Genomic DNA, 115,343 nt, shown 5'->3' with positions numbered 1-115,343 from the left:
CAGATGAACGCATTATTAGATGCCATCACACTCACAGGCCACAGACTCGCCAACGCACGTCAAACTCTTGCGAGCGAAACACAAGGCTCGTTTAGTGATCTCTATAGTCAACTGCACACTCAGCTATTACAGCTCATTCAACTATTGCAGTTACAAACCAACGAAATCAGCCAATCCCGCGCCTATACCGATTTAATAAACTTGCTGATGGTGCAAGAACTCGCCGTAAAAGAACGTAGCGCGATCAATCATTTGCTGCTCAGCGACTCACTCAATCTGAATGATTACCGCACCATAAGCTCCTTCATGTATGAATATGGCCGAGCTTTGATGCACGCGAGCAGTGCCGCGATTTCCGATAGAAAATCGTTACTGAAAAACCTGCAAGATTCGCCAGAGAATCAACGTATTCTGCAAATTAGCCAACAAATCGAGCAGCAAACCCGCATTAGCGCACTGGCACAAAATATTAATGCCAACTTAGGTTACGGTGGCTTAATGGGGAGTTTTCAGGACTATCTGCTAAAGGGCGATGACGTTTCACTGCAAAAATTTAATAGCGCGCTGGCGACGATTCACCTCAACTTAGATGAACTCAATCACGAGACCCGCTTTCTTCCCAAATTTAAGCCAGCGCTGAAAACCATTGAGGACAGCATAGATCAATACCAATTCAGTATGGCCAAGCTGCTGCAATTGAAGCAGCAAGGCTTGCCGATGGTGGAGATCAACGCCATCGCGCAAGTCCCAGCCAGTGAGGACAGGTTAAGCCAAGCGATGACACAGCTGCTAATGCCGCCACATCCGATTGACAGCCAAAAATGGTGGGCGCTCACCACCCAGCGTATTGAACAACTGCATCAACTCGCCAAAGACATCACCCAAACCATGGCGCAACAGAGCGAGTATCAACAAAACCAAGCCCTGACTTTCCTCGGCCTGTACTTGTTATCAGCGCTGTTCACCGCAACCGTTACACTCTGGCTCGGACAGAAGATCATTCGCAACTTTATGGATAAAATAACTAAGATTGCCAATGACATGCAGCAAATGGCGGAAGATCCTAAGTTCAATATCAATATCCGCGTTTCAGGTACTGATGAACTTGCTCGCATGGCCCGTGCCATGAACCGGATGATCAGCGAACGGCAGAAGGCGAACCATGCCCTTACCCGCGCCGCTGCGGTATTTGACTATTCTGCCGAGGGCATAATGGTGACTGATGCCGATAACCATATCGAACTGGTCAATCCGGCTTTCTGCAATATTACTGGCTATACATTGGAAGAGGTGAAAGGCCGCAGCCCATCCATCCTCAGTTCTAGCCGCCATTCGCAGCACTTTTACACCACCATGTGGGAGTCGCTGCAAACGGAAGGAAAATGGGAGGGTGAGGTTTGGAATAAGCGTAAAAATGGCCAAGTGTATCCCGAGTATCTAGCCATTACAGTGGTGCGAAATGAGCAAGGACAAATAATCCAACACATTGGTTTATTTATGGATATCAGTAAACGTAAACAATATGAGCAAGATCTTTGGTATCAAGCCAACTTCGATGCGTTAACGGGGCTGCCTAATCGTAAGTTGTTTAATGAGCGCCTGCAGCACGAAATCCATGTGGCGCAGCATGACTCACGCAAACTGGCAATTCTGCTGATTGACTTAGACCAATTCAAATACATCAACGATGTACAAGGCCATGCCACGGGCGACTTATTACTTAAAGATGTGGCCAAACGCTTAGAAGGCATTGCGGGTAAAACCGACTTTATTGCCCGCATCGGGGGTGATGAATTTGTGCTTATATTGCCGCGACTGACTAACGAACTCGCCATCGAACACATGGCAACGCGTATTATCGAAACCTTGGGCATGCCGTTTGACTTAAATGACCGCGAGATCCAGATTTCGGCCAGCTTTGGTATCGGCGTCTATCCCGAAGATGGCCTCGATGTCAGCTCACTCACCCGCAATACCGAAACCGCCATGTATCAAGCCAAAGACGCGGGACGGAATAACTTCAAATACTTCACCGCGGGCATGAATCAAGCCATGTTCGCCCGGATGGAATTAGAGCAACGCCTGCGCCGCGCCGTGGCACAAAATGAATTTGCCCTGCATTATCAACCCATAGTGGATATGCAAACTGGAGTGGTCTGCAGCGTCGAAGCCCTTATCCGCTGGCAAGACCCCGACTTTGGCCTGATCCCACCGGATCAATTTATCCCGCTGGCCGAAGAAACCGGACTGATAGAACCTATGGGCGAATGGGTGCTCAACCAAGCCATGCATGATCTCAGGCAGTGGCAGAAAAGTGGCTTAAAAATCAATGTTGCGATTAATGTTTCCGGTCGCCAATGTATCAACACCCGTGGCATGGGATTCGACCAAGTGCTGCAGGAATGCTTTAACCGCCACCATGTGAACCCGCGCAATGTGCATATTGAGATCACTGAGAGCATGCTGATGGGCGATGCCAGCCATTGCTTGAGCACGCTCGAATCGATTCGCCATTTAGGCTCGCAAATCTATATCGATGATTTCGGTACAGGTTATTCTTCCCTGAGTTATTTGAAAAAATTCCCTATTTCAGTGATTAAAATCGATCGTAGCTTTGTGGAAAATGCCCTCGAAAGTAACGCTAATGCTAACTTAGTCAAAGCCATTGTCATGATGGGGCAAAGCCTCGAAATGGAGTTAGTGGCCGAAGGCATAGAAACCGAAGCCCAGTGGCACTTTCTGCGGGATTTAGGTTGCCACTTCGCCCAAGGATATTTGATCTCTAAACCGCTGCCCTTCGACGAGATCACGCCCTTGCTGCACATCAAGCACACAGCACTGCTCAATCATGATTACCAAGATAGTTGTGTGAATATCTAAGATGCTGAAAGCTAGCAACTAATAGCAAAAAGAATTGAAGAATAAATAGCAAAAAAGCAGCCTAGGCTGCTTTTTTGTGGCGAATAAAACGAGCTTAAGCCTGTGGTTGGCCTTGACCGTTCATTATGCTTTCGCCGCCCTTAGAGGCTAACTTAGCTAAATCTTTATCGATAAAGAACAGTGCCTTACCATCTTCACCCACTAAACGTATCTTATCGACAATCGACTTGAACAGCTTTTCTTCTTCGTGCTGCTCGGCCACATACCATTGCAGGAAATTAAAGGTTGAGTAGTCTTGATTCGAAAAGGCGGCATGGGCCAAGGCATTGATCTGACTGGTGATCAACTGCTCATGCTCATAGGTAAGTTCGAACAGAGCCAGTAAAGAACTAAACTGTGACTGCGGCGCTTCGATCGCCCCTAACAAAGGTAAGCCACCGGTTTCACTCACATAAGTGAACAGACGACGCATATGGCCCATCTCTTCGTCCGCGTGCTCACGCATAAACTTAGCTGCACCTTCAAATCCCTGATCTTCACACCATGCGCTCATTTGCAGGTATAAATTTGAGGAGAAGAACTCCATATTAATTTGTTCATTCAACTTTTCGATCATAGTGGCTGACAGCATAGTAAATCCTCTTTTGCATTCGAACTGAATCATGGGGCACATTGTCATCAAGGGGGTCGACAAAAGCAACAAAATTTACCTTTAGATTTTTAGCTAAGTTAATGATTCATTGATAAAAATGATTTTCATTTGTCCAGCGACTCGCGTTCAGCCTTCGACTTAGCTGCGCAAATTGCGTTACTTATTGCTAGGTTATCATCCAAAGTGGCAGGAAAAACTGACTGGCCTATCACAGAAACTCACATGCAAATCATAGCCATCGCCGATCACCGTGGCATAATAGCCAATCATAGTCAGGTGGAAATTCATTCAGCGTCATCACGACCCATTGCATATAAGGCAGACCCTCATGTCCGTAAAAGCCGATCCTTGTTCGCAACCTAGCTTAATGCATCCAGATCAAGCTATTCCCCTTTTGCTCGAACAAGTTAGCCCAGTGTCAGACACCGAAGTCGTATTGCTTCCCCATGCCCTTGGCCGCGTCCTTGCGGAAGATCTCGCTTCCTGTATAGACCTGCCACCCTTCGACAACTCCTCCATGGACGGTTACGCCTTCCGTTTTGTCGACTTGAATACGCAAACCAATCACACCTCATTACGCCTTATCGGCAGTTCGTTCGCCGGCCATGGTTTTGAAGGTGAAGCTAAACCTAATACCTGCATACGGATCATGACGGGCGCGCCCGTGCCTGCGGGTTATGACACAGTGCAGATGCAGGAAGAAGCCGAAGTTGAAGGTGAGATTATTCATATTCGCCATCCTAAGGCGCAAGGTGCCAATGTGCGTTGCCGTGGCGAAGAGCTGACCCAAGGCACTAAGGTGCTCACTGCTGGTATTCAAATTGGCGCTGCCGAACTCGGCGTATTGGCCACTATTGGTATCAGCCAAGTGCGAGTCTATCGTCAACTTAAGGTGGCGTTTTTCTCCACGGGTGACGAACTGCGTCCTGTTGGCAGCGAACTCGCGCCGGGGCAAATTTACGATTCAAACCGTTACTCGATTCAAGGTTTACTCAGCCGCGCTAATGTGGAATGGCTTGATTTAGGCGTAATAGCCGATGATCCTGAAGCCATACGTCAGGCATTTCGCCAAGCCGCCAGCCAAGCAGACATGGTGTTGACCTCGGGCGGCGTGTCGGTCGGCGAAGCGGATTTCACGAAACAAATTCTCGATGAAGAAGGCAAAATCACCTTCTGGAAACTCGCCATCAAACCAGGCAAGCCCTTCGCCATGGGAAAAATTGGCAAGGCGGTATTCTGTGGTTTACCGGGGAATCCCGTGTCTTCTATGGTGACGTTTTATAAGCTCGTTTGGCCTATCCTGAACAAGATGCAAGGTTTAACCCCAGTCGAGCCTTTGATGTTAGACGCCACACTCACCACACCGGTGCGTAAACAACCGGGCCGTGTCGAATATCAACGGGGCATTTTAAGCCGTAATGCACAGGGCAAACTCGAGGTTGCCATTACTGGTAGCCAAGGTTCAGGTATGTTGACCTCAATGAGCCTAGCGAACTGTTTCGTTTTATTGGAACAATTCCAAGGGGATACTGACGCTGGCACGCAAGTGACGGTCGAGCCCTTTAACAGCGTGCTCTGCTAGGAAAATATCCATGAATGTGCCTGACGATATTCTCAGCGACAGCGAACTCTTAAGATACAGCCGTCAGATCTCCATCAAAGCCATGGATATCGACGGCCAAGAACACCTAAAACAAGCGAAAGTGTTGATGATAGGTGCAGGCGGATTAGGCTGCGCCGCCAGCCAATACCTCACTGTTGCGGGGATTGGCGAGCTGACCTTGGTCGATTTTGATCACGTTGAACTCTCTAACCTGCAGCGCCAAGTGCTGCATCAAGATGCCAATGTCGGCCAGCCAAAAGTCGAATCGGCCAAACAGAGCCTGAGTCAGCTCAATCCCTTTATTAAGATCAACATTATCAATGCAGTATTAGATGATCATGAGATTGACGTCCTTGTCGCCAATCACAATCTAGTGCTCGACTGCACCGATAATGTCAGTGTGCGCGAACAACTCAACCTCAGCTGTTTTAAGCATAAAGTGCCCTTAGTCTCCGCAGCGGCAATTCGGATGGAAGGCATGGTCACAGTGTTCGATTATCACAGCGAAACACCTTGTTATCATTGCTTTAGCGCCCTATTTGGCGAGCAACAACTCAGCTGTGTCGAGTCGGGCATCCTAGCCCCTGTGGTCGGCATGATAGGTTGTTTACAGGCGGTTGAAGCCATCAAGGTCATCACTGGTATGGGTAAAACCTTAGCGGGCCGCATGTTGATGATCGATGCGATGACGATGGAGTTTCGTGAGATGAAACTCCCGAAACACGCCAACTGCAGTGTCTGTGGTACTCAGGCTTAAGATATTCTCGCTTGAAAAACGGCTTTACTTGCCTTAAGTTAGCCCGACGCTGGTGAGGCTGAACGACCAGTTAACATAAGGAAATCACAAGGAGGAAATCACAAGGAAAACATATGGATTCGGAAAACAGTGTATTTGATCGCATGACCACAGACGATCCCATCGTTGGCGCAGGTATGTACAACCTCGTTATCGGCCTCACGCTGATTTGGGGGTTTGCGGTTAACTATTGGATGGTCACCAATATCGACCCAGAAGCGATTGCCAGCGTTAATCCTTGGATTTTCTTTATCGGCTATTTTGCCTCCTGTTTTTTTGGGATTTATCTGTTTCAAAAATCGAGCAATCCCGTCGTCAGCTTTATTGGCTACAACTTTGTAGTCGTCCCCTTCGGCTTGATTATCAATATGGTAGTCAGTCAATACGACCCTGAGTTAGTGACAGAAGCCATTCGCATTACTGGCTTAGTAACCATTGCCATGATGTGTCTAGGCACACTCTTTCCCGCCTTTTTCCAGAAAATTGCCGGTGCACTCACGATTGCTTTGGTGCTCGTCATCGTCGTCGAGCTGATTGAAGTGTTTATCTTTAATACTCACCACGGGATTTTAGATTGGATCGTCGTGCTGTTTTTCTGCGGGTATATAGGTTACGACTGGGGACGGGCGAATCAAATTCCGAAAACCATAGATAATGCCATCGATAGCGCAGCCGCTTTGTATATGGATATCATCAACTTATTCCTACGCATTCTGCGAATTTTAGGGCGTAAATAAGTCACCAAGGAGTGTCTATGAAAGGCCTATTACCGTTTACTGCAACTTTACTGCTGGCAACTGCGGCACTCGTGGGTTGCAGCGAAGCTGAAAAACCTGCTGCGCAAGTTAAGATTGCTAATCCCGCCTCTGAGTATTGCATCTCCCAGGGTGGTAGCTTGGCAATAGAGAAAACCGCCGAAGGTGAGCATGGCATCTGTACCTTGCCAAACGATGAAGCCATGGAAGAGTGGGCGTTATTCCGCCGTGATCATCAGGAAGAAAAGCCCCAGTAACAGTGGTTCTTTTACCTTTAAAAAAACAGGCGCCAATAATGGCGCCTGTTTTGTTATTAAGTAAACTGAAAACCTTAATTAGCTAAGTGTTCAGCGCGCCAGATTTTGCGCTTAGCGGCCGACTGAAAGCTCCACGCTAAAACCCGCGTAATTTTATTGCCTTGCTGCATTTCAATCGTCTTCACTGTATCAACGTTCAACTGTGCTAAGGCTTGATAACAAGGTTTCAGGTTTTCTTGCTTCGACACTAGGCTAGTGAACCACAGACATTGCTCTGCAAACATCTGACTCTCACGGATCATAGTCGCCAAAAACTGTCGCTCTCCGCCTTGGCACCAAAGCTCTGCCGCTTGGCCGCCGAAATTCAGCTTAGGTGCAGCCTTTACTGAGCTCCCCCGATTAAGCTGTAGATTATTCACCTTACGCCTTGTACCTTCGCTCGCTTCGGCCATAGAGGCATGAAATGGAGGATTACACAGGGTGAGCTCAAAACGCTCTTCGGCTTGGATTACTCCCTTGAAGACCGCCTTGTCATCTGGCTGTAATCGTAAGCTTATCCGCCCTTGCAGCGCTGGGTTTTGCTCGATAATACTCTGCACATTGGTGAGAGAATGGGCATTGATATCCGAGGCAACAAATTGCCAACCATACACTTGGCGGCCCAATATGGGATAAATGCCGTTCGCGCCTGTGCCAATATCTAATACCCTCGCCTTACTTATGGCACATGACTTATCGCCTTCGGCTAACAGATCTGCCACGTAATGCACATAATCGACGCGACCGGGGATAGGAGGACAAAGTGCGCCCTGAGGAATATCCCAAGAACCAATTCCATAGTGATGTTTGAGTAGCGCCGCATTGAGGGTTTTAACTGCCAGCGGGTCGGCAAAATCTATCGATAGCGCGCCATAGGGCGTGGGCCGCACAAAGGTTTTCAGCTGAGGAAATGCACTGATTAGCGACGGAAAATCATAGCCATTCAAGTGGGCGTTACGCGGATGCAGGGCTTTTTTGATTTCAGCTCTGGGTTTGTCTTTGCTTGGCTTTGCTCTGCCTTTACCTTCAGGTTTAGCCTGCTTGGGTGCTTTTGCTTTTTGGCGGGGGTTCGCTGCGCGGGTTGCGGTTTTCGCAGTCGCTGATGGAACGGATTTCACGGCAGGTTTTGACATAGCAGCTCTTGGAACGCAGTGGGCCGACATCAGTCAGCCCATAAAATAAGACAATGAATTAATCGTACAAATAAGAGGTAAAGAGTAAGTTTACAATCAAGGCTTTACCCGCTTCTTGAGTGAGCAGATTATTGACCATATCGAAGCACTCACGACGGATTTCTTCACGGCCAGTGAGTGACTTAATCTTTTCTTCTGATTGATTGCCCAATACTTCAACAATCGCGGCGCGTAATAGCGGATCGTGACGCTCAACGGTGACCAAATCATCTGGGCTCTTAACCATTAACTCGACGCTGATCTTCACAAAACCTAATTTCTTACGGTTAGAAATGTAGTTAGTGACGATTTCAGGCTCAAAACCATAGTAGGCGTACTCACCCGTAGGCGTCGCTGCAGGTGCCGCTTCTTTTTCATCGGCCGCATAAACACTGAAAACACTGGTAAACAGGATCAGACAGACTGAGAGTAATTTTTTCATAGCGGCTTACGGCTCCCTAAAAACAATAATGGTAATGGAAGAAACTTCCCAATCTATCTGCTCGCGTCGCGACATGCTAGACTGCCGACGTTTGCCTATATTGTAACGAGTATTTAATGAATGTGACTAGCTTAAGCTTCCCCTATGGTGAATCTATTCAGTGGTTTTGTGCCGAAAGCGCTAACAAACTCCCCAAATCGCCCTTGAAAGAATGGTTACTTGCCACTGGCAGCCTAACGCAAAAACTCAAAACTTGCTGCACTCAATTTGAAGTCAAAGTCCTTGGCGAAGGACTGCATGCGCCCTTAGATGGCGAATACCCCCAGCAAGGCTCAGTATGGATCCGCGAAGTGTTACTTTGCCTCGACTCAATCCCTTGGGTATTTGCCAGAACTTTGATCCCCGAAAAGTTAATGGCCGAGCGCCAAGCGGATTTCCTTGGTCTGGGCACCCGCCCCTTAGGTGAACTGCTGTTTAGCCAAGATCATTTTATCCCAGGCAGAATTGAAGTCGCCAGTTTTGAGACCTGTAGCCGCCTCGCTCATTTAGCCGAAAGTTTAGATCAGAGTGTCGAACATGAACTCTGGGGACGCCGCCGCTATTTTCATCACGGTGAACACGAAATGATCGTCAGTGAAATCTTTCTGCCTGCGGCCGAGCAAGCTATCCGTCAGTTATGAACTCGAGCTTTAGCCAAAGCTTGCTTTAATGACTAATGACAAATGACAAATAAAAATGCCTCTAAATTAGAGGCATTTTTGATCTGCTATCACGCGATTAACTTAGCGAATATTTAACTGGCGACGCCAAGTCAATAAGCCAAGGAAAGCAAGGCTCAACCAACCTAGACTACCACCGCCAGAACTCTCATTCGCCGGCGGAGTCACAGGAGGTGTGACAGGGGGCGTAACTGGTGCAGTAACAGTCACTGTCAAACTACTAATATCCTTAGTATTTTGCGCATCAGTTACTGTAAGCGTCACAGTATAAGTGCCTGCGCTTGCGTAGGTATGGGTTGGCGAAGCCGCTGTACTTGTGGTGCCATCACCAAAATCCCAAGCGTAGGTTAATGCCCCCATACCACCATTAATATTACTGGTGAAGTTTACAACTAATTGATTGACCACATTAGTAAAACTGACTTTTAATGGCGCTACAGCATCAGAATTTGCATTTGCTAACCGAATAACCGCAGTGCTGTTATTGCTGGCTTGCGATAGTACCTGCATCAGCAGGCGTATGATTCGGAGCCGCAATACTCGCGCCGCTAATCAATGCCAACATCAGTCCAAACGCTGTCACGCCTTTTGCACTTCGCATTTTTAACATCCTTACTGTAACAGCCAACGCCATTCTATTTATTAAGACTAGTGTCTCTTTGTATTAAGACAAATTTGCCTTTATGAGTCATCTACTCAGGGTTGCCCCATCTCAAGATACAGACGGAGTTTTCGACATTAGCAGCACCACACACCAGTAACAACTTGATACATTGCTTCACCAGAAAGATTTACACTTTTGTCAGCGTTTATTCAGCAAATCTCTGTTCTGAGGGCATTCCTACCAGATTTCTGCCATAAAAAAACCGCATTAACAGCGTTAATGCGGTTTCGTTTTAAGCGAGCGAGATAAATTTAGCCGGCGGTTTTTAGATAATTTGAAATACCGTCGAGGAACATTTGTACTGAGATCATGACCAATACCATGCCCATCAAACGCTCAACCGCAGTGAGGCCTTTTTCACCCAGCACACGGGTGAAGAGTTTATAAAACATTAAGATCACTGCGCTTGCCCCCCAAGCAGACACTAATGCTATGGTCCAATCGCCCATGCGTGAGCTATCGGTATGCGCCAGTAGAATCAAAGCGGCAAGAATCGATGGACCTGCCATCAAGGGAATGGCCATAGGTACGATAAATGGCTCTTCTCCCGCGGCTAATCCAACGACACCACCGGGTTGAGGGAAAATCATTTTAATCGCGATAAGGAACAGAATAATACCGCCCGCGATACTCACAGACTCAGAGCGAAGATTTAAAAAACTTAAGATAGCCTCACCCGCATAAAGGAAAGACAGCATGATCACTAAGGCGAAGAGTAACTCTCGGATCAATACCTTACGACGTTTCTTGGGATCGATATGCCGTAGAATCGACGCAAAAATCGGCAAATTCCCCAGGGGGTCCATGATCAAAAACAACATTACCGCAGCAGAAAATATATCCATTTAACGTATCAACACCCAAGCCAACATAAGCCCATATTATATACCCAAACAACCTGAAGATGCAGGATTCAGCGGGAATGTAACGCACTTTAGGCAAGGCCCTTAATTGCTCCTGCATAAATGGCATTCACGCCATCCATGGCGATTGCGGTTATTTGCGGACCTAGTGGGCTAAGTTAAAAGTAACCAACACGGCATAAAGTACGTTACAACCCGCCGGAACGGAGCGCCTAGGGAGCTCCACTTCCGTGTTGCAACAATTAAAAAGGTGGCCGACATTCTGTCATTGATGCGCCTTGAATTGAAGCACCCTAGGCGCTCTGAAACTCGTATCTTCAGGTAGCTTGGGTATAGTACCTTTTCTCGATGTTGATCTGAAAATTTCTCCGCTAAATGGCTAAAGTGAATAAAATTCGCCCCCGAAAACCCCAGCGTAAAATGTCAGTTTGGTAAATTGCCAGCAAGTCACTGCTCACTTTGCCTTACAGCTGGTATACTATGGCGTTTTTTCAGCAAATTTTCCGTGGAATCCATGCTATATCTTCTTGCTAGCTGTATCGCACTCTTAATTGGGCCACTGTTTTATCGCTACTTTTCATCGGGCAGCGGATTACAGAAGGGGCTCGATGGCTTTATATTCGTCTCATTAGGCGGATTAGTGCTGATCCACATCTTGCCAGAGCTACTGCAGCATGGCGGTTTGTTAGCCGTAGTCTTTGTATTCCTAGGCATATGGGGACCGACCGCTAGCGAACGCCTATTCCACCGTTATTCAGAAATCACCCATAATCTCACCTTATCCCTAGGGATTGGCGGCTTGCTACTGCACACCATCACCGACGGTGGCGCTATGGTATTGGCGCAGCAAGACGGCAGTTCGATCTTACTTGCCCTCGGGGTCATTATGCATCGCCTCCCCGTCGGCCTCGCCATTTGGTGGTTACTCAAACCTCAAGTCGGCACCCGCTGGGCTAGCTTAGTGCTGGTCGCTATGATGCTACTTACGGGTGTTGGTTACTTTGCAGGCGAGCAATTAATCACTCAGCTCAGTTTAGAAAATACCGTTTATTTACAAGCCTTTGTTACCGGTTCTATTTTGCATGTGGTGCTACATCAACCCCACGGCCAGCACGATACCGACAAGCAAGGCAAATACGAGTACCAAGCGGGTATCGGTAGTTTGCTCGGCATAGGCCTGCTCGTGATGCTGCTCTTGATGGATTCTGGCGGCCACGAACATGCCCACCATGATCACAGCACAGAACAATTAATGACTTGGCTACTGACACTCGCGCCCATATTACTGCTGAGCTATGGTGCGGCGGCGCTGCGCTTTAAATTAGGTCTGACACCGCAGGATAGCAGCTTAGCCCGTCGCTGGTTCCAACGCTTAGCGGGGCCCGAAGCTCTCGTCATCACCGCCCTGTTACTCGGTCCTTGGCTAGCATTATTCCAGTTACTTGTGGTCTTTATTCTTAGCGCTTATTTAAGTCACGCTAACGTCACTATTACCGATCCGCATACTAAATTACCCAGTAATTCCCTACGTTTCGGCTTTGCACATTTAGTCGATCGCAGCGCACCGTGGATTTTACTTAGCCTAGTGCTAGTGAATTTAATCGGCCATCCTTCAGTGCCATTAAGCAATCCGCTGCTGCAGGTTATAGTGCTGTTACTCGTATTCTTACCTATGCGTTTCTGCAACTTAGGCGCAGCGGTGCTGGCTCTTGCACTGGCCTACAGTGGCTGGAGCCCTATCGCAATTATGATGCCGCTGATTGCCGCACCTGTGCTTAACATAGCGCAGCTTAAGTTAATGACATGGCCGCAAAGGGCAATATTACTGAGTATTATTGCGCTGAGTTTAGTCGCAGCACTACGTTTGCCACTGTGGTTCTCCCTGTTCACTTTGCCGGAAGTGGTGAACTTAGTCGCGCTACTGATCCTGTCGGGATTATTTGCCGCCAGCTTACTGCGCTTAGGCCCACGTAAATTTCTACGCCGCTTAATGCTGAGCAAACCGGCAGCTCATGCGCATAGTCATTCGCACAGCCACGAACATGCAACCCATGAACCTAGCACTTCGCACACATCTGTGCAGAGCACTGCTGAAACGCCTAGTGCCCATGATCATTCCGATGAACATACACACGATAAAGCAAAAGCGGATAAGCACTCGCACCACTAACACTGTTCATTTATGAGCAGACAGGCTAAGTTAATCTACCTTTGGATTAATTTAGCCTGCTATGTGCATACTCTTTGTCGCCATTAATGCCCATCCTAAGTATCCCTTAATCATCTGTGCCAACCGCGATGAGTTTCACCATAGACCGACCGCGCCAGCGCACTTTTGGCCACCGGAAGAAAACATACTCGCAGGTAAAGATCTGCAGGCGGGCGGCACTTGGTTTGGGGTGAATAAACAGGGACAAGTCGCCGCTGTGACGAATCTGCGCGTACCGCAAAAGAACCCAGAAGCCATGCGTAGCCGCGGTGAACTCATCACTATGACCCTAAGTTCAGGCTCGCTCATTTGCCCGAATTGGCTCATTGAGCACAGTGACAATTATCAGCCATTCAATCTCGTCTTCGGCCAAGGTACTGACTTATATTGTTTTAACAGTATCAATAAAGACACAGTCAAACTCGCCGATGGATTTCATGCCATTAGCAATGGTGCACTCGATGATATTTGGCCGAAAATGGCGAAGGGACAGCAAGTGCTAGAAGCCGTGATCAATCAGTCCGACAACCTAGAAGTGCAAGCGCTGTTACAGTTGATGAAAGACGACTCCCAACCACAAGATAATGAATTACCTAACACGGGAGTGGGGATCGAGTGGGAACGGCGCTTAGCCGCGATTTATATTCGCCATCCCGACTATGGCACGCGCTCCACCAGCATTCTGCTTGAAGATGCTGAGGGCGGTATGCATTTCACCGAAGTGAGATACGACGGCAAAGGTAGACAGCTTGGACAGCAGGATTTCCATTTAACCCTGCCCGCCGAGCCACCCGCTAAGCCAGACTGTTTACTAACGCAAATCTAAACTGAGCAACTGTGCAGCCTTGTATTGAAACGGCGCACTTTAGTCAGCGCTGTTGTTCAATTAAAGCAGTAGCTTAGTCCGAACTGTGATCCATAGTGATCACCCAGCGATCGTCAATTTTCTCAATCAACAGGGTAAACACGCCCGTTGGGGCATCTTTTATCCGCCGTAAATCCCAGCGCCCAACGACCATAGCGGCGTAATTGCTGAGCATTTTGATTTCTTTGATCGTGAACTTCAGCTCACCAAGCGCTTCTTTATTGGGATAATTTTTCTTATAGGCAGCGAGCGTATCCTCCCAACCGAAACGGAACTTACCGTTAGAGACAAAACGCAGTTGCTCGCTCTTCCAGTAACCTTGCATATAAGCATCGAGATCGCCGCGATTCCAGGCGTCTTCTTGGCCTTTGAGCATCTGCGTAATTTCATCCGTCGGCACCGCACTCACATGGCAAGTCACTAAGAGTAAAAGTGCCGCAAAAACACGCTGCCAGCTAACCTTGTTTAATAGTCCATTTTTCAACATAGTATTGTTCCCCCACAATCAGGTTAAACTGTATTATACCCAAGCTACCTCAAGATACGAGTTTCAGAGCGTCTAGGGTACACCAATTCAAGGCGCTTCAATGAAAGAATGTCGACCACCTTTTGAATTGATGCAACACGGAAGTGGGGTGCCCTAGGCGCTCCGTCCCGGCGGCTGATGTTGATAATGTGGCAACGCATTTTATGCCGTGTTGGCTATTTAGATCCGCGAATAGTCTTGTCTAAAATGCGTTACCTTACTATGAACATCAGCCGCTGAATCCTGCATCTTGAGGTTGTTTGGGTATATCGCGAATTCAGCACAGACTATCTTGCTTAAGCCAATTTAAAATCTAAAAAAGCTGATGATATTATTAATTTTTCGACTCTGGGCACCGAACTATGTTTACACCACTTTGCCGTTGGCTACTTAAGCTTTCAGGCTGGCAGATAGAAGGCCAACTGCCCGACTGCGCTAAATACATCATCATAGTCGCGCCGCATACCAGTAACTGGGACTTCATCGTGGGTATCTTAGCCCGTGGGGCGCTTGGCACTCGAATTCACTTTCTCGGTAAACACCAACTCTTTATCCCGCCTTGGGGCTGGTTCTTCCGCGCGATTGGCGGCAGCCCGGTGGATAGGCGCAAAAACAATAACTTAGTCGATGCTGCTGTGCAGCTGTTTGAGTCGAAAACCGATTATAAGCTAGCGTTGGCGCCCGAAGGCACCCGCAGCCCAGTAACACGCTGGAAATGCGGCTTCTACCATATAGCCTGCAAGGCTCACGTGCCTATCACTCCCGTTGGCTTAGACTTTAGCCGCCGCACTGTCGTTATCCGCACGCCACTGCAACCCAGTGGTGATATCGCGACCGACATGCACGAGATTTTGAGCTTCTATCGCACCATTAAAGGCCGTCATCCTAAGGTGATCCCTGATTTTGTGGCGAGTGCGAAACATTAATCTTTCCCCCTATTTGGAGCGGCACACATGCAACCCGAAACTTGGTTACTCTATCTCTTGGCCATTGTATTGATTGGGATCTCACCCGGCCCCATCGCTATGTTGTCTATGTCCCACGGGATCCATTTCGGCAAGATGCGCAGCATAGCCACAGGCCTTGGCAGTGTGAGTGCCGCTTTAGTCTTGATGATGGCGTCAGCGGCGGGATTAGGCGCCATTATCAGCACCTCAGAATACGGTTTTACCTTGCTAAAATGGTGTGGCGCAGCCTATTTAGTGTTTTTAGGCATCAAGTTGTTGTTGACTAAGAACCAAGTTCAACCCCTTGAGATCGGCCAATCAAAAGGCAAAGGCACGCCAAGACAACTTTATCAGCAGGCGTTTCTAGTGGGGATCAGTAATCCCAAGGATTTACTGTTTTTTGCCGCGCTGTTTCCGCAATTTATCGATCTTGCCGCGCCGCAATTACCGCAACTTATGATACTGGCAGCCACTTGGGCAATAGTGGATTTTAGCTTTGTGATGATTTACGCCAGCATGGCCAATGTGCTTGCGCCCAGCCTAAAGGCGAGCAACAAGCTGCATTGGTTTGACAGAAGCAGCGGCGGTGTCTTTCTTACCTTAGCCGCGATTCTGATCAGTCGAGACTAACCCTCGACCTTTACCGATTTCAAGCTGCGAATATCGTTACCCGTTGGCGCTTGGAAAGCCTGCAGACCAAACTCAGGCAATATTGCAAAAACATGGTCGAAGATATCCGCTTGTATCGCTTCATAAAATGCCCAGCGAGTATCGTTAGTGAAGATATAAATCTCGATCGGTAGACCCTCTGTGGTTGGTGCGAGCTGACGCACCATTAGGGTCATGTCCTTGTGCACTTTATCGTGACGCTGTAGGTATTCCTGCAGGTAAGCGCGGAAGGTGCCGACGTTAGTCAAATGGCGACCATTCACTTTCATGTCGAGGTCAGACACTCTGGCATTCGCCTCGCGGATTTCGTTAATTTTGGCAGGGAAATATTCTTTTAAGCAATTGATCTTACTGAGACGTTCGTGCTCTTCCTCACTCAAAAACTTAATGCTGTTAATGTCGATATTAACAGCGCGTTTGATCCTTCGCCCACCCGATTCAGACATACCACGCCAGTTGCGAAACGCATCCGACACTAAGGCATAGGCGGGGATCATAGTGATGGTTTTGTCCCAGTTACGCACTTTAACTGTGGTCAGCGAGACTTCTTCTACCGCACCGTCGGCGCCATATTTGTCCATCTGGATCCAGTCGCCCTTGCTCACCATGCGGTTAGCCGCTAACTGAATGCCCGCCACAAAACCTAAAATAGTGTCGCGGAACACTAACATCACAAAACCCGTCGCCACACCTAAGCCGCTGAGGAAGTACACAGGGGACTGATCGGCCAAGATGGAGATAGAAACGATAATACCGACAAAGAATAAAAACAGCTTAGTTAACTGCACAAAGCTTTTAACGGGTAAACGCCGACTCACCAGATTCACATCTGAAATTTCATCGACCGCATCTAAACCCGCATAAATAGCGCGGATCATCAGCACCACCAGCCAAATACTCAGCAACCGGTCGATTAAATTACTTAAGATTTGATGTTCGGTTAAGGCGATAGGCACTAATAGATTGAGCACGATTGCAGGCACTAGCATGGCCAGCTTTTCGAGCACTTTGTAACGCATAAACACATCGTCCCAAGTGACTTTGGAGCGGAGGATCACCATGTTGACAGCGCGTATGACTACACGTCGAACAATGAGATAAGCGATACCCGCCAGCAGTAAGCAGGCAATGATCATTATGCTGGTTGATATGCCGTCCGAGGGTTGGCTATCAATCCCAAAGCCCGCTAACCATGCCGAAATTTCGAGCCTTATTTCCTGATCCACAATTCCACTCCAACGTAGGCGCTAGCGCAACAAACCCATACAAAGGTAACCGCCGAGTTGACCTCGGTTAATGTCACCCTAGAAAATACTCATGCCCAAACACAATAAATTTACAAACACTTATTTTAAAAGAGATTTTAGCATTTTGAATTGACCAAGCACAAAGGAAAATGAACAATATTTCCCCTATCTCTAAGGAAACCATTCTATGTGTCGTTATTCATCTAAGGTCGCTTGTCTTAGCTTTGGACTATTGAGCCTATACCAACCGCTTCAAGCGGCCGAATATAGCACTTCTAAGCCATTGGTGATGCCAGATAAATCAGAGAAAACCGCCAATGCGCCTTATATCGCCCTCATGCTGGATTACGTGCCCGCTGCAGACAATCTCTACGGTATTACACTCGCACCCTATCATTTCGATAATAATTACCAGCAATGGGGATATTACCTAGGCTATGCCCGCAGCCGTGAAACCGACATTATCGTACCCGAACCCGCGCAGTCCTTCCGCCAAGAAAGCCTCTTTCGCTTAGGGTTAAGCTACAGCCTCACTGCCGACTTAAGCATTTATGCGGGCGGCAGCGGCTATATCAGTACAGTGTCTTACACTAACAATATTTCACCCAAAATTGTCGATGGCAAACCCACATGGGAAGAAGATAAAACCACCCACTGGGGCGCAGAAGCTGGGCTTAGATACCGCATTACCGAACATTTCATCCTGAGCGCGGGCTACAACTCCAGCACAGAATCCACAGTTTTGAGCATAGGTTACGCGGGCTAAGCCTAATGCATATCCAAACGACTGAGCTTGAGCGATTTATTGCGTTAGCTCGGCTCGCGCCTTAGCAAGCTCCAATTCCACTTCGGCGACCTTATTGCGTTTCTTGTTGATTTTATCCATAGAACGACCTTCTTCTATGGCTTTGGCCAACTCATTTTGACGCTCAGTCAGTTTTTCTTCTAAGGCCGCAACTTTGGCGGCGCGCTCGGCATATAAGCTGTCGTCATCACAATGGGTTGAGACTTCGTAATAGGCCTTTTCGAGCCCGTCGACTTTATGTTGATTACCTGCTGCTTTGGCTTGGGCAAGTTCGGCACTGATGGCCTCTAATTTCGCCGCGCAGCCGACTTTAGGGGCTTCATCGGCCCATGCCGCTGCGCTCAATACCAAGCCAATAACGACGCCATAAATTCCATGTTTAATCTGCATCTTAATCTCCTCTCGCTAAATTGATTGATAATGTCGCTATCTGACTGTGTCCTGTCACCGCGCTATCAATATAGTGCCACACTCAGTGAACTCAATCTGTATTCGAGTCAGTATCTTCCAGCTAAATCCACTTTATTCGTCAAAACACGACTTAGACAGTGACTAATATGCGGCAAATTGTTTATGTTAGGGCAGAATATTGACTCAGACGGATATCGGAGCCAGAAAATTAATGCAAACTTCATTACGCCTTAGCGCACTTAGCTCATTGTTATTGCTAACATCATCGGTTATGGCCGCCGACGTAGCTCAAATCACCCTAGAAAATGGCGCCCAAGTCAGACTCAAAGACGACTTTACCTGGGAATATGTGGTCACAGAAACCAAAGCTGCGCCCAATGTCTTAGCAGCAACGGCAGTGAGCACCTCAAGCAATGTTGCCAGCGTCCCAAGTGTTGCACTCGCCACTCAAACTGTGGCTGAACCTGTCACCACCTTGACTGCCACCGCAATTGCCCAACCTGAGCTACTAGGCTCAACCGGTAAAGACGGCATCAAAGTCAGCTTTACCGGCGGACAATGGAAAGGCGATAAACTTGGACTCAGTTTCGACCTTGCTAGCACCAGCAATGAGCACGTGACCTTAGTCGAAGTGGAAGCCAGCTTCTTCGCCGATAATGGTTCTTTATTAAAAACCGAAAAACTCGAAGTGTGGGAAGCCATTTTCCGCATGCCTGAGACCTACCTACGCAAAGGCGAACAGCGCAAAAGCAGCGTCATTTGGGTCGAAGGCATAGATAAAGCCCAATGGCAGAAGCAGCTCATTAACCTCAAAATCACCGAAATTAACTCACGCTAACTGGCAAGGAAGTAAGGGATTGCGAACCCGTTTTCAATCCCTTATCAGTACTTTTAGCGAATGTTATTGCTTTGTAGTGCTAGAGTTCAGGTAGAATAACCACACACTAACGCCCTTATTTTGAGCTCACAAGCAAGATGCATAATCTGATATCCAATCCAGCATTGTACCTTGCTGCTACGCTCTCTAGTCTCAGCCCCTTGTGCTTAGCCGATACGGTTTTCTTGCTCAATGGCGATAAAATTAGTGGTGAAATCAAAGAATTCAACGATCAAGATTTAATCATCAAAACCAGCTATGCCCCTAAGATTGCCATTCAGCGCAGTGCTATTCTCAGTTTTGAATTCTCAACGCCTAAACCTTGGAGTGTCGGCCGCTCAATACAGAACATCAGTATTCAGGCTTCTGAACAACATGGAATGGTATTGATTAATCACAAACAAACCCCAGTGGATGAGCTGAGATTTTCCCAACACTATGCGGACTCAGCTTGGAATTATAACGGCAGCGTAGAAACCTCACTCGATGTCACTAAAAACAAGAAAAATAGCCAGAAGCTGCATGTCAAAGGGGATATCACAGCCGAAACCTTGCAATGGCGACACACTATTAAGACCGAAGTACGCTACGAAACCGAAGATGATTTAACTAAGCGCAATACCCTCGAAGGACACTACTCCTTAGACTATCTAATCAATGAGCATTGGCTGTTACGTCAGGAAGATTTTTATCAAGAGGACAAACTCGGCACAGATACCCATAGCTACTATGCCGCACTCGGCCCAGGTTATCGTTTTTGGGGTGCGGGCCGCGATAAATTAGACTTCGTCGTAACCTACAACCATTTTTGGCTTGAACAACATTCCTTTAAACTAGAACTAAATGCTTGGGCAGCCTCACTGAACTATAAACAGTATTGGTTTGATGGCATTTTAGAGTCCTACGCCGATCTGCAAATTGCTTTCCCAGATATACCAGCGATTGATTACATCTCAAACTCGACCGTTGGACTTAAATATCTGCTCACTCAGCGGATTTATTTGTCATTTAAATATGACTTCAACGACACTCAAACAGTGATAGGTAATACCAGAGATACCAGTTACACCTTAGGATTAGGGGTAAACTTCTAATCCTCACTCCTGATACGCTAACCTGTGCGCCATAGGATGCCCATCATTCAATTGCAGTAAATCCCATAAATTGCCGTAGAGATCTTTAAACACGGCGACTGTGCCGTAGTCTTGTTCTTGCGGCTCGCGCACAAACTCGACCCCATCGGCGACCATACGGCGACCATACGGCGATAATCACGCCAAAAATCATCGGTATTCAAGAATAAGAACACCCGCCCACCCGCCTGATTACCAATAAAATCAAACTGCTCTGGCTTAGAAGCCCGCGCTAACAAAATAGACGCGCCCTTAGAACCCGGCGGGGCAACGACGACCCAGCGCTTATCTTGCTCGGCTTGATAAGTGTCTTCAACCAGTTCGAATTTCAATTTATTCACATAAAAATCAATTGCCTCGTCGTAATCTCTTACGACCAAGGCGATATGCACAAGAGCTTGTTTCATGGCGACCTTCAATTAACGCTATTTGGTCACCAGTTTACAGGTCATTTCTGGCGCTTCGTAGCCCCAAACCACTTTTGCTTCGCCTTGATGTTCCCAAAGACTTTCATTGCGGCCTTGATACTTAGCACCACTGCCGCTGGGTTGTACAAACATCAATGAAGTACTATCACCGTGTTCAGCAATCAAGGTAGCAGGTTCGGTTTTAAAATAAGTCACCACGACCTCATTAGCAGGATTGCCGTCACAGGCATAAAACACTGGGCCGGTCATATCGACTAAACGGTATTGCGCCTGCAGTTCGGCAATACGGGTTTGATAGCTAGCTTCAATACACGCGTGTTTATCCTCGCTCTTCCAGCACTCATTACGGCCTTTCACCCAACCACGCTGCATCGCTTTTAAAGTCGGTGGCTGTTCATTTTTTGCTTTTTCAAGCGCTTGGCTGTAAACCTCAGCTAACTGATTATCGAGTTGGCTCAGTCCCGCATCCTTACAAACCATAGCTTCGATACTGCCCGCATTGACTTTTGCGCAGTCAAAGGACGGCGCATCGGCCGCCATGGCGCCTGTACTTAACGAACTCACCATCACAACGGCGACGCAATACCGAGTGAAGCCCAGTCGATTATTCAACATCTTATTGATTAACTTTACCATCTCAATTCCTTTATATTCTGTGGTTTACTTCAACGCTTGCCATAGCTAACCCTAGATCGGCTTAACCTAACCTGACTCAAAGAGTCATGCCTTAAATTGCACTCAAAATAGTGTACAAATCGTGATTAAATTCACCTTTATCTCAACTCTCACGAGCACTTCATTCTAGTGCTAACAATCAAACTCGGCGAAAGAAATACGTCGACTTAGCCACCCGTGTCCACCAGCCTGAACGGACACATTAGCGGACACTCTTACGCCTTCTCGGCAACAGTGCGCGGACACTTAAACAATTATTACATTGATAATTAAGATTAAAATTTTATGGCACAGATTCTGCTGTGGCAGACTAACGCGACTCTGGCATAACCCGCCGATCCACACAGCCATACAAGGAAACACTATGAATACGCGCACTCAACTTATGGGCGGTCTGTTTATTCTCGCTCTGATCCCAACCGCCATTTGGGCGACTCAAACAAAGGGCCAAGCAACGAGCAACAGTGCCGATGGAGGTATATCAGTCTTCAGCCAATCAGTGCTCAGCCAAAGTCAGCCAGATTTTTCATGGATTTATGTTAAACAGGATGGCGAGATGACTATCGGTGCTGGCCACAGTGACGATTGGGAACAGCTGGAGCGCCAAGGTAATCCTTATCATACCGATTACCTATGGGTGAAAAAAGCAGGCACGCCTTATGTCATCACAGATCCCGCCATAGTGGCGCAAATCAAAACCGCCATCATGCCAATGCAGCAACAGGGTGAGAAAATGAAAGTGTTAGGCGAACAGATGCAGCAAAAAGGAGACGCGATCAACAGCCAAACTCAGCAACTTCTACTCAATATTGCGGCCGATAGAGAAGATCCTCAGATACAGATGGAGATCGACAACCTGAGCACATCAATGGATATGCTTAGTCAACAAATGGATGAGCTAAGCAAAGTTCATGAAAGCCTTTCCAATACCGCAGAGAAGCAAATTGTCAGCCTCGCTCAAGCAGCCATTAAGGCGGGCACGGCGATAAAGGCACCTTAACCGCCTTTGGAAAACAGCCATCGGGATTTGCCAACAGGCTAAAAGCCGCAAGATCCTGACACAAGCTTCCTACCCCAGTTGCGCTTAATGCTGATTTAACCGAATTACAAAACGGTTAATTTTGGCATTACGCGTGATAGTGGTTGAATTTTCGAGCGAAATTGACTATTTTCACGCCGCTTGTCACTTCACTAGGAAAAGGATCAACATGGAACAAGTTATTACCCCAACCGCAGGGAAAGATAATCCCATCCAAATGACAGATATTGTCTATTCGAAGGAAAAATCGCTGTTCACTCTGTTAGCGATTATCTCAGGGATCGTCTGGGCAGCATTGATCATAGGTACTTTGGGCATGGCCCTGCTCTATGTGTTGATGTTTTTCATTATTTATCTTTTCAGCCACTCCGCTTTTATCAGCTACCTAAAAGGTACGGCTGTCGAAATCAATGCAGAGCAATTCCCTGAATTACATAAACAATATTTAGCATGCTGCGATCGTTTAGAAATGAAAGAGCCACCACGGGCTTACTTGTTGGCCGCCGATGGCATGCTAAACGCGCTGGCAACCCGCTTCCTCGGCCGTAACTATATCGTGTTGTTTTCATCGATTGTGGATGCGCTTGAGTCCGATAAAGATGCACTTAACTTCTATATCGGCCACGAATTAGGCCATATTCGCCGCAATCATATTGGCAAAGCGCCCTTTTTAGTCTTCGCCACTTGGTTGCCTTTAGTGGGCGCGGCTTATTCTCGCGCCTGTGAATATACCTGCGATCTCCACGGGTTACGCTGCTGCAACAGCTTACGTTCTGCCACCAATGCCGTCGCCGTATTAGCCGCTGGCGTAGAACAATGGAAACGTATGAATGTGGATCAATATATCCGCCAAGCTCGCGAATCGAGTGGTTTTTGGATGTCACTGCACGAGCTTAACGGCAGCTATCCTTGGCTGACTAAGCGTATGGCAAGAGTCGACGCCAAAGCACAAGGAACTGAATACACGCCGCCATCACGCAGTGCATGGGCATTTGTATTTAGCCTCTTTATGCCACGCATGGGCACGGCTGGCGGTGGACTCATTATTTTTGCTGCGATTATTGGTGTTGCCGCCGCAGTTGCGTTGCCAGCGTACAAGCAATATCAAGAAAAGATGAGTGCAGCCACGAGTTATGAAGCCCCGGCCGCAACCGAAGCGACACCAGCAGCCATGACTGTGCCTGACGCAACACTCGCCATTGCCAGTATCGATCAGCAGCACCAAGCATTAACGCCGATCACCGACATCTTAGTTGGCTATTATCAAACCAACCAAGCATGGCCAACTGAATTAGATGCCCTAAAGCTGACGGACGAGCAGATTGCGACATTTAATTTGTACACAGATGGCATAGTCGGCTTTGTCGGAGGCGAAGCCCTCGGTGATTATCAAGGCTACGAAGTCTATCTATCGCCACAAGTTGATGAGCAAAGCAATATCACTTGGGTATGCAGCAGTAGCGACATTCCCGACGAATATCTGCCAATAGATTGCCAAGGCTAAGCCTGAGTTAACTCGGTTAGATATCGACTACAGGAAACTTTTCCAAAGGAAGTTAATTGTATTTCCAAAGGAAATAGTAAAAAGGCACAAACTTATGTTTGTGCCTTTTTCAGTTTTACGCCTCAGTGAAAATCAGTCACTAACGCTGGATCAGATAACGAATCGTTGGTCCATTCTGCTCAATTTCTAACACTTTATAGCCATGATTTTTAGCATCGAGAGGAATATTATTGATGGACTGCGGACAGTCACTGATCACCTCGAGAATTTCACCGGGCTTTAACTTAGGCATAGCTTCAAGGGTGGCCACAGCAGGATAAGGGCAAGGTTCCCCCACCATATCGAGTTGATAATCTGGAACATATTGATTCATTACGCCGCCTCCGCTAGCAATTGTTCATCACGCTTCGCCTTGCGAGCAAAGAAACGTTTTTCCCATAACAACATAGCGCCAAAGGAAAGTCCCAGCAGCACATAGGTCAGCAATAAACCGCCTCGATCACCAAAGCTGGTTAATAAATTCACTTTGTCCCAGTTGGTCGCTAAAGGTTGAGCTAAGTCATCCCAGTAATACGCCAGTAAAGTCGAACCTAACACGTTGCCTAAACCGACCCACCAGAAATGCACTTGGCCTTCAACTGCACGGTACATCCAGCCCGTTTCACAACCACCAGCCAGCACAATACCAAAACCAAACAGTAAGCCGCCGATCACCGCATTTGGACCCGCCCACATAATTTTAGGTGGCACACCCAGTTGCACATAGCTGTAAATGCCTATCGCACTGACCGCCATACCTAAGATAATGGCCTTCGCCATGTGAGTACGGCCAGTGATCCACATATCGCGGAACGCTGAGGTAAAGCAGATTTGTGCCCGTTCAATTAACAGACCGAATCCGACTCCGCAAAGCATTGCTATACCGAGTTTCGGCGCATTGAACATAGTCAATAAGCCCCAACCGACGATGCCGACAAACACTAACATACCGATGCGGAAACGACGTCGAGCCTGATTTTCATCCTGCTTAATCGAAGTCGCTTTATTCACCTTCTTCAGCTTTACCGGAATACGGAACATAGGCAGTAAGGTAAACCTTGCGCCAAAGTAAGAGCCCGCGGCAGTCGCCAAAGCAAAAAACCAAGCATGCAAAGAGAACTGCGGAATACCCGTGAAGAAGGCAGCAAGGTTACAACCCATAGCCAAACGGGCACCAAAGCCAGCAATAATGCCGCCGATCAGTGCCTGAGCAATACGGATACGGCTCTGTGGCATACGCAGTTTGACGTTATTGGCCCAGAGTGCCGCCGCAATACAGCCACCAAACATACCGATAATCATCATGCCGTCGATACGATCTAGAGGAGATCCCTGTAAACCTATCACTTTGAAATAACCCCAGGTTTCAGGCTCTGCACCTAAAAACTGCATCAAATGTCCGCCCCAACGGGTAAACTCCCCCGTCACCGCCCAGAAGGTGCCAGTCAGACCAAAATAGTAAGTAGAAAGGATACCCGCAGCGATCACAGCTGGCATAGGAGCCCAAAAACGAACTAAGTATTCTTGTTTAAATTGTTGCCATGTCATGTCATTACCCTAATGAACGAGACTATAAAAAAATAAGCACAATGCGCTTATAACCTTTATGCCACAGCGATTGAGGTCGTTATATACAACGCCAATCTTAAGTGGCCTCACGCTTAAATGGCTTTGGCTAAGCTAGCGCAGTGCTGTCCCAACAGTCGATAACCGTGGGTGTAAAGCGTTGCCCTGCCATTGCGGCAAAAACCGATAAGCGTGATATTGCTTTTCTCTGCTAATTCCAACGCCAGTGAAGTCACGGCGGACATAGCAAACAGAATTTGGATATTGGCACTGGCGGCCTTTTGCACCATTTCAAAACTCGCGCGACTGGTGAGCAATACGGCCACTGGACGTTCCACATTGTGAGCGGAAAAGGCGCCAATTAACTTGTCGAGTGCGATATGCCTGCCTATATCTTCATAGGCGGCGATGATCTGTCCTTGATGGTTAAGCCCCATAGCCGCATGCGTCGCACCCGTCAGCTTAAAATGCTGTTGATTATCTTTAATTTGCCCAAGTGCTACCTGTAAGTGGCTGATGTCGAATCTGGCATCTGAGTCTACCCGCATAACAGGCTTGACCGCCTCTTCGAGCTGGGCGACACCGCACAGTCCACAACCCGTGCGCCCCGCCATATTGCGCCTTTGTTGTTTGAGTTCCATAAAGCATCGTTGGTTGATTTCCATTTGGATCAACACGCCTTCACGGGTGAATTCGAGTTCAATCCCTTTGATGTCATTGATATGGGAAACGATACGTTCAGATAGCGTAAAACCTATGGCAAAGGCTTCTAAATCTTGGGGGCTCGCCAACATAACGGTATGGGCGATGCCGTTATAGACCAGCGCAACCCGTACTTCATTGGCTAAGTAATCAGTCAGCTCAGATGCGTGCCCATGCTCTAACAGGACCACGTTTCTTTCAGTAACCACTTCATGTGAATGATATTCCATAGCGCCCCTCTAAAACTATAAAATCAAATAAAAACAATTAGTTTGATGACAATTTAAGACTTGTATCACAAACCCATAAACTAAATACGAATCGCCTTGAATCATCTTTAAGCATTTTCTACTATCCCTAGGTCTTCTATTGGAAGAACGTCGTCTCCGGTGAGGCGTCCGGATTTCAAATCCGGGTAGGGCTGCCAGCAGTCCTGGGTAGGTTCGACTCCTATGTTCTTCCGCCAATTCTCATGGGAGAAAAAAAGCTCCGCGTCGCGAATTTCCCGGCTATTACTGCGATATTTCCTACGGGTAAAACCACTTCTGTCAAAAAACTCAAGCAGCTGAATGCTGACCTTGCGACCAAGCCCTATTAAGTCTTTAAATTCAGCGGTTTCGAGCTTGCCATGTTCTGCAATATGAGTACGCACTAAGCTGGCGTAGTAACAGATTTGTTCGCTGAGCAAATACCTGTCTTTCACCACTGCAGTAATAAACCCCTGTTGCACCAGCTGGAAACACAGCAGCCTTAATTTGGCAGGTTCCAGCTCAAGGTATTCGCCCATTTCGGTGACCCACACAGGGGCGGTTTGCTCTGCAAGCCAAGGCGCAAGTGCCTGCCAACAATGCTGCGCCTCAGCATCGAGCACTATTCTGTGCTCGGCCAATTGCAACAGGGCGCCACGCAATACCATGCGTCCCGCTTGGCACAGCGTATCGAGCACTTTATTGGCTAATTCGGGAGGCAAAGCGCTGTGGCTTATGCGTTGCAGGCGATTACGCCCCAGCCCAAGTTGGTCGGGATGTTGTTGATGGAACTCGCTCAGTAAAGTAATAAACTGTTGTTTTTCTTGCTCAAGTAAACGTGTGGCCACGGCAAACTCGCCAAGACGGACTAAACCCGCTTGGGCTAAGAGCATAGCGAGCCCTTCGTCGGTTAATTGCCAACGCCACGCAATTTCAGCAAGTTCTAGCGCCTGAGTTTGGCTGAGTAAAGCCACCACATGGGCAGGATTATCCAAGCGCGCTAATTGCTGTAATCTCGCGACTCGTTCAGGCGTACGCTTCTTACGATTGGGGACTTTAAGTGCTAACACTCGCCCTGCACCTAAAGTCTGTTTGCCGCCAATGTGTCGCAGGACGATGCGGTCGTCTTGACATAAAAGTAGCGGCTTTTCGAGTACCAACTCCGCTAGATAACAACCTTCTGCATCAGCTTCATTTAACAGCGAAACTCGCCCTAAAGTATGATCAGCGCCATGGTGACAGTGGACATTTTGCCAATGTACCAAGGGCTCAATACCTAATAAATCGAAGACTCGAATATGCACCACAGGGCGGCTACAGAGCTCAGCTTGAGGCAAGCTGCTCAGCCAATCGCCGCGTTCGGGCGACCTATGGTTATCAACACCAGTTAAATTGAGTGCGACACGTGTCCCCGTGACGGCCCTTTGGGCTTCTTGTCCCTGACAATGGATGCCTCGTACTCTCAACTTGGCCTTTTGCCCTGAGCTAAAAAGACTATCACCCACGCACACATTGCCGCTGATCACTGTGCCCGTAACCACACAACCTGCGCCCTTCACACTAAAGGCGCGATCGAGCGTCATCCTAAAACTGCTGGCATCCTCAGCTCGTTTAGACTCCTGCTCAGCTAAATCAAGAATATGCGCCTTAAGTGCGGCCACACTATTCGATGCTAAGTCAGCAGTTTCACTCGCTGACACCTGAAAAACACCACTGGACTCAATGCCATACTCGGCCAGCAAAGTGAGTCCATCGGCGACAAGCTGCTCAGCCATATCACTATCAACCAGATCCCGCTTAGTCAGTACTAAAGTCAAACTGTGAAGTGGTAAGAGCGCTAGGATTTGCAGATGTTCGCGGGTTTGCGGCATAACGCCATCATCACAGGCCAGCACGAGTAAGGCATGGCGAGCATGACTCACGCCCACCAGCATGTTGTTGATAAATTTTTCATGCCCAGGCACATCAATAAAAGCGAGGCGCGAACCATCCCTAAGCGGCATAAACGCATAGCCGAGATCAATCGTCATACCGCGGCGTTTCTCCTCCGGCAGACGATCGGTATTCATCCCAGTCAAAGCGCGAATAAGCGTACTCTTGCCATGATCGACATGACCCGCAGTTACAATGATCACAACTGCACACCTAATGTGCTCAGCTCGGCGAGTAACTCGGCTTCGTTATCAAGACCGCGTAAATCTAATCTGAGTTGATCGTTACTCATGCGACCGATGACAGGGCGTGCCGCCTGCTTAAATTTTTGTTCTAACAAACTTAAACTACCGCCATCGAGTGCGGTAAAACACAGCGCCACTGAGGGTAAAAAAGTGTCGGGCTGCGAGCCACTGCCGACCTGTGTTTGGCACTCAACTAATTCAATGCGATAACAAGGTTCAAAGTGCGCTGCCAAAGCATGCTGTAAGCGACGACCAATCTGCCATAACGTCTCTTGGCTACGGGCAAATTTCGCCATAATGGGCAGCTCAGAGTCTAAGGTTTCAGGGTTAAGATAGTGGATCAATGTTGCCTCTAACGCCGCCAAAATCAGCTTATCGCAACGTAGGGCGCGCTTTAGTGGATGACTCTGTAACTGCTTAATCAGCGACTGTTTACCAACGATCAAACCAGACTGAGGGCCACCCAATAGTTTGTCGCCGGAAAAACTGACTAAATCGACCCCATCAGCCAGCATGGCTTGGGGCGTAGGTTCTTGCTTTAGGCCAAAGCGGCGCAGGTCCGTCAGTGAGCCACTACCAAGATCCGAAATGAGTGATATGCCACGCTCACGGCATAACTGACCCAGCCTTGCCTCCTCCACTGCGGCAGTAAAGCCACTGATATGATAATTACTGGTGTGGACCTTCATTATCGCAGCGGTATTTTCAGTAATCGCCTGCTCATAATCCTTAAGGTGAGTCCGATTGGTGCTGCCGACCTCGACTAAGGTGCAGCCTGCTTGGCGCATAATGTCAGGGATGCGAAACGCGCCGCCAATTTCCACCAACTCACCACGGGAGACTATGACTTCTTTCCCCGCAGCCACAGCTGACAGCATCAACAACACAGCAGCAGCATTGTTATTCACGACACAACAAGCCTCGGCACCCGTTAAGCGCTGGATTAAAGCACTGATCGCATTATCCCTGTGACCACGTTCACCTGCCGCAAGCTCAAACTCCAGCGGTGTGGGGTAGCGCATAACAGAAGTCACGGCTCGAATCGCCGCTTCTGACTGCTGCGCTCGGCCGAGGTTGGTATGCAGTATGGTGCCAGTAAGATTCCACACAGGTATTAAGCTGTGGCTGTAATCTTTAGACAGTTGATCAACCAAACATCCGTGCAATTGCGCAAGCTCGCCACACCATGTCGGCAAACGGCGCTCACTGCCGATTAAGCTACGCGCCGCCTTTAACTGGCTATCCAGCGCCGCCTTTACTGCCACTTTGCCGTAAGACTGCTGCAATACCACAAAGCTAGGCTCCGCCAGTAAGCTGTCCATTGAGGGCAAAGCGCGGTACAAGGCTTGTGGCGTTTCGGGTGCTTGGGTCATCATCTGTGTCATCTTGTTTAAGTTATTGCCATCTGTTGGATAAAAAGCAGGAAGGGATCAGCAACCCGACTCCCTCCTGCATTGACTTAAGCTATTTGGCTTACGTGGTTTCGTGGGCCAGTAGCAGTGGGTTCAATGTTGTCGCCCCAAAGCCTTTGGCATTTAGCTCACTGTCTAACATCAAGGTCGCAAGATCGTCAGCCGCCACATCCATAGAAGGTGACATTTCAACAAACATCATCTTGGTGTAGCCATGACATTCATCGCAGCTTTCGATCCGCACTTGAGCTTGAGCATCATCCAGCGACCAAATCGTCATCTCTTTGTCCTGACCGCAACTGGTGCAATGGGCGCGAATGTAATGCCACTCGCTTTCACACAAACTGCAATGCAGATAGCGCAAACCAGCACGGGGCTGATCGACAATCACGCTAGCCACGGGATGACATCCACATACGGGGCACATACTCTGTTGCGCCACCTTACGTTGATCCATCCGCTTGATGACCATAGGAGCCCAATGCGACCAATAAACGCCCATCGCCGCCCAGATGAATAAACTAAAATGGGCTGGCACTTGACTGACATGCCCTTGGCGCAGTGAACGCCCCCACGAACTCAGTTGCTCGGGAGATTGCTGCATCAGCAAACGCACTACCCGAGCAATGGATTCATCCACCTGCGGCAACAAATCACTTAACAGTTGCTGTAGCAGTCCTTGCCAATAACTATCTGCCTCTGAGCCCAACAGAGAAAGCGGAGTCGCCTCATCTTTCCCCCAAGCGAGAAGCTGACCGAAGTCAGCCTCCTCCGCCAATTTGGCCTGTATCGAGACCAGACGGCGGCACAGCTCAAAGTAGTCAGCCAGCGGCGAGTCCTTGGCCAATGACAGCAAACGATGCGCCCTTCTGTGATACACAGCTTGGGGATCTGCCGCTTTTAACGGTTTTAGTTCCAGCGGCGATTCGCTGCCGGGGACCAGAGGTATCTCGGCTGTATGACTCATTATTTTTTCTCCACGTCCGAATGTTCATCCAACATCACTGGGTGATGTTTACGGCACCAAGCCTTAGAGACTTTGCCGTAAAGCATGCCCGTTACCGACCCTTCCACCCACGTCGCCATCCAGAAATGCACCATCACAAAAATCAACATGATGAGCGCACAAATGGCGTGTAACAGAATGGCCCAACCCACCACAGTGGCGGAGAAATAAGGCGCAAAATAAGGCTGCCACATGATGATCCCCGTCACGGTTAAAGTGACAGACGTCAGCACGAAGGCGCGAAACAATACCTTTTGCCCCGGGTTGTAATGGCCGATAGGCGGGATTTTCTCCTCGTTCTCGAACATCACATCCTTAATGGCGAGCATCCAAGCGAGGTCGTGCTTTTCCCATTTGTTGTGTTTGTAGTAACGCACCAACATCAACATCAGCGGTAGACACATCATCAAGCCCGCAATGGGATGAATGAACTTCGCCAATTGCGGTGTGCCCGCTATCGCCCCCAACCATTGAAACGACGGATAAAAGAAGGAAAAGCCAGTGAGAAAGGTCACTAGGCCAACTGCTACAATGAACCAATGACAGATGCGATCGAACAGCTTGTGACGCACTATCATTTCTTGCTTATCATGCTTGCTCATTTGTCGCCCTCCTCTTCCTGCTTAGCCTCTTCCTCTGGCGGTTGATAACCCGGCTGGTCCTCTTCCACTATGTTGCGACCGACGGTGATCTTATGCAGACAAGCGACAGCGGCAGTGGCAAGAATGCCCATAGTGCCTAAAGGTTTGACCCAGTCTTGCCACAGAGTCAGTGACAGCGGGATCTGCGGGTTATCAGGCATGTTGTAGCTTTCGGGCTGATTGATATCGTGCAATATCATCATCATACCCGTACCACCTACGCCCTCAGGGTTATAAAGTCCTGCCTTAGCAACGCCCCTTTCCTTCAGTTCTTCGACCCGTTTTTGCGAGTAAAACAACATGTCCTCACGGGTGCCAAAACGCAGCGCCCCTGTGGTACAGGACTTAACACAGGAAGGTTCCAATCCCACGGCTAAACGGTCAGAGCACATAGTGCACTTGTAGGCCTTGTTGTCCTTAGGATCGATTTTGGGCACATCGAAGGGACAAGCACTGGCGCAATAACCGCAGCCGATACACTTGTCCGAATCGAAGTCCACCACACCATTGGCGTGCTGGATAATCGCGCCCGAGGTCGAACAAGCAGTTAAGCAGGCAGGGTCGGCACAATGCATACAGGCCGAGTGGGTAAATTGCCAACGCAGCTTGTTGCTTTCCATCACCTCATGGAACTCCATCAGGGTCCAACATTGGCCCGATAGCGACATAGGGTTTTGGTAACTACCTTGGAACGTGCCCACTTCTTCCCGTAAATCATTCCACTCAGAACACGCCACTTGGCAGGCTTTACAGCCATTACACTTAGTGGCGTCGAACAGCTTGGCGACCTTTTCTGACGAATTACGCCCCTTTGCCGCAGGCGTCACCGCTGAAGTACCGGAGCGGCGGATAATGTCTTGTGATGCCATAATCAGAGCCCCTTCGCTTTAGTGATGTTAACCAAAAATGCTTTGAACTCAGGCACCTGTGTATTTGCATCTCCCACTTCCGTGGTGAGCACGTTACAGGAGTAACTCTTACGAGTGAGCGCATTATGGCTGCCGTGACGGGGTAACCCGACGGTATGAACTAACTGACCATTCACCTTTAACGGCTGCAGACGTTTAGTCACTAAGGCTTTGGTTTCAATGCTGCCACGTTTAGAGCTGACAGTGACCCAATCCCCATTGGCGATACCTTTTTCTGCTGCCAACATTTCATCAATTTCGACGAAGGTTTCCGGCATAGAAATCGCTGCCAAACGGGCATGAGTAGACCAGAAGTTAAAGTGTTCAGTTACACAGTAAGTGGTTGCCACATAAGGGAAGTCTTTATGGGAACCTAAGGTTTCCTTCACACCCGGTAACATGCGTACCGCAGGGTTACTGGTGACCTTGTGTAACGGGTTCACCCCAATAGGCGACTCCATCGGCTCGTAGTGCTCAGGGAACGGACCTTCGGCCAACAACTTAAGGGCAAAGAAACGACCCACACCTTCGGGTTGCATGATGAAGGGACCTGCGGATTCCTGTGGTGTTAACTTCATATTGAAGTCGCCCACATCGATACCATGCCACTTACCATCAACCCACTCGACGATAGTACGTTTAGGATCCCAAGGTTTGCCGTTGATATCGCAAGAAGCGCGGTTATACAGCACACGACGGTTGGCTGGCCACGCGAATGCCCAGCCCGGAGTGACACCTTTACCCGAAGGATCATGGTTGTCGCGGCGAGCCATCAAGTTGCCCTCTTCGGTCCAAGAACCCGCATAAATCCAGCAGGCGCTAGCAGTACTACCATCAGCTTTGAGTTCAGAGAAGCTACTGAGCTGACGCTGAGTCACGAGATCCTTACCGTTAAGCTCACGAGCAACTTCTTCGGCATGCGGCGAGTAAGGATTATGGTAATCCCAACTTATCGCTTGCACTGGCTCAGGCAATTTACCACCCTCTTGCTTATACAGTTCACGCATGGCCATTAAGACACCAGAGAGAATCTCAGCATCTGGCTTGGCTTCACCCGGCGGGTTAGCGCCCTTCCAATGCCACTGCATCCAACGTCCAGAGTTGACGATGGAACCTTCTTCTTCGGCAAAACACGTCGTCGGTAAGCGGAACACTTCAGTCATGATTTCAGCGGGATTCACCTCGTTGAAGCCATCGGCGTTTTGCCAGAAGGTTGCGGTTTCCGTTGCCAAGGCATCCAGCACCACCATGTACTTAAGATTACTCAGAGCTTTGAGTACCTTATTGCGGTTCGGCATGGAATTAATGGCGTTAACACCTTGGATAATGTAGCCATTCACTTCACCGTGGAAAGCCATGTCTAAGTGTTTAGTAAAGTCGTACTGCTTATCCCACTTAGGTACCCAGTCATAACCAAAGTCATTTTCAACCGTGGCGTTATCGCCCCAAAAGCTCTTCATTTGCGAAATAAAGAATTTAGGGTAATTCTGCCAATAGTTGGTTTGACCCGGACGCAAGGCGACAGGCGTGTAACGATCGAGATAGGTCTTAAGATCAGTGTCTTTTTCACTCGGTAACTTTAAGTAACCAGGCAAGCTTTGGCACAATAAACCCATATCGGTCGCGCCTTGCACGTTAGAGTGACCACGCAGTGCGTTAACGCCACCGCCCAACACCCCAATGTTACCCAGCAACAACTGCACCATAGCCATAGAGCGAATGTTCTGCGCCCCTTTAGTATGGTGAGTCCAACCTAAGGCATACATAAAAGTGGCGGCCCTATCGTGGGTATGAGTGCTGCCAATTTGCTGGCAAACCATCTCATAGTCCGGAATCGGCGTACCGGTAATATTGCTTACTGTTTCAAAGTCATAGCGATCTACATGTTGCTTCATTAAGTTCCACACGCAACGTGGATGCTCGAAGCTAGGATCGACTTTCGCGTAACCCTGTTCGTCTAACTCGTAGTACCAAGACTCTTTATCGTAGCTATCTGTTTCTTCATCGAAACCACTGAACAGACCTTCACTAAAAGAGAAATCTTCGCGCACTATGTAACTGGCATTGGTATAAGCCTTCACATAGTCGTAGTTCACTTGTTTGGTTTCAATAAGATAGCGGATCACCCCGAGCAGGAAGGCGATATCTGTGCCCGAACGGATCGGCGCATAATAATCGGCCACAGCGGCGCTACGGGTGAAGCGAGGATCGACCACCAAAAGTTTAGCGTTGTTATGTTGCATTGCTTCTGTAACCCAGCCGAATCCGACAGGGTGAGCCTCTGCAGCATTACCGCCCATGATAATGATCAAATTAGAATTTTTAATATCGATCCAGTGGTTGGTCATGGCACCACGTCCAAATGTCGGAGCAAGACTTGCTACCGTTGGAGAGTGTCAGTTACGCGCAATAGTATCGATTGCAACTAGGCCCAGTGCCCGTGCAAATTTCTGGGTGATATAGCCGCCTTCGTTCGGCATCGCCGACGAGGTCATCATCCCAGTGCTAAGCCAACGGTTAACCGTCGTCCCGGCAGAATTCTTTTCAATCAAGTTAGCATCACGATCATCTTTCATCAGGCGGGCGATGCGTTGGTAAGCTTCGCTCCAGCTGATACGTGTCCATTCATTGCTACCTGGTGCACGGTACTCTGGGTATTTAAGACGATTGGGACTATTGACATAATCCACTAAACCAGCGCCTTTAGGACACAAGGCCCCACGGTTGACTGGATGGTCTGCATCCCCTTCGATATGGAAAATACTCTGTTCGGCGTTCTTGCCATTACTTCCTTTGCTGTACATCAGCAATCCGCAACCCACTGAGCAATAGCAGCAGTTATTGCGGGTTTCTTTCGCGCTAATGAGTTTGAATTCCCGAACGGCCGCATAGGCCTTTTCGGACATCAATCCCAACGCAGAAATTGCTGAGGTGGCAGCTCCGGCAGCACACAGTCTAAAAAACTGGCGTCTGTTCATTGCGTCCTCTCACACTCTTGTCGTTATGAGTCTAGTGGTTGCTGTGGTAAAGATTGCAACCGATCGAGTGGGCCCACTTAAAGACCACACTTAATTTAAGATTATCCTTAAAGAGGAAATAGATAACAAATAATGACATGAGATCGAGATCGCAAATAACCAATCGCAAAACTTAAATCTAAATAAATAAATAATATTGAAATTAAAAACTTTAAATAATGTAAAAAACACCTATTTAAAGAGTTAAAGCCCAATAATACCAAAAGGACAATTTGTCTAGCAATGCAGGTCCATATTGTCCCACAACCTAACCATATGGTTATTAAAAATAGTTTTAGATATTAAAATGTGTATAACGATGGCGGATAAAAACACAAAAGTGACGGTTTATTGAGGGGTAAGTAGCCACTGAAATTGACAATGTAAAGATCAGCGCAAAAAGTGCAGAGTCTGCGGTGTTAAACACACCAAAAGGGCAAAGATGAGGATCGAGCTAAAAAGGCAAAACACTCAAGAAAAAGGCATAAGCAATCCACTTATGCCTTCGTTTTGTTTTATTTCAGCAGTTATGTTTAGCAAATTGGGGAGTGAATCCTGAGTATTTCAGCAAAAGCGCTCCAATGCACCCAACCCAACCGAGTCAACATCGGCTTAGTCGTTACACACAAGAGCTAAAGCGCTTAAAAGCTCACTAGCGTTCCTGCTGGCAGGTAAGCGTTAAAACTCGCTATATATAACAGGTCTGTCGCGGCTTCGATATCTGGTGCGAAGTACCTGTCTTTATCGTAATAGGCGACGACTTCACGCAATTCGGCTTTGGCCTTAGCCACCGCAGTACTTGGCGCTAAAGGTGCGCGGAAATCTAAACCCTGCGCCGCCGCTAACAATTCAATTGCCAGTACACCACGAGTGTTTTCACTCATATCGCGTAAACGACGGGCCGCAAAAGTCGCCATAGAGACGTGATCTTCTTGGTTAGCCGATGTTGGTAAACTATCTACCGATGCTGGATGGGCGTAGGTTTTGTTCTCAGACGCTAAAGCTGCCGCTGTCACTTGAGCGATCATAAAGCCTGAGTTCACGCCGCCGTTTTTCACTAGGAAAGGCGGCAGTTTCGACAGGCTAGAATCGATTAACAGTGCGATACGACGCTCGGCAATAGAACCCAGTTCGGCAATCGCAATCGCCAGATTATCCGCCGCCATAGCCACAGGCTCAGCGTGGAAGTTACCGCCCGAAATGATATCGCCCGTGTCTTGGAACACCAGTGGGTTATCGGTTACGCCATTGGCTTCAGTGCCTAACACATCGGCCGCGTGACGAATTTGCGTTAAACAAGCGCCAAGTACCTGTGGCTGACAGCGTAGTGAGTAAGGATCTTGCACCTTTTCACAGTTTGCATGGCTCACGCTGATCTCAGACTCTTCGCCCAATAGATGACGGAAAATCATGGCCGAATCGATTTGACCTTTCTGACCACGGGCCGCATGGATACGTGGATCGAACGGGCTACGACTGCCCATCGCCGCTTCGACGCTCATGGCGCCGATCACTGAACTTGCTGCGAACAAGTCTTCGGCGTGGAATAACCCTTCCAGCGCTAGCGCAGTCGAGGCTTGTGTGCCGTTAAGCAAAGCGAGCCCTTCTTTAGCCGCTAAATCGATTGGCTTAAGGCCGGCGATTTCTAAACCTTCGGCGGCAGAAATTAACTCACCTCGATAGCTCATCTCGCCTTCGCCCAGCATAGGCAGACACATGTGCGCCAGTGGCGCTAAATCGCCCGATGCGCCCACTGAGCCTTTTTCTGGCACGCAGGGATACACTTCGGCGTTCACTAAACGGATTAAGAAGTTAATCACTTCTAAACGAATGCCAGAAAAACCACGGCTTAATGAATTGATTTTTAACACCATCATCAAGCGCACTGTGGCGTCTTGCATGTATTGGCCCGTACCAGCGGCGTGCGACAACACGATTGAGCGTTGCAGCAATTGCAGATCTTCGGGCGCTATCTTGGTATTGGCCAACAAGCCAAAGCCCGTGTTGATGCCGTAAACGGTGCGGCCTTCATCCAACACTTTTTGCACGATTTGCGCACTGGTGTTGATATCAGTAATCGCCTCTGGTGCGAGTTCCAGTGTCAACTTATGACGGCTGATTTCGCGCAATTGCGCTAGGCTCAAACTGCCCGGCGTTAACACTAAGTGATTCACAGATTTCATATTTTTAGCTCCAAGCTTTTAGTTATTATTGTTATTGAGTCGTTAGCATCGGTTAGTCTTGCATAGGTAAATCGAGGCCCTGCTCCTTGGCGCAGTTTTTCGCAATCTCGTAGCCCGCATCGGCATGACGCATCACGCCTGTCGCTGGATCGTTCCACAACACGCGGCCAACCCGTTTTGCCGCCGCATCTGTGCCGTCACACACAATCACCACACCCGAATGTTGGCTAAAGCCCATGCCAACGCCGCCGCCGTGGTGCAGCGACACCCAAGTTGCGCCACTGGCGGTGTTGAGTAGTGCATTCAATAATGGCCAATCGGATACCGCATCTGAGCCATCCAGCATAGATTCGGTTTCGCGGTTCGGGCTGGCAACAGAGCCAGAATCTAAGTGGTCGCGACCAATCACCACGGGCGCCGACAACTCACCATTTTTGACCATTTCGTTAAAGGCTAACGCTAAACGAGCGCGATCTTTCAAACCGACCCAGCAAATACGCGCAGGCAGACCTTGGAAGGCGATGCGCTCACGCGCCATGTCTAACCAATTGTGCAGGTGTGGATTATCTGGGATCAGTTCTTTGACTTTAGCGTCAGTTTTATAGATATCTTCAGGATCGCCAGATAACGCCACCCAGCGGAACGGGCCAATACCTTCGCAGAACAGCGGACGAATATAAGCAGGTACAAAACCAGGGAAATCAAAGGCGTTTTCAACACCCATTTCAAACGCCATTTGGCGAATGTTGTTACCGTAATCTAAGGTAGCTGCGCCGGCAGTTTGCAAATCGAGCATGGCTTGTACTTGCACCGCCATCGAGGCTTTTGCGGCTTTCACTACGCCCGCTTCGTCGGTTTTACGCATAGCAGCGGCCTCTGCCATAGTCCAACCCTGCGGCAGATAACCGTTTAATGGATCGTGGGCCGAGGTTTGGTCGGTTACGACATCAGGTGTAACGCCGCGCTTAACCAGTTCGGCAAACACATCGGCGGCGTTCGCCAGTAAGCCCACAGATACAGGCTTGCCAGCTTGGTTTGCCGCTTCAATCATCGCCAATGCTTCATCGAGCGAAGTGGCTTTTTTGTCGACATAACGAGTGCGCAAACGGAAATCGATGCGGGTCTCGTCGACTTCACAGGCTAACACAGAGAAGCCCGCCATAGTGCCCGCCAGCGTTTGCGCGCCGCCCATGCCACCTAGCCCGCCAGTGAGGATCCATTTGCCTTTGGAGATACCATCAAAGTGCTGTTTCGCTACAGAAACGAAAGTCTCGTAGGTGCCTTGAACTATGCCTTGAGTACCAATGTAGATCCACGAACCTGCGGTCATCTGGCCGTACATGGCCAAACCTAGCTTATCTAACTCGTTGAAATGCTCCCAGTTAGCCCAATGTGGCACTAGGTTTGAGTTAGCGATTAACACGCGCGGCGCATCGGCGTGGGTGCGAAATACGCCCACAGGTTTGCCCGATTGCACTAATAAGGTTTCGTCATCTTCGAGGCGTTGTAAGACTTCGATGATTTTGTCGTAGCAATCCCAGTCGCGGGCGGCGCGGCCGATACCACCATAGACGACTAAGTCTTCTGGGCGCTCGGCGACATCGGGATGTAAGTTGTTCATTAACATACGCATTGGCGCTTCTGTGAGCCAACTCTTACAGCTTAATTGTGTGCCATGCGGTGCAATAATGCGGCGGCTTGGGTCGTGGCGCTTATCCATTGAATTTTCCTCTTTCAACCTGTGGTGCTAACTCGTATTCGCTAAGTCGCTAATACGGGTTAGCACTATTGTTTTTATTGTGTTTTTATCTTTTAACTTATAAGGGTACAGCTATCAAAGTTATTGATTTACATTGTTAATAACGCCACTGGCGTTACTTACTAAAAGTTAAGTGGCCGCCGAGTTTAAAGCGGCTACCTGGGTGAACTAATTTTGCGAAACTCACGACGCCTTGGCGTGACCAAGTGCGGCGTAAAATCTGTAAACAGGGCTCAGTGGCGGGGATTTCGAGCCTTTGCTGTAATTCTTCACTGGCGATAATCGCTTCAATCGTGTGATGCGCCTCGGTCAGCGGTGCCACTTGGGACAAATATTCGTGGGGTGTCTGCTGGGTAAAATCCTGCAATAAATAATCGGGCACCAACTCGGGATTCACATAACGCTCTTCGACTTGCAACGGTAAGCCCTGCTCGCAATGCACTAAGATCGAATGGAATACTGTCGCACCGTGCTCAAGTCCAAGGGAAATTGCGATACTCGTACTCGCCGCGACTTGCTCTAACGCCCATTGCTGTACGCTATAGCCGTGGCCGCGGTCTTTTATCTCATCGGCAATATTGCGGATCGCCAACATAGACGACTGGGATTTACACCCTGCGACGAAGGTGCCTAGCCCTTGAGAACGCTCAAGCACACCGCTATCCGTCAGCTCGGTTAGCGCACGTCGCGCCGTCATTCGGCTGCAGGTAAACAAATCGGCAAGCTGATTCTCAGAAGGCACGCGAGCATGCTCTTCCCACTCACCCGACTCGATAGAGGAGATAATGTATTGCTTAATTTCTGCAAACTTAGGAGTAGCCAAAACATTTCCTCAATATAAAGCGCTAGAATCTAGGTACTATTCACTCTTTCAAACGTTCAAAATTGCGGCTACAATCCTAGCTTGTATATACAAGTAAATACAAGCCAGCTCACATAAATTTAATAAACCGTTAATCACTTGGTTAACATCTGCCAGCACAGCGAGGGGAATACATGTCTTGGGATCAGGTTTGGATAGACGTTAACTTAGCCACAATGGACCCTTCCGTATCAGCACCTTATGGTGCGATCACCAACGCGGCCATCGCAGTAAAAGATGGCAAAATTGCTTGGCTTGGCCCCCGCAGCGAACTGCCCGCCTTCGATGTTTTGTCAATTCCCGTTTACAGGGGCAAAGGCGGTTGGATCACCCCAGGATTAATTGACGCCCACACCCACTTAATCTTTGCCGGTAATCGCGCCAATGAATTTGAGTTACGCCTACAGGGCGCCAGTTACGAAGAAATTGCTCGTGCAGGTGGAGGTATTATTTCAACCGTTAAAGCTTGCCGCGAAGCGGATGAAGCAGAATTATTCGAACTGGGTCGCCAGCGCTTAAACGCGCTCGCCAAAGAAGGGGTGACTACGGTTGAGATCAAATCAGGTTACGGCTTAGATACAGAAACTGAATTGAAAATCCTGCGTGTCGCCCGCGAGCTCGGCAAGCATCACCACGTAGATGTGAAGACCACATTCCTTGGCGCCCATGCTATTCCGCCTGAATATAAAGACAACAGCGACGGCTATGTCGACTTAATTATCAATAAGATGCTGCCCGCAGTGATCGCCGAAAACCTTGCCGATGCGGTGGATATGTTCTGCGAGAATATCGCCTTTAATCTTGAGCAAACCGAACGGGTACTCAGCGCAGCCAAAGCGGCGGGCTTAGAGATTAAACTCCACGCCGAGCAGCTAACCAATATGGGCGGCAGCGCACTGGCCGCACGTCTTGGCGCTAAGTCTGTGGATCATATCGAGTACTTAGATGAAGCAGGCGTTAAAGCCTTAAGTGAAAGTGGCACCTGCGCCGTACTGCTGCCGGGCGCATTTTACTTTTTGCGGGAAACCCAAAAACCACCTATCGATTTACTGCGCCAATACGACGTACCTATGGTGCTCGCCAGTGACTTTAATCCTGGTTCATCCCCCATTTGCTCAACCCTGCTGATGCTGAATATGGGCTGCACCCTATTCCGCTTAACACCAGAAGAAGCCCTAACAGGACTCACCTTAAATGCCGCCAAAGCACTAGGAATTGAAGACACGGTTGGCAGCTTAGTCGTTGGCAAACAAGCCGATTTTTGTCTGTGGGATATCGCCACGCCTGCACAACTAGCCTATTCCTACGGCGTGAATCCCTGCAAAGATGTAGTAAAAAACGGTAAGTTAGTTCATCAATAGAATGCGCGTACTCGCCGCAAATGTGCATAAGTAGCAAACAAAATAAGGTCGCAAAATCAAATTTGGCGACCTTATCTTGTTTAATGGCTCGGTTAGTTTAAAAAGGATTTAAGCTTAAACACTGGCCCCATTTTCTAACTGTTCATCTTCTTGTTTCACCAGCTTATGCTCACCTTCGTTACAACCGATTTTCCAATAGCTCGAAGTATAAAAATGACTCTTAGGCAATGAATGCGCTTGCTTAAAATGCCTTCTTAACGCGCGCATGCTATTAAATTCACAGGCAATCCACACGGCTGGCTCGCCAGCAAGCCAAGGTAATTGGGCAATTCGCTCGACCAAAGGGCGACCTTCGGGATCGGCTTCAGGATTAATCACCCAATGCAGTTCGACGTGTTCAGGATGCACTAAAGGTTGAATATCTGCTTCGCTTAGCACTTCAATCACAGCGTAACCCATTGCATTATTTGGCAATCGTGCCAAGTTCACACTGATGGCGGGCAAGGCTGTCATATCACCTGCGAGTAAAAACCAATCTGCCTCAAGGTTAATCAGTTTTTTAAGCCCAGGTCCGCCGATTTGAATAATATCGCCCACCTGCGCCGTTTTCGCCCAACTCGATGCGGGGCCGTCGGTATCGTGCAGTACAAAATCCACATCGATTTCATCATCGCGTTGCTGGCGAATTGTGTAGGTTCGCATTAATGGACGTTCACCCGCTTGTGGGAATAACAACTTGATATAGGCACTCTCTTGATCAATAGGAAATCCAGCGAATCCCGCACCGCCTAAGGTCATGCGTAACATATGCGGAGTGATATAAGTCGAGCGGATCACTTCTAGCTCACGTGGTGCAGGTTTATTCATTATGATTTTTTCCTATGGCGTTTTCTGCCGTTAAGCGCAACTCAATGGCTCCTTTGCCAGTCATGTCTTTTGGCTGACTAGATGGTCTTTTTTGAGTAAGGCAGTCAGTTTCACTTTTGGCGGCAGTCGCCTCATCCACACTTTTGCTGATCCGATTGGCAAGTTTAATAAAAGTATCGACTTCGGCTGAACTGAGCGCCTGCGTCATACGCGCTACAGTTTTGCGTTCTGAGGTACTGATCTGGATCATGATCTTTTCCCCCTCAGCCGTGGGTCGCAGCAACTGGCTGCGGCCATCCTTAGGGTTATCGATTTTAGTGATCAACCCACCCTGCAGTAACTCATTAAGAACACGGGTAATTTGCGCTTTATCCCGCTGCATTCGCAGGGCGATAGACTGGGCTGTCGATTCAGGATTGCGACACACGCCCTTCAAGGCACGGATATGAGTGACAGGTAAATCAATCTCTTGTGCAGCAATATCGCTACGCAATTGCTTTTTGTAGGCATGCACTAATCTGTGCAAAGTTTCACTGAGTGACAATGAAGGCATAGAAGGCTCTCGATATAGTTGACTTAATCAACCATATCGAAACTAATTGACAGCGTCAACTATACTGAACTTAAAAACCGTATTTTTGGCTAACATCCGCTAACAATGCCTGCCACTTAGGATAGCTCGATAACTCCCCATTCCAGGGCGCCATGGTCTTTTCTATCTCAGGCTTTTGGCCTTGCTTTAACTGATATAAATAAGCAAACGCTGAAGCACGATAATTAGCAAGACAATGAACTAAAACATTTTTTTCCTTATGCTGATCCATTGCTGTAAAGAAGGCTTCTACATCTTCTACCTTTGGATTTTGCCAATCCACGGGAATATACACGTACTCCATTCCGGCCTGAGTCACGAGTTTTCTTTCATCGGGATGGGCATCTTTGCTACTGTCCGGCATAAGGTTGATCACTACATCCACACCCGCCTGTTTAAGCTGTTGAAACTGTTGTTCATTCGGTAAACCCGAACTTAATAGCTGTGGCGCTTGCTGCTGTAATGCCCTCACATCTTTTATATTTTCGACCGATTTAAATTCAGTAGTGATATTAGCGGCATTCGCCAGCGGAGCACCTAGAAACAGGGCAAAAACAAGGCTCGACAGTGCGGTTTTTCTCATCAACAACTCCTTAATCAACATAAAAAATCTGAGGCTTGCTTAATCCTCTGATAATCCCTTATCCGCTAAGTTCAGTAAAATCACTCAGGATGTAAAAACCTTTGAGCAAGCGCTCATTTTTAATATTACCTAGGACAACTTTTCCCAGTTACAACACAAAGACAGCAATTAATCGCTCAGTCACAAAAATTAACCGCTGAATGGCAGCAACGTCAACAAGATGAGCCTCAATGGTATTGTCTGTCGGCACCAGAAGTCATGATGAGTAATGCTTTCTCTGTTAGGCATGAATTAGGCGCTTCACTGTTTTATGTGGATGAGAATCCATTTGAAATCCACTTATTCGATGGTGGCTGCCCATGATAGTGTTCCACAAGGATTCCATTAGTTCCCGGACAACGAATCCTCTCTTCTCACTCCAAAGTATCAATAAAACTAGCAACAAAAATTTTTGCGGTTTGGTTGCAATAAACTGCTAGGATAACCGTTCAAATTTGAGTTTGATCACACTAATCACGGATTAACACTTGAGGTATAGGTTCAATAACGGATTTGCCTCAATGTCTTTGTATGAGTAACCCGATGAAAAGAATAATAAATGCGTTAATGCTGACCATGTTAGCAACAGGTTGTAGCGATCCAAACACAACGCAGACCAATCAAACCACCGAGCAAGCCAAGGCCGAAACCGTTCAGGTACTGAGCCTTAAGCAGCAACTCGCGCCAATCACCCAGCGTTATTTTGCCCTAAGACCCGAAATCGCCACCTATTATGGCGTGGCCGAGGATGAAGCGGGTAAAGATGTGCTATCTAAGCTGACCGATTACAGCCCATCGGGGGAAAATCATCGCCGTAAAGCGCTTAAGGCCATATTAGCTGAACTCAATACTATCGATGCCAGCCAGCTTAGCGCCTCGGAGCAAGTGAGTTTAGGCTCGATAAAATCCGAAATCGCTGGTGCCCTGTTACCTGCCGAAACCGTGGCCTATGGCACTATGCTCGGTGAATACGGTGTTTGGTTTTTACCATATGTTGTCAACCACTTATCTGGATTGCATGTTGAATTTCCGGGGTATATGGAAGATAAGTTTGCGGTCACCACCCCAGAACAAGCTAAGGCCTATCTCAACCGCTTAACCATGTACCCAGCCGCCATGGGCACAGTTATCGATAAGCTGGATCAAGATGTGCAAATGGGGGTGATCCCACCCGACTTTATTATCGATAAGACCATAGCCGTGTTGCAGCAACAGTTAGTGCACCATGCTAATGAGCATCCCTTAGTCAGCAGTTTTAAAGCCAAATTAACCGCCGCCCAAGTACCTGAAAGTGAGGCGTTGGCGAACTCTGCCGCCGAACTGGTGGAGACCAAATATTACCCTGCGACGCGCCAGTTGATTTCCGCACTGCAAGCCGTGCGCCTCAAGGCCACCCATGTGGCGGGACTCGGCCACCAACCTCAAGGCGCTAAACTCTATAAGGCGATGATTAAACACCTCGCCAATTCGGAGATGACCCCAGATGAGATCCACCAACTAGGATTAGACGAAGTTGCGCGCATTACCGCCGAGATGGATGTGTTACTCAAACAAGTAGGTTACCGCAAAGGCACAGTTGGCGAGCGCATGCAGCGATTGCTCAAGAATCCTAAATACATCTATCCCAACACCGCCGAGGGTAAACAGCAATTAATGACGGACATTCACGGCTATCTGGCTAAAGTGAATGCCAAGTTACCGCAGTGGTTTGGGTTGTTACCAAATCAAGAAGTTGCGGTTGAAGCCGTGCCCGATAGCCGCGCCGCCGCGACCAGCGGCGCATTTTACGATGCGCCTTCACAGGATGGTTCGCGTAGGGGCACCTTCTGGATAAGTCTGTACGATATGGCGGCGCTGCCCTCCTATTCGCTGCAAACCTTAACCTACCACGAGACCAATCCCGGCCATCATCTACAGACGCTCATAGGTCTGTCGGATACCTTGCCGCTGCTGAGTACCATTTTTTACTCTAATGCCGCAGGAGAAGGTTGGGCACTGTATGCCGAGCGCTTAGCCGCCGAGATGGGCATGTATCAGGATAATCCGATTAACGACCTTGGCCGCTTGCAGTCCGAGTTACACCGCGCGGTGCGCTTAGTGGTCGACACAGGTATGCATGCCAAGGGATGGAGCCGTGAGCAAGCCATTGATTATGCGGTGGCTACTGAGGGAATACACCTCTCTGAAGCCACGGGCGAAATCGAGCGCTATGTGGTTTGGCCTGGGCAAGCCTTAGGTTACAAGCTGGGCGAGCTGAAAATTATCGAACTGCGGGCCAAGGCCAAAAAAGCCTTGGGCGATAAGTTTGATATTAAAGTCTTCCACGACAGGCTGCTCGAAAACGGCGCCTTGCCCTTAGATCTATTAGAGCAAAAAATCGATCAGTGGCTCGAGTCTGCGAAGGCGGCCAATGTTGCCGCCGAGACCAAGGTTTAGTTCGGGTAAAACCGCTCACATCATCTCAAATCGGGGCAGCTTAGGCGGCCCCTGTTCTTTTTTCGGCTCCCTTTGTTTTTACGGCTCCCTATGCTTTTACGTTTCAGGTTAATCCGCAAAACGACGTTGATACTTGCCGCTTAAATAGCGGATCACCACAAAACCGACAACACCAGGCAGTGTCCACGACAGCAGGCGCAAATTGCCATTGTCGATAAACAAGCGGCTGCCACCAAAGGCGAAAAAGGCGGTGTAGCAGGCGATACCCGAACCAATCATGGCGCCTAAATGCTCAATCCACCATTCTAATTTGGTCAGGGTCGCCTTAAAGCTATAGCGTAGGAATCCCGCCCCAACTGTTGTACCTAACAGGCCGAAAATCATCGCAAGGATCAGTTTTTCTTGGTATCCCCATAGCGCCATCACAGGGCCAAGTAGCGTCAAGCTCAGCATTAACGACAAATGCAGCGGCGACTTTAATTGCTGACGCTGCGCCTTATAACGCAGAACCAACACGCCATGCCTAACGGTCACTAAGGTTAATAAGCTGATATAGATGAGAAATATCCAAGCATTTTTACGATCCGCAATCTGCGCTGCTAAGGCATCCACGCTGGCCGCAGGCTGTTTAATCACCGCGAGCGGATCAATGAGGCCCGTCGTTGCCATCGCCACACCCGTCGCTGCCACTGTATACATGGCATAAACATAATAACGGCCAAAACGACTATGGTTCGCGCTGCCCTTTTTCAGCATGGCAGGCATCCAAAATAACACTAATGCCAGTGCGCCGGCGGTAATATGCACAAATTGCGACAGGGTGAAAATCGTGTTCATCATCTTGCTCCATCAAAGTTTGAAGCTTGATATTAACGAGCGTGGGAGTCACCCATAAGTGCCAAAAGTCATGTTTTAGGGATTAGCAGAAAGCAGCCACTGGGTGTGGCTGCAATTGGGGCGCTTATAGTCCGGTATGTTTATCAAGTTTTAAAGTGTCGATGATCGAGAAGGTGTAACCTAACTCGGTAAACATTTGCTCGATATTACGCTTAAAATCGATGGGGCGATCTAAATCGAGTTGATTAATAAAGAAGTGGTGTTTTGTCGGGATCTTAATCAGCAACTGTTTTTGATAAAAACAGGCTTCAACCTCAGCATTTAACTCGCGGCTCAAAGCCAACAAATTTTCCATCATCAAAGGATTGAGTAAGTAGCGCGCCTCGACTTGGTCGCTGCTATAAACCTCAAAGCGCCGCTCGAACCTTACGTCCTCAAGCTTGACGCGCGACAACTTAGTCTTAAAACCCTCAAGGCGATTTTTTAAACTGCCCTTATCTGTGACTAACAGCGTAGTACTATTGAATCGCTTAGGAATATTGCACACCAGCAGTACACCATTGAAGATGGTTTCCCGCTGAACCGAGCCATTATTGTTCGACTTAGTGTTGTAAGCATCGACCTCATAAAACTGGAACGGCACCTTGTTATAGGTTCCCTTAAGGCAATTTTGCGCATACTGCTTATCGGTTTTAGGCAGCAGCCCCAGCTCAAGGAAGAGAGAGAAATCGACCTTAGGCTCCCTCGTTAGCGCAAAGTCATCGCCAAAATACTTAAGGCTAATGGGATAGAGTTTTTCAAAGGCGGCATTATAGAGCTCATTGCTTTCCTTACCCGAGGCAATGACCGCTAACGCTATCACGGGAGCGGGCAGGAACGCGACAATCATCAAAGGCACAAAATAATCCATAGGCACCAGCATAAACTGGACCCCGAGCTGCCCGGCGAATGCACCCAAAATCACCGTGATGCATATGTAGTAGATTGGGGTGGTGAACTTGGCATTTTCACGCCGCCTTTGGTTTACGCCTTCACGCTTTGCTTCAAACGGACCGCATTTAGGGGCGATTTTTTGTTTGTAATACTTCTGAAAGGCAATACGGTGATCTTCGGGAATATCAAATTCAATCGAACTCATTGGCTCCTACTCTTACGATTCAAATCCATTTAGGCCAATGATTTTACATAATTTAGTTACCGAAAAACAGTTAAGCAGCCTGAGGTATATGCTGAACTAATCGTTAACCGTGGCTAAAGACAAACGACGTGCTCGACGCTGCAGTAACCAGAAGATGACTAATACCCCAAAGGAAGCGGCGAAGGTGGTCAGCGTCAGCGCAAAACCTTTGAATGACAATAGGTTTAAGCTAAAACCATCTAACGCTAACACAGCCAAGCCCAATGGTATTTGGATGAACACAGCGGTGAACCAATCGAAGGGAAGTTTAGGAAAAATCCTGTGGTAAGCGTAAAGCACTAAACCTGCTAGCAATATCAGCAAACTCGCATCGTGAGCCCCTAACAGCAGGTACTCCACACTGTTCGGCGTAATCTTGGGCACTGCACTTAACATATCCAGCATATAACCCGCGCTAGCAACTAATGAGAAACTGATAAAACTCAATAACGCTAATAAGATACCAAAACCAAATGCGGGTAAATATTTCATTTATCTCTCTCTATTCGCAGCTGAAAATACGCAGTCTCATCTCCCAAAAAACCACTGCATAGAAACCACAGGATAGAAAAGGGACTGTAACTACAATAACAGCCAAAATTTCCCTTAGCTATTAAGACCATAGTCTTATGGCTAGCACAAACCCGTGCGCGATATACGGTGAGCAAACAGGTAAAACGCAAGCGCCAAATGTTAATTCACTTATTTCTCCGCCTGATATTCAGCTAACTGTTTACGGTATTTGTCTTGGAAGAATGGATGGTCCGTTAACTCAAGCGCTTGCTTTTCATACTTAATCGCTTCAGTTCGCTGACCTTGGCTCGCATAGACACTTGCCAATGCATGGCTGGCCTCGAATGCTGTTGGGATCGCCTTTAAGGTTTGCAGATAAATGTCGATAGCTTTGGCAGGATCAGTCGTCTCGAAGGAACGTGCCAACGCGATAAGCGAATCGATAGCGGGCACATCAAAACCATATTTGTCGTTCGACAGGGTTTTATAATGCGCCAAAATAGCGGCTACGCCTTGACGTGATATGGTCGAGTCAGGCTTAAGCACTTGGTGTACATCGCTAAAAATAGCTTCAATACCATAAGCCGTCGCCAAAATAGGTTGCGTCATATAGTAAGTGCCATCGAAGCGCTTGATGCGGTAGTCGAGAGAATCCGTGGCGTTCGCTTTGATGATGGCTTCAAGCTTGGCAAAGTCAGCTAACTGATTTTGTTCGAAATCACTGTCGCTAGTGCTCATAAAAAGGAATCTTGGCTTCCCTTTCATCCCTGCGAGCTTCTTTGCAGCATCTGCCATTACAAAAGCGTAGTTATCATCCAGTACCGGACTTGCGGCGATGTAAGCATTAAATAAGCTTGGGCGATTCAAAAGCGTGTAGAGGCTAAAAGTGGCATTGCCAGTGAAGCCATTAAGGATCCGAAAACCATTTGTGCGATATTGTTTGTCGATGGCGGGCAGTAGATCTTGTTCCATAAAATCCAAAAACTGCTGATTTTCTTGCTGCATAATGGCTAAAGTTTTTAACTCACCTAAGCCTGCATGACCATCTGGCGCCGTCACGATAATGGTTTCCAGCCAAGGCCAGCCACCGTTATGACTCATCCAGTCTTCCATTCCAGCGAGATAGCCATGGCTACGAGGATGTAAATCCACCAGCACCACATAGCGTTTATCCGCTTTCGATTGGTAACTCGCTGGTAATGTCACCTTAAAGTCAGCAGGCTCAGTTAACAGGCTCGAACTGACCTTTAACATCTGTGGTTGAGCGGGAAAGGTATTATCGGCATTTGCTGACACACTGAAGAATGCAAAGCAGTAAATCACCAGCAGAATTAATAGCGTACGCATAAATTTCATTCCTTGAAAATCAACTATATAAGTATCAGCCGAAGTTAACACCCGTATTCTTGAAAGTAAATCCGATATCACGGCCTAACCCTTTCGCCAAACACATACCCAATATTAGCCATTCCCATTTTGGTTGTGATGGCGGTGGTAAGACTCGCGAAATAGACTAGCCAATTTCGCCAATAACGCTTAGGATCGGAGTTGCATTTTTAAGCCAACATATTGTGGAGTATCAAAACATTATGGGTATCAGAGCCATAGTCGTAGACACAGCAGGCACCACGACAGACCTAAACTTTATCCAAGATGTACTATTCCCCTATTCTGTCAAAGCCTTGCCAGACTTTTTAGAACAGAACCAACACAATGTATTGGTTGAAAACTGTATTTGCGACACCCGAGATATCGCCCTAGAGCCAGATGCGGACTTAGCACGCGTGACAGAAATTTTGCAGCAGTGGGTTAGCGAAGATCGTAAAGCAACACCACTCAAAACCCTGCAAGGCTTGATCTGGAAGCAAGGCTACGGCCATGGCGAATTTAAGGGCCATATCTTCCCTGACTTTATTGAAGCAGTGAAACGTTTTAGCGCGCAAAAGTTGCGTATTTACAGTTTTTCATCAGGCTCTGTTGATGCGCAAAAACTGTTGTTCAGCCACAGTGACGGCGGCGATTTAACTGAGATGTTCAACGGTCATTTTGATACCCGTACAGGCAACAAATTAGATAAACAGGCTTACTGCAATATCCTCAACACTATCAGCTTAAGCCCTAAGCAAGTGCTGTTTGTGTCTGATGTGATTGAAGAATTAAAGGCTGCCGAAGCTGCAGGCATGATGACCTGCCAAATGGTACGCGATAGCAAACAGCGCACTGGTGAGTTCCGTAAAATCAGCAGCTTCGATGAGCTGCTGATTGAATAACGTGATTGTTGAAGAACGCAATAGTCGACTAATTCAGCCAAGCTGATTTAGCCAAAAATGAAAGCGACCTTATGGTCGCTTTTTTATGGGTCTGCTTATTTGCCCTTTTCCGTCAGTGGAAACGCGGCCGAGATACACTTTTTCACTTCAAAACGATAACCATAATCCGCTTTCTTATCCGGCGTGATCTGCAAAATCTCATAGTCATTTAACTCGATCACATTCGATTCGGCGGGCTTCTCACAACGCGAACGGCTATTGGCTTCAAGCGCAAAGGCAAACGTCGCTAACCACTGCCGCACGAGATACTGATATTGCGCCCGCACCGACGCATAGGTTTGCTTGCGTTCCGCTTCTTCGCGCTCATCGGCGGTTTGTTTATCAGCCGGTTTGTCGGCTTCAAGCTCGGGCTTAATCTTAGCTAACTCAGCAATCGGTGCCGTCAGCACATCGGTCGTATGCGGCATAAGCCCTAATGCTGGCTCGACGGGATTATGTTCAGAAGCTTCTTGAGTTGTTGTAATAAAGTCCGCAAACGAGGTTTGAAGGCGGGTTTCTAAATCAATCAGTAAGCTCAAGTGATATAAGACCACAGCCGCCAACACGATACGGATCGTAAAGGTCGTTTTACGAAAGGATGTATGTGAGGTGATCCGTAACGACTTGACACCCAAAGGTTTAAGCAAAAAGATTAATACTAAATAGATGGGAATAATCAACTGCAATGCCAGCAGCACAATTGCGCTCACCATTAAAAACCAAGCGGGCATATAGAGTAAAATCGCTAAGTTATGGGTGTAATCCAGATGACTTGCCGACACCCCAACCACTTCATTGACTATGGCGCCAGACCAACCTAAGGCAAAGTTGGCAATAATGGCGTAAAACAGCAACAACACGGCCTTGCCCGCCAAACTGTGCCAGACCCGCTCGAACACGGGCCAAAACTCGATGGCCATAGCAATAACCGCAATCACGGCGACCACACCCATCAAGTCGGTACTAAAGGCCAATATCAAGGCAATAAGATACAGCTTTTGCGCAAAGGATAACTTAGCAAACCCTTGGCTTAGGTAGCGCCACAACTTGCTCAACCCTAGCTGGAGCTCGCTAGGCAAAGGCTTAATGACTTGCCGTAAGTGCTGGCGGGCAGATTCAGTGTAACGACCTAAATTCATTATAATTTTAAATTCCGGTTACGATTAAGACACGCTTGAGTTGCCGATGTAAGCTTCAAAATCTATGGCGACACTCGCGTCACCTATGCCAGTGTAGCGACTAACTTTGGCAATTCACTAGCAAAATTTGCCGAGTCCTCCCTTACGGCGAAATGAATCTCCCACGAGATTCTATGTCGATGACGCGGAGCAGACATATCGTTTAAAGGGATTTAGAAGTAATAGCTATGAGTAAATCAAAGCGACCTTAAGATCGCCTCAATGAAGTGTTATGAAGCTGACTCAGAATAGACTCAAACGACATTTAACTCCCGCTCGGCAAAGACAGCTTTCGCGACGAACATGCCATTCAGTGCTGCGGGGAAGCCAGCATAAACAGACATTTGCAGTATCACTTCGACGATTTCCTGCGGTGCACAACCAACATTCAATGCGCCATTAATATGGACGTTAAGCTGCGGCTGGCAATGCCCTAATGCAGTGAGCGCCGCGACTGTGACTAACTCCCGTGTCTTAAGATCGAGTCCTTCACGCTGATAAATATCCCCAAAAGGATATTCGATAATGTACTTGCCCAAGTCGGGACAAATATTTGCCAGACTATTGATCACTTTCTCGCCCGCCTCGCCGTCGATTTCTGTCAGCTTAGCTAAGCCCTGCATATACCTTTGATTACCCATTTTTAACTCCTGTTGGATTGGACCACAGAAGTCAGCTTACGCCTTAGAGTTAACTCTAAGTCAACGGCTGATTGATAAACCCAATCCATTCTGCTTCTTTTTCCGCATAGTCGCGGTGCCCGCTCACATTTCGCACCACAGACCGTAGCAAACCGATTTTCTCGTAATACCTGAGCGTATGCGCCGACAAACCTGTGAGTGCAGCAAACTGACCTATGTTCATAATCTAACGATCCGCAGGATGATTAACGCCATCATTCGTGGGCACATTTTCTAAATCGAATGGATTGACCCCTTCGAGGCAACCAATGTTGTAACCATATTCATGGGGATTGGAACGCCGCTGGTGATGGGTGTAAATACCGCAGTTGGAGCAAAAGTAATGCTTGGCGGTTTTGGTATTGAATTCATAGCATTTCAGCACATCTTCACCCTTGAGGATCTTGATCCCCGCCAGCGGTACAGAGCCGACAATCGCGCCCTTACGGCGGCAGATAGAACAATCGCAGCGGCGAGGATTTTCAATGCCATTGGGCAGCGATAATTGCAAAACCACAGCGCCGCAATGGCAAGACGCTTGGTGTTCAGCTTGAATATGGGTGTTTCCGACTCGTTTAATCATACACTGCTCCTTGTTTCGCTTAATATTATCGCTAAATGCCTATAACGCCATGGCTTGTCGCTTGTTCTTTATGCTGCTAGTCTGACCATCTTAAACGAGCGTTTCAACTCGCATTTTTAGATCGGCAATTCAATGCCAAACACACTGGAAAACACAATGGAAAAGTTTCTCGCACAGCACCCTATAGTGACCGAAATCCCCGTGGCTTGGGGCGAAATGGATGCGTTGCAACACGTCAACAACGTCGTCTATTTCCGTTATTTTGAAACGGCCCGTATCGACTTTTTCAATCGCCTCTTCCCGCTAGATACCCTGTATAAATCAGGTATTGGCCCGGTGATCAGCGAAAATCAGGCCCGCTATAAACGCCCAGTGACCTTCCCCGATACTCTATTAGTGAGTGTCAGCATTAGCGATATTCACAGCGATAGATTTACCATGCATTATCAGGCTTTTAGTAAACAGCAGCAGGCAGTAACCACCTTAGGTACTTCAGTCGCGGTGATGTTTAACTTTAAAACCGGCAAAAAGGCCGACTTACCGGCAGAACTGCTGGCGATTCTCAAACAACACGAAGTCGCCTAAGCTAACCAAATCGATAGCTAAATTGCCAGCACACTTTAAGACACTCCTTGAGGGAAGCATGTATGTCAGATAACGAAAATATTGAGATAGCTATTGAACATCAACAGGATAGACAGCGTTTTATTATCTCTGTCGATGGCTATGAAGCCGTATTGGAATACCAATTATCAGGCAAGGATATCGATTTTAGCCGCACCTTTGTCCCCAACGAACTGCGCGGTAAAGGACTTGCCGAACGCTTAGTTCGCCACGGACTTAAATGGGCCAAAAGCCAAGATTTGGCTATCCAAGCCAGCTGCTGGTATGTGCAGAAGTTTTTGAAAAACTAGACTTAAAACATAAGCAAACACATCGCAGCAAAGGAGTGCCGCTAAATGACAGTCGCCCTATGTCGTAAAAGTTTACTGCTTGTAAGCTTACTTATCTTGTCCGCCTGCCAACAACGCCAAGCCATTCTGATTACCCAAGGTATTGAACCCGTTAAGGTAAAAGCCATTGAAACCGCCTTGATTCAATCTGGCTGGCAAGTAAATCAGAGTACCATCGCCATTCCGGCAGAATTCCCTAATACGGCCATTACCACCAATCCCGCTTATCGCGATTCCCAAGCCATCACTGAGATTGAAGATCTCCTCAAAGGCCAAGGTTTTGCCGAACCGACAGAGTATAAATTTGCCGAAGGTAAGCACTTTTTCAGTATAAATAATATCGGTATTTACTTACGTAACAGTGAACAGGTTTTGCAACCTTTACCACCAGACTTTATCAGAACAGATCATTGTACTGCGGGTGATGCAACCCTGAATCTTTCGCCTCAAGGCCAAGCCGTGCTCGAATATGAGAGGCCCATTAATGATAATTTTGAATTAGAACAACACACAGGAACTTGGCAATTCGATGGTGCGCAACTCAGTGTCACATTAAACCGAGCCCAGCAGGTGTTTAAGTTAACCCACGAGCAAAGACCTATTTGGCGTGGTCTCAGCCCTGCGGATATCTACACGCCAATCCAAGATTCTAATTTCAAAGTGCTTAACTGCACCTTTTTGCTTATCTATCTTGAGTAGAGCCTTAAGCCGTATCCGAGCTTAAGCCTTTATTTTTACATTTAAAAACACTTGTACTGTACAGAGCTAAATCCAATACACAGGGTAATGGCGCTTGGGATCGGTGGAGAGGTTATTGACCACCAGCGCGACCAGTAAGAGTAATACTGAGCCGAGGAACACTGGCATTAACGCGTAGAGAAAGCCGAGTTGATGTACGTTCTCACCGCCTATCACGGCGATCAATGCCGTTGCGCCGCCAGGTGGATGCAGAGTACGGGTCAAGTACATTAATGCGATAGACAGGGATACCGCTAAGGCGCTGGCTAGCACCACATAATCGCCACACACTTGGTACACTGCGACCCCAATTAAGGCCGATAAGACACTGCCGCCAATCAAGTTACGCGGCTGAGAAAACTCTGCCAGCGGTGCGCCGTACACCAGCACAGCAGAAGCGCCGAATGAGCCAATCACAAACATAGTGCCAACGAGGTTTTCGCTCATATAATTTGCGAGACTCGCGACCAAGTAAATGCCACAGAAAGCTCCAACCCATGACCACACAATCTTTTTAAGTGGCTGTCTTGGTGGGCAAATGTCCTTCGAGCGCATGCGGGTAAAATAGAATCTCATGGTTAATCCGAACCGATAAAAATGAGGCGATACAGATAAGTGATCTGCATCACAGTTAACGGGTCGACAAATTAACGCTTCAGCAGCGCAATTGCAATTGCGCTGACCGAGAGACGGGAAAGATTAAGCACTTTCACCATTCAGGTTGGCGAGCATTTCGCGGATATCTTCAGGAATAGGGCGACTCTTTTCGCAGCTGTAGTCGTAATGCACCAGCGTAGTTTTCACTTCAGCGGTTTTATTGCCGGCTTGCCAGCAGGTTTGCGTCAGCTCGAAACTGCTGTTGCCGATACGGCTGACATAGGTTTTCACTGTCACGCTTTTGCCGTAATAGGTTGGCGCAATAAACGCCACGGTAAAACCCGCGACAATTAAGTTCCATTGCTGCAAATCCAACTCTGGATTAAAAATCTCGAAAATTGGCGTACGCGCGGCTTCGCACCATACGGGGATCACTGTGTTGTTGATATGGCCTAGACCATCGGTTTCTGTGAATCTTGGGTGGATTTCGAGGCTGTATTCGGTAACTGACATTCGGACTTCCCTTTTATTGTTATTCTATAAGCTGATGAATTTAATGATTATCGCGATTAAGCTACCCGCACCAAATTCATCCTTTATCCCAAGCCTACCAGACCCTAAAGGCTAAACAAACCTAGATCTTAGAATTGGCAACTGGCAGTTTCTGCCGTTTGCTTGCCATTGGCATCATACTTTTTCATGCATCCTGCCTTACCCATATCATAAATTTTTTCATATTCTAACTTGCCACTATTGTAGGACTTAAACACGCCATGGCTTTTTGGGTTTTCTAAGTGATAAATAGTGCGACCTTTGACCATTTTAGAATGAGCAGCAAACCCTGGGTCTTCCTGATAGATCACACCCTTGATATAACGCTTATGGACCACATGCTGTTCATCGATGCGCAGCATTTCTTGCGCGATTTGGCCATTAGAGTCGTAACACACTTTATCCACGGCATAATTGCTATCTAACTCTTCGATGCAATTCACAGCACCGTTATCAAAATATTCCCGCTGCATACCGCAGCGCGCAATGGCGTTATCCCAGAAATAAGGTTCACCGTTCCAGGTTTCACCTTCTTGCTGGCAGTAGTTCCAAAAATGCTTTAACTGGCCATTCGGATAGAAGCTGTAATGGGGGCCAGAGAGACGGTTATTCACCAGTTGACCATATTGAGAGAGTGAGTATCCACCATCGGTGGAATAACTGATACTTGGGCCATATTCCTTACCCGCTTTAAAGGCCTTCATATACTTTAAACGGCCGTTGGAATCGAACTGATATTCTTTATCAACTGACCCATTAGTGTAATAAGTTAATTCGGATAGTAGACCGCCGCGATACACTCGCTGCTCACCGTCTTTAATTGAGCTAGTCTCAGCATTTTTTGAGTTTAACACGCCCTCACAATCGCCTGTGTAAGGCTCTTTTCGCATCATGCATTCATCCTGCGAGGGTTTAAGCTTAACGGCTGCATTAAACTTATACTGACTCAACTCATTGAGATCGCCGTTAGGCTCGAGCCACATTTGTGGGCCATCTAACTCGCCATAACGATAGTTAGCAACATTGCTGACGGCATTTGGGCCTGAATACCATAAGCTTTCACCGTGGAGTCGGCCCTGATCATAATGTTTAAGGGCAAACATAAAATTATCTTTGTTGAATAACTTTGCCTCACCTTGACGTAGGCCATTCTCATAGCTGACTTCAGTCTTGTAGAGATAGGTAACAGATTGCTTAGTGGTAAAAGCATCGTTAGCATCTGGCGTTCGGATATACACCCAAGGGCCTGAACGTTTACCATCGAGGTAGCTGCCTTCACCAGTTTGAAAGCGATAGTCCCCTTGGGTGACCTTTTCCACCCAAGCGCCTTGTTTTACGCCCTTTTGGTATTGGCCTTTACTGCCATCGGACTCAAGCCACTCGCCATCTTTTACGCCATTGAGATAAATGCCCTTTTCGGACAACTTCTTCGCGCCTTCGGTGCTCGAATCGTAATCTGGGGTATAGATTTCACTCGGGCCATCGGGCACGCCCTTGTTATAGTGGATAAAGCCATAGTTATCGGCGTCATCCATCATGGACTGCAACACCCATTTACCCTGCTTTTGGCCGTCGAGGTACTCGCCTTCCCAATAGGTTTCACGGCTGTCGGCTTCAATCCACTTACCCACTTGCTTACCCAGCTTATAGTCACCGGCATACATCACACTGCCATTACGGGCATCGTAGGCGGCAAAGTGACCATCAAGCTCACCTTGCACATAATGAGCTTCACTGGCAACACCTGCCCAAGTACTACCCATGCTCATAAATTCATAAAAAGCGCCGGTACGCGGAATTTTGTCGCTGCCATTTTTAAGCCAATCGATGTTATCGGCCTCGTAACCAATAGCCACCAGCATAAAGCCGCCATCTTCTTCGACATAGGCACTGCGATCAAAGGTCGCGACTAGACTGTATTTTCGTTCACGCCCCTCGGCATCTTTATCGGTGCGAGTCACGGGATAACGCAGCTTGTATTCCACTGCGGTTTTCACATCCGTCGGCGTACCTTCAGAGTTTCGATAACCGATTAAGGTTGGCTTGAGCTTAGATGACCCATCAAGAATCGCTTTGATGTCAGGATCTTGGACACCCTCAGCCTCATAGGTCATACGGTATTGCTGTGGCGGAATTTGGCTTAGCACTTTACGGACACCGCCCACGGTAAATGTGGTAATGGTCGGTGCCACTGCATCGAGCACAACTTGTAGGCGCAGTAGTTTAGTCAGCTCTTCCCCCTCAAAACCATAGCCGCGCAGATGCAGACCATCTTCATCCTTGAGCATGACGATCACTTCTTTGGTGCCACCCTTATCGAAGTCATAGTAAAACACCGCCACAATTTCAGCGCGGCCGTAATCGTCAATGCGCACGCCTGGCGCATCGCCGTAGAGCATTTCGCTCCATACGTGCTGGTCTTTTTGGTAGAAATCGAGCCATTGGCCGTTAGGAAGATCCACGGGACCGTGAACCACTTTGTCGAAATCCGCCGCCACCGCAGCAGGAATGACCGCAAAAGAAGAAAGTAACACAGCACCGACAGCGGCGCATAAATGACGAATCGAAAGTTCCATTTAACTATCCTTTACACCGACACCTTGCGCCTCGTGCGCACCAGTAAACGGGGCGAATTTTAAGCTAAGTTAGGCGCTTCAGGAAGTAGCAGAAACAAAAAAGGCCGCAATAGCGGCCTTTAGTAACAATGACTTAACAATCAGTTGTTATACATAGCATTTATTTCATGGGCATATTTATGGTAAATCATTTTGCGGCGCAACTTGAGCGTTGGGGTAATTAAACCCGCTTCCATCGAGAAGGCTTCTGGCAACAGCGTGAACTTTTTGATCTGTTCAAATCCCGCCAGCTCATGCTGCAACTGCTTTAAGCGCTGCTCAAAATGTTCAACCACATGGCTATGGCGCAGCAATTCTAAAGGCGACTCATACTTCAGCCCTTTGTCCTTCGCCCACGCTTCCAGTGACTCAAACGCTGGCACAATTAAGGCGGTCACATAGTTACGCGCATCGGCAATAATCGCCACTTGTTCGATAAAAGGACAACAGCCCACAGCGCCCTCAACCCGTTGCGGCGCAATATATTTGCCGTTAGAGGTTTTCATTAACTCTTTGATACGGTCGGTAATAAATAAGTTACCTTTCGCATCGAAACGCCCTGCATCACCGGTTTTTAACCAACCATCTTCAAATGCAGCAGTGGTATCTTCAGGACGATTGTAATAACCACGCATCACAGTCGCGCCACGAACTAAAATCTCATCGTCCTTACCCAGCTTAATTTCGATTTCAGGTAGGACTTTACCATTTGATCCGGCAACACGATTGTCCAAGGTGTTACAGGTCACAGTGGCGTTTGTTTCGGTCATGCCGTACCCACAAAGTACAGGAATATTAATTGCATGAAAGAAACTGCCAACATTCACATCTAATGCCGCGCCACCGCAAGGCATAAACTTCAAACGTCCACCGAGCACAGCTTGCAACTTGCTATACACAAGTTTGTTAGCTAAACGCCATTGCAGCGATAACCATAATCCGCCCTTAGCACGACCTTGGCCGACTTCGAACTGACGCCCGCCAACGCGCATAGCCCAAGCAAACAGCCTCTTACGGCCATCGGCTGACTTGGCGACTTTATCTTGTACGGCGCTGTACACTTTTTCGAGGAAACGCGGCACCACACACAAGGTATGTGGACGTACGGCGCTAATCGCCTCTTTCACTCTTTGGGTATTTTGCAGATAAACGTTATGACCGCCACGGCACAAAACGTAGAAACTCCAACTGCGCTCAAATACGTGACTTAATGGCAAAAATGCCAAAGACACATCGCCAGCTTTAAAAGGCAAAATTTGATCGTGTTGACGTATAGTCGAGGCCATATTGCGGTAATCCAGCATCACGCCTTTAGGATCGCCCGTGGTGCCAGAGGTATAAATTAAGGTCAGTAAATCATCGAGATTAGCCGCATGTAAACGCTGGTTAAGCTCAACTTCTTGTGTCATCGCTTTCGCATCGCCCGCTAGCAGGGCATCTAAATGCCAATGCTGAAAAGCTTTGTCGACTGCGAGTGCCACGCTGGCATCAAAAACAATCACATGCTCTAGGCTTGGGCATAAGGTTTGAAGCTCGCAGGCCATAGCATATTGCTTAGCATCGTCGACAAACATAACCTTCGCCGCGGCATCGTTAACGATAAAGCTCGCCTGCTCGACGGTACTGGTGGGGTAAATCGGCACCACAACGGCGCGACTTTTAAGCGTCCCGACATCGGCACAGGTCCACTGTGGGCAGTTTTGCGCCAAAATAACGCAACGGTCTTGCACTTGTACGCCAAGTTCGATCAACACTTGTGCAATTTTACTGCTAATTTGGTCAAAGGCTTGCCAGCTCACCTGATACCAAGGAGCGGCCATTTCAAAACCTTCCAGCGCTATCGCGTCCTTTAAAGACTCGCTCTGCTGCTGTAATAGTCGAATAACATGATATTGATCGAGAGACATAAGAGACTCACCTTTTAGCTTACAAGTGTACCGCTTTTGCGCCATTCTACCTGAAGGCCAGCCAAAAACTAAGAGTTTTTGCTCTAATCTTGTGCAAGCTAAGTCCCAATATCGCAATCTATATCCGTTTAGCCGCTAATGACATCTCCCTTCCAGAGGGTTTTCTTGCCCCAAAACAGGACTATGCTCCCAAGTATCATTAAGAGCATATCCCAGATAAACCAATCACCTAGATTGCCGCCATCGCGTAACGATGCAAGGCTGATGGACACCCACAGGGAATGCCCCGCAACAACCGTCATAGTGAGCGTGACATGCAACACTCGGCGACACATGCAGCCAAAACCTAAGGTCAAAGCGCAGGCCCAGTAAGTGCTAAGCACCAGATGACCTACTAACTGCATATTCAGATCACCACTGAGCCAACCCAGCAGTAGACTACACGCCAGCATAATGCCGACGACCACATTCAGTAGTCGTTGCTGGCCACGGCAAAAAGCCGCTATGAGTCCTTTTCGACCATCAAAACCTGGCATCAGCAATAAGGTTTCTGTCGAGCGCGAACGCTGCACTCGGCTCCAATGCACCAGCGAACACATAATCACGCTGAACTGTGCCAACAGCAGTAACACGGGGAAATTCTGATGGAATTGATGCGATAACACCCCAAGCACTAGGCAGACTGCCGGTATAAGCAGCAATAAAATCGTCAGCATAGGGCCGATAAAAAAATTAGTGGGATGAAGATAACGCTCAAAGCGGCTCAAAATGCGCATCGATTGCAAATTTGGCAGCCAGAACCAGCCCATTTCGAGGCCATTGAGGTACACGGTTCTCGCCTCAGCACGCCAAGGTAAAGCACGGCAGGTACGGACAATAAGCGCACCTAATACCACCAGTGCAATCGCACTTAACCATAGAGAAATATAACCTGTAATCAAAGAGATAAACGGCACTAAAACAAACAATAAAAAGGAAGCGTAAAACCACTGAGTGCTGAGTAAACACAGGTAAATAAAGGCAAAACTCATCACCAAGGCCAACACTAAGGTGGGTAGGCTAGACGTTGAACCCAGAGCTAAACAAAACAATACGCTTATGCCAAATACGCTGGTTAACACCGCTGCACTTTGGATATAAATATGGCGGCGATAATGGGGAATTAAATGGGCACACTCGCTCGCCATCAAACGTATGAGTTGCCATGCCACCGCCGCCGAGCTTGAAACGATTCCCATAGAAAACAACAATTCAGCACTATCGCTTTTGCCCTGCAACGCTGTAATGCAACCTAAGACCATTCCCAGTAAGCCAGTACCTAAAAAGCTCACACTGCCGACGTCAAAACACCAAAGACGCAGCATGCCATTAAATGGATTCATCAACCGCGCGCCTTTCATCTTAGCCGTCGGCGTGATGTTTAGTTCTGGCGCACTCATCTGTGTAGCTCCATAAAAAGCTGTTCCAGATTAAGCGCTTCGTTCTTTAACACGCCCGACATTGGCGCGCTGTGTTCGCCCAAATCCACCAGCACTGAATCACCGACACGGCTCAACACAGTGACCGACTCAGGCAAAACCGTTTCGGGCGCGAGAGTAAGTAAACGCACCTGTTCCCGTAGGGCATCGATTTCCTTAAATAACACTAATTCACCCTGTTTAATCAGTGCCACATGACTGGCAACCCGCTCGATATCTGAGGTGATATGGGATGAAAACAGTACAGCGGAACCCGATTCGAGGGCGAGATCGAACAAATCGACCATAAATTTGCGCCGCACAATCGGATCGAGACTGGCGACCGGTTCATCGAGGATCAATAGCTCAGGGCGATAGGCCATCGCCATAATCAAGGCCAATGATTGCCTTTGCCCCACAGATAAACGTTGCACTTGTTGGGTCACATCTAACTCGAACCGTACTAGCCAATCTTGCTCTAATTGCATGTCCCAATTGGGATAAAAACTGCGGTGTAAATCGAGGGCCCGTTCGATGGTAAAACCTTCATAACCAAAAGGTTGCTGCGGCACATAGCCTAAACGCTCCTTTGCCTTGGATGTTAAATTCTCAGGCGTTTCGCCTAAGGTAACAATACTGCCAGAATCCGGCGTGAGCACACCCAAAGCACAGCGCATTAGGGTCGATTTACCCGCCCCATTTTGTCCTAATAGCCCAACCACCATGCCCGCCGACAAGGTTAACGATAAATCCTTAAGCGCCCACTTTTCACCTGCGCCTTTACCGCGAAAGACTTTATTCACTTGGCTAAATTCAAGTATTGGTGTGCACGCTTGGCCCATCGAATATCATCCTTTTTTATTCTATTTTATCGATAAGTAACAGTAGGTTAACGCTAGTCTTGCCAGCGTTCATTTATCAATTGCATTAACTCGGGCAGGCTGACGCCTAACTGTTTAGCCTGCGACAACAAAGCATCGAGTTGGGGTTCGAGCATGCTCGCCCCCGATGCCATAGTCTCAGTGCGCAGCGCGACTTTTGTCGCTTGACCGCGGCGGCGCTCGAGCCACCCCTGATCGACAAGCTGCTGAATAGCACGGGAGACAGTCATAGGATTCACCGCGAGATACTCGGCAATCTGGCGTACAGAGGGCAAGACATCATCCACTTGCAGTTGACCGCCCACAATTAAACGCACGACTTGTTCGTGTAATTGCTTGTAAATTGGTTCACCACTACTGGGGTTGACATTTAAAAGTTCTAACATTAGCCTCTACACACTGTATTAATACATTGATACACCGATACACTGGTAGTTAAATTAACACACTCGTCCTGAAATGCAAAAAGGAAAGCGCGCATGATAGATAGCATGACACACAGGAAGTTAAGCAAAACCGCTCAACGCCCTTCGTCCACTCGGCAACTGCATGGTACGGCTAATACCACGCTTGCCACATGGCGCACGCATATTTTAGGCTCGCGCATATTAAGCATAAGCGCACTTATGCTGGCGATGGCAAGTACGGCGACGTGGGCGAGTGATGTGAAAAGCCAACAGACACAAGCGGCGGCTGATATAGCGAATAACACCGACACTTGTTATGTGGAAGGCGTATCCGATCGCCTAAACTGCGGTTTTGTGACTGTGCCAGAAAATCCTAACAAACCCGATGGCAAACAGATCCAAGTACATTACGTCGTTTTGCCCGCGGTGAAAAACGTCAACCATGAAGAAGCCTTACTCGCCATTGCTGGCGGCCCAGGACAATCGGCCATAGACAATGCGGCGGGTTTCGATGCCATGCTGAGCAAAGTCCGCCAACAGCGGGATATCTTGCTGATCGACCAAAGGGGCACAGGCCGCTCGAATCTGCTGACCTGCGATGAAGGCGCGCAATCTCCACTGTCATTCGATGATGACAATGCCGACACTTTAGCCGAAACCCAAAAATGCTTAGCCAAAATCGATGCCGACGTCACCCAATATGGTAGCCTCAACGCGATTAAAGACTTCGAAGCCGTGCGCCAGCATTTGGGCTACAAAAAACTGCATGTTTACGGCATCTCCTACGGCACGCGTATGGCGCAGCTTTACATGCGTTTATACCCTGCACACTTAGCCACAGTGACCTTAGACGGCATAGTGCCAATGCAGCAAAGCGTGTTAGAAATCGGCGCGTCGATTGATCGAGGCTTTGATTTACTCTTTAAAGATTGCCAAGAAACCGCCGCTTGTCATACGCAATTCCCTGAGCTTAAAGCCGAATTCGACCAAGTCGCGGCCTCACTCGCCAAAGCGCCCGTGATGGAAAACGTCTACGACCCTGTCACAGGTGAAAAGACCATGTTGACTATGACGCGCGGTAAATTCTACGGCTCCATCCGCATGGCGCTGTATCAAGCCAATGTGCGCGCCTTAGTGCCCCATGCGATTCATCAAGCCGCGAAACACAACTTCCAACCCATACTCGGTTTGTATTCCCTCACTATCGACAATGCTGGCATGGCGATGGGTATGCATGCATCCGTGGTCTGTGGCGAAGATATGCACCGTATTACGCCCGCCATGCGCGAGCAGGCTCAGCACTCCTTTATGGGCAAAACTATGCTCGAAGGTTTAGAAGCCACGTGTGAAGTATGGAAAGTCCCCGCGGTCGATGACAGTTTTAGCGAGCCCATCAGCAGCGATATTCCGACCTTGTTGTTATCCGGCGAAATCGACCCTGCCACACCGCCGAGTTGGGGCGAGTTAGCGATGGAAAAACTCACCAATGCCAAGCACTTTGTCGCCCCCTATGCGACCCACGGCGTGGCCTATCAATCCTGCGCCAATAACCTGATTGCCGATCTCGTTCGCTCGGGTTCCGTTAAGGATCTCGACGGCGAATGTTTAAAGAAAGATGTGCGCCGCAGCTTTTATTTAAATGCCAGCTCGGTAGAACCGCTTGATGCAAACATCAAAAAAACCACCGCAGATGATAAAGCCAGCACTGGGGCCAAGGAGTAAGCCATGATCAAAGTATCCAATCTTTCCAAGCGCATCGGTGACGTACAGGCGCTCAATGACTTAAGCTTCGTCGCACAAAACGGCCAAATCACAGGATTACTCGGCCCCAACGGCGCGGGTAAAACTACCTGTTTACGCACGATTTTTGGCTTGCTGAAACCCGATAACGGCAAAGCAGAAATCGAAGGCATAGATGTCGCCATCGATCCAATCGGTGCTAAGCAGCAACTCGGATTATTCCCCGACCCTTTTGGTCTGTACGAACGTTTAACGCCGCGGGAATACATTCGTTATTTTGCCGAGCTAAGCGGCTTATCACCCAAGGAGGCCAAGGAAGCCACCAGCCAAGTGATTGCGAAATTACGTTTGGAAGACATTAGCGATCGCCGCTGCAAAGGCTTCTCCCAAGGACAAAGGATGAAAACCGCCCTCGCACAGGCCATAGTCCACAGCCCGAGCAATATTATCCTCGACGAACCAACCCGTGGACTCGATGTGATGAGCACTCGTCTGCTGCGTGACATTCTTATCGACCTTAAGAATCAAGGACATTGCGTGCTGTTCTCTAGCCATGTGATGCAAGAAGTCGCCGCACTGTGTGACCAAGTGATCGTTATGGCCCAGGGCAGAGTCGTCGCCATTGGCAGCCCAACCGAACTGTGCACCCAAACGGGTAAAGACACACTCGAAGAAGCCTTTATTCAACTGATCGGCACAGATGAAGGGATAGCAGCATGATGACTCAGCAGAGATCACGCCTACAGGTTTTAACCTTTAAGAGCTTGATATGTAAAAGCGTGGCATTTAAGAACATGGTTAAAGGAATGACAGCATGAATAAAATAATGGCTATGGTTCGTAAAGAACTCATCGATGCCGCCCGCGATAAGCGCTCTGTGATGGCGGGGCTTTATTACGCCATCGGCACGCCGCTGATCATGTGCGGCCTGTTTATGGTGTTAATTGGTCAGCTGACAAGTCCAGACGATCTAAAAATCACTATCACAAATCCCGATAAAGCGCCGGATTTAGTGCGCTTTTTATCGAATAAAGGCATCAGCAGTGGTGAAGCGAAGGACAGTGAGCTTAAAGCCATAGAGCTTATCATCAGTCCCGACTATGCCGCGCAGATGAATCAGGGCAAAGGCGCCGAGATCACTATTGTTGCCGATAATTCCGATGAAAAACTGCAAAACTCGATTCGCAGACTCGAGAAGCAACTGCAGTCCTACAGCACAGAAATGGGCAGCCTACGGCTGATTGCCCGCGGTATCGATCCCCGCGTGATGCAGCCACTGAAGGTCAGTGTCCATGACCAAGCGACCACAGATTCGAAGGGCGGGATGATCTTAGGTATCGCGATTTTCACTATGATTTACTCGGTATTTATCTCGGGCATGAACCTCGCCATAGATACCAGCGCGGGTGAGCGCGAACGTAACTCGCTAGCTCTGTTACTCAGTCATCCATTGACCACACGCCAGTTAGTGCTGTCGAAAATCATCGCCGTGAGTCTGTTTGCCCTCTTAGGCTTAGTGCTGATTTTGCTGGTGTCTAAAGTCGCCTACACCTTTGTACCTTGGCAGGAGTTAGGCTTTAGCGTCAACATCACCACAGAATTTATGGCGCTGATGTTAGTGGTCGGTATCCCTGTTGCGTTAATGGCAGCTTGCCTGCAATTGTTTGTGTCTTTTATGGCGAAAACCTTTAAGGAAGCACAGTCCTATCTGACTATGGTGCTGTTTGTACCCTTAGCCTTGTCGATGGCCGCCAGCTACAACATAGCGCCAGATATGCTGCAGTGGCTGCCAGTCTCGGGTCAGCAACAGGCATTAATGGACTTTATCAAAGGTAAAGACTTGCCCATGTTGCAGTTACTGGTTTCGACCTTAGGCACGCTCGCCATCGCGGTATTACTGGCGTTTGGCATGGAAAGGTCACTCAAGAGTGAAAAAGTGATCTTCGGTTTGTAGGATGCTTCGATTGATCAACTTGGGGCAATAGACTTTAACCGACAAACTTGGGAACGACTATCCTGTCATTCCCAAGTTGAAAACCTCAATAGCTACGGGAGTTTGTTATGGAAAACGAATATGTCTTAATGGTGATTATGGTCACCTTCATCATAGGAATCAGTGCCACTGAGATGTTTAAACACTATCTAAAGGCGCGCCAACTTGGAGTAGGCACCACAGACGATAGCCACCTTAATGATAAAGTGACTCAACTCAGCCTACAAAACCAAGCGCTAATCGAGCGAGTGCAAGTGCTTGAAAAAATCGTGACAGAGCCAGAGTACGAGCTAAAGCAACAGATTAATCAGTTATGAGCCCTAAGCTCACAAAAAATAAAGCCACTGAATTTTCAGTGGCTTTATTTTTTACATACTCAATTGCAAGATTACTTAGCCTTAGGCCTGAATGGCTTGATCACGGCTTCGTTGCACTCTAAATACGGGCCTTCCATCAAGTCGATACAGTACGGAATGGCGGGGAACACGGCATCTAAACATTCGCGAATCGATTTTGGCTTGCCGGGTAAATTCACGATCAACGAATCACCCCGTAAACCTGCGGTTTGGCGCGATAAAATGGCTGTCGGTACAAACTTTAAGGATTCAGCACGCATCAACTCGCCAAAGCCAGGCATCATGCGATCGCATACGGCTTCTGTGGCTTCAGGGGTAACATCGCGTTTCGCAGGTCCTGTGCCACCCGTGGTGACAATTAAACAGCAATCCTGCTCGTCAGCCATTTTGATCAGCGTCGCTTCAATCACATCCTGCTCATCGGGGATCACTTGATAAATCGGCTCCCACTCGCTGGTGAGGTAGTCGTTGAGCGTGTCGATAATCGCCTTGCCTGAGATATCTTCATAAATCCCCGCGCTGGCGCGATCGCTTACCGTCACAATACCGATTTTTGCTTTGCTCATAGGAAATCCCCAATGATGTTGAAATAAAACATACCGAAATAAAAATGTCGACATCTAGCATGGAAGAAGCCGCTGCAGCTTCGACCTTAAGTCGCAGCTAAAATAGCATAAATGCTCGGAAAAGGGGGCGACTAAAACGTGATTAGGTTCGCGCTATGCTATTGAAAAATGGTGGGCGGAAAAACTAAAAGACAAAAAATCCAAGGCAAACTCAACAGGCTCGCCTTGGATTTTATCGTTAATGCAGTCAGGTTTAGCTAACCTGCGCCAACGTAGGTAAGGAGAGAAACGCGCCTTTTTGCCCGCAGGTAATTGCGCCACAGCGAGTTGCAAACCCCACCGCCGCCTCTAAGTGCGCTTTGCTTTCGAGCCTTTGTTTCAAGGTCAAATTGCCTAAATCGTATTCCAGCTCTAAGCCTAAGGCGAACAGGAAGCCTGAGATAAAACTGTCGCCCGCGGCCGTGGTATCGACGGCTGAGATTTTGGGGACGGGAACGCTAAACCTTTGCTGCGCTGTGATGCATTGCACTGGTTTGGCGCCATCGGTGACCAAAATCACCTCAACCCCTTGGGCGAGGCAGAACTGCAGATAATCTTCAAAGCTCTTATCCCGCGCCAGCGCTAAATAGTCCGCTTCTTCACGGCTCATTTTCAGCACTTGAGTGTAGCGAAAACACTGCTCAACACGCTCGGCCAGCAAGGACGTATCCTGCCACAGGGATAAACGCAGGTTCACATCGAAACTCACTAAGGTCGCGAATGCATTGGCACAACGCGCACCATAAAGGCTAGTGTTAAAGATGGCGGTTTCGGTAAAGGTATTCGAGCAAAGGTGAAAGATATCAATCCCCTGCCATGGAATATTGTCAAAATGCTGATTGCTGTAGCGCATGTCGGCTGTGCCATTTCGGTTAAACTCAAAGGTGCGCTCACCCTGTTCATCTAAATTCACCAGCACAATCGCGGTAGCGGCGCCCGGCACTTCGGCCAAATAATCGGTCGCCACGCCCTGATCCGCTAAGGCTTGCTTTAACATAACGCCATAATGGTCGGCGCTGATGCCACCGGCAAAATAACTCTTACCGCCGAGTTTAGCGTAACCCACGGCCACATTGGCGGGCGCGCCACCCGCAATCGGCTGATGATGTTTGCCCGTGGCATCGGTTGGCAGCAAGTCAACTAACACCTCACCGAAACTGAGTAATACCGTCATTTTCACTCCAACTTTGTTTTCTATATTCTGTATTCTGTAGCAGGCAAAAAGCCCACTTTCATGGGCTGTTTTGGGCTTAGCATTTTTTCTGCAAAAACAGTTTCTGTAGCAAGATCCGCTTAGAACTCGTATTTAAGCGTCGCACTAGTGGTGCGGCCATTAATGGTACGGGCACGGATGATATTGTTATCAGGGATTGAGCCTTCTTCCGCCTCAGTAATACCAGTGGCATTAAACAAGTTGTTGACGTTTAAAGACACACTCATGGCTTCGGTCAGATTGTAAGTTGCAAAGGCATTTACTTGGTTGTAACCGTCGAAACTTAAGTCGTTATTATCTTGAGCATAAGAATCCGTGGTGCCGATTAAGTTAACGCCCACTGAACCTTGGTCAAAGTTGTAACGGCCCATCAAGGAGTAGATAAAATCAGCCTGTCTTCTTGGGGTGTTACCCACCACTTCTGGCGTCAATGCATCTTTAGCAATCTCAGCATCGGTCCAGGTCAGGTTGCCTCTAAAGTCGAAGTCACCGATAAAATAGGCCGACTCGATTTCGATACCTTTGGCTTTGTACTTACGGTCGAAGAAACGTTGGCTTGTGGCTTCAAAGTTTTGCTCTTCGGTTTCAGAGTAGAACGCCGTCGCAAACACAGACAAATCATCGTAACGGTACTTAACACCTAACTCATACTGGTCAACGATATCAACCGCATCTTCCTTCGCCACTGAACCATCGGCACGCACCTTACCAAATAACAGACGGTCGGCATTGGCGCGGCCACCGTGACTCAAGCGACCAAAGGCGGCTAAGTCACTGGAAAATTGATAGTTAGCACCTAATGAATAAGAGGTGTAACTCCAATCGTAATTTACTGGCTGAGGATTCGCATTATCAATAGAAGACACGCTCTGCTCAGGGATTGAAATCACCCCATCTAGATTCATATCCACTTGCGACTGCACGCTACCGGCGTAGTTACCGCTCGCATCACCGCTGTCATAACGCACACTGGCATCGAGGGACAAGTCACCAAAACTCGATGCTAACGCGAGGTAAGGCGCTTTAATGGTGTAGTCGGTATCGTAATTACGTTGGCAACAATTTCCCCAGTAAGGCACGCCATAACCATAGAGGCCATTGTCAGAATACGCAGTACCATCGGCGGCAACCACATCTAATAGCGCGGCATTATCGCCTTTGACTTCCATCAGATAAGAGTTCCACATCCAACTCATGCCTATGTTTTGGGTGGCATTGTAATAACCTAAGGTCACGCTGGTATCGTCGAAGGTTTTAGTCAATTTGAAGTCGTTTACGATTGAGCCAAAGTCATTCATCTGCACATCAAAGGTATTGATACGCATGGCTAAACCGTCCATCTGACTACCAGAATTAGGTCCATTAGCGTAAATCAACTTAGCGCCAGCGCCTGCAATACTGGTGGCGATGTCGCTACCGTTTGCCACTTCGGCGGGGAATGGCGCGATGAAGTTACCGCTCACATCGGAGAAACGGAAACGGTTTTCGACCTGCCAATCGTTACCTAAATCGAAGGAGGCTTCTAAGCCGACAGAATTGACTACAGGATTCATGCCATCGCGCATATCGCCACGGCGACGTTCGCCATCGGCACCTAAGCTCAAGGTTGATTGGAAATACGCGGATTGAATCGCATCGGATTTAGCATCAAAACCTGGGATTGAACTGCCATCCGAGTACATAGGCATAGGTAAGTAACCAATGCTTTTATCATCTAAATGTTTGAAATACAGACGAACATAACCTTTATCGAATTCTTTGGTTAAGTTAGCTTTGATCTGGCCGCCTTTGTTGGCGTTATAGCCAGCATCGCGTGGGCCTTCGCCCGTGCGCACAAAACCGCCCACATGGAAACGCAGGCTGTCGTTGATGCTAGTGCCGTATTCAAAGTCGGTACGGAAAGTGTCGTAATCCAGCCCTAAGGTGGTAGCCACACTGCCCGAATCCGAGGTGCCCGTTTTACTGATCACGTTGATAATGCCGCCTGGCGCATTACTGGCCGCAGTCGATGCCGAGCCACCACGGATAGATTCAATGGTTTGCACTGTTGAATCTAAGCGTAAAAAGATGTCTGCGTTACCGAAGGCGATATCGCCAAACTGCAGGATTGGCAATCCATCTTCTTGAATTTGTAGGAACTTAGCACCACCAGACGCCACAGGTAAACCACGCACGGCAATGTTAGCGTTACCTTCACCACCCGTTGATTCAACCTTCATCCCCGGAATAATACGAAATGCTTCGGCCGATGAACGTGGCGTACTCACTTCAAGCTAAGCCAGTGACACGCTGCTAACTGACACACTAGAGTCCATAACACGAGTGCCACGGGCAACCCCAGTCACGGTAATTCTTTCTAAACCTAACGCGTCTTTCTTGGCTTCTTCCTGTTGTGGTGCGTCGGCAGCCCAAAGGTGAGAACTCACCAACACGGCCAATGTACTTAACAAGAATTTCTGTGATGTGCTTTTTATCATTTTTATGTCCCCACCCATATTTGAGATGCAGCCCGCTCTCCCCATGGCTACATCTACCGAATTGTGATTAATCGAAGAACCATCTTAGTGATTACTCAAGGTCATATTGAATTTAACCCTGAATCAACTTAATCGATTAAGTTAACAAGTTAGCAACTTAACAACAAAAAGCAAGTGCATTTTTTGCACAATTTTGGTTCACACACGGGATGTATCAGATCAAAGTATTGATTAATTAAAGAAATGTGACAGAAAAATATTTCCTGTCACAGTCCAAATTAGTGCGCTTCAACCGTTAACAAATGGCGGGCAGGATCTTTAACGAGATTAAATCCGCTGAGGAGGCATAACAAAAGGGCAAAACCAGTGGCAAGGTAGAAGCCATATTTAACATGGCCGAAGATATCGCCCACTAACCCCATCAACAAGGGGCCAACGGCGGCGGACACGGCAGTAAAAAACAGAATCACCCCAGCAACAGAGCCATGCTGATCCACAGGGAAACAGCTAATCCCCTTAGAGTTAAGCGTGGGATACATCATCGACATAAACAGCCCAGACAAGGGCAGCAAGACAACAGCTGCCTCAATGCCGTAGATCATAGACCCAAGATAACAAGCACTTATCGCGAAACTAAACCAGAACATTACTTGCTGCCACGGGAAGCGATCGAGCACCCAGCCACCTAAAAAGCGGCCACCCGCACGCAGGGTAAAAAAGATCGTCAAGGCATAAGCGGCCAAGGTGGTGTAATCGCCTTGATAGCTTTGCAGCAAGGTCGGCATCCACACATAAATCGCCACTTCGGTGGCAACATATAAACCTATCGCGAGTGAAAACCCTAATGCATAAGGGTTTTTCATCATCTTAAAGGTGCTGGCAAGGTTAATGGCATCCGTCGAGGAGCGCTTAATTTGCGGATAATCCGCTCGGTAAGCTAACCAGCACAGCACTAAACAGAAGCAACCTGCGCCAAAATACAGATACTTCCAAGAGACGCCGCTGATCAGTAAATAACTAACAATGGCTGGCCCTATCATGGCGCCGACACCAAAGTAGCCCTCTACCGTATTCATGGTGCTCGAATGCTGTTTTGAGGAAGTCGAGATATCGCCAATAAGCCCGAGTGCGCCAGTTTTAAAGACGCCAATCGCCGTGCCGACAAAGGCGAGTAGGAACAAGAAATAGTAAAACGACTCCCCCAGCGCGAACATAAAACAGGCGAGCGCGAATAATAATAACCCCAATAGAATGGTTAACTTACGCCCTATCTTATCCGCCAAGAAGCCTAAAAAAAGTCCACTCATCGCGATAAAAATCATCGGCATATAATGGAATGCACTGGCCTGCGACATGGACAAACCAAACTGGGATATCAACTCAGGAATAATGACGCCCACGGCATCTGAGGTCATAGCGAACATGAAAAACATTAAATATGTGAGTACCCGAATACGGGTGTGATTGCGGTTATCGCAACCTTTTGAATCACTTACCATACCATTTCACCTTATCGTTATTATACCTACTCGCTCTCAGCAGCTCAGTAACAGCATGCTGAAAGGGTTTCGGCTTTTGTGTACAGCAGTGAGCCAGCCTCCCCCAAAACTTGAGACTAACTCAAAAATCCAACAAACCACTTGAATAATGTTTCATATTGGTTAAATATACAACTTAATCGATTAAGTTTAGTTGTGCAATCAATTAAAGGATTGCCATAAACCTTTACTCTAAAAAGACAACTCAAGCGTGGGCAAAGTATGAAAAACCAAGTGCAACTGATCACCTATGTCGACAGGATTACCAATGCAGGGCTCAAGGAGCTCAAAGCGCTACTCGATGACGAGTTGCAAGGTCTATTCGGCGGCGTACATCTTTTGCCTTTCTATTTCCCCATTGACGGCAGCGATGCGGGCTTCGATCCGATAGACCATGTACAAGTCGATTCACGCTTAGGCAATTGGGATGACGTTAAACGCATTGGTGACGACTACGACATCATGGCCGACCTTATCGTTAACCACATGTCCGCCGAATCACCAGAATTTAAAGACGTGCTCAAGCACGGCAAGCAATCGGCTTACTGGGATTTGTTTTTAACCAAAGACAAGGTATTTCCTGAGGGGTTAAGCGAGCAAGATCAAGCCGCTATCTATCGTCCGCGTCCGGGCAGTTGTTTTAGCACTTACACCTTAGCCGATGGCTCGACCGAAGAGTTTTGGACCACCTTTACCCGCAATCAAATCGATATCGACGTTCATTCCGCCGCGGGTAAAGATTATTTAAACCGAGTGCTGGCGCGTTTCGACCACAGTAAAGTGAATCTGATCCGCTTAGATGCTGCGGGCTATGCGATTAAAAAGCCCGGCACTAGCTGCTTTATGATTGAAGAATCCTTCGAGTTCGTGGATAAATTAGCTAAGCAAGCCAATGAGTTAGGCATGACAACCCTGGCCGAAATACATTCGCACCACATGACTCAGGTCGAGATCGCCAAACGGGTCGACATGGTGTACGACTTCGCCCTGCCACCGCTCATCCTGCACACGCTGTTTAGCCAAGATTGCCAAGCCTTGACCCATTGGCTGGAAATGGCGCCGCGCAACTGCATTACCGTACTCGACACCCACGACGGCATCGGCATTATCGACGTCGGCCCTATGGATGGCTTGCGCGGATTATTGACCGAAAATCAAATCGATAATCTGGTTGAAACCATACATGGCAACAGTAAGGGCGAGAGCCTTCAAGCCACAGGCGCGGCCGCCAGCAACGTCGATTTGTATCAAATCAACTGCACCTATTACGATGCCCTCGGTCAGAATGACCTAGATTATTTGATGGCGCGGGCGATTCAGTTTTTCGCACCCGGTATTCCGCAGGTGTATTACGCGGGTCTGCTGGCGATTCCAAACGATATGGATCTGCTCAACAACACCCATGTCGGTCGCGATATCAATCGCCCTTATTTGAACCGTGAAAAAGTGCAGCAAGCCATGCAGAAACCTGTCGTTAAGGCGCTGACTCAGCTGATTAAACTGCGTAATAGCAGCCCAGCCTTCGATGGCCGCTTTACGATGGCATCCGCAGAACGCACGTTAACCTTATCTTGGAAAGCGGCCGATTCGCAGGCAAGTCTCACCCTCGACTTTGCCAATAAAGATGGCCAAATCATCCTTTTAGATAAGCAAGGTAAAGAGACACAAGTGTCGTTATCAAAACTGTTGGCTCAAGCTTAAGCTTGCGTTCCTGTTCGGACTTGAGCTTAGGTTTAAGTTCAAGCTAAGCGGCATAGTGTTGAGATAGCAAAAAGGCGCATTGAATGCGCCTTTTTTAGTTAAAAGATGTAAAGACTAGCAGCTCTTACCGAGACGTAATTCATAGCCCAAGACTTCCGCATGCACAGCATCACTGACAAACATTTGTGCCGCTTTGCGGCCCTTCTGCTCAGAGTACTGATAGACAGTCGTTAACGGCGGATTTGAACGTGTGCCTTCATCTATGCCATCAAAGCCCACGACTCGCACATCTTCAGGAACATTCAGCCCCATGGCCTGCGCCTCACCGAGCACACTCAAGGCAATTAAGTCACTCATGCATAAAAACACATTCGGCCGCGGAGTCGAATTCAACGCTTCTTTTGCCGCTATCGCCGCGTAGTCGGCATTACTCTCGGGGATATTCCAAATGCGGTCCTGCCCCAGAACAACGCCCACTTCTTCAATCGCTTGCAAGTAACCCTGTAATCTTTGATGGGCAACAGAGGTATCGATTTCTAACAAATTCAAATCATAAACGCGGCACGTTAAGTGGGTATCGAGCAAACGTAACCCTAAAATGGCCACATTGTCTGCGGGTGACTGCAATGCCAGTTTCGCTACTTCATAGGCGGCTAACTTATTGTCTATGCTCACAGATGCATTGCGGTGGATATCAAAATCGACCGTGACGACCTTTTTCTTAACCTGCTTTAACTGCTCGGCTAACAGGGCATTGCGCGGGCGACCATAACAAATAAAACCATCCACAAAGTCAGCCACCGCATTCACACTGTCTGAGCTGCCCGAAAACAGCAGTAAATTGAGTTTTTCTTGTTCTAAAACAGAGGCCACGCCCTTCATAAATTTACTGGCGACGGGATCGGACACCATGTATTCCACGCTGTCCGACAATACCAAGGCGACAGTATCGAACTTGCCCTTACGTAAGGATTGAGCCGCTTTATTTGGCCCGAAATACCCAAGCTTAGTGCAGGCAGCTAAAATGTCGTTACGACGTTTCTCAGATAATTGGTCGGGGCGATTAAACGCGTTAGAAACAGTGGCATTAGAGACACCCAACTCGTTGGCTATGCTCTTTAGGGTCCAGTGTTTTGTTGTTGTCATGCTTATGTCCTGGAATCGAATAAGGCCACAAAAATACGGCTCAGCGCAAATAGTACACGGCTTAAATGGGTCGTGCACCTGCAAATCTAGGCTTAATGCGCAGTTTCGCTATCGTGATCTTTTAATGCCGTCGCAGGGGATAGAAAACCGACTATCGCGGCACACAATGCCACACCCGCAGCGGCCATAAATCCAAATTGGAAGGCGTGATGCACCACCTCTGTCGGCAATGTTTTAATAGCAGCGATGCCAAGCTCTGAACCCTTGAGTGGCAACAAACTATAAAGCAGCACGCTAAACAGCGCAGTACCAATAGTAGCGCCCATAGAACGACACAGTGACACCATGGCCGTGATCTGGCTGAGTCGCGCCTTGCCCGACACGCTCTGCACCACTAGCTGCACGCTCGGCATCACAGTCCCTAATCCTATTCCGACCAACACACCTAAGCCGCCGATTACATTGGCATTAGGCGGCACAAAACTAATCAATAACAAGCCGATGAAAGCTAAGCCCATACCAAAGGTCGGCAACCACTTAGGCGCGACATCTTTACTTAACAGTCGGCCCGCAATCGTCGAGCCAGTGACAATACCAAAGGTCATAGGCAAGAGCAGCAAGCCGGTTTTGGCGGGATTGGTGTGTAAGCCCACTTGCAGATAAATCGGCAGGAAGAAGATCATCGCAAACAAACAGGCCGCAAACAGCGCCGCCGTCAGCAGTGGCATATACACGGCCTTCTTCGCCAGTAAATCTAACGGCAGAAACGGGCTCGCCAATCGCCGCTCCCACAATAACAAGCCTAAAATGCCGAACACCACAAAGACGGCAAAGCCTAAGCTAGTCGCAGAAAGCCAAGCAAACTCTTGCCCCGCCACAGATAACCAATATAACAGTGCGGTGATAATGGTCGGAAACAAGACCACGCCCACTAAATCAAACTTGCCGTGGCGTACGGGTTTAACACTGCGCTTATGCAGCCCATTGAGTCGCCATACCGCCAGCATAGCCAGTGGAATATTCGCCCAAAATAGCCAATGCCACGAATAGGCATGTACCACAATACCGCCAATAACAGGGCCGCCAACACTCGCGAGGGTAAACATAGCGGCAAAATAGCCTTGGAAACGCGCCCGCTGCCGAATGGGGACTAACTCACCAATCAAGGATTGAGACAAACTCATCAAGCCGCCACCGCCCATGCCCTGCAAGATACGTCCGGCGATCATATGATCCATAGTGCCCGCACTCGCCGAAACGATGGAGCCCAGCGCAAAAATTACTATGGCGATCATCAGGATTTTCGCGCGACCGAAGTTATCCCCTAACCAGCCATAAATAGGCACAGAAGCGGCCATCGCCAGCATATAACCGATAGTGATCCACGAGGCTTGGCGCAGGCCGCCAAGATCTTCAACTATGGCTGGCGTCGCTGTCGCGAGTAAGGTTTGATCGACCGCCGCCAAAAACATGGGCAAGAATACGGCCGAGAAAATGGCGAGAAAAACAGAAGTCGGTAAAGGGTCACTCTGGGATAACGCAGGCTCTAAGGACATATTGTCTCCGCTAACTCATCAGCCAAAGTGCAAAAAGAAAGTGCATAAAGAAGATGTGCTAAATTCGCCGTGCATTCCAATACTTAGACGCCCAATAACTGTTATGCAGGCTCGAAATCTTCACCCCTTGGCTAGTGGAAACATGGAGAAAATTATCGTCGCCCACATAAATGCCGACATGGTGTGTGCTCCAACCTGTCTTGAAAAATACCAAGTCGCCCTTGCGCAGTTGATTTCTCGGCACGGGTTTCCCTAGGGCTTGTTGTTCTTCAACCGTGCGCGGCAAGGTCATACCCAACATCTTCTGATAGGCAACCGACACAAAGGCCGAGCAATCTATGCCCCGCTTAGTGCCACCGCCTAAACGATAGGGCACACCGCGCCACTCAGAATGCAGTTCGGAGATATTGCTATCGTTCCAAACCGTGGCGGGTTCAACTTGCTTTACCACAGGCTTAGGTTCTGGCGCGCTAGCACAAGCGCCAAGGCCTAAGGCTAAGATAACTATCAGTAATCGTTTCATAGCTTCAAACTCATTGCAGGCAGATTTCACAGTAACGTAATTTTGATTTTTTATCAGGTAAATTCAGGGCGGCTGGGGATAAAAACCCCCCAACACCCGCGCACACTAGCAGACTAATCTAACCCAAAGCTTAAAACTATAACGCCGTCCACAATAAACGCACGCCCACCAGCACCATTAAAATCAAGATGATGCGTTTAAATAACCTGTCGTTAATTTTATCTTGAATAAACAAACCTAGCTTTACCCCTAACCATGCCAGCGGCACCAGTAACAGGGAAACTAAAATATTCTCTTGGTTAATCTGCCCAAGCAAACTGTAGGGGATCAGCTTGACCAAATTCACCACAGCAAAAAACACCACAGCCGTGGCTAAAAACTCCGCCTTAGCCAAACGCAGCGGCAACAAATAAGCGTTAAGTGGCGGCCCGCCCGCATGGGCAACAAAGCTAGTAAATCCCGCAGTTAAGCCACACAAGCGTCCTACCAGAGGTGAAGGTGATGCTTGAGTTCTATCCCCCAGAATCAAACCATACAAACCAAAACCGAGGGACACACAGCCTAAAATCGCCCGTAGATATTCTTCATTCAACCTGTCAAACAACAGATAAGCGATAAAAATACCCACTATTGCCGCGGGCAGTAATATCCATAAATGACGCGGATTATGTTGCCCCCACCAAGAACGTACGCTTAAAAAATCCATATAAATCAGCAGCGGTAACATAAGCGCTGCCGCTGTGGTAGGGCTAATGGCCAGCGCCAATAGCGGGACAGTTAAGCCGCCCACGCCACCCGCAAAACCGGATTTAGAAATCCCCGTAATCAATACTGCGGGTATAGCCACCAACCAAAAAAGAGGGTCCGTTAACATCAACACATCCTGAATAACGCTTTATGGCTATCAAGTTACCTGTTGTTGAGGTGATAAAAAAGCAAAAAATCCGCAGCCATTTAGCTGCGGATTTTTGTTTTAGCTTTTGGCTAAGCCGGACTAAGTGTTTGTGCTTAAGCCGATTCTGCCGTCATGTTCACTAAGCGCGGTGTACTCTTAGTCGCTTTCTTGGCTGACACTGGGTTTTTAGGTTCTGGCAAACGTATGGTTAATGACATCACTAACGCCACCACCAGCAGCACTAAAATCACGTTGAAGGTCGCAATAAAGCCACCGAATAACGAGGCGACAATCGAACCGATAATGCTGCCGACACCAAAACCTAAGTAGATAACCCCATAGTTTTTAGTCAGGTTATTAAGGCCGAAGAAGTCGCTCACCAGTGAGGGATAAACAGTGATAGTGCCACCAAAACTAAAGGCAACGCAGGCAACGGCAACGAAGAACAGGTTAGCATTCAAAGGTACAAACAGTAGTAACACCATACCGACTAAGGTGATGATCTGCGCCAGCGAAATAACGCGAATGCGAGGAATTTTGTCCGACAGGATACCCAGCACCAAACGACCACTGAGGTTCGCCATGGCAATTACCGCAACCGCATTAGCAGCCACCAGTACTGGCAAGTCGACCATCTTCTCGCCGATATCTTTCGCTACACCAATCACATACAAACCACTCATACAGGCGGACAGGAACATCAGCGCCAGCATCCAATATTGCGGTTTACGCATGGCTTCTGCGAGGGTGAAGTCGCGGCTTTCGGCTTGCTGACTTGCGGCTGATTGTGCAGGTGCATCTTTCATCAACATGCCGCCACACAACACCAGCGCCATGGCGATTAAGCCCCACAGTTGGAAGGTGGTTTCAAGGCCAGTATTTTCGAGTAACAGCACGTTGATGTACTTAAATCCAAGGCTACCTAAACCATAAGCGCCAATCGCTAACGCCGAAATCAGCCCTTTGCGTTCGGGGAACCACTTCACGCAGTTAGATAAAGTCATTAAGTAGCCAGTGCCATCGGCAAAGCCCACTAAAATCCCGGCACACAGGTAAAGCATCATCAAGTTACTGGCTTGGGCTGTGAGTAAGAATCCCAGCCCGAGTAATAGGCCTGCGCCTAAGGTGACATTACGCACACCGAAGCGTTCCTGTAATTTGCCCGCCATGGAAGATGCCACGGCCAAAGACAAACTCAGCAAACCAAATACAAACGCCACTTGGCTGACAGGCTCGTCGAGCTTCGCAGCCAACTGCGCATTGAACAGGCTCCAAGTGTAAACTGAGCCGAGTGCAAACTGGGTGATAATAGTACCAACTAAGGTCAGGTACCGAGTACGGTTCATCTCTTTAGTCATGATGCATCTCGCTTTAGGGGATCAGGAATTGAGTCCACTATAAGAGAGATGCCATTCGCGCCGATCAATTAAGGCATGAAATACAGATCTGCAGGAATGAATGACAATTACAGCCTCATCAGCTGTCGAAAAGCCTTAATATTACTACGGCTAACGGGCACCTCGAACGACAAATCATGCAATCGGATCAGGTAAGTACTATTGAACCAAGGCACGATTTCGCGGATCTTGTTGATATTGACGCAATAGGAGCGGTGGCAGCGGAAAAAGCCTTCGGCGGGCAAGCGGCTGACAAACTCGCTAATGGTCATCTGCATCACATAACGGTCGGTGCGGGTATACACATAGGTGAGTTTTTCATCGGCCTCGGCGTAATAAATTTGCTCGCAGGGCGTGACGATAATCCGCTCACCCTTGACTAAATTCACGGTACGACTGGCATTACTCGCCGCTTCATGTTGCGGCTTTGGCGCTTGTCGCCCCGCCTGTTCAATCTTCTGCAATAAGCTGATGATCCGCGGCTCATTGTAGGGCTTGAGAATATAATCGAAGGCTTCAAGCTCAAACGCTTCTACCGCAAATTCTTTATAGGCAGTCACAAACACCACATGGGGTGGATGGGTCGATTTATGCAGATTCTTCGCCAACAACAGGCCATCGATGGACGGAATTTGGATATCCAAAAACACCACATCAACCTCATGATCCTGCAGATATTTAAAGGCCTCCAAGCCATCCTCAAAGCTTGCCACTATGTCTATTTCACTGTGGCTCTTTACTAAATACTCCAGCTCCTCACGGGCCAGATATTCATCTTCAACTATGATGGCTTTTAACATACTTGCGCCTCATTTTCCGGTAAATAAAAGCTGACTTCAGTCCCCGGTTCCAGCCGTTTAAGCTGTAAACCTTCGCCGTACAATAACTTCACCCTCTGGTGCACATTCATTAGCCCAATACTGCTGCTTTCTATGCGACCCGCGGCGACGCCATCTATCACCTCTTGGCTGATGCCATAACCTGTGTCACGCACGGCCACGCGAATGCCAGAATCGAGTTTTTTCACTTCTATGGTCACTCTGCCCGGCGCACTGCGCGGCTGAATGCCGTGCAAAATGGCGTTTTCCACCAGCGGCTGCAACAAGAGGCAAGGCACGCAAAAATGCACATCGTCGACATCGAACACCACTTCAAGCTTGTCGCCAAAGCGCGCCTGCTCGATCGCCACATAATCGCGTACTTGTTTGACTTCCTCTTGGATATCAATCAGCTCATCGCCCTTGGCTAGGTTATAGCGCAGATAATCGGCCAGATTGGCAATCAACTCCCGCGCCTGCTGTGGCCGAATACGGATCAGAGAAGAAATCGCATTGAGGGCATTAAACAAAAAGTGCGGGTTAATCTTACTCTGCAGCGCAGTAAATTCCGCCTTGCGGGTCATCTCCTGCAGTTGCTCAATACGCGACACTTCCATCTGGGTCGAAATCAGCTGCGACAAGCCCACCGCCATTTCCCGCAGCGAGCTGGTAATCCGATAGTTATTGCGATAATAAATCTTCAGCGTGCCGCTCACAGTGCCATTTTCACGCAGCGGGATTATGATGACCGAATGAAAGTCCGATAAATGATATTGGCGTAAGTCGTTGTTAATAATGTTTTGATCTAGCTCTATCGCCCTTTGAGTCATCTCGCTAATCGCTTGATGACCATCGACCTCGTAGTAATCTTTGCCAACGCCCATATAGGCTAATACATCGCGAGTATCGGTAATCGCCACGGCATCAGCATGGATTTCATTACGGATCACGCCGCACACTTGCTCTAAGGCATAGCGGTCAATTTTGCGGAAGAAAGGTAAGGTTTTGTTGGCAATATCCAGCGCGAGCTTGGCCTGCTTGGCGGCAATGAGCTCTTTCTCATCATCGAGATCTTGCACTAGCTTAATAATCAGTCCGATGCACACAGTGCCCGCAATCATGGGATAGGCAATATGGCTCACTATCTCTACACCTACTTGGTGCGGCTCTGTCAGCAGCCAAATCAACAACATGGTCAGTGTTTCGCACAACATGCCCGCCACAATGCCATAAATCCATAACTTAGATTTAGGACATTTATAGTAAATCCACGTCGCCATTAGACCGGCAATGATGCTGGCGATTAAACACGGAATAGAAGTATCGCCATCCATATCAATCAGATATCTATGTAGCCCCGACAACACGCCCGCGGGAATGCCGACCCAAGGGCCAAATAAAATCCCGCCGGAAATAATAGCGATAATACGCACGTTAACCAGCGCGCCTTCAACCTCAATACCGGTATAAGTACTGAACACCGCAAATAAGCAAAATATCGCCGCCACAGAGACCAGCTCTGCGGGAGTGTGATTACGCTTCTGGAATAAACGCTGGAACGGTCGAGTGCGGGTTAAAAAGAACAAGGTCATCAGCATCAAGGCCGCCCGTTCAAATACCGCCAGTAACATCATTTGATTTTCGAGCACGCTTTCCCCTTAATCAATCACGCTGAGTGACAGCCTAATTCTATATGTGAATTCTATCTGTGTTAGTGTTAAGCAGTATGCTGAATGGATTACGGCTTAGGCTGGCAATATCGCCGCCAACACCTGTACCGATAAAAGATAGACTCGATTTTGCAGATCTGACTTAACGCGTGAAGGATAAAAATCACCGAGACTAACCCTGAACTCGTCCGCTATTACGGCTCGAGTAAAACATCAAACGCTAATGCCCCACATAAATACAGGCTTGCTAAAGTAAAGGACAGCAAAAACTCCCATACCCGCGGGCTCAGTCACATATTCACGTTTGAATTGGGTTAACAAAGTTATCGAAGGGCGATTTTAACAGCTCAATTACCCAGCCATATGACAGCGTCGATTTGCAAAATCCACGGGAATACCCGAAGCTAAAACCTTCGGCTCGAATGCAAGATGGGATCTGAAACCAGTTCAGCATGCCAGACTAACACTAACTAAGTGTGTCCTCGCAAAGGAATAAGGAGCGAACATGAGTGAAGTTCAAGCACAGTTTTATGGTGGCCCTAAGGAATGCCCTATTGAAAATGGCCGCATTCAAGTTCAACGAATTTCCCCAAAAATCAGTGATGTCGGCGGCATTCCCGTCGCACGGGCTATCCCACAAAAAGAGCGTCGTCTTATCGGCCCTTGGTGTTTCCTCGACCATATTGGCCCCGTTACCGACGGCCCTGAGTTAAACGTTGGCCAGCATCCGCACATTGGGCTGCAAACTTTTACTTGGATGCTCGAAGGCGAAATCATGCACAAGGACAGTCTCGGCAGCGCCCAAGTGATCCGCCCTAAACAAGTTAACTTGATGACCGCCGGACACGGTATCGCCCACACCGAAGAATCCGTCGCAGGCCATAGCACTATGCACGCGGCGCAGCTGTGGATTGCCCTGCCGCTTGAGCATAAAGACACAACTCCGAGATTCGATCACTATCCCGAACTCCCGACGTGGCACGATGCGGGCGTTGATTTCACCCTACTGATTGGCAGTTGGCAGCATCAACAGGCGCCCACATTGCACTTCTCGCCGATAGTGGCGATGGATTTATTTGCCGCCGAAAACACTGAGCTCACCCTGACTCTCGACCCGAGTTTTGAATATGCCCTCATGCCACTCGAAGGCTTTTTCCGTATCGATGACCAAAGCTTCAACAATAACGACCTCGCCTATCTGGGGATGTTACGCGAAAGCGTCACGGTCGAACTCGACGCGGGTTGCCGCATATTGCTAATCGGCGGCGCGCCACTGGCCGACCCTGTCAGTATTTGGTGGAACTTTGTCGGCCACAGCAAAGACGAAATTGCTAAGGCTCAAGCCGATTGGGAAGCCAAATCTCCACGCTTTGATACTGTGCCCGGCTATGACGGCAAGCGCTTAGTGCCACCGCCGATACCTTGGTGATCTTTAGGCAGATAAATCGATGGGCAAATACTTGATAGCTAGCCCATTAGCGTCAATCCGATAACGACCCACGCCTAGAATGGCTTACCCCATGAGTCTATGGGGTAAGCCTGATTATTAGCTCGCAGCTTGATATGAGTGCGCGAGAACAGCCCGAGCAAACTGCACGCTAAGCCACTCACAGGGCTATAAATTTTACGGATTTTTTACGCGCTATCTTAAAATGGCTTTGCTAGAGTACAGACACTTTCTTTATAAGCGTCTTTCTATCCATGACTTCATCCATAGCGGCTCCCATGACTCAATACTGGCGTTCGCACCCAACATTTTTTACCGGCATAGTGCTGGTGATAGCGATTTTTAGCAGTGCTTTTATCGATTATTTTGCTGGCTCCACCATAGCCGTGCTGCTGATCTTACAATTGGCCGTGGTCGCTGTGGCCCTGCAATGCAACGCTAACTTTGCCTACTTTGCAGCTGTGTTTGAGGCGACCAGCTTTAATTTTCTGTTTACCACGCCGCGCTATTCACTACAGATGTTCAATCTTGAGGACATCCTCAATCTAACTGTGTTTCTACTTGTCGCTCTGACCACCAGCAAATTGGCCGAACTTTATCGCCGCCAGCAAGCAGCACTCGAACAAGCTCAGTTACGCAACAGCATCTTATTGTCGGTTTCCCATGACTTACGCACCCCGCTCTCGACCATAATAGGCACCCTGACGACCCTGAAGGAATACATGCCTAAGCTCAGTGCGTCGCAAAAGACTGAGCTTATCGATAGCGCGGCCGCCGAGAGTCATCGTCTGCATCAATATATCGAAAACCTGTTACAGGCCACTAAGTTACAACACGGCGCACTCAAGTTCAGTCTGAGTGAAGACGCCATGATGAATGTGTTGCACCAAGCTATCGGCCGCTTTCCCGCCGCGCAGCCGCGAATTGTCATCGACAGCGAGGCCGAACTGCCGCCGCTGATGATCAGCAGCTCTTTGATTGAACAGGCCATTTTTAATGTGCTGGATAATGCGCTGCGCTATTCGCCCTTAGATAAACCCGTCACAGTAAAAGCTTACCAACAAGGCGATATGCTGCGGTTAGATATTCAAGATGAGGGCGTAGGCATCACCGCCGCAGAAGCGCAGGCTATTTTTGAACTCTTTTATCGTCAGCATCCCTCAACTGATGGCGGCGCAGGCCTTGGGCTTGCCGTTGCTAAGGGCATTATTACCGCCCATGGCGGCCAGATCAGCGCCGAACCTGTGGCTAAGGGCAGCCTTATTCGTATCGCTTTGCCGATTAAAAAGGGAGAGCAATAAATGGCTTACAAGGTGCTGGTTGTCGATGATGAAGCGCAAATTCACACTTTTATGCGGATATCGTTAGAAGCGGAAGGCTTTGAATACATAAGCGCCACCAGCATAGCCACGGCGCTCAAACAGTACCGCAGCCATCAACCGCACCTTATCGTGCTCGACCTGGGCCTGCCCGATGGTGATGGCATCGAGTTACTCCATGCGCTGCGCCAGCAGGATAAGACCCCAGTGCTAGTACTCACCGCCCGCGATCAGGAGGAAGAAAAAATCCGCCTACTCGAGGCAGGTGCTAACGACTACCTGAGTAAGCCCTTTGGGATCAGGGAATTAATCGTTCGCATCAAGGTGTTGGTTCGCGACCTTGTGGATACCTCAAGCGGCGCCGATATGCTGCAATTTGGCCCACTCACTCTACAAAAGAGCAGCCATCAATGCTGGCTTAACCAGCAGGAAATCGCCCTCACCAAAAAAGAATTTGCCCTACTCGTTCAGTTAATGTCCCACCCTGGGCAATTGCTGAAACAGAGCGACCTGCTGCGCAATATCTGGGGCGAAACTCACCAGGAAGATGGCCATTATCTGCGGATTTTAGTCAGCCAACTGCGCAAAAAGCTTAACGATAGTGACGAACAGCAACTGATCAAAACCGAGCCCGGCTTAGGGTATCGGCTCACCGACCTCGGCCCGCCCTAGGCCAGCTCGCCTCACTCTTTAGTTCAACCACACAAGGATATGAAATGGCACATTTTACTGTCATCGGATTAGGCCGCTTCGGCGTCGCAGTGAGCCGAGAACTGATCCACTTAGGTCATACGGTCACTGGTGTCGATAATGACCATAAAGCTGTTGAAAAATATGTAGAAGTTCTTACAGAAGCCGTAATTTGCGATTGCGCCGATGAGGCGTCACTAAGGGAACTCGATCTTGCCAGTAGTGAAGTTGTGATTGTCGCTATCGGTTTTGATATGCAATCGAGCCTGCTGTGCACACTGGCACTGAAAAATCTCGGCGTGCAAAATATTTGGGTTAAAGCCAGTAATAAGGCGCACCACACCATATTGTCTAAACTCGATGTTACTCGGATTATCCACCCTGAAGAAGATATGGGGGTCCGCGTCGCCCAGTCGCTAAACTATCCCATGGTGAATAACTTTCTCGCCATCGGCGATGGGATCTATATTGTTGAAATCCATATTAAAGCCCATTTGCATCAAGCCACTGTTGGCCAACTACTGGGGAACTTGCAAGAGAAAAACACTGATGAGCAAATCAACGTGCAACGCAGCCCTAAGGGCAAAGTCGCGCCGTTAATGGTCAAACGTGAGCAGAGCGTATTTAGCAAGATTGATAGCGATTTTACCTTGCACACAGAGGATGCCTTATTCCTTTGCGGTAGCCGTGCCGAGTTAAAACAGCTCGCGCCAAGGTTGGTGTAAGGTGGTTCAATGGCATCCTTCGCTCACCCTAGAGCACACTCCTAAAACCGGCAAAAAACTCTTTGGCGCGCCGCCCTTTATCTTAAGTGCAAGCTTTGCTCTGTTAATCCTCGTCGGCACATGTTTACTTAAACTGCCCATCGCCACTGTGTCGCCCATTACTTGGCTGCAAAGCCTGTTTACCGTCACCTCGGCGGTGACAGTAACAGGGCTTGTGGTCGTCGATACTGGAAGTGTGTTCACGCCCTTTGGCCAAGTGATAATCGCGCTGTTAATTCAATGCGGGGGTTTAGGCTTGATGACCTTTGCGATTGTCACCCTTATCGCCCTTGGCGGTAAGATTGGCTTCTTGCAGCAAACCGTCGCAAAAGAGGCGTTTAATCAAACCGATACATCGACATTAGTCTCAACCGCCAAAGCCGTATTTGTGTTTTCGCTGTTGGTTGAAGCCGTAGGCATGCTGATTTTATCAGTACATTGGAGCCATGAACTCGGCTGGCAAACCAGCTTATTCCACGGTTTTTTCTATACGATTAGCGCCTTTAATAACGCAGGTTTTGCCCTCAGTGCCGACAGCCTAATGCCCTATGTGGCCGATCCCGTGATCAACCTAACCATCACAGGATTATTTATCATTGGCGGTTTAGGATTTTCGGTGTGGATAGATCTTCGTAGGAACAAACGTTGGTCAAAACTCAGCGTTTACAGCCGCATGATGATCACCGGCACTATTGTCATCAACGCGGTCGCCGTGATTGCGATTTACTTTATTGAGTACAACAACCCCAACACCTTGGCGCCCTTAAGCGAACTTGGTAAATGGTTAGCATCATGGTTTCAAGCCGTTACACCGCGCACCGCAGGCTTTAATACCCTAGCGATTGACCAACTCGAAGACGCCAGCACCTTGCTCATACTCGTGCTGATGTTTATCGGCGGCGGCTCATTAAGTACCGCCAGCGGGATTAAGGTCGTCACCTTTATGGTGCTGATTTTGGCCACTTATGGTTATTTACGTCGCGACGAAGCCATCTATGTGTTTAAACGGGAAATCCCCAAAGATACCGTCAGCAAAGCCTTAGCGCTGACTATCATCTCTTTAGTCGTATCTTGGCTGGCCATTTTCATACTGGTATTAAGCGAGAAAGCACCGTTAATCGATATCGTTTTCGAGGCCATATCCGCACTGGGCACTGTCGGTTTGTCCCGCGGTTTAACAGGTAACTTAACTAGCCTAGGCCAAGCCATCATCATCTTTATGATGTTCATGGGACGCCTAGGCCCACTCATGCTCGCCTATTTCCTCGCGAATCCAAGAGTGAAAAAACTGCGCTACGCAGAAACCAAACTGGCGATTGGGTAAGATTGATTGATGGGTGACAAAACAAATCGACTGACCATCAGAGATTTATAATATTGAGCCAGCGGGATAATCGAGTTGACTATGGAAGCGCTGACTTATAGGCAAGCCATGGTATTTGCTCGACGACGCGCAGCAAGTCCATCCGTGGATGCTCGACCGCCCCGTCCATGGGGCGGACGGTCGTCTCACTAATCGCCATGGCTCTCCTGTTTAACATCGGTGTAGCCTGTTTGTTTTAAAGAAGATATGTGACTCGTTTTTGGACAATTCCGAGTTAGAGCTGATGTTCAAAATTGAATGCTTCGCATAAGAAAAATTTATAAAAAGCAATGTTAGAATCAACCGCAATTGCTAATGATATTTCAGTTTTTTGCTTAGATCTGTTCCATTCTGACAACTGCAACGTTGGCTATTCCAAGTCCTGTTAGAGTGTCACAGTGCACTTCCTCATCATCAGGGTCATAAAATGTCGCAACCCATTTAGCATCAGGTCTGACTGATTGCTCCAACTTCTGGAAGTAGGGTAAATCTACGTCAGCTAATGAGTGGCCGAGAACATATACTTCATCAATATTGCCGAGCTTTGCAAAGAAGTCTTCGTTGTTTTTTATGATCTGCTCTGTTCCCTTGAAAGTTGCTGAGAAATACTGATTGATAGCATCCTTGCCACGCTCGAATGAGTAGTCATATTGATCAGATTGATATTCCATCCATCGTTCTAAATCTTCATCACTCAATCCTGATGGAGGTTCGACAGGTCTTTCTTTGAAATTTTCAGGATCAACACCATGACCGAGAATTAACTCATCAACATGTTCATCGGCTTTCCCGTGAATGAATAGCACGTTCTCATCGGGGATTGCGTAGTATTGAGAAAGCGTATCTGTGTAGTTGAATGTGAGGTAAACAGCGTCTCTATCAATGTTTACTGATCGGCTGTGATCAAACTGAGGAAACTGTACAGCCAAAATGAACTCTTTGAATGCTTTATACAGATCAGTGGTTAGAAGCCCAAGTATTCGCTCCATCTCAATTTCAAGTGTGTATCGGTCTCTGTCTCTAAAGTCATCTGAAGAATAGTTTGGCATTGCATCCATGTTTGCTTCCAAAACTGAATCTTTATCAAGCAGTGACATACTCGTTTCAAATTCAGACCATAAAGGGTCTGACATTGATGTCGAGTAGTTTGGATTTAGGTCACTGAAACCGTAATGTTCGATCAGTAGCTCGTATGTTTCCCTGTAGTTGCTTTTGAGATAAAGCCCGAAAGATGTGTACCTAGTGTCAAGGCTATGATGAACATCAAAACCATTACCAATTATATATAGTTTCATGTTACTCACCGTTGATATCTAGTTCTTTGAAGCTAATGACTTCGGAGTCGTCATCAGTCAGCTCGAAATACGTATCTTGGAAGTAAAACTCTTCAATGTATGCGTTAGCTTTTAATCCATCTGTATAGGCAAGTGTTAAGTGGGCAGTGTATGTTTCTTTGTGTTTTACTGTTGACTCATTACTCAAGACTAATACATATTGCTTGTCTTCTGGATCCCAAGGTGAACGGTCGTAATCTGAGAATCGGTAATCAGCCGTAACAACCACCTCAAACTCTACTTCGTACTCAGCCCTCTCGGCATCGACATTCTGTAATTTTTTCTTCTCAACATTCACCGAGTTGATTTCTATAGAATTGATAATCTCATCGAAAGGATCTGCGTTTTCATAGTTGAACTCACCACCTTCGAGAGCTTGCAGGGCATCCGCTTTAATTTGTTCTAGGAGTTGATCGAATATTTCATCAGCAAATTTGGCGGGTTCTTCGTACGCTTTGTCGCTTCGAACAATCAAGTCAATTAGGTCATCGATGTTTTCAAGATGAATGAAGTTATCTTCTTGTTCACAGAATGATTTCATATCTCCATCGTCACTAACGATGTAGGCTGAATGTCCTCTAGCCAAGCTCACCTGTTTAATAGCTTCTAGCACAAATGCATCAGGAAACTCGTGCTTTTTTGATTCTTTGCCAAAGGGAGGGAGGTTGTTGAAGTAAGCATCAAATACAACTTGAGGATTAACAGTACTTACATCAATAGTTTCCACGTAGCCGTTTTCGACGAAATCATCAAATTTTTGACTGATAACAGCATAAATATCATCACCTTTAACCTTGGTGAAGATACCATGACAATCAAGGTCGGGGGTGTTTCTTAGGAACATCGCATCTTTTTGCATCTTCTTTATCATAGAAGCTGCTTCTTCAGATTTGCGTTTGAGATGGGCGTCGATCTCTTTCCTTGTCACATCAGTAATGAGCAAGTGGATTTTCTCATCTTCAATTAGTTCTTGAAGACGACCAAGAGCGTGTTGTCCAAATTGATAGTTTTTATTTTCAAAAGCGTTTGTATCGATAAACACTAGCCTTGTCTGTAATTCCATAATCAATACCTTGAACACATGGTGTAAATTGTCATCAAATAAATTGATAAAATAATCGAGTGGTTAACCAACTAATGGCATATTGATTCATTACAAAAATTCGGGCAAGTAATGAGTTAGCGAGGTGTGATGAGAAATAACTACAAATGATTTTGGGGCAAAAGCTTTTAGCCAGATAAACAGTTCAATGGTCGTAAAGATTGGCATTGTGGCAACTGTGACCGTTGGCGGCATGGATGCCGCCGTCGAGCCCTCAGGGATGAGTTTATGGCGTGTCACAGGGGAAACAATGACAATTCATCCTGTACACCTGACGACAAACTTATCTAGTTTTGGGGTAATATCTTTTAGCCAGATGAACAGTTCAGTGGTCGTTAAGATTGCCACTGTTGCAACAGTGATCGCAACATTCGATTCTTGTAATCAAGAGCCATATACAGCAGATGCCGCTGTCGAGCCTATAGGGCTACTTCTTGTGAAATAAAAGGGCGGCGTGTCACTGGGGAAGCAGTGGCAATACATATAACGCAATATACGATTCAGCCGTCTTGCTGATTTAGCTAGAAGATTGGCTTTGATGAGTTCAAACAGTCAGGGTTTTAAACTCATTACTCTTGCAAGTTAGAGACTAAATGTGCAGTGACAATAGTGTTTGCCCGTAAGAGCAAAATGAGACAATAAAGTTTGCCCGTAAGTGTACTAGCAAAATAACGTTTGATCGGTTTCAAACTCACTTATTGACAAAAAATACGTTATATTTAATGTACTTAAGATGAGTAATGGCATTAGCATAGTTTACACTGACCACGCATATTCTTTGCTGATATCCACTAACGCAGGCTTGCCATGGGTTCACTCTCCGACACGCAGCAAGTCCCTCCCTGAATGCTCGACCGCCCCGGTCGAATCGCTAATCACCAGACCCACCTGTTTAACATCGGTGTAGCCTGTTTGTTTTAAAGTAGATATGTGACCATTTTTTGGACAAAAGTGCGTTAGGACTTTTACTCTAATCAGTTGTTTTCGGATTAAGATTTCTATGGGTCAACGCTCAAAATGTAGCGAATCCGACTGATTTGGTTTGCCTAAATCCTCTATGAACTGAATCAAATCTTTAGCAGAATGAGCCAATCCTAGCTCGATGATTCTATAAATACTCTCTTTAAATTGTTCACCATTATCTTCTACGTCCATAAAAGAGTGGACTTCTATAGATGACTCATGATTACTGAATAACATACCTACTAGCGCGCCGTTTTCTTCGCTTTGTGATGGTCAACGACCAATTTGAAGCTAGCCTTGAAGGCGTGCCCCAAGGCGGCCCACTCTCGCCATTACTCTCTAACATTATGTTGGACAGTCTGGATAAAGAGCTGGAAAGCCGAGGGCACAAATTCGCCCGCTACGCGGACGATTTTAACATTTTGGTAAAGTCTCAACGCGCAGGCGAACGAGTACTCAAGAGCATTACTCAATACCTTGCCACTAAGTTAAAACTGGTCGTTAATGAACAGAAAAGCCAAGTGGTTAAGGTTGCTCAAAGCAAGTTTCTTGGGTTTACATTTAACCGAGGAAAGATCCAGTGGCATGCTAAAACATTACACCTTTTCAAACAAAAGATGAGACGACTAACAAACCGAAATTGGGGCGTGAGCATGAGTTATCAGCTGTTTAAAATGCGTCAATACATGCAAGGCTGGATCAATTACTTTGGCATCGCTAATGCTTATCAAGGGTGTGTCGATTTAGACCACTGGATCCGACGTCGTGTTCGTATGTGCTACTGGCGTCAATGGCGGAAACCACGGACCAAGGTACAAAACTTACTTAAACGTGGCGTCAAGATCCAAGCCGCTGTTGCTTGTGGTATCACAAGTAAAGGCCCTTGGCGTAGTTCGAAGACACCAGGAATACAGCAAGCGCTGAGTAATGAGTATCTGAAGAAAGCAGGATTATATTCACTAAGAGATGGATGGATCGCAGTTCATTATCCTAACCAGAAAGTCTAGGTTAGGTCGTTCTAAATGAACCGCCCTGTGCGGAGCCGCATGCAGGGTGGTGTGGGGGCTGGAGGTTAGATACCTCCGGCTACCCGATTATCTTAATGATTTTCGACCAAACCTATCATAATCGTGAACTATAGCTTCAAAGAGCTTAGACTCAAGTACCTTATCCGGATTATCAATCACATACTTTTCAATTTTAGCCAACTGATCTGCAGGAATTTGTTCGTATAGTTCAGATAACTTGTTTGCTGCATCCATGATATAGCTGTCAAAGCCATCAGGAAATACATATCCTCGAGGGGACATAGTCCCACCACTAATGGCAACCCGACTAGATCTCATTTCTCTTGATTGTTTACACTTAACAACACCAAGAACGATAAATGACGGAAGCTTCGTGTAAATATAAGTGCCTTGCGAGTTACCCACAATATCCATGGCAGTCGCACGAAGGAAGTATCTGTTTATGTTGGTTGGTAGGTTATCAAATGAAGTCGATGCTATAACATCGAGAGGATAAATATGCTGTTCAAATTCATAGAGATTAGAGGCTTTCCCCAGTAGAAAATCAGAGAGCCCCTTTTCCGCAGCTGCTAGCATATCTAAATACTCTTGAGAGTGGGTTTTCTCGCTATTTTTGCTCCGAACATACGTTAAAGTACGCCAAGACAATGAAGCTGAAAACTTAGCTAACCAATTACCATAAGAGGTCGTCAAACTAGAATCTTCGATATATGGGTAGAATATTTTCAGAGAAAATGAACGCTCCCATGTAGAAAACAAATCTTCGCACGAACCGCATAGCCAGTGTTCTTTGGCAAGATCTTGACGTCGTTTACTAACCTGATTCCCTTCTCTCAGATATCCGGTAATCGCTGTTTTCTTTAGCCATTTACCAATGAACTTGGGAATGAAATGGCTTAATTCAAGCTCAGCTTCTTTTTTGCACAGTTTACAAACGCCATGCATAAATACTTACCTCCCTTAAGATAACGAGCCTGTAGAATTTCTATTTTTAGAAATTTAGCCATTTTTTAGGCCTCCTGTATCGCTTTCTAAGCGATTATCTCGCACTAAGCAATGCATTTGAGCCCCCTAAAATCAGCTAAAAATTTGACCAAATGAGTAATTCTACAGCCTCAACGCCGCGTTAAGTGGTGAGCAACGCTACCACCCTACCTAAACCATTGTGACATAAACACTTAAAATGAAGTAAGCCGAAAACGCCATGCGTTGGGAATCCGTCTTAAACGCTTTGTGTACGCCCAGCATGGGCATGAACTAATGAGGTGAAAGTCCTCTATAGGAAGGTCACCGTTTAAATAACATACTGTTATTAAACGTTAACTACTAGCGAATGGCAAGGGCTTAATCGCAAGGTTTGGTCTGGAGGAAGCCGCTAGCAAATTTGCGAGCTGATGAACAAGAACATCATATGAGGCGTAGGCTAGAGGTGAGTTAGCAGGGCCTCCCCCACGAAGTAAGGGGACAAGACGACGAAACCACGTGATCTAATGGCCACCGTAAATGATGCAGCAGTGCAAAGAAAGTTCATGCTCTTATCTGGGGAGATCTGTTTAACACGCGATCGGTCATTAACCAGTGAGGCTCTGGTTTACAAGTGCCTTGGCTTTTCAACTTCATCGACTGAAAAGAGCGAACCAGATGAAAACCGATAGCGCATGACGGGGTAACTTGGCATGTGATTAAGCAGAAGTCAGCAGACGGCATACGACTGCATGGATGCAGGAGGTAGAGCAACGCAGGAGCAGTTGCCGAGTAGCCCAATGCCCATCGTAATGGTTGGGACATGGTGAAGGCCTGAACATTTAGAAGAAGGAGGAGTCTTGTCAAACTTGTCGATACCCACTACGTCGCCAGACGATTACTATCGGCAGCGTATTGATATGCAACCGGCCTTCAACAGCGATTTATTCCAACAACTGCTCGAACCTGAAAATCTACACCGAGCTTGGCGTCAAGTTAAAGCCAATAAAGGCGCGGCTGGCATCGATGGCATGACCATCGAAGCCTTCCCGCACTGGATGCAACAAGGCGGCTGGCAACAGTGTAAATCTCAATTAGAGCTAAGTGAATACCAACCCTCAGCGGTCAGGCGCGTGGAGATCGACAAACCCGATGGCGGTAAACGCAAATTGGGGATCCCTAACGTCATTGACCGTGTGATACAGCAAGCCATTGCTCAAATACTCACGCCACTGTTTGATCCATTCTTCTCGACTAACAGCTTTGGCTTTAGGCCGAACAGAAATGCCAAACAAGCGGTACTGCAAGTAAGGGATATCATCAAACAGAAACGCAAATTTGCCGTCGACGTTGATCTGTCTAAGTTCTTTGACCGAGTTAATCATGATCTCTTGATGACTCAACTCAGGAGCAAGGTGCAAGATAAGCGTCTGTTGGCGCTTATTGGTAAATACCTTCGAGCTGGTGTGATGGTCAATAGCCAATTTGAAGCAAGCTTTGAAGGCGTGCCTCAAGGCGGTCCTCTCTCGCCATTACTCTCTAACATTATGTTGGATAGTCTGGATAAAGAGCTGGAAAGCCGAGGGCATAAATTCGCCCGCTACGCGGACGATTTTATCATTTTGGTAAAGTCTATTCGAGCGGGAGAACGGGTACTCAAGAGCATTACTCAATACCTTGCCACTAAACTAAAACTGGTTGTTAATGAACAGAAAAGCCAAGTGGTTAAGGTAGGTCAAAGTAAGTTCCTAGGTTTCACATTTAACCGAGGAAAGATCCAGTGGCATGCTAAAACATTACACATTTTCAAACAAAAGATGAGACGGCTGACGAACCGAAATTGGGGCGTGAGTATGGGATATCAATTGTTTAAAGTGCGTCAATACATGCAAGGCTGGATCAATTACTTTGGCATCGCTAACGCATATCAAGGGTGTGTCGATTTAGACCATTGGATCCGACGTCGTATTCGTATGTGCTATTGGCGTCAGTGGCGAAAACCACGGACTAAGGTACAAAACTTACTAAAACGTGGCGTCAGGATCCAAGCCGCTGTTGCTTGTGGTATCACAAGTAAAGGCCCTTGGCGTAGTTCGAAGACACCAGGAATACAGCAAGCGCTGAGTAATGAGTATCTGAAGAAAGCAGGATTATATTCACTAAGAGATGGATGGATCGCAGTTCATTATCCTAACCAGAAAGTTTAGTTAGGGGTTCTAAATGAACCGCCCTGTGCGGAGCCACATGCAGGGTGGTGTGGGGGCTGGAGGTTAGATACCTCCGGCTACCCGATTACACGTATTTTAAGCTTTAGATTACGGTGTTGTTGCAAAATCAGGAGTAATAAATTCTCCATCAACGTCAAACATCTTCTCATCAACAACAGTTATGACTCGTTTATTTTGTAAAAGGGTTAAAACTTCTTTCACATAATCTTTTGTTTCATCAATTATTATTTTACCTGAGTCATCAAATTTAATTTTCCAATTCCCAGCGGCTTCCGACTTTATTTTTAACTTAGCTAACCAAATATCATCTGCGAAATGTCCTTTTTCATGTACGGATGCCAATTGGCGCATTAAATATTTATCATTACCTATAACTCTTGTTAGCGGCTCTTTAGCTACTTCTAACATCGCAGAGCTAGCGCATAATGCGGTAATCGCTTCAACTTTTTTCTCTTTCAACCGTTCGTGAAAGTTCATTGCTGTTTCAAATTGTTTAATATCAGCGATGAAAATGTCATCACCGTATTGTAAGAAATCAATGTATGGAGTTATTTGAAAGCGAGGATCTTCTTTAATCTTAACAATCAGTTCATTATTAAAAGTATTAAAACCAAAAAACTTACCTGATGTTTTATTTGCTGACCATGCTCCACTTATATACCTAAATGCAAAGATACTTTGTTCTGGCTCACCAAATGTAAGTTGTATTACGTAGGAGTTAAAACTATTAAGCTCAGATTTTTCTGTTACAAAGTCTATTTGCCCTGTCGTTACTAAAGCTTCCATTTGAGAAAAATCTGTAGCTGATTTCTCTACATAAAAGAATCGATTATCTTGAGTTGTATTAATAGACTTCAATTCACAGATATGCTCATTTCCATCAATACACTCAGTAACATAATTTTTAAATAAGGGCTTGTCATCACTGTGTACATTTAATCTTTTCACTTCCACAAAGCGCTTTTCTTTATTTGAAGTACTAATTTTAGTGACATATAAATTAACTACAGCATCATCCAACCCAAGATTTTTTAATGCTTGTAACTTGTGGTTAAGGGATGCTTGATCAAGTTGTATTTGAGCTTCAACTAAAGCTACCTGCTGTGTCTGTGTACTTGGCATATTTATTATTAATCCTTTGGTTTAAGCTCAGGAAACACAAAGTGAATTCCTACAGTTTCTTTTAATTCTATTTTTATGTCGGATTTTTCTAACTTACCCCAACATAGTACGATTTTTTGACTGTAATTTTCTCTGCCAACTTCTTTATATTTAATGTTGTACAATCTAATTCCCATAAGTAAAAACATAGGATTTAGCAAAGAAATTTGCTCTTTATGTACAAATGAAAATATGAACATGAGAAATATCAATAGCGATGAAATTGACTGCCAACTATTATAATCGAATGCAAATAAGCCAATTAAAAAGGGAAGGGTATAATTCAACATATCACCCCGAACCTGATCTGCACCTTCAACTTTTATTGCATGCCCGCCTTCTTGATGAGTTAGGAGTTTCCTCATCAACGGTCCGATAATTAATGTAGAAAAAGATGATAATGTTAGTAATGTTAATGCCCAAAAGCTAACATTTACCGACCATGAATCTAGTCCGAATTGTATTCCAACGGTAGATTCATCAACATCTCTAATAAATAAGATCAGGAACAAAGGATAATATGACGACATAAAAACAATTGCTTCTAACCACAATGCCGGTGCCGTCTCCTTTGGTTTATGTTTAATCATTAATATCCCTATTCTAAAAATATGAAACTATGCGAAATATGACATACGTGTAACGTCTTAGTATTTATGCCTTGTGCCGTTTGCAAGGCATAAATCGCGTGTTGGACTTGGCCGCTGCCACGCCCAACGTAAATTGGTATGCTTTATGCTATAGGAATTTGCTTTTCCGGGGTAGTCATTTTTTATACTAGTTGGCAGGTAATCACTTGATATCGTGTTAACTTTATCACCTTATGGCACTCACTTTAGCCTGTCCCATCACCCACAATTATCGGGTTTACCGCTCAACATGGTTTTGCACACATACCGCATCCCCTCATCAGCATTGAGCCAATAAGGCTTCACATTAATCCATGCTACAACCACTCAAGCCATGTCGCTACCTTTGCGGTTATCCTGACAATCGCCGCTGCGAGTGGTGCCTTTGGATCATCGTCAGCAACTGCGGTTCGATAATACCGTTGAACTGCAAATACCCTTGCTGACATTGCGGACACAGCCACTGACAATCAACCTCTACTGGCGCCAGTACTCGCTTAGTGGCTGTCGAGGGTAGCTGGGTTCTGTCGCAAACTGAGATCTCGCCGCTATAATTTGAGGGCGCAAGATCTCTCAGATACAATCAGGCCGCCAAAGAATAAAATTGTTCCCATGGCGTCATCATTTCAGTCGTGTTCATTTGCCCTTGCTTAATCATGGACCAAAGCTCAACACCCGCCAAGGTCGATTCAGCCCCTTCCCAAGACTTCCAGCCCAAACATTGATGCATTTTGCCTTTCACTTTTCGGTGACTTTGCTCGACAATATTATTCAAATATTTAACGGCCAACACCTCAATCATAAACAGCATACGCCCAGACAACCAAAGACGAATATTGATAGTATCCAATGCTGCAGCATTCGCACCACTTTTATCAATAACCACCTTTTCAGGTACGCCGTGCTGGTTGATGGCTTTATTGAAAAATTCCCGTGCTGCTGGTTCATCGCGGGTTTCACTCAAATAAAAATCAATCACAGCACCAAATTTATCCACGGCTCGATAATAGTAAACCCACCGGCCTTTCACTTTTATGTAGGTTTCATCCATTCGCCAAGAGCCGGATACTCGACGCTTTTTCTTCCTAAATATGGCTTCTAGTTGCGGCGCATATTTGATAACCCACCGGTTCAGGGTTGAGTGGTCAAAATGGATATTTCGCTCAGCGAACATCTCTTCAATTTCACGGTAACTGAGTTTGTAGGCCAGATAGTAGCGAAGGGCCTGCATGATGATATCCGATGGATAATGTCGCCCAGATAAGTTAAGTGTCATGCCGTGGATGCTCCAAATTAATGCCTGAGCATCATCAACACTTCAGTTCATTTCGTCAACTTTGCGACAGAACCCATTAAAAATGAAATCGACTGGCGTCGTGCCATTGAAGGGGGAATTATGGTTAACCATGTTCATAAACCCATAGACATTTTCTAGGTTAGTGAATAACTCACGTAAACTAGCGTGAATATTCAATATATAGTTAACTCTTTCAACTTGTTCCTGGCTAAAACTTACTTGTTCAAAATCAAGATAACTAAAGTTCTCAGGTAACTTAAGCAAGGTTTTAGCTTGCTGCGGATCGCAGCTCCATTTCTCCAATATTTTCAGTGCATCTCTAATTCCAGCACTAACAGTTCTTGGTTCATTACTATCAACTTCTAGCATTTAGCCCCCTCAGCTTTCACCTAGCAACTTATTTAAGTCTAATAAATCGTTTCCTCTGCCTAAACAGGTGTTATGCAATCGGTTCTGTCGCAAACTGAGATCTCGCCGCTATAATTTGAGGGCGCAAGATCTCTCAGATACAATCAGGCCGCCAAAGAATAAAATTGTTCCCATGGCGTCATCATTTCAGTCGTGTTCATTTGCCCTTGCTTAATCATGGACCAAAGCTCAACACCCGCCAAGGTCGATTCAGCCCCTTCCCAAGACTTCCAGCCCAAACATTGATGCATTTTGCCTTTCACTTTTCGGTGACTTTGCTCGACAATATTATTCAAATATTTAACGGCCAACACCTCAATCATAAACAGCATATGCCCAGACAACCAAAGACGAATATTGATAGTATCCAATGCTGCAGCATTCGCACCACTTTTATCAATAACCACCTTTTCAGGTACGCCGTGCTGGTTGATGGCTTTATTGAAAAATTCCCGTGCTGCTGGTTCATCGCGGGTTTCACTCAAATAAAAATCAATCACAGCACCAAATTTATCCACGGCTCGATAATAGTAAACCCACCGGCCTTTCACTTTTATGTAGGTTTCATCCATTCGCCAAGAGCCGGATACTCGACGCTTTTTCTTCCTAAATATGGCTTCTAGTTGCGGCGCATATTTGATAACCCACCGGTTCAGGGTTGAGTGGTCAAAATGGATATTTCGCTCAGCGAACATCTCTTCAATTTCACGGTAACTGAGTTTGTAGGCCAGATAGTAGCGAAGGGCCTGCATGATGATATCCGATGGATAATGTCGCCCAGATAAGTTAAGTGTCATGCCGTGGATGCTCCAAATTAATGCCTGAGCATCATCAACACTTCAGTTCATTTCGTCAACTTTGCGACAGAACCGTAAAACCACCTAATTTTTACTTTTAACGCCCTTCTCTGCCACATTGTTTTTTATTAAAAGTCATATTAATTAAGTGGTTATTCGGATAAAGTAAGGCTGCCGAAAGATATTGTTACGATCTTTTGGGCGAGAGGATATTGGCTTGGTCAAATTTGTGGAGGAATTGTATGGCAGGAAGTGAAGCACAGTCTGGCTTTTACTATCAGAACCTTGTGGCAGCGTTATATATTCTAGAGTTAATTGAGATCGACTCTAATATTTCGAGTGTAACTTTAGAGAACCCTGGCAGAGCTCCACATATTGACGACATCATAATAGATACAGAGAAAGGCTCCCGTTTTATTCAAGTCAAGTGGTCTAAAGAACAAGAAAGTTCATTTACTTTAGCTAACCTAATTGCTGCTGAAGAGGGAAAAGGATCTTTATGGGAGAAGTTAGCACGTGGATATCAGCAGATTTGTGCTGAGCAAGGTGAAAAAATTGTTGAGTTATTGTCTACTCGAAGAGAAGGTAGCCAAAAACAACCTCAACGAGGGTTTGAGTATAGTTTAAAGCAATTCATTACAGAATTTCATGAACCATACATATCAAATTTATCAGATATAAGGTTAGATTCTGTCAGTTCCCATCAAAAATACAGTGCTACTCTTTTAAAGCTGAAGGAAGCTTCGGGAATTACAGATGATGAAGTATTTTCTGCATTTTTGAAATCCTTACGTTTTAAACTTGGGGAAGATGACATTGATACAGTTACCGAACGTGTAAAAGCCAAGATTCACCGACTTGGAATCGAACAACAACAATTTGGGAATTTATTAGATTGTTGCGTAAGGTGGTCAATTAACAGCAAGCAGGTGACAGCTTCTCTTGTATTGCGAGAGTTAGGCTTAGAGGATCGCTTTGCTGAAAAGCTAAATCATCGGTTTCCTGTAGATAATGGTCTTTGGGTGCCCACTCCTGACCTTTTTGCCGCATTAGATGAGTCCTTGGGGACTCTAAGCTCGGGTTTTGTTGTAGTCATTGGCGAGCCAGGGGCTGGAAAATCAACAACACTAACCAAGTACCTACAGGAAAATTCAAATATCAAGTTTGGTTACTATTGTTTTATTCCTGATGATAAAACATTAGGGAATGATCGATTACAGGAAGACGCGTTTGTGCAGTCTGTCTGTTCTGGACTTAGAGCTGCATTTCCTGACTTTAACTTCTCTAAACCGTATTCAAATGCCTCAGTTCAATTACTGAACTCATGGTTAAAAGAGCTATCAAGTAGCAATGAGAAGGTCATTTTTCTTGTTGATGGTATTGATCATGTAGATCGAAAATCTCGCCAGTCATTGCTGTCAAAGCCTTTAACGAGTGTTTTGGATGGGCAAGTACCAGATAATGTCTTAATTTTGCTTACAACTAGAGATGAGAGTGCTCTACCACCTAGTATCAATATTCATTTAAAACAGCAACCTTGCAGACGCATAGAAGTAAAAAGGTTTACCCGCGAGCAAGTTTCTAAGTTTATGGATCTTAGAGGAGTGATTCACAACGATAAGCTATTGAGTCAAATTTGTACGATTTCAGCGGGGGTGCCAATCTATTTAGAGTATTTGGCTAAGACACTCTTTGAGATGTCTGAAGTTGAGCGACAACAATATTTAGAGAAAGCGCCTACGCTACGTGGAGAAGAAATCGATCACTATCATGAACACATGTGGCAAGAGTGGTCGTTAGATATAAATACAAAATACCTATTAGCTATTCTGGCTGTGCGTGAAGAATATACGACAGTGGAGATGCTACAAAATTTGCTCGCTAACATTAATCATTCTTTATCTCTGGGTGAAGTGAAACAACAGTTAGGCTCCATCCGGTACGTATTGAAGGTTTCTGAAGCTAAAGGTTTTTCTATACATCATGCAAGTCTCACTGAGTTCATACTAAATCGCACCGTCGAGTTAAATACTGAGATTACTGAAGCTATTCTAAGTTGGTTTGAGAATAATCCGACTTCTGATGAGGCATGGCGTCACAGATTTCGTCATCTGCTGGAACTAAAGCGCTATAACGACTTGGTTCAAGCTTGTGATCACGATTGGGTAAACTTCGCTTGGCAGTGTCACAGACCGCTATCGGAGATACAAAATAACCTTGATTTAGCATGGTCTGCAAGTGTTGAAAGCTTAGATTTACTTTCGTTTATTCGTATTGGTTTAATGAAGCAACAAGCGGGATTGATCGAGCAAAATACAGATTTGAAATCTGTTGAAATAGCCACTGCACTGTTAGATATAGGTGAGGCGAATGTCGCTCTTAATGCAATATGGGATGGAGAACGAGCCTTGGTTTCGACAGCTGAATTTGCTGGCTTTGCTGTTGATTATGAAGCGTTAATCGGTCGTTCATTACCAGTATCAATGATCTTGCAGGTTTTTTCAGATAGAAAAGGCAATGGTTATAAAGCGGCTGTTAGTATTTTTCGTGTTCTAAGTTTGGTTAAAGAGCCAATTGAGTTAATGGACGAGATTGGGCAATTATGTTGGAAATCAGAATCGGATACTGGCTATTTTGTTGATACAGCGGATAAATTAAAAAATGAAAGGGTTAACCTTAACCTGCAGTTAAAGGTGTTAGAAAACCTTGCGCAGCATTGCTCAATAGATAAATTAATAATGTTGGATAATCATTTAGATTCTGACAATTATCTTAGCCTTCCATGTAAAGCAGCTTTATCTGTGGCTTTTGCTAAGGCTGGTTCACTACCTGATGCGGTATCTACATTAAATGGATTTAATTTTGAAAAGCTTCCAAAGAAGTTCTTTTTCTGGACTCAGCTTCAATTAGCACAGTATCACGTTCCTTTTACTAAGTTGGAAGCTATTTCTGTACCTTCGATTCCCAAAGCGATAGATAAGGAACATAAATTCAACCCTGACTTAGCTAAAGCACTATTCAAATTTAAAGGGTATCTACTCAATTGTGGCAATGATGTTACTTTACTTCGTTCACAGTGTGCAGGATTAATAGGTCCTATTGCGAACATAAATCATGCGTTGATTGCTCTGGCGGAGTTGTGGGTGAAATCTGTGGGCGAGCCTCGCTCGGCAGCTAATTTAATAGAAATAAAATCATTATGCGACCAATTATCCATAAGCGTTGGTAGTTTCGATAGGGTTAACTCATATCATAGCAACCTATATAACTATCATGCTCATGAGCTATACCAGCATCTCTGGGATTATGCTAAAGAATTTTTGGATTGTGATAGCCAACTGGAGCTTGCAAGCCACTGGTTGAGTGTTGAGGATGGTTTTAGTTGTAGCCGCTTTTATATCGCGACTAGGCAGTTAGCAAGGATGCTGGCGGATAATAAGGCAAATACTGCAGAAAAAATTAAGAGAAGACTGCTAGAGGTTGTTGAAAAAGAGGCTAGGGATGATGAAGAAACAATGGTAATAACCTCTAGCCTAATTGAGTCAGCTAGAGCTTGGGGAGTATGTGATTTTAAAGATGATGCTATAAGAATATGGAGCGAAATACCTGATATTGCTTGTGGTGTCCATCATCGAAAAGACTACCAGTTCAATCAAATATTCCTAGCATTGGTATTAGCCCATGAACAAGATCCATTAGGAAGCTATGAGCGCTTAAAAGAACAGCTAGAATTAGCTTATCAGCTAAAAGATACAGGTTCTGCTAAGCAAGTGGCTATAGCGATAGAAGAGATATTAGAGCTAGTTGCACAATGGTTCCCAGCTTTGGTGTTTAAAGGGTTACGTGAAGAAGATCAATTGATATTTCGTGAGCGCGGGCTTAGAGGGACACTCTCAAAACTTGTAACTAATCCAACGTTGGACAAAAGGTTGCTGTTAGCAGTTTTAAAAACGATGTCCCGCTGGGGAAACCACAACCATTTTAACGATGAAACTGCTCCAGCAATGTTGGAGTTTTACTCTAGTTTACTAGAACAAACGGAATATAAGATAGCAGATGAAACTTATCAATTTGCTCGTCAGCTATTTTTAGTTGAAAAACAGTTACCAGAGTTACTTGGTCAGTGGGCCAAGTTAAGAAATGAAGCTCAATCTGATAATGATCTTGCTAGATGTGATGAAGAGATTTTTGGGGTAACTGACGCATCAACGAATTCTCAACAACACATTCATAGTAGGCTCGATGATTCAAAAGAAAAAATAAAAGTTGAATTAGACAAGTTAACTCCAGGGGATTTTGTCGCCCTAACAACGTGCTTGGAAATACTTGATTTAAATGAACGTAAAAAGGACATAGAAAGGCGATTAGCTAGAGACAGGAATGATTGGTTAAACGCCTTACTCAAAGTTACATCGTTGGAGTCAATACCAACTGATTTAGAACAAGAAACAGAGCTGTTTTTTAAGTCTTTTGAAAATAAGGTCCTTCAGTTATTCATTAGTAACAGTAAAGCTTCGAGAGAAGAGTTTGATGAGTTGATTGTGGAGGCGATAAATAAGTTCGCATTATTGGTTGATGTAGAGTTGAGAAGTGGGGACGCTTCCATTCTTGATGAAGTTTTTAATGTTAGCAATTGGATTGATGGTCTACATAGGCCTTTAAAGTTAGACTATTTTATTCAACGAGAGTTAGAGAGTAAACTTCCTGATTGGATTAATCAGTCGACTTTTAGTCAGCTAGATCCATGGTTAGATTTTTCTCGTGATATGCTTACATCTGATGCTCTTGCACTGGCTTTAGTTGAGTTAGCTAAACGCTATAAACTCGCGAAACCATTATTAGCTTTTGAATTACTTGAAGAGGCTAGAGATTGTATATCTAGCCAGTTTTTTGAATCTGGTGAGCTAGGTAAAGAGGTTTGTAGACTTGCAATCGAGTTAAATGTTGATAAAGGAAGTCGCTTAATCCTTGAGAGCTTTCGTTATCAATACAGCAAGTATCCTACATCGTTAATTTATAGATTAGGTAGCTTGGTTGAAGCTTTAAGTTCAACAATGAAAATTGACGGGGTTGAGCTATACAACGTATGCACATCACATAACAAGCGATTGGCTAAAGGCCTAAAGTTAAAGCCTATAGAAGAAAGCTGGCTAGTTGATGAAAAGTTGAATTTTGAGGAAGAGGCTATTGGTTATCTATTGGCAATGCTTAAGTATCCAGAGGTAGATATTCGGCTTTTGACGGTAGAGGCATTGGTGAATTTACTTAGTGTAAGGTTTGATTTAATTGAGTCTGTACATACGCATTGGCCAAACCTAACGTGTGGTCAACGTGAATATGTTATTTCAATTTTTGATTCCCTTGGGCGATTAAACCCTGAACTAGTAGATAAATGGGCCTCATGGTTGCTAGATGAAGTCGAACTAGATAATCATTACAACCAGAGAAAAGCTTTAGTGTTAGCTTATAGCCCTGATGAGTTTAGAGGCCGTGCTGCACACCCAAGGCTAAATGAGTCATTGAAATTAATAGAAGTACCTACTGTCATCTCTCTTTTACCACCTCAAGTTATTGGTGAGTCTCTTTCCAATTTACGCTGGACGCCATATTTTAGATGGTCGTTGAAAGAATTGTCAGATTGCTGTTCAGTTACTGACATGTTTTATTCACAAGCTACTAAAGTTCTAAAATCTATATATCTAGATGCCGAAGATGGGTTGGATCATGAAGCTGTAATTCATAGATCTCACAATATTAATGATAACTTTGACACAATAGAGATAGCTGCAACTTTTGATGAGTCTTGCCGTGATTCGATAAACAAAACCATAATGAAACTCATATCTTCTCATGAGATAGATATGGACAGCCTTAATAATCAAGAAGACATTTTGAGGGTTAGAGATCCATCTGACAGCTTAATAAAGCCAGTATCTCGCCCTAAAGAAATTGACTGGTTAAGTGAAGATTGTAGTGATGAAGACTTCATTAATTTTTCTGATACTGAGAAAACTATCAAAGCAGCTCTAAATGTCCAAGATGGATTTATTCGGCTGTTTGAGTACACGGAGCACAGAGCTGGTGACGAGATCGGTAGTCAATCTCAAAGGGTTTGTATTGCGCAAATAGAAATGTTTGGTCTTGAAACTGGGGACAATCTTCCCCAAGACTTGATCGCTTATGGCTTTGAACATTCAAGGATTCGTAACCGTAATGCTTACCGTTTTGAGTTGCCTTGGTGTGAAGGAGGTGCTTTACCTGGGGTTGTGCCGCTAGTTTCATCAACCTCTCGCCGTTTTAGAGGGCGGAAAACAAGGGAGCTTGCTGCTCTTTCAGGAACATGGAAAGGAGTATTCCCTAATGCTCAAAGTATGCGTAATTATTTGGGAGCAGAGATCGATGGTTCAGAGCTGTGTCGAGCAATAGAGTGGCAAGATGAATTTGCTCAAGGGAGAAGGTTGCATGAACCAAAATCAACAGGATTTTTATTAGAAGTAGATCTTAAATCATTGAAGCGGTTGGCTTCTGAACTAAAGCTGGAAATTTTTGCCAGAGTTAAGCTGTCTAGAACTATCGACAAATATAAACCTGAATGTACTATGGATTGGAGAGATACTGCGCTTTTAGTGAAGGTTTTTTAGCGTAGCCACATCTAGAGGTTTAAGGCTTTTGTCTCAATTGACATTAACATTTATTTTTCATGGATTTGTATTTTGCAGAATCATGCCCAGTGGGTCTGCACTGCAGTCGCATCAGGTGCGAGACAAGATAAGGCCTGTGATGTGATTGGATTATCAAGTAGAACCTTACAGCGTTGGCGAATAGGCGGTGACATTAGCGCTGATAAAAGGCCCAGCGCAACAAGGCCTGCGCCTGGGAATAAACTGAGTCAAGCTGAAAGGCAGGCGGTGATTGATGTGTGTAACAGTGAAGAGTTTGCCTCATTACCGCCAAGCCAAATTGTACCTATACTTGCCGACAGAGGTGAGTATATCGCTTCTGAGTCGAGTTTTTACCGTGTCTTGCATGCTGAAAACATGCTGCATCACCGAGGCAAAGCGAAGCCAAGAAATGTCCATAAAAAGCCAACCAGTTATACGGCTAAAAAAGCGAACGAAGTGTGGAGTTGGGATATTAGTTACCTGCCTACAACGGTGATAGGAAAGCACTATTATCTGTACATGATAGAAGATATTTACAGTCGAAAAATCGTCGGTTGGGAAGTTCATTACAACGAAACAGGTGAGCAAGCTGCAGCATTACTAGAGCGTACCGTCTGGTCAGAGAAATGCTTAAAGAAAGACGTTGTGTTGCACTCAGATAATGGCGCGCCCATGAAGAGCCTGACGATGCGAGCTAAGATGTACGACTTAGGTGTTGTGACCTCACGAAGTCGTCCAAGGGTAAGTAATGATAATCCGTACTCAGAATCGCTATTTAGAACGGTAAAGTATCATCCACGCTGGCCTAGTGAAGGTTTCAAATCATTAGATGAAGCGCGTAAATGGGTCAATGAATTTGTTTATTGGTACAACAACGAACATCGCCATAGCAGGATTAAGTTTGTGACACCAAACCAGCGACATGATGGTCTGGATGTTGGAATACTGGCGAAGCGAAAAGCGTTGTATCAGACAAAAAGAAAGGAACATCCAGAGCGATGGTCAAAAGAAGAGCGAAACTGGCAGCCAATAGGCGCTGTGGCGTTAAATCCAGAGCAACATAAAGAAGCGGCTTAACAATTTAGGCGACAACTGTCTTGAAAAACGCCGCTATGTCGAATAATTGAGAGGAAGAACGCTTCATCTGGGGTCTTGAGGGATTGTTATGGGGCAAACACCATGCCTTTGGTCAACTGTACTTAATAAAACCAAAAATTACTTAGCAGTCGACAGTAGAGTATTGCCGATTTATTTCGAATTTTCAGAAGGCCAGAAACACGATATTACTCACGCTCCCAATCTAGTTAAGCACTTAAAACAAGTTAACACTGTGATTGCAGATTAAGGTTATGACAGTGATGCTTTTCGTTAATTTACCGCAGCCAAAGGCGAGACGGCAGCGTTACTGGATAGGCAGCGCCATAACTCGCATATCATGCTGAGCAGCAGTGAGAGCTATCGACACAGAGGCAAGAAGGTTGCAGAGGCTATCCCTACAGTGTTAGAAACGCTGACTGACGGTAAAAAATAATTATGTGGGTGAGTCAATTTTAAACTGGCGTTGACACCCACAAGATGTACTTCCAGTATATGGCACTATCACTAGGTAATTAATGGTTCGATTCATGAAAAGAAACCGTACTGGACTTGGCCCTGCTTTAGGAGAATCATTACATAGCTTTATTTTCAGAGTGTTAAATAGGATAGGGCATTCTGATTTTTCAACTGTTTTGACCTCCGGAGGGTGGGGAAGCAAACCAAGCATCCCTCTTTCTACCTATAAGGAATTTGAAGGATTCAGTAGGCATGAACTTCTAAAAGTATTTGAGGAGAGTTATTCATGTGAGCCCATAAACGGTGTACTCAGAAGCCATTTTAGAAATTTTATCCCTAGTGATAAAAATGGGTCTAATGGACGACTTTTATTTCGAGATGTCTTTTGTCCTGAAAAAGAAAAGCACTACGCAGGTCAACCGATGATCGTGAAATATTGCATTAACTGTATATTCCGCCAAATTGAAAGAAATGGATTTGCATTTTTCACAGTAACTTGGAACGAAAATATTTGGTGCGAAATCCACTCCAAACCATTGCAAGGCTTTGGCTGGGGACTACCTTTAAACTGCGTAGTTAAGGCGGTTAAACAAGTCCTTAAAGGAGAAACGCCAAGCCACTCTCGTGAACTTACAGAACATGACGATCGTAATGTCGGCCGACCAAAACCTACACCAATAATCTTAAAATTTGCACCTTGTGCTAAAACAGCTTTGATCAACGACCTGATAGCAAAGGAATATTATCCAAACAATTATATAGAGCTAGTAGACTATGGGTTTCTTACCACGCAGGGGAGGCAGGTTCTGTCTAAATGGCGGTTCAGAGAGTATATGACATCTAACCAAAACTCGGTTATAGAAGAAGCTATTGAACAAAACTATGAAGAGATAATGGAATGTCTTATCAATAAGATGAAGCTTGTTAACGTGAAGTATATTGATGAGAAAGTTCAAAGCGATGACCGCTGGCTTTTAAAAAACAAAGACTTAATCTGTGGCAAATGTGCTATTACTCAAAATATCAGTTTTGAAGAATGCTCAGCTAGTCAGTTGATATACTTACCAGCTGGACTATGGGCTATAACTAAATTCTCCCAGTCAAAAAACAATATATGTGACAGAAATATGAAAAAGTTAAGTGAAGATCTTCCGTACTACCAAGCTCAAGCTATTGACTCCATTCTTACTCGTTTAGAGTACGAGGCTATTTTTTTATCTTGATATAGGTTCTGATACTTTATTAACGAGTTTGGAAGTTTATGCTTTTTTTTAGTTAACCAACCATGACCTCCAAGCAGCTTATCAAGTTGCGTTCTTGATAACTGATTTTGATGCTTTTCCATAATAGCGCAAATCTTAGGTATTAACATTTGGTCTCGCTGATGCCAATCGACTCTTGGCTTTGCAACCGGTCTGTGAGCTGTAGGAAGATGCTTTTCTAACCATTGTTTTTCATACGCATAAAGCCAAAAAAAAGCCGCATTACATGAAAACTTAATCTGTTGTCGAATAGCCTTTGGTTTACGCTGGATAAATCTGGTGATTTGAAGCTTATATCTTCGTCTTTTAGACTCATGTCGGCATTGTTTACGCCATTGGACTAACTCAGGTGATGTAGAGATTTGCTGCTCAACACTTCCAACAGATATACCCACTCGCTTTGCAATTGCGTTTCGATGAAAGCCCTTTCTGGCTAGGAACATAATCTTAGATTTCACATCCCCTGTTATCTGTTTAGGTTTAAGGCTAACGGGGATATTAAGCCTTAATGCGAGAGCTTTAACATAACAACGGCTTTTACCAATAAGCCGCCCCACACTTGCCATCGATTCACCTTGATGCAGTAATTTAATGCACTTGCTTTCAAGTAGCTCTGCTGGATCGGAATCATTCGGCAAAGGATCATTATGTTCTTCACAAGGCAAATGCTTAGATAGCCAGAATCCCAACAAGAGGTATTTAAATGGATGTTGAGAAACCTTACCTGAAAGCAAATACGAAACATATCTAAAGTCTGTTGATGACTCAGGTAACAGATGTTGTGACTGGTAAGCTAGGTCTTGAGTAAATTGATAGAAATCTTCAACTAATCTTTTCCTACGAAAATGCCCATTTTTAGTGACAAAACCTAATTTATCGAGCTTGGTGATTATGTCTTTCACATTGAAGCTCTGATTTTTTTTGCTTACACCTTCAAGGTAACTCGCGGTATATTTTGCCAGATCATAACTAAGTAAACTGCTTTGTTTTTGGTTTTCCACTTGAGGTAAGAAACCATGGCTCAGCTTTGACCTTTCAACTAGGGGAAGATGAACTAGCCATACTTGATGCTTATAGCAGGACTCGATACCAGGGATTTGATGAGAACGATGCCAATACGATGTACCAAACTCTTGGATATTTTCTATTGCACATTGGGGACAAAACTTTATAGATAAAGACTCTTTTTCTTTGACACTTGTTAACTGACAAGCCCTGATGGCATAAGCGGCATTACTAGACACTAACCCTGTGGAAATAGTTGATTGGTAAGATGGCAAGAAATGAATAAACAAGGGCGCAAGCGTCTGATCACTCATCAGTTCAACTGACGACTCCAGGCTAAATTTACTGAGTTGAGAAAGTCCGGCAGTCAAATAGGGGTGAATAGTTACCTTGTGATTATCGAATACAGTCGAGAGGTAATTCTCGATAGTCATGCCAGTTAAGGTGAAATGACGGACAAGACGGCTAAACAAGATTTCATTAGGAAAGGCTAGGGGAAGTATCATTCTTCCCCCCTAAATATATGATTAGTTGCTCAATGGCTAAATTTTAGACGAAATTATGTAAATTGCAGTATTTAAGGTTGTAATAATCTTTTCAAAGGCTATTAACACAGGTCATTTAACGGATCATCAAGCATTAATTTTTTTTGCCTCAAAAATCTAATGGGATCATCTAGCCCTGCGGCCTGTTGAAATATATCAGGATCTTTTATCCTATCGAGTAAATCAACTGCACCCAGTAACTCAATCAGTTTAGAGGAAAACTCTGGATGCTGTGGTTTTGTGATATCACCTGTCTTATCAACGGTTAGCACTTTTTGCGTATCAACTTTCATACAGCGACGCTGTTTTCCCGTTGGTAACACAATAGAACTTATTAACTCTTTAACTTCATTGGTTTGTCGTGATAAACCACATGCAATAGCATTTCCCGCTTCAAGGGTTGATACTGTGATTCTCTCATCGGCACTACCTATAACTAAACGCTGCGCTTCTCGATAAGTACGGCTCGCCATATCAATATTACCTACAGATAGTAGGTGAAGGGAGTCATTAAGCTCATCTGTCAATTCTGTGTATACATTAGTCCACTGGTAGTTCCAAAGCTGGGCAATGAATGTATTCCACGAGGTACTTTCCTTCGCAAGAACTGACATTGTGTGATGATACGCGCTTTCAGCTCGTCTAGCGGCTTTTAGCTCTTTAATTAAGGTCAGATCAAATGGAGGGTTAGCAACAAAGAAAAGTGGCACCCCTAATTTATTCACTAACCGATGCAAAAATCTAAGTAGATTATTTTCGCCACCGGTTCGTTTAAACTGTAAGTTTTGCATCTCGTCTATAACCAACATCCCAAGAAAGCTAGATTTAATGCACTGTTCTAACTGACGAACCAGGGCGCCAATCGTTCCTGCTGGTTTAGTCTTTTCTCTATCCAATGAAAGATCTAACGCAGCTAAAATTTCTTCACACAAATCTCTTACGCTTGAATTACTTGGACAATCGACTTTTATCCAAACAACTTGCTTTCTAAGAACTAAAGGACGGTCTTTGTATGACTCATGCTCAATTACGCTAGGAAAATAACTAAGCACTTGCTCAAGCATAGATGTTTTGCCTACACCACTTTCCCCAATTAACGTTAACCCCTCTCCTTTGGGTTGAAAGAAGCCTGTTCTAGGCTCAATGTCTGGCCTTTCATCAACCAAATAATGTAAATACTGTGCAGTGGTTGGACTTAGTGGGTTTTTCGCTGAATATCCCTTTTTAATTGCTCTTTCTATCGCTCTAAAGCAGGCTTCATAGTCTGTCAAAGGCTGCCTAAGTTCTTCAATTCTATTTAAGTACTCATCTCTTACTAAAGGGTTTGGATGCTCAGCAATATCTTCTGCATAATCAGGAAAATTGGTGAAGACGTCCATAACGGTTTCCCAGGAGCTCTTTGGGGGGAGCGCTTCAATTAAAGGATTACCTCGATGTTCCGGCAGTATTGCATCATGGTAAACTGCTTTAGTCGTTATCATGATGGATTTCCCTTTGTTCTTCTTTTTCTTCCAATTGGCAGGGAAACGACTTTACTGACGATTTCATTTGATGACAATGAATTAAGAGTTTCTTGGCTTTCTGTATGTTGTTCAAGCATATTCGTCGTTGCTTTTAATTCATCTTTGCGACGTTGGCGGACATTTTTAGTTTTTTCAGCAAACGATATTTTTTCAGCGTTCTTGCTTCGTTCTTTAGCATTTTTAGCCATCTGTTGACGATTTTGGTGATCATCAATCGATGTTACGCTTATAGGGGTTAACTCTTTTTTTGAGTCTAGCCAGTCTTGTATAAATTCAGACTCATACATCGATTTATCTTTGAACATTCGACTACGAGGCAATAAGTGACAAAGTGTAAAATCATGGTTTTTATCTAACTTTACATAAATATGGTTAGTAGTATTTTCGTCGATTCGAGCTTCTAATCGCCATTGGCCTGACGACCGAGCAACAGATGCTAGATTTCGCTCTTCAACTTCTGAGCACGAATAATACAATCCATTAAAATGTATACCGCTGCGTGTCATACTGACTGTTGTTGGAGGAAGTAAACGAGCGATAACTTCATCTGGAAGTGCAGCTTGAAGCTCATGTTTATGCTTGGCAAGATGAATTTTCCAATAATTGATAGGTGTTGGTGATAAGTCATGTTCGACTAGTAATGGACTGGAAAAAGCTAGGTCGTTAAAAATAGACCTATTATGCTCTAGAATGGTTTTTATTATTTCAGTAGTCACTTCTTTTAAAGTGTAGATAGCATCCTTTCTTGGATCACGACTACCTCTGACAATATCCCCCCCCCTCGTAGTTCCCAAAAATTCATGAATAACTTCTTTATTCAAAATATCAAAGCGTTTCTCAACCACTCCTTTACGGTCCGGTCTATAAGGGGGGGTAAACGAGAGCTTAGTCATCGGATTGAGTGCTGTCTTAGGCTGTAAGCCAATCATCTCACCATTATCGCAAACGAGTTCCTTTGGGATATGTGAGCAAGGCCATTCTGAATCATCGATATCCACACCAAACTCTTTGCAGTAGCGAGATTTAGGTAAAAAACTATTTGATAATGCTTGTCTAGCTGCACGCCAAGAAGCATGGAAGAGTGATACATGCATACCAACAATCATCCGGCTAGCTCTGTCGATAACAATGTAGATTGTTGGTCTACCTAATATATGCTGCGCCCCCAATTCAGAAACAATATGAACATCTGCGACTGTTGCATCGATCTCAAAGTGAGTTCCAGGTAAATAGCTATCCTGAATGACACTCCCTAATAAACCTCTTTTATTCCTGAGGTGATCATTCTCTGTTGTCCTGCCCTTAATGAACTCATCTTGGGTAAATTTTTTCTTTGACCAATATCTAAACTGTTTAAGCGTTGGTACAGCAGGCGGTTTACCACACGCATTAGCAATGCGCACCTCATCTGCATAACTATCTATTAACATATAGTTATAGGTTTTTGATAATGTCAAACGAGTCTGATTTAGATAGTACTTTTTAAGTGCTTTCTTAAACTTACTTTTGTCGATATCAGTGATTATGTATTTAACTGCTCTTTCTACCGCCACGGTTCTTGGTTGTTTAGGTGCGCCGAGTGGCTTGTCTGTTGGTATCCTATCCTTTCCCGAACCGCCACTTTTAGAAAATGCTGGAAGAAGAGCCATTTTCTCCTGACCGTAACGCCAATATTGCGATAAAAGTCGGGATAATGCTTTACGATCGATATC

At 46.5% G+C, this 115,343-nt stretch carries 93 protein-coding genes, 1 tRNA gene and 8 pseudogenes (1 of these 102 running past the window's edge); 39 read left to right on the top strand and 63 right to left on the bottom strand.

Annotated features, from left to right (window positions below):
* Window positions 1-2,880 carry the 3' portion of an EAL domain-containing protein gene (locus tag FW758_RS08270; RefSeq protein ID WP_446445139.1) on the top strand. It extends 345 nt beyond the left edge of the window, so the window shows 2,880 of its 3,225 coding nt (coding positions 346-3,225); the start codon falls outside the window, past its left edge; it ends in the stop codon at window positions 2,878-2,880.
* A 94-nt stretch (window positions 2,881-2,974) separates the two neighbouring features.
* Here FW758_RS08270 and ftnA read toward each other — a convergent pair whose 3' ends face one another.
* Window positions 2,975-3,511 (bottom strand): non-heme ferritin, encoded by a 537-nt coding sequence (gene ftnA, locus FW758_RS08265; RefSeq protein WP_006083664.1) that lies wholly within the window; start codon window positions 3,509-3,511, stop codon window positions 2,975-2,977.
* Between the two features lie 349 nt (window positions 3,512-3,860).
* On the opposite strand from ftnA, the gene moeA reads away from it, so the two are divergent.
* The 4 genes from moeA (at window position 3,861) to FW758_RS08245 (ending at window position 6,943) form a co-directional block, all read left to right on the top strand.
* Complete coding sequence (gene moeA, locus FW758_RS08260) at window positions 3,861-5,114, top strand: molybdopterin molybdotransferase MoeA (protein WP_268650073.1); 1,254 nt, start codon at window positions 3,861-3,863, stop codon at window positions 5,112-5,114.
* A 10-nt stretch (window positions 5,115-5,124) separates the two neighbouring features.
* Complete coding sequence (gene moeB, locus FW758_RS08255) at window positions 5,125-5,892, top strand: molybdopterin-synthase adenylyltransferase MoeB (RefSeq protein WP_446445138.1); 768 nt, start codon at window positions 5,125-5,127, stop codon at window positions 5,890-5,892.
* A gap of 113 nt (window positions 5,893-6,005) precedes the next feature.
* Entirely contained in the window at window positions 6,006-6,668 is a 663-nt protein-coding gene (locus FW758_RS08250; RefSeq protein ID WP_446445137.1) for a Bax inhibitor-1 family protein, read from the top strand.
* A gap of 17 nt (window positions 6,669-6,685) precedes the next feature.
* The gene (locus FW758_RS08245) at window positions 6,686-6,943 is read left to right on the top strand and encodes a putative hemolysin (protein ID WP_446445136.1); all 258 of its coding nucleotides are present in this window, start codon (window positions 6,686-6,688) and stop codon (window positions 6,941-6,943) included.
* Between the two features lie 74 nt (window positions 6,944-7,017).
* Here FW758_RS08245 and rlmF read toward each other — a convergent pair whose 3' ends face one another.
* Together rlmF and FW758_RS08235 are read right to left on the bottom strand one after the other, a co-directional pair.
* Entirely contained in the window at window positions 7,018-8,115 is a 1,098-nt protein-coding gene (gene rlmF, locus FW758_RS08240) for a 23S rRNA (adenine(1618)-N(6))-methyltransferase RlmF (RefSeq protein WP_446445135.1), read from the bottom strand.
* Window positions 8,116-8,173: 58 nt separating this feature from the next.
* Entirely contained in the window at window positions 8,174-8,596 is a 423-nt protein-coding gene (locus tag FW758_RS08235) for a flagellar basal body-associated protein FliL (protein WP_006083670.1), read from the bottom strand.
* 116 nt (window positions 8,597-8,712) lie between these two features.
* On the opposite strand from FW758_RS08235, the gene FW758_RS08230 reads away from it, so the two are divergent.
* Complete coding sequence (locus FW758_RS08230) at window positions 8,713-9,276, top strand: chorismate--pyruvate lyase family protein (RefSeq protein ID WP_006084902.1); 564 nt, start codon at window positions 8,713-8,715, stop codon at window positions 9,274-9,276.
* Window positions 9,277-9,378: 102 nt separating this feature from the next.
* Here FW758_RS08230 and FW758_RS08225 read toward each other — a convergent pair.
* Both FW758_RS08225 and FW758_RS08220 read right to left on the bottom strand, forming a co-directional pair.
* Window positions 9,379-9,831, bottom strand: a pseudogene (locus FW758_RS08225) (PKD domain-containing protein); the annotation flags it as partial.
* 399 nt (window positions 9,832-10,230) lie between these two features.
* The gene (locus FW758_RS08220) at window positions 10,231-10,824 is read right to left on the bottom strand and encodes a YhgN family NAAT transporter (RefSeq protein ID WP_011848195.1); all 594 of its coding nucleotides are present in this window, start codon (window positions 10,822-10,824) and stop codon (window positions 10,231-10,233) included.
* Between the two features lie 532 nt (window positions 10,825-11,356).
* Between FW758_RS08220 and FW758_RS08215 the strand changes: the two genes are divergently transcribed.
* Together FW758_RS08215 and FW758_RS08210 are read left to right on the top strand one after the other, a co-directional pair.
* On the top strand, window positions 11,357-13,012 hold the full coding sequence (locus FW758_RS08215) for a metal transporter (protein WP_446445134.1): 1,656 nt from the start codon (window positions 11,357-11,359) through the stop codon (window positions 13,010-13,012).
* 61 nt (window positions 13,013-13,073) lie between these two features.
* On the top strand, window positions 13,074-13,877 hold the full coding sequence (locus FW758_RS08210; RefSeq protein WP_446445133.1) for an NRDE family protein: 804 nt from the start codon (window positions 13,074-13,076) through the stop codon (window positions 13,875-13,877).
* 73 nt (window positions 13,878-13,950) lie between these two features.
* On the opposite strand, the gene FW758_RS08205 is transcribed toward FW758_RS08210, so the two are convergent.
* Window positions 13,951-14,403, bottom strand: a complete 453-nt coding sequence (locus FW758_RS08205; RefSeq protein WP_006083706.1) for a YybH family protein — start codon at window positions 14,401-14,403, stop codon at window positions 13,951-13,953.
* A 401-nt stretch (window positions 14,404-14,804) separates the two neighbouring features.
* On the opposite strand from FW758_RS08205, the gene FW758_RS08200 reads away from it, so the two are divergent.
* Together FW758_RS08200 and FW758_RS08195 are read left to right on the top strand one after the other, a co-directional pair.
* On the top strand, window positions 14,805-15,368 hold the full coding sequence (locus FW758_RS08200) for a lysophospholipid acyltransferase family protein (RefSeq protein ID WP_011848198.1): 564 nt from the start codon (window positions 14,805-14,807) through the stop codon (window positions 15,366-15,368).
* Between the two features lie 27 nt (window positions 15,369-15,395).
* The gene (locus FW758_RS08195) at window positions 15,396-16,019 is read left to right on the top strand and encodes a LysE family translocator (RefSeq protein ID WP_259544538.1); all 624 of its coding nucleotides are present in this window, start codon (window positions 15,396-15,398) and stop codon (window positions 16,017-16,019) included.
* Here FW758_RS08195 and FW758_RS08190 read toward each other — a convergent pair.
* Window positions 16,016-17,284, bottom strand: a complete 1,269-nt coding sequence (locus tag FW758_RS08190) for a mechanosensitive ion channel family protein (protein WP_106648587.1) — start codon at window positions 17,282-17,284, stop codon at window positions 16,016-16,018. The two genes, FW758_RS08195 and FW758_RS08190, sit on opposite strands and share 4 nt — an antisense overlap.
* Before the next feature lie 208 nt (window positions 17,285-17,492).
* Here FW758_RS08190 and FW758_RS08185 point away from each other — a divergent pair, with 208 nt between their 5' ends.
* The gene (locus FW758_RS08185) at window positions 17,493-18,071 is read left to right on the top strand and encodes an outer membrane protein (protein WP_446445132.1); all 579 of its coding nucleotides are present in this window, start codon (window positions 17,493-17,495) and stop codon (window positions 18,069-18,071) included.
* Between the two features lie 36 nt (window positions 18,072-18,107).
* Here the strand turns inward: FW758_RS08185 and FW758_RS08180 are convergent, their stop codons facing one another.
* Entirely contained in the window at window positions 18,108-18,500 is a 393-nt protein-coding gene (locus tag FW758_RS08180; RefSeq protein WP_261271977.1) for a DUF1090 domain-containing protein, read from the bottom strand.
* Window positions 18,501-18,732: 232 nt separating this feature from the next.
* On the opposite strand from FW758_RS08180, the gene FW758_RS08175 reads away from it, so the two are divergent.
* Window positions 18,733-19,359 (top strand): DUF3157 family protein, encoded by a 627-nt coding sequence (locus FW758_RS08175; RefSeq protein ID WP_446445131.1) that lies wholly within the window; start codon window positions 18,733-18,735, stop codon window positions 19,357-19,359.
* A gap of 137 nt (window positions 19,360-19,496) precedes the next feature.
* Window positions 19,497-20,492, top strand: a complete 996-nt coding sequence (locus FW758_RS08170) for a DUF481 domain-containing protein (protein WP_446445130.1) — start codon at window positions 19,497-19,499, stop codon at window positions 20,490-20,492.
* 3 nt (window positions 20,493-20,495) lie between these two features.
* Here FW758_RS08170 and FW758_RS08165 read toward each other — a convergent pair.
* Window positions 20,496-20,938 (bottom strand): annotated as a pseudogene (locus FW758_RS08165) (VOC family protein).
* A gap of 18 nt (window positions 20,939-20,956) precedes the next feature.
* The gene (locus FW758_RS08160) at window positions 20,957-21,595 is read right to left on the bottom strand and encodes an MliC family protein (RefSeq protein WP_446445129.1); all 639 of its coding nucleotides are present in this window, start codon (window positions 21,593-21,595) and stop codon (window positions 20,957-20,959) included.
* Between the two features lie 403 nt (window positions 21,596-21,998).
* Between FW758_RS08160 and FW758_RS08155 the strand changes: the two genes are divergently transcribed.
* Together FW758_RS08155 and FW758_RS08150 are read left to right on the top strand one after the other, a co-directional pair.
* Window positions 21,999-22,634 (top strand): hypothetical protein, encoded by a 636-nt coding sequence (locus tag FW758_RS08155; RefSeq protein WP_311899425.1) that lies wholly within the window; start codon window positions 21,999-22,001, stop codon window positions 22,632-22,634.
* A gap of 208 nt (window positions 22,635-22,842) precedes the next feature.
* Window positions 22,843-24,177, top strand: coding sequence for a M48 family metallopeptidase (locus FW758_RS08150; RefSeq protein WP_106648601.1), 1,335 nt, complete (start codon window positions 22,843-22,845; stop codon window positions 24,175-24,177).
* Window positions 24,178-24,316: 139 nt separating this feature from the next.
* Here FW758_RS08150 and yedF read toward each other — a convergent pair whose 3' ends face one another.
* The 3 genes from yedF to fdhD form a co-directional block, all read right to left on the bottom strand.
* Window positions 24,317-24,550: a sulfurtransferase-like selenium metabolism protein YedF gene (yedF, locus tag FW758_RS08145; protein WP_006084883.1), complete on the bottom strand. Its 234-nt coding sequence runs from the start codon at window positions 24,548-24,550 to the stop codon at window positions 24,317-24,319.
* Complete coding sequence (gene yedE / locus FW758_RS08140; protein WP_311990962.1) at window positions 24,550-25,764, bottom strand: selenium metabolism membrane protein YedE/FdhT; 1,215 nt, start codon at window positions 25,762-25,764, stop codon at window positions 24,550-24,552. Before yedE ends, yedF begins: the two co-directional genes overlap by 1 nt.
* 113 nt (window positions 25,765-25,877) lie before the next feature.
* Window positions 25,878-26,714 carry a formate dehydrogenase accessory sulfurtransferase FdhD gene (gene fdhD / locus FW758_RS08135; RefSeq protein ID WP_446445128.1) on the bottom strand — a complete coding sequence of 279 codons (837 nt, stop codon included), beginning with the start codon at window positions 26,712-26,714 and terminating at the stop codon, window positions 25,878-25,880.
* Between the two features lie 141 nt (window positions 26,715-26,855).
* On the opposite strand from fdhD, the gene FW758_RS08130 reads away from it, so the two are divergent.
* Window positions 26,856-26,950: transfer RNA gene (locus tag FW758_RS08130), tRNA-Sec, on the top strand.
* 69 nt (window positions 26,951-27,019) lie between these two features.
* Here FW758_RS08130 and selB read toward each other — a convergent pair.
* The 9 genes and pseudogenes from selB to hutC all read right to left on the bottom strand — a co-directional run.
* Window positions 27,020-28,867: pseudogene (selB, locus tag FW758_RS08125) on the bottom strand (selenocysteine-specific translation elongation factor); the annotation flags it as partial.
* A complete protein-coding gene (selA, locus tag FW758_RS08120) occupies window positions 28,864-30,285 on the bottom strand; it encodes an L-seryl-tRNA(Sec) selenium transferase (RefSeq protein ID WP_446445127.1) in 1,422 nt (473 codons plus the stop codon). The pseudogene selB and the gene selA, both read right to left, overlap by 4 nt.
* Before the next feature lie 97 nt (window positions 30,286-30,382).
* Complete coding sequence (fdhE, locus tag FW758_RS08115) at window positions 30,383-31,288, bottom strand: formate dehydrogenase accessory protein FdhE (protein ID WP_446445126.1); 906 nt, start codon at window positions 31,286-31,288, stop codon at window positions 30,383-30,385.
* Entirely contained in the window at window positions 31,288-31,929 is a 642-nt protein-coding gene (locus tag FW758_RS08110; protein WP_006084873.1) for a formate dehydrogenase subunit gamma, read from the bottom strand. The genes fdhE and FW758_RS08110 overlap by 1 nt, the downstream gene beginning before the upstream one ends.
* On the bottom strand, window positions 31,926-32,837 hold the full coding sequence (gene fdxH / locus FW758_RS08105) for a formate dehydrogenase subunit beta (RefSeq protein ID WP_446445125.1): 912 nt from the start codon (window positions 32,835-32,837) through the stop codon (window positions 31,926-31,928). The genes FW758_RS08110 and fdxH overlap by 4 nt, the downstream gene beginning before the upstream one ends.
* A 2-nt stretch (window positions 32,838-32,839) precedes the next feature.
* On the bottom strand, window positions 32,840-35,854 hold the full coding sequence (fdnG, locus tag FW758_RS08100) for a formate dehydrogenase-N subunit alpha (RefSeq protein ID WP_012586399.1): 3,015 nt from the start codon (window positions 35,852-35,854) through the stop codon (window positions 32,840-32,842).
* Between the two features lie 680 nt (window positions 35,855-36,534).
* Complete coding sequence (hutH, locus tag FW758_RS08095; RefSeq protein ID WP_446445124.1) at window positions 36,535-38,076, bottom strand: histidine ammonia-lyase; 1,542 nt, start codon at window positions 38,074-38,076, stop codon at window positions 36,535-36,537.
* 52 nt (window positions 38,077-38,128) lie between these two features.
* A complete protein-coding gene (gene hutU / locus FW758_RS08090; protein ID WP_446445123.1) occupies window positions 38,129-39,796 on the bottom strand; it encodes a urocanate hydratase in 1,668 nt (555 codons plus the stop codon).
* Between the two features lie 154 nt (window positions 39,797-39,950).
* Window positions 39,951-40,658, bottom strand: coding sequence for a histidine utilization repressor (gene hutC / locus FW758_RS08085; RefSeq protein WP_263202574.1), 708 nt, complete (start codon window positions 40,656-40,658; stop codon window positions 39,951-39,953).
* A gap of 173 nt (window positions 40,659-40,831) precedes the next feature.
* On the opposite strand from hutC, the gene hutI reads away from it, so the two are divergent.
* Window positions 40,832-42,058, top strand: a complete 1,227-nt coding sequence (gene hutI / locus FW758_RS08080) for an imidazolonepropionase (RefSeq protein ID WP_446445122.1) — start codon at window positions 40,832-40,834, stop codon at window positions 42,056-42,058.
* 114 nt (window positions 42,059-42,172) lie between these two features.
* On the opposite strand, the gene FW758_RS08075 is transcribed toward hutI, so the two are convergent.
* From FW758_RS08075 to FW758_RS08065, 3 genes are all read right to left on the bottom strand, one after another.
* On the bottom strand, window positions 42,173-42,925 hold the full coding sequence (locus tag FW758_RS08075; RefSeq protein WP_446445121.1) for a siderophore-interacting protein: 753 nt from the start codon (window positions 42,923-42,925) through the stop codon (window positions 42,173-42,175).
* On the bottom strand, window positions 42,918-43,478 hold the full coding sequence (locus tag FW758_RS08070; RefSeq protein WP_446445120.1) for a MarR family winged helix-turn-helix transcriptional regulator: 561 nt from the start codon (window positions 43,476-43,478) through the stop codon (window positions 42,918-42,920). The genes FW758_RS08075 and FW758_RS08070 overlap by 8 nt, the downstream gene beginning before the upstream one ends.
* A 70-nt stretch (window positions 43,479-43,548) precedes the next feature.
* A complete protein-coding gene (locus FW758_RS08065) occupies window positions 43,549-44,100 on the bottom strand; it encodes a protein tyrosine phosphatase family protein (RefSeq protein ID WP_259582560.1) in 552 nt (183 codons plus the stop codon).
* Window positions 44,101-44,682: 582 nt separating this feature from the next.
* On the opposite strand from FW758_RS08065, the gene FW758_RS08060 reads away from it, so the two are divergent.
* The gene (locus FW758_RS08060) at window positions 44,683-46,575 is read left to right on the top strand and encodes a DUF885 domain-containing protein (protein ID WP_446445119.1); all 1,893 of its coding nucleotides are present in this window, start codon (window positions 44,683-44,685) and stop codon (window positions 46,573-46,575) included.
* Window positions 46,576-46,683: 108 nt separating this feature from the next.
* On the opposite strand, the gene FW758_RS08055 is transcribed toward FW758_RS08060, so the two are convergent.
* The 4 genes from FW758_RS08055 to FW758_RS08040 all read right to left on the bottom strand — a co-directional run bounded on the left by FW758_RS08055 (window position 46,684) and on the right by FW758_RS08040 (window position 50,449).
* Entirely contained in the window at window positions 46,684-47,415 is a 732-nt protein-coding gene (locus FW758_RS08055; protein WP_446445118.1) for a hypothetical protein, read from the bottom strand.
* A gap of 121 nt (window positions 47,416-47,536) precedes the next feature.
* A complete protein-coding gene (locus tag FW758_RS08050) occupies window positions 47,537-48,550 on the bottom strand; it encodes a DUF3137 domain-containing protein (protein WP_446445117.1) in 1,014 nt (337 codons plus the stop codon).
* 96 nt (window positions 48,551-48,646) lie between these two features.
* Window positions 48,647-49,081: a hypothetical protein gene (locus FW758_RS08045; protein ID WP_446445116.1), complete on the bottom strand. Its 435-nt coding sequence runs from the start codon at window positions 49,079-49,081 to the stop codon at window positions 48,647-48,649.
* Between the two features lie 210 nt (window positions 49,082-49,291).
* The gene (locus FW758_RS08040) at window positions 49,292-50,449 is read right to left on the bottom strand and encodes an alpha/beta hydrolase-fold protein (RefSeq protein ID WP_446445115.1); all 1,158 of its coding nucleotides are present in this window, start codon (window positions 50,447-50,449) and stop codon (window positions 49,292-49,294) included.
* 242 nt (window positions 50,450-50,691) lie between these two features.
* Here FW758_RS08040 and mtnC point away from each other — a divergent pair, with 242 nt between their 5' ends.
* The gene (gene mtnC / locus FW758_RS08035; RefSeq protein ID WP_446445114.1) at window positions 50,692-51,372 is read left to right on the top strand and encodes an acireductone synthase; all 681 of its coding nucleotides are present in this window, start codon (window positions 50,692-50,694) and stop codon (window positions 51,370-51,372) included.
* A gap of 95 nt (window positions 51,373-51,467) precedes the next feature.
* Here mtnC and FW758_RS08030 read toward each other — a convergent pair whose 3' ends face one another.
* The 4 genes and pseudogenes from FW758_RS08030 to FW758_RS08015 form a co-directional block, all read right to left on the bottom strand.
* Window positions 51,468-52,550 carry a hypothetical protein gene (locus FW758_RS08030; RefSeq protein WP_012586387.1) on the bottom strand — a complete coding sequence of 361 codons (1,083 nt, stop codon included), beginning with the start codon at window positions 52,548-52,550 and terminating at the stop codon, window positions 51,468-51,470.
* A 293-nt stretch (window positions 52,551-52,843) separates the two neighbouring features.
* Window positions 52,844-53,230: a carboxymuconolactone decarboxylase family protein gene (locus FW758_RS08025; RefSeq protein WP_446445113.1), complete on the bottom strand. Its 387-nt coding sequence runs from the start codon at window positions 53,228-53,230 to the stop codon at window positions 52,844-52,846.
* A 67-nt stretch (window positions 53,231-53,297) separates the two neighbouring features.
* Window positions 53,298-53,453: pseudogene (locus tag FW758_RS08020) on the bottom strand (MerR family DNA-binding transcriptional regulator); the annotation flags it as partial.
* Window positions 53,454-53,456: 3 nt separating this feature from the next.
* Window positions 53,457-53,852: a GFA family protein gene (locus tag FW758_RS08015; protein WP_259511781.1), complete on the bottom strand. Its 396-nt coding sequence runs from the start codon at window positions 53,850-53,852 to the stop codon at window positions 53,457-53,459.
* A gap of 156 nt (window positions 53,853-54,008) precedes the next feature.
* On the opposite strand from FW758_RS08015, the gene FW758_RS08010 reads away from it, so the two are divergent.
* From FW758_RS08010 to FW758_RS08000, 3 genes are all read left to right on the top strand, one after another.
* The gene (locus FW758_RS08010) at window positions 54,009-54,437 is read left to right on the top strand and encodes an acyl-CoA thioesterase (RefSeq protein WP_012586384.1); all 429 of its coding nucleotides are present in this window, start codon (window positions 54,009-54,011) and stop codon (window positions 54,435-54,437) included.
* Between the two features lie 62 nt (window positions 54,438-54,499).
* Window positions 54,500-54,766 (top strand): GNAT family N-acetyltransferase, encoded by a 267-nt coding sequence (locus FW758_RS08005; RefSeq protein WP_446445112.1) that lies wholly within the window; start codon window positions 54,500-54,502, stop codon window positions 54,764-54,766.
* Between the two features lie 45 nt (window positions 54,767-54,811).
* Window positions 54,812-55,504: a hypothetical protein gene (locus FW758_RS08000; RefSeq protein ID WP_446445111.1), complete on the top strand. Its 693-nt coding sequence runs from the start codon at window positions 54,812-54,814 to the stop codon at window positions 55,502-55,504.
* Window positions 55,505-55,570: 66 nt separating this feature from the next.
* Here FW758_RS08000 and FW758_RS07995 read toward each other — a convergent pair whose 3' ends face one another.
* The 7 genes from FW758_RS07995 to FW758_RS07965 all read right to left on the bottom strand — a co-directional run bounded on the left by FW758_RS07995 (window position 55,571) and on the right by FW758_RS07965 (window position 63,938).
* The gene (locus FW758_RS07995; RefSeq protein ID WP_006084842.1) at window positions 55,571-56,119 is read right to left on the bottom strand and encodes an HPP family protein; all 549 of its coding nucleotides are present in this window, start codon (window positions 56,117-56,119) and stop codon (window positions 55,571-55,573) included.
* Window positions 56,120-56,242: 123 nt separating this feature from the next.
* Window positions 56,243-56,653 carry an acyl-CoA thioesterase gene (locus FW758_RS07990; protein WP_126490880.1) on the bottom strand — a complete coding sequence of 137 codons (411 nt, stop codon included), beginning with the start codon at window positions 56,651-56,653 and terminating at the stop codon, window positions 56,243-56,245.
* Between the two features lie 128 nt (window positions 56,654-56,781).
* Complete coding sequence (locus FW758_RS07985) at window positions 56,782-59,268, bottom strand: hypothetical protein (RefSeq protein ID WP_446445110.1); 2,487 nt, start codon at window positions 59,266-59,268, stop codon at window positions 56,782-56,784.
* A 140-nt stretch (window positions 59,269-59,408) separates the two neighbouring features.
* Window positions 59,409-61,214, bottom strand: a complete 1,806-nt coding sequence (locus tag FW758_RS07980; RefSeq protein ID WP_446445109.1) for an AMP-dependent synthetase/ligase — start codon at window positions 61,212-61,214, stop codon at window positions 59,409-59,411.
* A gap of 128 nt (window positions 61,215-61,342) precedes the next feature.
* The gene (locus tag FW758_RS07975; RefSeq protein ID WP_446445108.1) at window positions 61,343-62,653 is read right to left on the bottom strand and encodes an ABC transporter permease; all 1,311 of its coding nucleotides are present in this window, start codon (window positions 62,651-62,653) and stop codon (window positions 61,343-61,345) included.
* Complete coding sequence (locus FW758_RS07970) at window positions 62,650-63,513, bottom strand: ABC transporter ATP-binding protein (protein WP_446445107.1); 864 nt, start codon at window positions 63,511-63,513, stop codon at window positions 62,650-62,652. Before FW758_RS07970 ends, FW758_RS07975 begins: the two co-directional genes overlap by 4 nt.
* Before the next feature lie 53 nt (window positions 63,514-63,566).
* The gene (locus tag FW758_RS07965; protein WP_006084836.1) at window positions 63,567-63,938 is read right to left on the bottom strand and encodes a GntR family transcriptional regulator; all 372 of its coding nucleotides are present in this window, start codon (window positions 63,936-63,938) and stop codon (window positions 63,567-63,569) included.
* A gap of 93 nt (window positions 63,939-64,031) precedes the next feature.
* On the opposite strand from FW758_RS07965, the gene FW758_RS07960 reads away from it, so the two are divergent.
* The 4 genes from FW758_RS07960 (at window position 64,032) to FW758_RS07945 (ending at window position 68,009) form a co-directional block, all read left to right on the top strand.
* Window positions 64,032-65,681, top strand: a complete 1,650-nt coding sequence (locus FW758_RS07960) for an alpha/beta hydrolase (protein ID WP_446445106.1) — start codon at window positions 64,032-64,034, stop codon at window positions 65,679-65,681.
* 3 nt (window positions 65,682-65,684) lie between these two features.
* Complete coding sequence (locus tag FW758_RS07955; protein WP_446445105.1) at window positions 65,685-66,419, top strand: ABC transporter ATP-binding protein; 735 nt, start codon at window positions 65,685-65,687, stop codon at window positions 66,417-66,419.
* A 94-nt stretch (window positions 66,420-66,513) separates the two neighbouring features.
* Complete coding sequence (locus FW758_RS07950) at window positions 66,514-67,653, top strand: ABC transporter permease (RefSeq protein WP_259214462.1); 1,140 nt, start codon at window positions 66,514-66,516, stop codon at window positions 67,651-67,653.
* Window positions 67,654-67,760: 107 nt separating this feature from the next.
* Window positions 67,761-68,009, top strand: a complete 249-nt coding sequence (locus tag FW758_RS07945) for a hypothetical protein (protein WP_446445104.1) — start codon at window positions 67,761-67,763, stop codon at window positions 68,007-68,009.
* A gap of 71 nt (window positions 68,010-68,080) precedes the next feature.
* Here FW758_RS07945 and mog read toward each other — a convergent pair whose 3' ends face one another.
* The 4 genes and pseudogenes from mog to FW758_RS07925 form a co-directional block, all read right to left on the bottom strand.
* On the bottom strand, window positions 68,081-68,614 hold the full coding sequence (gene mog, locus FW758_RS07940) for a molybdopterin adenylyltransferase (RefSeq protein ID WP_006083754.1): 534 nt from the start codon (window positions 68,612-68,614) through the stop codon (window positions 68,081-68,083).
* Window positions 68,615-68,867: 253 nt separating this feature from the next.
* A complete protein-coding gene (locus FW758_RS07935; RefSeq protein WP_446445103.1) occupies window positions 68,868-69,827 on the bottom strand; it encodes a carbohydrate kinase family protein in 960 nt (319 codons plus the stop codon).
* A gap of 119 nt (window positions 69,828-69,946) precedes the next feature.
* Window positions 69,947-72,343: pseudogene (locus FW758_RS07930) on the bottom strand (TonB-dependent receptor domain-containing protein).
* A 278-nt stretch (window positions 72,344-72,621) separates the two neighbouring features.
* Window positions 72,622-73,842: an MFS transporter gene (locus FW758_RS07925; protein WP_446445102.1), complete on the bottom strand. Its 1,221-nt coding sequence runs from the start codon at window positions 73,840-73,842 to the stop codon at window positions 72,622-72,624.
* Between the two features lie 261 nt (window positions 73,843-74,103).
* On the opposite strand from FW758_RS07925, the gene gtfA reads away from it, so the two are divergent.
* The gene (gene gtfA / locus FW758_RS07920) at window positions 74,104-75,582 is read left to right on the top strand and encodes a sucrose phosphorylase (protein ID WP_446445101.1); all 1,479 of its coding nucleotides are present in this window, start codon (window positions 74,104-74,106) and stop codon (window positions 75,580-75,582) included.
* 114 nt (window positions 75,583-75,696) lie between these two features.
* Here gtfA and FW758_RS07915 read toward each other — a convergent pair whose 3' ends face one another.
* From FW758_RS07915 to FW758_RS07885, 7 genes are all read right to left on the bottom strand, one after another.
* The gene (locus tag FW758_RS07915; protein WP_012196489.1) at window positions 75,697-76,728 is read right to left on the bottom strand and encodes a LacI family DNA-binding transcriptional regulator; all 1,032 of its coding nucleotides are present in this window, start codon (window positions 76,726-76,728) and stop codon (window positions 75,697-75,699) included.
* 92 nt (window positions 76,729-76,820) lie between these two features.
* A complete protein-coding gene (locus FW758_RS07910; RefSeq protein WP_446445100.1) occupies window positions 76,821-78,284 on the bottom strand; it encodes an MFS transporter in 1,464 nt (487 codons plus the stop codon).
* A 58-nt stretch (window positions 78,285-78,342) separates the two neighbouring features.
* Complete coding sequence (locus tag FW758_RS07905) at window positions 78,343-78,807, bottom strand: NlpC/P60 family protein (protein WP_006083761.1); 465 nt, start codon at window positions 78,805-78,807, stop codon at window positions 78,343-78,345.
* Window positions 78,808-78,943: 136 nt separating this feature from the next.
* Window positions 78,944-79,681, bottom strand: coding sequence for a sulfite exporter TauE/SafE family protein (locus FW758_RS07900; protein WP_063881847.1), 738 nt, complete (start codon window positions 79,679-79,681; stop codon window positions 78,944-78,946).
* Window positions 79,682-79,815: 134 nt separating this feature from the next.
* Window positions 79,816-81,060 (bottom strand): L-lactate MFS transporter, encoded by a 1,245-nt coding sequence (locus FW758_RS07895; protein ID WP_011982018.1) that lies wholly within the window; start codon window positions 81,058-81,060, stop codon window positions 79,816-79,818.
* A 107-nt stretch (window positions 81,061-81,167) separates the two neighbouring features.
* A complete protein-coding gene (locus FW758_RS07890; RefSeq protein WP_006083764.1) occupies window positions 81,168-81,899 on the bottom strand; it encodes a LytR/AlgR family response regulator transcription factor in 732 nt (243 codons plus the stop codon).
* Window positions 81,893-83,566: a LytS/YhcK type 5TM receptor domain-containing protein gene (locus FW758_RS07885; RefSeq protein ID WP_446445099.1), complete on the bottom strand. Its 1,674-nt coding sequence runs from the start codon at window positions 83,564-83,566 to the stop codon at window positions 81,893-81,895. The genes FW758_RS07890 and FW758_RS07885 overlap by 7 nt, the downstream gene beginning before the upstream one ends.
* A 526-nt stretch (window positions 83,567-84,092) precedes the next feature.
* Between FW758_RS07885 and FW758_RS07880 the strand changes: the two genes are divergently transcribed.
* From FW758_RS07880 to FW758_RS07860, 5 genes are all read left to right on the top strand, one after another.
* Window positions 84,093-85,016 (top strand): pirin family protein, encoded by a 924-nt coding sequence (locus FW758_RS07880; RefSeq protein ID WP_259521685.1) that lies wholly within the window; start codon window positions 84,093-84,095, stop codon window positions 85,014-85,016.
* A 272-nt stretch (window positions 85,017-85,288) separates the two neighbouring features.
* A complete protein-coding gene (locus tag FW758_RS07875) occupies window positions 85,289-86,335 on the top strand; it encodes a sensor histidine kinase (RefSeq protein ID WP_037390942.1) in 1,047 nt (348 codons plus the stop codon).
* Entirely contained in the window at window positions 86,336-87,025 is a 690-nt protein-coding gene (locus tag FW758_RS07870) for a response regulator transcription factor (RefSeq protein WP_446445098.1), read from the top strand.
* Window positions 87,026-87,069: 44 nt separating this feature from the next.
* A complete protein-coding gene (locus FW758_RS07865) occupies window positions 87,070-87,768 on the top strand; it encodes a potassium channel family protein (RefSeq protein WP_446445097.1) in 699 nt (232 codons plus the stop codon).
* Between the two features lies 1 nt (window position 87,769).
* Entirely contained in the window at window positions 87,770-89,131 is a 1,362-nt protein-coding gene (locus FW758_RS07860; protein ID WP_259563527.1) for a TrkH family potassium uptake protein, read from the top strand.
* Between the two features lie 374 nt (window positions 89,132-89,505).
* Here the strand turns inward: FW758_RS07860 and FW758_RS07855 are convergent, their stop codons facing one another.
* Window positions 89,506-90,465: a bacteriophage abortive infection AbiH family protein gene (locus FW758_RS07855; RefSeq protein WP_446445096.1), complete on the bottom strand. Its 960-nt coding sequence runs from the start codon at window positions 90,463-90,465 to the stop codon at window positions 89,506-89,508.
* 1 nt (window position 90,466) lies between these two features.
* Entirely contained in the window at window positions 90,467-91,567 is a 1,101-nt protein-coding gene (locus FW758_RS07850) for a PIN domain-containing protein (protein ID WP_259516112.1), read from the bottom strand.
* A 208-nt stretch (window positions 91,568-91,775) separates the two neighbouring features.
* Here FW758_RS07850 and FW758_RS07845 point away from each other — a divergent pair, with 208 nt between their 5' ends.
* Window positions 91,776-92,051 carry a hypothetical protein gene (locus FW758_RS07845; protein ID WP_446445095.1) on the top strand — a complete coding sequence of 92 codons (276 nt, stop codon included), beginning with the start codon at window positions 91,776-91,778 and terminating at the stop codon, window positions 92,049-92,051.
* A 560-nt stretch (window positions 92,052-92,611) separates the two neighbouring features.
* On the opposite strand, the gene FW758_RS07840 is transcribed toward FW758_RS07845, so the two are convergent.
* Window positions 92,612-92,761 (bottom strand): hypothetical protein, encoded by a 150-nt coding sequence (locus tag FW758_RS07840; protein ID WP_446445094.1) that lies wholly within the window; start codon window positions 92,759-92,761, stop codon window positions 92,612-92,614.
* 65 nt (window positions 92,762-92,826) lie between these two features.
* Between FW758_RS07840 and FW758_RS07835 the strand changes: the two are divergent.
* Window positions 92,827-93,576 (top strand): annotated as a pseudogene (locus FW758_RS07835) (reverse transcriptase domain-containing protein); the annotation flags it as partial.
* A gap of 87 nt (window positions 93,577-93,663) precedes the next feature.
* Here FW758_RS07835 and FW758_RS07830 read toward each other — a convergent pair.
* Window positions 93,664-94,542 carry a hypothetical protein gene (locus FW758_RS07830; RefSeq protein ID WP_446445093.1) on the bottom strand — a complete coding sequence of 293 codons (879 nt, stop codon included), beginning with the start codon at window positions 94,540-94,542 and terminating at the stop codon, window positions 93,664-93,666.
* 878 nt (window positions 94,543-95,420) lie between these two features.
* Here FW758_RS07830 and ltrA point away from each other — a divergent pair.
* Window positions 95,421-96,767 (top strand): group II intron reverse transcriptase/maturase, encoded by a 1,347-nt coding sequence (gene ltrA, locus FW758_RS07825; protein WP_446445092.1) that lies wholly within the window; start codon window positions 95,421-95,423, stop codon window positions 96,765-96,767.
* 108 nt (window positions 96,768-96,875) lie between these two features.
* Here the strand turns inward: ltrA and FW758_RS07820 are convergent, their stop codons facing one another.
* The 5 genes from FW758_RS07820 to FW758_RS07800 form a co-directional block, all read right to left on the bottom strand.
* The gene (locus FW758_RS07820) at window positions 96,876-97,910 is read right to left on the bottom strand and encodes a Kiwa anti-phage protein KwaB-like domain-containing protein (protein WP_446445091.1); all 1,035 of its coding nucleotides are present in this window, start codon (window positions 97,908-97,910) and stop codon (window positions 96,876-96,878) included.
* An 8-nt stretch (window positions 97,911-97,918) separates the two neighbouring features.
* Window positions 97,919-98,539, bottom strand: a complete 621-nt coding sequence (locus tag FW758_RS07815; protein WP_446445090.1) for a hypothetical protein — start codon at window positions 98,537-98,539, stop codon at window positions 97,919-97,921.
* 622 nt (window positions 98,540-99,161) lie between these two features.
* Complete coding sequence (locus FW758_RS07810; RefSeq protein WP_446445089.1) at window positions 99,162-99,854, bottom strand: IS6 family transposase; 693 nt, start codon at window positions 99,852-99,854, stop codon at window positions 99,162-99,164.
* Window positions 99,855-99,896: 42 nt separating this feature from the next.
* On the bottom strand, window positions 99,897-100,244 hold the full coding sequence (locus FW758_RS07805) for a hypothetical protein (protein WP_446445088.1): 348 nt from the start codon (window positions 100,242-100,244) through the stop codon (window positions 99,897-99,899).
* 143 nt (window positions 100,245-100,387) lie between these two features.
* Entirely contained in the window at window positions 100,388-101,080 is a 693-nt protein-coding gene (locus FW758_RS07800; protein WP_446445087.1) for an IS6 family transposase, read from the bottom strand.
* 242 nt (window positions 101,081-101,322) lie between these two features.
* On the opposite strand from FW758_RS07800, the gene FW758_RS07795 reads away from it, so the two are divergent.
* From FW758_RS07795 to FW758_RS07780, 4 genes and pseudogenes are all read left to right on the top strand, one after another.
* Window positions 101,323-107,721, top strand: a complete 6,399-nt coding sequence (locus tag FW758_RS07795; protein WP_446445086.1) for a dsDNA nuclease domain-containing protein — start codon at window positions 101,323-101,325, stop codon at window positions 107,719-107,721.
* Between the two features lie 75 nt (window positions 107,722-107,796).
* Window positions 107,797-108,819, top strand: a pseudogene (locus FW758_RS07790) (IS3 family transposase); the annotation flags it as partial.
* A 124-nt stretch (window positions 108,820-108,943) separates the two neighbouring features.
* Window positions 108,944-109,084, top strand: a pseudogene (locus tag FW758_RS07785) (IS5/IS1182 family transposase); the annotation flags it as partial.
* A gap of 283 nt (window positions 109,085-109,367) precedes the next feature.
* A complete protein-coding gene (locus FW758_RS07780) occupies window positions 109,368-110,519 on the top strand; it encodes a hypothetical protein (RefSeq protein ID WP_446445085.1) in 1,152 nt (383 codons plus the stop codon).
* On the opposite strand, the gene FW758_RS07775 is transcribed toward FW758_RS07780, so the two are convergent.
* From FW758_RS07775 to FW758_RS07765, 3 genes are all read right to left on the bottom strand, one after another.
* The gene (locus FW758_RS07775) at window positions 110,462-112,069 is read right to left on the bottom strand and encodes a TnsD family Tn7-like transposition protein (RefSeq protein WP_446445084.1); all 1,608 of its coding nucleotides are present in this window, start codon (window positions 112,067-112,069) and stop codon (window positions 110,462-110,464) included. The genes FW758_RS07780 and FW758_RS07775 overlap by 58 nt on opposite strands.
* Window positions 112,070-112,170: 101 nt before the next feature.
* A complete protein-coding gene (locus FW758_RS07770) occupies window positions 112,171-113,589 on the bottom strand; it encodes an ATP-binding protein (RefSeq protein ID WP_446445083.1) in 1,419 nt (472 codons plus the stop codon).
* The coding region (locus FW758_RS07765; protein ID WP_446445082.1) for a transposase at window positions 113,586-115,343 on the bottom strand (1,758 nt) is incomplete at its 5' end. The genes FW758_RS07770 and FW758_RS07765, both read right to left, overlap by 4 nt.

The sequence above is a fragment of the Shewanella sp. 1180_01 genome, from assembly GCF_052850535.1.
The sequence above is the reverse complement of the archived record's forward strand: the minus strand, read 5'-3'. Positions and strand labels throughout refer to the sequence as shown.

What these genes read in the sequence shown, in the direction of transcription:
- ftnA (WP_006083664.1), bottom strand. Translation starts at nt 3,511, where the DNA reads ATGCTGTCAGCCACTATGATCGAAAAGTTGAATGAACAAATTAATATG.
- moeA (WP_268650073.1), top strand. Translation starts at nt 3,861, where the DNA reads ATGTCCGTAAAAGCCGATCCTTGTTCGCAACCTAGCTTAATGCATCCA.
- moeB (WP_446445138.1), top strand. Translation starts at nt 5,125, where the DNA reads ATGAATGTGCCTGACGATATTCTCAGCGACAGCGAACTCTTAAGATAC.
- FW758_RS08250 (WP_446445137.1), top strand. Translation starts at nt 6,006, where the DNA reads ATGGATTCGGAAAACAGTGTATTTGATCGCATGACCACAGACGATCCC.
- FW758_RS08245 (WP_446445136.1), top strand. Translation starts at nt 6,686, where the DNA reads ATGAAAGGCCTATTACCGTTTACTGCAACTTTACTGCTGGCAACTGCG.
- rlmF (WP_446445135.1), bottom strand. Translation starts at nt 8,115, where the DNA reads ATGTCAAAACCTGCCGTGAAATCCGTTCCATCAGCGACTGCGAAAACC.
- FW758_RS08235 (WP_006083670.1), bottom strand. Translation starts at nt 8,596, where the DNA reads ATGAAAAAATTACTCTCAGTCTGTCTGATCCTGTTTACCAGTGTTTTC.
- FW758_RS08230 (WP_006084902.1), top strand. Translation starts at nt 8,713, where the DNA reads ATGAATGTGACTAGCTTAAGCTTCCCCTATGGTGAATCTATTCAGTGG.
- FW758_RS08220 (WP_011848195.1), bottom strand. Translation starts at nt 10,824, where the DNA reads ATGGATATATTTTCTGCTGCGGTAATGTTGTTTTTGATCATGGACCCC.
- FW758_RS08215 (WP_446445134.1), top strand. Translation starts at nt 11,357, where the DNA reads ATGCTATATCTTCTTGCTAGCTGTATCGCACTCTTAATTGGGCCACTG.
- FW758_RS08210 (WP_446445133.1), top strand. Translation starts at nt 13,074, where the DNA reads ATGTGCATACTCTTTGTCGCCATTAATGCCCATCCTAAGTATCCCTTA.
- FW758_RS08205 (WP_006083706.1), bottom strand. Translation starts at nt 14,403, where the DNA reads ATGTTGAAAAATGGACTATTAAACAAGGTTAGCTGGCAGCGTGTTTTT.
- FW758_RS08200 (WP_011848198.1), top strand. Translation starts at nt 14,805, where the DNA reads ATGTTTACACCACTTTGCCGTTGGCTACTTAAGCTTTCAGGCTGGCAG.
- FW758_RS08195 (WP_259544538.1), top strand. Translation starts at nt 15,396, where the DNA reads ATGCAACCCGAAACTTGGTTACTCTATCTCTTGGCCATTGTATTGATT.
- FW758_RS08185 (WP_446445132.1), top strand. Translation starts at nt 17,493, where the DNA reads ATGTGTCGTTATTCATCTAAGGTCGCTTGTCTTAGCTTTGGACTATTG.
- FW758_RS08180 (WP_261271977.1), bottom strand. Translation starts at nt 18,500, where the DNA reads ATGCAGATTAAACATGGAATTTATGGCGTCGTTATTGGCTTGGTATTG.
- FW758_RS08175 (WP_446445131.1), top strand. Translation starts at nt 18,733, where the DNA reads ATGCAAACTTCATTACGCCTTAGCGCACTTAGCTCATTGTTATTGCTA.
- FW758_RS08170 (WP_446445130.1), top strand. Translation starts at nt 19,497, where the DNA reads ATGCATAATCTGATATCCAATCCAGCATTGTACCTTGCTGCTACGCTC.
- FW758_RS08160 (WP_446445129.1), bottom strand. Translation starts at nt 21,595, where the DNA reads ATGGTAAAGTTAATCAATAAGATGTTGAATAATCGACTGGGCTTCACT.
- FW758_RS08155 (WP_311899425.1), top strand. Translation starts at nt 21,999, where the DNA reads ATGAATACGCGCACTCAACTTATGGGCGGTCTGTTTATTCTCGCTCTG.
- FW758_RS08150 (WP_106648601.1), top strand. Translation starts at nt 22,843, where the DNA reads ATGGAACAAGTTATTACCCCAACCGCAGGGAAAGATAATCCCATCCAA.
- yedF (WP_006084883.1), bottom strand. Translation starts at nt 24,550, where the DNA reads ATGAATCAATATGTTCCAGATTATCAACTCGATATGGTGGGGGAACCT.
- yedE (WP_311990962.1), bottom strand. Translation starts at nt 25,764, where the DNA reads ATGACATGGCAACAATTTAAACAAGAATACTTAGTTCGTTTTTGGGCT.
- fdhD (WP_446445128.1), bottom strand. Translation starts at nt 26,714, where the DNA reads ATGGAATATCATTCACATGAAGTGGTTACTGAAAGAAACGTGGTCCTG.
- selA (WP_446445127.1), bottom strand. Translation starts at nt 30,285, where the DNA reads ATGATGACCCAAGCACCCGAAACGCCACAAGCCTTGTACCGCGCTTTG.
- fdhE (WP_446445126.1), bottom strand. Translation starts at nt 31,288, where the DNA reads ATGAGTCATACAGCCGAGATACCTCTGGTCCCCGGCAGCGAATCGCCG.
- FW758_RS08110 (WP_006084873.1), bottom strand. Translation starts at nt 31,929, where the DNA reads ATGAGCAAGCATGATAAGCAAGAAATGATAGTGCGTCACAAGCTGTTC.
- fdxH (WP_446445125.1), bottom strand. Translation starts at nt 32,837, where the DNA reads ATGGCATCACAAGACATTATCCGCCGCTCCGGTACTTCAGCGGTGACG.
- hutH (WP_446445124.1), bottom strand. Translation starts at nt 38,076, where the DNA reads ATGAAATCTGTGAATCACTTAGTGTTAACGCCGGGCAGTTTGAGCCTA.
- hutU (WP_446445123.1), bottom strand. Translation starts at nt 39,796, where the DNA reads ATGGATAAGCGCCACGACCCAAGCCGCCGCATTATTGCACCGCATGGC.
- hutI (WP_446445122.1), top strand. Translation starts at nt 40,832, where the DNA reads ATGTCTTGGGATCAGGTTTGGATAGACGTTAACTTAGCCACAATGGAC.
- FW758_RS08075 (WP_446445121.1), bottom strand. Translation starts at nt 42,925, where the DNA reads ATGAATAAACCTGCACCACGTGAGCTAGAAGTGATCCGCTCGACTTAT.
- FW758_RS08070 (WP_446445120.1), bottom strand. Translation starts at nt 43,478, where the DNA reads ATGCCTTCATTGTCACTCAGTGAAACTTTGCACAGATTAGTGCATGCC.
- FW758_RS08065 (WP_259582560.1), bottom strand. Translation starts at nt 44,100, where the DNA reads ATGAGAAAAACCGCACTGTCGAGCCTTGTTTTTGCCCTGTTTCTAGGT.
- FW758_RS08060 (WP_446445119.1), top strand. Translation starts at nt 44,683, where the DNA reads ATGAAAAGAATAATAAATGCGTTAATGCTGACCATGTTAGCAACAGGT.
- FW758_RS08055 (WP_446445118.1), bottom strand. Translation starts at nt 47,415, where the DNA reads ATGATGAACACGATTTTCACCCTGTCGCAATTTGTGCATATTACCGCC.
- FW758_RS08050 (WP_446445117.1), bottom strand. Translation starts at nt 48,550, where the DNA reads ATGAGTTCGATTGAATTTGATATTCCCGAAGATCACCGTATTGCCTTT.
- FW758_RS08045 (WP_446445116.1), bottom strand. Translation starts at nt 49,081, where the DNA reads ATGAAATATTTACCCGCATTTGGTTTTGGTATCTTATTAGCGTTATTG.
- FW758_RS08040 (WP_446445115.1), bottom strand. Translation starts at nt 50,449, where the DNA reads ATGCGTACGCTATTAATTCTGCTGGTGATTTACTGCTTTGCATTCTTC.
- mtnC (WP_446445114.1), top strand. Translation starts at nt 50,692, where the DNA reads ATGGGTATCAGAGCCATAGTCGTAGACACAGCAGGCACCACGACAGAC.
- FW758_RS08030 (WP_012586387.1), bottom strand. Translation starts at nt 52,550, where the DNA reads ATGAATTTAGGTCGTTACACTGAATCTGCCCGCCAGCACTTACGGCAA.
- FW758_RS08025 (WP_446445113.1), bottom strand. Translation starts at nt 53,230, where the DNA reads ATGGGTAATCAAAGGTATATGCAGGGCTTAGCTAAGCTGACAGAAATC.
- FW758_RS08015 (WP_259511781.1), bottom strand. Translation starts at nt 53,852, where the DNA reads ATGATTAAACGAGTCGGAAACACCCATATTCAAGCTGAACACCAAGCG.
- FW758_RS08010 (WP_012586384.1), top strand. Translation starts at nt 54,009, where the DNA reads ATGGAAAAGTTTCTCGCACAGCACCCTATAGTGACCGAAATCCCCGTG.
- FW758_RS08005 (WP_446445112.1), top strand. Translation starts at nt 54,500, where the DNA reads ATGTCAGATAACGAAAATATTGAGATAGCTATTGAACATCAACAGGAT.
- FW758_RS08000 (WP_446445111.1), top strand. Translation starts at nt 54,812, where the DNA reads ATGACAGTCGCCCTATGTCGTAAAAGTTTACTGCTTGTAAGCTTACTT.
- FW758_RS07995 (WP_006084842.1), bottom strand. Translation starts at nt 56,119, where the DNA reads ATGAGATTCTATTTTACCCGCATGCGCTCGAAGGACATTTGCCCACCA.
- FW758_RS07990 (WP_126490880.1), bottom strand. Translation starts at nt 56,653, where the DNA reads ATGTCAGTTACCGAATACAGCCTCGAAATCCACCCAAGATTCACAGAA.
- FW758_RS07985 (WP_446445110.1), bottom strand. Translation starts at nt 59,268, where the DNA reads ATGGAACTTTCGATTCGTCATTTATGCGCCGCTGTCGGTGCTGTGTTA.
- FW758_RS07980 (WP_446445109.1), bottom strand. Translation starts at nt 61,214, where the DNA reads ATGTCTCTCGATCAATATCATGTTATTCGACTATTACAGCAGCAGAGC.
- FW758_RS07975 (WP_446445108.1), bottom strand. Translation starts at nt 62,653, where the DNA reads ATGAGTGCGCCAGAACTAAACATCACGCCGACGGCTAAGATGAAAGGC.
- FW758_RS07970 (WP_446445107.1), bottom strand. Translation starts at nt 63,513, where the DNA reads ATGGGCCAAGCGTGCACACCAATACTTGAATTTAGCCAAGTGAATAAA.
- FW758_RS07965 (WP_006084836.1), bottom strand. Translation starts at nt 63,938, where the DNA reads ATGTTAGAACTTTTAAATGTCAACCCCAGTAGTGGTGAACCAATTTAC.
- FW758_RS07960 (WP_446445106.1), top strand. Translation starts at nt 64,032, where the DNA reads ATGATAGATAGCATGACACACAGGAAGTTAAGCAAAACCGCTCAACGC.
- FW758_RS07955 (WP_446445105.1), top strand. Translation starts at nt 65,685, where the DNA reads ATGATCAAAGTATCCAATCTTTCCAAGCGCATCGGTGACGTACAGGCG.
- FW758_RS07950 (WP_259214462.1), top strand. Translation starts at nt 66,514, where the DNA reads ATGAATAAAATAATGGCTATGGTTCGTAAAGAACTCATCGATGCCGCC.
- FW758_RS07945 (WP_446445104.1), top strand. Translation starts at nt 67,761, where the DNA reads ATGGAAAACGAATATGTCTTAATGGTGATTATGGTCACCTTCATCATA.
- mog (WP_006083754.1), bottom strand. Translation starts at nt 68,614, where the DNA reads ATGAGCAAAGCAAAAATCGGTATTGTGACGGTAAGCGATCGCGCCAGC.
- FW758_RS07935 (WP_446445103.1), bottom strand. Translation starts at nt 69,827, where the DNA reads ATGACGGTATTACTCAGTTTCGGTGAGGTGTTAGTTGACTTGCTGCCA.
- FW758_RS07925 (WP_446445102.1), bottom strand. Translation starts at nt 73,842, where the DNA reads ATGGTAAGTGATTCAAAAGGTTGCGATAACCGCAATCACACCCGTATT.
- gtfA (WP_446445101.1), top strand. Translation starts at nt 74,104, where the DNA reads ATGAAAAACCAAGTGCAACTGATCACCTATGTCGACAGGATTACCAAT.
- FW758_RS07915 (WP_012196489.1), bottom strand. Translation starts at nt 76,728, where the DNA reads ATGACAACAACAAAACACTGGACCCTAAAGAGCATAGCCAACGAGTTG.
- FW758_RS07910 (WP_446445100.1), bottom strand. Translation starts at nt 78,284, where the DNA reads ATGTCCTTAGAGCCTGCGTTATCCCAGAGTGACCCTTTACCGACTTCT.
- FW758_RS07905 (WP_006083761.1), bottom strand. Translation starts at nt 78,807, where the DNA reads ATGAAACGATTACTGATAGTTATCTTAGCCTTAGGCCTTGGCGCTTGT.
- FW758_RS07900 (WP_063881847.1), bottom strand. Translation starts at nt 79,681, where the DNA reads ATGTTAACGGACCCTCTTTTTTGGTTGGTGGCTATACCCGCAGTATTG.
- FW758_RS07895 (WP_011982018.1), bottom strand. Translation starts at nt 81,060, where the DNA reads ATGACTAAAGAGATGAACCGTACTCGGTACCTGACCTTAGTTGGTACT.
- FW758_RS07890 (WP_006083764.1), bottom strand. Translation starts at nt 81,899, where the DNA reads ATGTTAAAAGCCATCATAGTTGAAGATGAATATCTGGCCCGTGAGGAG.
- FW758_RS07880 (WP_259521685.1), top strand. Translation starts at nt 84,093, where the DNA reads ATGAGTGAAGTTCAAGCACAGTTTTATGGTGGCCCTAAGGAATGCCCT.
- FW758_RS07875 (WP_037390942.1), top strand. Translation starts at nt 85,289, where the DNA reads ATGACTTCATCCATAGCGGCTCCCATGACTCAATACTGGCGTTCGCAC.
- FW758_RS07870 (WP_446445098.1), top strand. Translation starts at nt 86,336, where the DNA reads ATGGCTTACAAGGTGCTGGTTGTCGATGATGAAGCGCAAATTCACACT.
- FW758_RS07865 (WP_446445097.1), top strand. Translation starts at nt 87,070, where the DNA reads ATGGCACATTTTACTGTCATCGGATTAGGCCGCTTCGGCGTCGCAGTG.
- FW758_RS07855 (WP_446445096.1), bottom strand. Translation starts at nt 90,465, where the DNA reads ATGAAACTATATATAATTGGTAATGGTTTTGATGTTCATCATAGCCTT.
- FW758_RS07850 (WP_259516112.1), bottom strand. Translation starts at nt 91,567, where the DNA reads ATGGAATTACAGACAAGGCTAGTGTTTATCGATACAAACGCTTTTGAA.
- FW758_RS07840 (WP_446445094.1), bottom strand. Translation starts at nt 92,761, where the DNA reads ATGGACGTAGAAGATAATGGTGAACAATTTAAAGAGAGTATTTATAGA.
- FW758_RS07830 (WP_446445093.1), bottom strand. Translation starts at nt 94,542, where the DNA reads ATGCATGGCGTTTGTAAACTGTGCAAAAAAGAAGCTGAGCTTGAATTA.
- FW758_RS07820 (WP_446445091.1), bottom strand. Translation starts at nt 97,910, where the DNA reads ATGCCAAGTACACAGACACAGCAGGTAGCTTTAGTTGAAGCTCAAATA.
- FW758_RS07815 (WP_446445090.1), bottom strand. Translation starts at nt 98,539, where the DNA reads ATGATTAAACATAAACCAAAGGAGACGGCACCGGCATTGTGGTTAGAA.
- FW758_RS07810 (WP_446445089.1), bottom strand. Translation starts at nt 99,854, where the DNA reads ATGACACTTAACTTATCTGGGCGACATTATCCATCGGATATCATCATG.
- FW758_RS07805 (WP_446445088.1), bottom strand. Translation starts at nt 100,244, where the DNA reads ATGCTAGAAGTTGATAGTAATGAACCAAGAACTGTTAGTGCTGGAATT.
- FW758_RS07800 (WP_446445087.1), bottom strand. Translation starts at nt 101,080, where the DNA reads ATGACACTTAACTTATCTGGGCGACATTATCCATCGGATATCATCATG.
- FW758_RS07795 (WP_446445086.1), top strand. Translation starts at nt 101,323, where the DNA reads ATGGCAGGAAGTGAAGCACAGTCTGGCTTTTACTATCAGAACCTTGTG.
- FW758_RS07780 (WP_446445085.1), top strand. Translation starts at nt 109,368, where the DNA reads ATGAAAAGAAACCGTACTGGACTTGGCCCTGCTTTAGGAGAATCATTA.
- FW758_RS07775 (WP_446445084.1), bottom strand. Translation starts at nt 112,069, where the DNA reads ATGATACTTCCCCTAGCCTTTCCTAATGAAATCTTGTTTAGCCGTCTT.
- FW758_RS07770 (WP_446445083.1), bottom strand. Translation starts at nt 113,589, where the DNA reads ATGATAACGACTAAAGCAGTTTACCATGATGCAATACTGCCGGAACAT.